The following is a 115343-nucleotide window of genomic DNA, read 5'->3' as shown; positions in this document are numbered from 1 at the left end:
CCGACCTGGTCCTGATCCAGGAGGCGCCCCGCTTCTTCCGCTGGCGCAAGAAGCTCACCCGGCTGGCCGCGGCCTCCGGGCTGGTCCTCCTCACCGGGGGCGGCACCGCGGCCGGACCCGCGGTCCTCTGCTCGCTGCGGGCCACCGTGGAGCGGACCGAGGACGTGCTGCTGCCGCTCACCCCAGGTCTGCACCGGCGGGGCCTGGCCACCGCGGTGGTCCGCTTCGGCGGCGCCCGCCTCGGCGTGATCAGCTGCCACCTCAGCCTCGACGGCCGTGAGCGCTACGCCCAGGGCGGGCTGCTCCTGGACCGGCTCGACCAGCTCGGCGTGGAGCACGCCGTCGCGGGCGGCGATCTGAACGAGGGCCCCGAGGGCCGCACCTTCCGGCTGCTCGCCGGCGCCCTCCAGGACTGCCGCGAGGTGGCCCCCTGGGGCGGCGAGGAGACCTGGACGCACGGCGAGCCCCACCGCCGTATCGACGCGGTGTTCGCCACCAAGGGCGTCGAGGTGCTCGGCTGCGGGGTCCCGCTGGACCAGCCCGGTGTCACCCGCGCCGATCTGGCCGCCGCCACCGACCACCTCCCGGTGCTGACCGCCCTGCGCGTCCCGGCCTGATCGGAACGGGAGGCCCTAGACGACGGCCCCGCGCCCCGGGTCGTCGTCCTCGTCGTCGTCCGTCCGCATCCGCGCCACCAGCGTGGCGAAGCCGCCGAGGAAACCGCCGATGCCGGCGGTCGCCAGCCACCAGGTCATCTCCCAGCCGAGCAGCACCGCCAGCAGGAGCAGGACGGGTCCGCCGACCACACCGAGCCACGCGAACTTCGCGGTGGTGTCGGCGTCGGGCAGCGGTGGCGGCTCGGGCGGTACGAAGTGGCCCTCGTCGCCCTCGTCGAAGTCGCCCTCGGACGGCTCGGGCGGACGGTGGTCGCGGGGGCCGACGCCGGGCGCGAAGGAGACGGAGCTGCCCAGCGGCTTGGCGGGCCGCTGCTCCCCGGAGCCCTCGTTCCCGGGCTGCGCCTCCTTCTCCGCGGGCGCGTCCTTCTCCAGCAGCGCCAGGTCCTCCACCGGCTTGAAGGGCTTGGCCCCCGGCGGGTCCGGCGGCTCCTCGCCGTACCCGGCGACGATGGCCCGCCAGGCGGCGTCCTCGTCGAAGGGCATGCCCTTCCCGTCGGGCTCGCTCCGGCCCTCGTGGTCCTCGCGGCCCTCGGGACCGGGCTCGTGCTCAGCCAACTGCGGCCGTCCCTTCCTCGCCGAGACTCGGTGCGAGCCGGCCGATGAAACCGAGGCTCTCCTCGAAGATCCGGTCCGCGTCCACATCCAACGTCGCGACGTGGTAGCTGTGTTCCAGCACGATCTCGCGGACGTCCGTGGACGAGATCCGGCCGAGCACCCGGGCGGAGTCGGCCGGCGGGACCACATGGTCCTGGGCGCTGCGCAACAGCAGCAACGGCTGGGTGACCCGCGGCAGCTCACCGTCGAGCCGGGTCAGGAACCGGCGCAGCGAGTGCGCCGCGTGCAGCGGCACCCGGTCGTAGCCGGTCTCCGCCGCGCCCCCCAGGGCGATGTCGCTGGCGATGCCCTTGGTGGTGCGCACCAGGTGCCGGGCGACGGGCAGGGCGTACGCGGACAGGCCGTGGATCTTGTTGGCCGGGTTGACGACGACCACGCCGTCGATCCGCTCGCCGTGCAGCGCGGCCAGCCGCAGCGCGAGCGCCCCGCCCATCGACAGGCCCGCCACGAACACCTTGGAGCAGCGCCCGGCGAGCAGCCGCAGCTCGCGGTCCACCTCCGCGTACCAGTCCTGCCAGCCGGTGAGCTGCATGTCCTCCCAGCGGGTGCCGTGGCCGGGCAGCAGGGGCAGCGAGACGGTCAGGCCGTGCGCCGCGTGGTGCTCCGCCCAGGGGCGCAGCGACTGGGGCGAACCGGTGAAGCCGTGACAGAAGAGGACGCCCACCTCCCCGCCTGCGTGGCGGTACGGCTCGGCTCCAGGGAGAACCGGCACCTTCGACGCTCCTGTTCCGGGGAAGGGCCCCGCCGTCGGCCGGCCGGGGCGTGGAGAACTCGCGGATGTGCTTCACCGTACGCGACCGCACGGACACCGACCAGGGCCGTCGGGTCCATCGGGCGCCCCGGGGGTTAAGGTCTGTTCGACGGAAACGGGAGGCACACGGGTGTTGTACGGCACGATGAAGGTCGCCATCGGGGGGCCGTTGAAGCTCGCCTTCAGGCCCTGGGTCGAGGGCCTGGAGAACATTCCGGCCGAGGGTCCCGCCATCCTGGCCAGCAATCACCTGTCCTTCTCGGACTCGTTCTTCCTGCCGACGATGCTGGACCGCAAGGTCACCTTCATCGCGAAGGCCGAGTACTTCACCACGCCCGGGGTGAAGGGGCGGTTGACCGCCGCCTTCTTCAAAGGCGTGGGCCAGCTCCCGGTGGACCGCTCGGGTGTCCGCGGCGCCGGCGAGGCCGCGATCAAGAGCGGTATAGAGGTGCTGGAACGCGGTGAGCTGTTCGGCATCTACCCGGAGGGCACCCGCTCGCCCGACGGCCGGCTCTACCGGGGCAAGCCCGGCGGCCTGGCCCGCGTGGCGCTCGCGACCGGCGCCCCGGTGATCCCGGTGGCCATGATCGACACCGAGAAGATCCAGCCGCCCGGCAAGGTGATGCCGAAGCTGATGCGTCCCGGCATCCGCATCGGCAAGCCCCTCGACTTCAGCCGCTACCAGGGGATGGAACACGACCGCTTCGTCCTGCGCGCGCTGACCGACGAGGTCATGTACGAGATCATGAAGCTCTCCGGCCAGGAGTACGTCGACATGTACGCCACCGCCGCCAAGCGGCAGATCGCGGAGGCGGCGAAGGCGGCCAAGGAAGCGGAGAAGAACGCCAGGGAAGCCGGGAAGGCCGGGTAGCCGGGGGCCCGGCGGGGGCCCGGCGGGGGCCGGGGGACAGTGCGAAAAAAGGGGGGGGACATGGCCGGGCGCGAGCGTGTGCTGAGGATGTCGGTGGAGCTGCCGCTGTGGCGGGCGCTCGCCGGGTACCGCGTGCTGACCATGCTGTACGCGGCCGGCCTGTGCGTCACCTCGTACGAGGACTACACCCGCCCCTGGATCGCGGTCTGTTACGACGCCGTGCTGGCCGTGTGGACGCTGGCCACCCTGCCCCGGGTGCGCAACGCGGCGAGCTGCACCAGGACGTTCCTCGCCGTCGACCTGGCCATCGCGCTCGCCGGCATCCTGCTCACCGCGTTCGCCGACACCCACCAGCGGACCGCGGGCGGCCCCACGCTGCCGACCATATGGACCGGCGGCGCGGTGCTCGCCTTCGCCGTCAAGGGCGGCTGGCGCTGGGCCGCCGCCGCCTCCCTGGTGGTGGCCGCCGCCAACCTGGCCGAGCGCGGCCAGGTCGCCAAGGACACCCTGCACAGCCTGATCCTCGTCTGCATCGCCTCCGTCGGCATCGGCTACGTCGTGGAGGTGGCCCGCGCCTCCGAGCGCACCCTCGCCCGCGCCCTGGAGATCCAGGCGGCGACCCGGGAGCGGGAGCGGCTGGCCCGGGACATCCACGACAGCGTGCTCCAGGTCCTGGCGATGGTGAAGCGGCGCGGCACCGCCCTCGGCGGCGAGGCGGCCGAGCTGGGCCGGCTGGCCGGGGAGCAGGAGGTGGCCCTGCGCACCCTGGTCTCCGGCGGACTGCTGCCCGTCGCCCGGATCGCCGCGGACGGCGCCGCACCGGTCCGCGAGGAGCCGGCCGAGCGCGGCCCGGTCGATCTGCGCACCCTCCTCGCGCCCTTCGCGCGCGACGGGGTGACCCTGGCCGAGCCCGGCGCCCCGGTGCCCCTGCCGCCGTCCGCGGCACGGGAGTTGGCCGCGGCGGTCGGCGCCGCCCTGGACAATGTGGAGCGGCACGCGGGCGAGGGGGCGCGGGCCTGGATCCTGCTGGAGGACGAGCCGGAGGAGATCGTGGTCACCGTCCGGGACGACGGACCCGGCATCCCCGAGGGCCGGCTCGCCGAGGCCGAGGACGAGGGGCGGCTCGGCGTCGCCCAGTCCATCCGGGGCAGACTGCGCGACCTCGGCGGCAGCGCCGAGCTGATCTCGGTGCCCGGGCAGGGCACCGAGGTCGAACTGAAGGTACCGAAGGGCGCCCTGGCGGCGCGGGGGAAGAAGAAGGCGGAGCAGCGATGACACGGCGGCAGGACCCGATCAGGGTGATGGTGGTGGACGATCACCCCATGTGGCGCGACGCGGTCGCCCGGGACCTGACCGAGTCCGGCTTCGAGGTGGTCGCCACCGCGGGCGACGGCGAGCAGGCCGTGCGCCGCGCCAAGGCCGCAGGTCCCGACGTCCTGGTCCTCGACCTCAATCTGCCCGCCAAGCCCGGCGTCCAGGTGTGCAAGGAACTGGTCGCCCACAACCCGGCGTTGCGCGTCCTGGTGCTGTCCGCGAGCGGGGAGCACGCCGATGTGCTGGAGGCGGTGAAGTCCGGCGCCACCGGCTATCTGCTGAAGTCCGCCTCCACCGGGGAACTGCTGGACGCGGTGCGCCGCACGGCCGCCGGCGACGCGGTGTTCACCCCGGGCCTGGCGGGACTGGTGCTCGGCGAGTACCGGCGCCTGGCCGCCGAACCGGCGCCCGCGCCCGACACCGACGAGCCGGGCGCGCCCCGGCTGACCGAGCGGGAGACGGAGGTGCTGCGGCTGGTCGCCAAGGGACTGAGCTACAAGCAGATCGCCGAACGCCTCGTCATCTCCCACCGCACGGTGCAGAACCACGTCCAGAACACCCTCGGCAAGCTCCAACTCCACAACCGGGTCGAACTGGTGAGGTACGCGATCGAACGCGGCCTGGACGCGGGGTAGTCCGGATCGGGGCGCAATGCTCCCGATTCACCCGTCCCGCCTCTCCCGATGTGACGCGCATCACCATTAGCGTGACGAAGCGTCAGGCAATGCGGGCGAAGGGACATTTCCATGCGGGTCGGAGTACTCACCGGAGGCGGCGACTGCCCCGGGCTGAACGCCGTCATCCGGGGCGTGGTACGCAAGGGCGTACAGGAGTACGGCTACGAGTTCGTGGGCTTCCGGGACGGCTGGCGGGGCCCCCTCGAAGGCCGCAGCGTCCGTCTCGACATCCCCGCCGTGCGCGGCATCCTGCCCCGCGGCGGCACCATCCTCGGCTCCTCGCGGACCAACCCCCTCAAGCAGGAGGACGGCATCCGCCGGATCAAGGACAACCTGGCCAAGCAGGAGGTCGAGGCGCTGATCGCGATCGGCGGCGAGGACACCCTCGGGGTCGCCGCCCGGCTGTCCGGCGAGTACGGCGTGCCCTGCGTCGGCGTGCCCAAGACCATCGACAACGACCTGTCCGCCACCGACTACACCTTCGGCTTCGACACCGCCGTCAACATCGCCACCGAGGCCATCGACCGGCTGCACACCACCGCCGAGTCCCACATGCGGGTCCTGGTCTGCGAGGTGATGGGCCGGCACGCGGGCTGGATCGCCCTGCACTCGGGCCTCGCCGGCGGCGCCAACGTCATCCTCATCCCCGAGCAGCGCTTCGACCTCGACCAGGTGTGCGCCTGGATCACCTCCCGCTTCAAGGCGTCGTACGCCCCGATCGTGGTGGTCGCCGAGGGCGCCATGCCCAAGGACGGCGAGATGGTGCTCAAGGACGAGACGCTGGACTCCTTCGGGCACGTCCGGCTGTCCGGGGTCGGCGAGTGGCTGGCCAAGGAGATCGAGAAGCGCACCGGCAAGGAGGCCCGCACCACCGTCCTCGGGCACATCCAGCGCGGCGGCACCCCCAGCGCCTTCGACCGCTGGCTCGCCACCCGCTTCGGGCTGCACGCCGTGGACTGCGTGCGCGACGGCGACTTCGGCAAGATGGTCGCCCTGCGCGGCACCGACGTCGTGCGCGTGCCCCTCTCCGAGGCGACCGCCAAGCTGAAGACCGTCGACCCGAAGCTGTACGCCGAGGTCGGGGTGTTCTTCGGCTGAGTCCGGCGGACGCCCCGGGGCCGCGGGCCGGCATCCGGCCCGCGGCCCCGGGAGCGGCCGCCTCACACCGCGCTCGCGCCGCGCAGCCGGCCCAGCAACTCCCCGACGATCGCCGCCCCGTCGAGCGTGAGCACCGACTCCGGGTGGAACTGCACACCGGCGAACCCGGGCCCGCGCAGGGCGTGCACCTCGCCGTTCGCCGCCCGGCTCACCTCGATGCCACGCGCGGCCAGCTCCCGCGCCGTCTCCTCGTCGCAGCGGGCCGTGAAGCTGTTGTAGAAGCCGACCGTCTCCGGGCGTCCGAACAGCTCGATCCGCGTCTGCGCGCCCTGGTACGGAACCTCCTTGCGGACGATCCCCAGGCCCAGTTCCGCCGCGATCAGCTCGTGGCCCAGGCACACGCCCAGCACCCCGTGCCGGTGCTCCCGCAGCACCGCCGCCGTCAGCTCCCCGAGGAACCGCATCTTCGCATCGGCCGGGTCGCCGGGGTCGCCGGGGCCCGGGCCCAGCACCACCGGGCCCTCGTGCGCGAGCACCGCCGCCCGCAGCCCCGGCTCGTCGTACCGCCGCACCGTCACCTCGAGCCCCGCCGAGCGCAGCAGATGCGCCAGCATCGCGGTGAAGGTGTCCTCGCCGTCCACCACCAGGGCGTGCCCGGTCACCTCGGCGGGCGGCTGCTGCATCCGCAGCCAGAACGGGGCGAGCGAGGCCCGCCGCCCGTCCAGCGCGGCCCGCACCCGGGGGTCGTCGGCCAGCCGGGGCAGCTCCCGTTCCGCGCGCGGCCGGCCGGGGCGCACCCCGAGGGCCGCCAGCACGCCCGCCGCCTTCGCGTGGGTCTCGGCCACCTCGCCCGCCGGATCGGAACCGCGCACCAGCGTGGCACCCACCCCCACCCGCAGCCGTCCGGCCGCGTCGATGTCGGCGGTACGGATCAGGATGGGGGAGTCCAGGGTCTGCGCCCCGCCCGCGTCCCGGCCGAGCAGGGCCAGCGCACCGGCGTAGTACCCCCGGCCTCCGGCCTCGTGGCGCTCGATCACCCGGCACGCGTTCTGCACCGGCGACCCGGTGACCGTCGCCGCGAACATGGTCTCGCGCAGCACCTCCCGCGCGTCCAGCGACGACCTGCCGCGCAGCTCGTACTCGGTGTGCGCGAGGTGCGCCATCTCCTTCAGCCGGGGCCCGACGACGACCCCGCCCATGTCGCCGACGGTGCACATCATCTTCAGCTCCTCGTCGACCACCATCGACAGCTCCTCGGTCTCCTTGCCGTCGGCGAGGAAGTCCAGCAGCCGCTCCGGGGTCGGCCCCTCGGCGGGATAGCGGTAGGTCCCGCTGATCGGGTTCATCACGACCGTCCCGCCCGACATCCGCACGTGCACCTCGGGGCTCGCCCCGACCAGCGTCCGGTCCCCGGTGTGCACCACGAACGTCCAGTACGCGCCCCGCTCGCCCGCCAGCAGCCGCCGGAACAGCGCCAGCGCGTCGGCGCGGCCGAAGCCGGGCACCGTGCCCTCGTACGTGCGCCGGATCACGAAGTTCGCGCCCTCGCCCCGGCCGATCTCGTCCGCGAGCACCCGTCCGACGATCCCGGCGTACTCCTCGTCGCCGACGTCGAAGCCGCCGCCCTCGACCCGCACCGCGTGCCCGGGCAGCTGGGCGAGCGCCTCGTCCAGCGGGATCTCGCAGGTCTCCTCGGGGGTCAGCACCAGCAGCGGGGTGCCGTCGTCACGGACGTCGAAGCCGCGCTCGCGGATCTGCCGGAACGGCACCAGGGCGAGCCCCTCGTCCGGCAGCTCGGCGAGCCGCTCCCGGCCGCTCACCGGGCCGATCAGCACCTCCACCGGGTGCTCGGCGCGGCCGGGGACACGGCGGCGCAGCAGGGCGAAGGGGCGGGGGTCGGACAGCAGGTCCATCAGGTCCACGGGTCGGTCTCCTACTCGGTCGGATGAGGAGAGGAACGACCCGGCGAACGCCGAAGGCCGCCCCTCGGGCGGCCTTCGCGAAGTCTGGGTACGCGCGATCTAGCGGGCCGCCGGGTGAGCGGTCCACCACCAGTTCTGGTTGGAAGGCGCGAACATGCGGGAGACCCTACCGCACCCGGCGGCTGTCCACGGTGCAGTCGTCGCGTCTCACTTTTCGGGCGACTCGTGGAACTCGGGACATGACCCCGTAATGTTTACGAGGTGACCGTGAACGCTGATTCCCATGCCGTCGCCGCCGAGGCGACCTGGCGAGACCTGCCCGCGGCGCAGCAGCCCGAGTACCCCGACGCCGAGGCTCTGCGCGCAGTGATCGCGGACCTCGAGTCGTATCCGCCGCTCGTCTTCGCCGGCGAGTGCGACCAACTGCGCGCCCGGATGGCGGCCGTCGCCAAGGGCGAGGCGTTCCTGCTCCAGGGCGGCGACTGCGCCGAGTCCTTCGACGGCGTGGGCGCCGAGCAGATCCGCGCCAAGCTCAAGACGCTGCTCCAGATGGGCGCCGTCCTCACCTACGCGGCCTCGGTGCCCGTGGTGAAGGTCGGCCGGATCGCCGGGCAGTACTCCAAGCCGCGCTCCAAGCCGACCGAGACCCGCGACGGCGTGACCCTCCCGGTGTACCGGGGCGACTCCGTCAACGGCTTCGACTTCACCGAGGCCAGCCGCATCCCGGACCCGGAGCGGCTCAAGCGGATGTACCACGCCTCGGCGTCCACGCTGAACCTGGTGCGCGCCTTCACCACCGGCGGCTACGCCGACCTGCGCCAGGTGCACGCCTGGAACCAGGACTTCGTGAAGACCTCGCCCTCCGGCCAGCGCTACGAGCAGCTGGCCCGTGAGATCGACAACGCGCTGAACTTCATGCGGGCCTGCGGCACCGACCCGGAGGAGTTCAAGACCGTCGAGTTCTTCTCCTCGCACGAGGCGCTGCTGCTGGACTACGAGTCCGCCCTGACCCGGGTCGACTCCCGCACCGGCAAGCTGTACGACGTCTCCGCGCACATGGTGTGGATCGGCGAGCGCACCCGGCAGCTGGACCACGCGCACATCGAGTTCGCCTCGAAGATCCGCAACCCGATCGGCATCAAGCTCGGCCCGAACACCACGGCCGAGGAGGCGCTGACCTACATCGACCGCCTCGACCCCGAGCGGGAGCCGGGCCGGCTGACGTTCATCGTCCGCATGGGCGCCGACAAGATCCGCGACCGGCTGCCCGAGCTGGTGGAGAAGGTCACGGCGTCCGGCGCGACGGTGGCCTGGGTGACCGACCCGATGCACGGCAACACCTTCGAGGCGGCCTCCGGGCACAAGACCCGCCGCTTCGACGACGTGCTCGACGAGGTCAAGGGCTTCTTCGAGGTGCACAAGGCGCTCGGCACCCACCCGGGCGGCATCCACGTCGAGCTGACCGGCGACGACGTCACCGAGTGCGTGGGCGGCGGCGACGAGATCTTCGTCGACGACCTGCACCAGCGCTACGAGACGGCCTGCGACCCGCGGCTCAACCGCAGTCAGTCGCTGGACCTGGCGTTCCTGGTCGCGGAGATGTACCGGGACCAGTAGGGCGGCTCCCGAGGCTGTGCTGGGGCGCGGATCACATGCGATCCGCGCCCCTCGCTCTTTTGCGGTCGCGAAGCGACGGGTAAGGTTAGGTTTGCCTCACCGGGAACGGGACGGCAGAGATACGACGATCCCGTCGGGAGGTGGGCCGCGTGTACGTCTGCAGTTGCTTCGGCATCACCGACGCCGAGGTCATGCGACATGCGGAGGACGGCGCCTGCACACCGCGTCAGATCGCCTCCGCGTGCAAGGCCGGCACGGACTGCGGCCGCTGTGTACGGCGCATCCAGGCCCTGCTCGGCCGGGGCGCCTGCCCCCGCCGTGAGCTGATCGGACAGCGCGCTCCGGCGACGCTCGACCGGCTGGACGACGCCGCGTAGGGTCAGCCCGAGAAGCCGCCGGTGCCCGGCCCCGAGGGGTCCGGCTGGCTCTGTTCGATCACCGTCGAGAGGTACAGCGCCTCGCCCAGCTTGTCCACGAGCTCCAGCTGGGTGTCCAGGTAGTCGATGTGGTGCTCCTCGTCGGCCAGGATCGCCTCGAAGATGTTCGCGGATGTGATGTCGTCCTTGTCACGCATGATCTGCACGCCCCGGCGCAGCCGGTCGATCGCCTCGACCTCGATCTGCCGGTCGGCCCGGAACATCTCGGTCACCGTCTGCCCCACCTCGACGTGGGAGAGCCGCTGGTAGTTCGGCAGCCCGTCGAGCAGCAGGATGCGGTCGGTCAGGATCTCCGCGTGCCGCATCTCGTCGAACGACTCGCGCCGGGTGTACTCGGCGAGCTTCGACCACCCCTTGTGGTCCTGGATCTTGGAGTGCAGGAAGTACTGGTTGATCGCCGTCAGCTCGGCGGTCAGCTGTTCGTTGAGCAGTTCGATGACCTCGGGGTCGCCCTGCATCGCAGCGGCTCCTTCCACACGGGGAGAACGGGGAGGTGTGCGCCGCATGATTGCATCGGCGGCGAAGATCGTCCAGTAAGTGTGGACTTAGTAAATGTGCCCGAAAATGACGCCGTTTGCCCGTTTCCGGGAGGGTGGGGCGAGGGCACCGTCCAAGGTCTGTCAGGATGGATACATGGGTCATCCGGTGGAACGAGAGTCTGGAGCAGCGGCAGGGTCCGGGCTTCCGCCGGGGCAGCGACTCCAGCGCGGCTGGCCCGTCACGCACTACGGGCCCGTCCCCAAGTTCCGGCCCGAGCGCTGGGACTTCCGGGTCTTCGGCGCCACCGCCGACGGCGACAAGCACGGCTGGACCCACGAGGAGTTCACCGCCCTGCCGTACACCACCGTGGTGGCCGACCTGCACTGCGTGACCAAGTTCAGCATGCTCGGCGCGGAGTGGGGCGGCGTGCCGGCCGGCGCCGTCGTGGACCTGGCCCCGCCCGCCCCGGACGTCACCCATGTGATGGTCTGGGCGGAGTACGGCTTCAGCTCCAACCTGCGCCTGACGGACTTCCTGGCCGAGGGCACCCTGTTCGCCACCCACAAGGACGGCGAGCTGCTCACCGCCGAGCACGGCTTCCCGGTCCGCCTGATCGTGCCCCATCTCTACGCCTGGAAGGGCCCCAAGTGGGTGCGGGGCGTGGAGTACATGACCGCCGACCGCCGCGGCTTCTGGGAGGAGCGCGGCTACCACAACATCGGCGACCCCTGGAAGGAACAGCGCTACTCCTACCAGGAGGAACCCGGCGACGGCCCGGAGCTGTGAGGGGCCGCCGACCGCCTGTCAGCCGTCCCTGAGGCGCTTGAGCCGGGCCACGTCCGCCGCGTGGCCCTCCTTGCCGCCCGGGGTCTCGATGACCAGCGGGACGCCCGCGGTCGCCGGGTGGGTCATCAGGGCGCGGAAGGGCTCCTCGCCGATGTGGCCGGAGCCGATGTTCTCGTGCCGGTCCTTGTGCGCGCCGACCACGTCCTTGGAGTCGTTGGCGTGGATCAGCTTCAGCCGGCCCTCGCCGACGGTCTCCACCAGCAGGTCCAGCGTCCGGTGCATGCCCGCCGGGCCGGTCAGGTCGTGGCCCGCCGCGAAGATGTGGCAGGTGTCCAGGCAGACGCCCAGCCTGGGGTGGGCGTCCAGCGCCTCGAAGTACGGCCCGAAGTCCCAGGTCCGCGAGCACAGCGAGGCGCCCTGGCCGGCGGTGGACTCCAGCAGCAGGAACGGGTCGTCGTCATGGGTCAGCTCGTCCAGCAACGGCAGCAGGTGCGTGCGCACCTGCTTCAGCGCCACCTCCCGGGGCCGCCCGCCGGTGGCGCTGCCGGTGTGCACCACCACGCCCAGCGCGCCGATCTCCCGCCCGCGCCGCAGCGAGTGCCGCAGCGACTCCACGGACCGCTCCACGGTCGCCTCGGTGTGCGAGCCGAAGTTGATCAGGTAGGGGGCGTGCACGTACGCCGGGACGGACTCCTCGGCGCAGGCCGCGCGGAACGCCTCGTCCTGCTTCGGGTTCCCGGCCGGAGTGGCCCAGCCGCGCGGATTGGCCACGAAGACCTGCACGGTCTCCGCCTCCAGCGCGCGGGCGTACGACAGCCCCACGGAGTGCAGGCCGCCGGCCACCGGGACGTGGCCGCCGACGGGATTGCGGGGCGGGGAGGACTGAACGGGACTCACCCGTTCAGGGTGTCATGTCCGCCGGTGTCCCCGGACCGCGGTCCCGGGTGAACCCGGTCACCGGATGGTGATGGTGATGGTGGACCCCTTGGGCGCGGTCCGGCCGCCCTCGACCGACTGCTTCTTCACGGTGTCGCCGAACAGCCCGAGCAGCCCGCGGTCCTCGTTCACCTTGAACCCGGCGTCCTCCAGTGCCTGGTGCGCGTCGTCCACGCTGTCGCCGGTCACGTCCGGGACCTCGATCATCTGCGGGCCCTTGGACAGGGTGAGCGTCACCGTGTCGCCCCTGGCCGCCTGCCCGCCGTCGCCGGGGCTCTGCCGGGCGACCTTGCCCTTGTCGTACTCGGAGTTGACCTGCGTGCCCGCGATCCTCACCTTCAGCCCGGCGTCGGTCAGCTCCTGCCGGGCGTCGGCCGGGTCGTCGCCGGTGACGTCCGGTACGTCGACGGGGCTGCCCTTGCTGACGGTCAGCGCGATCGCGGAGCCCGCGTGCCGCTCGGTGCCCGTGCGGGGGGTGGTCGCGATCACGGCGCCCTGGTCGACCTCGTCGCTGAACCGCCGGGTGACCATGCCCGGTTCCAGACCGGCCGCCTTCAGCCGCGCCCGCGCCTTGGCCAGCGGCAGGTTGGCGAGGTCGGGCACCTTCACCGTCTCCGGTCCGAGCGAGACCGTCAGCGTCACCGCGTCGTGGTCGCGGATGCGGGCCCCGGGCTTCGGGTCGGTGCCGATCACGGCGCCGCGCGCGACGGTGTCGTCGTAGGCCCGCTCGACCTTCCCGACGTGCAGCCCGGCCTGCTCCAGCCGGTCCCTGGCCTGTGCCTCGGTCTTCGTCAGCAGCGGCGGGACCTTGGTGAACTGGCCCGAGTTGATGTACCAGACCCCGGTGCCGGCGCCGAGCACCAGCAGCACGGCGACCGCGACGGTGAGGATCAGCCGCCGGGGCCGGCGCCGCGGCGGGAGCGGGGTGCCCTGGAACCGGGCGGTGTGGCCGACGCCGTCGCCCGGGTCCCCGTCGACGGGCAGCGGCCGGGGCACGGTCAGCGCGCGCGGGATCACGCTCGTACGGTCGTCCGCGTTGTCGTGCTCCACGGACCTCGCCTGCGGCGGTACGGCGTCCAGCTGCTCCTCGGTCAGCGCGGCGCGGGCCTCGCGGGCCTGGGCGAGCAGCGCGACGGCGTCGCCCGGGCGCACCTCGGGGGCGCGGGCGGTGGCCGCCGCGACCAGCGCGTCCAGCTGCGGCGGCAGCCCCGGCACCAGCGCCGACGGCGGCGGCACGTCCTCGTTGACGTGCCGGTAGAGCACCTGGGCGGGGGTGTCCCCGGAGTGCGGCTTGGCGCCGGTCAGCATCTCGTAGAGGACGACACCGCACGCGTAGACGTCCACGCGGGGGTCGGCGGTGCCCTGGTCGAGCTGCTCGGGCGCGAGATAGGCCACGGTGCCGAGCACGGAACCGGTCGTGCTGGTCACCGTGTCCACCGAGCGCACCAGCCCGAAGTCGGCGACCTTGACCCGGCCGTCGTCGCCTATCAGCACGTTCTCGGGCTTCATGTCGCGGTGCACGAACCCGGCCCGGTGCGCGGCGCCGAGCGCGGCGAGGACCGGCTCCAGGATGTCCAGCGCGGCGCGCGGGCGCAGCGCACCGCGCTCGCGCAGCACGTCCCGCAGGGTGCAGCCGGGGACGTACTCCATCGCCATGTACACATAGGACCGGTCGGTCCCCTGGTCGAAGACCTGCACCACGTTGGGGTGGTCGAGCCGGGCCGCGGACTTGGCCTCCCGGATGAACCGCTCCACGAACGCCCCGTCGGCCGCGAGCGCCGGATGCATCACCTTCAGCGCGAGCACCCGGTCCAGGCGGGTGTCCAGGGCCCGGTACACCGTGGCCATCCCGCCGGCCGCGATCCGCGCGTCCACGCGATAGCGACCGTCGAGCACCTGCCCGACGAGAGCGTCCTGAAGGGTCGTATCCACATCGGCGAGTCTACGAGCCCGCACGGCCGGCACCGCCCCGCCGGCGGCCCCCGCCCCGGTATTGCAGCGGGGCTGTGACGCTTCCCACCACGGGCTCCGCGGTGTGTGACGGGCCGGTCACGCCGCCCGCGGGCTCAGAACGCGGGGCGCTCGGGGTCCAGCGCGGCCAGGCCCTCCTCGGGTGAGGACGCCTGGGCCCAGTACCGCCGGGGGATGCGCCCCGCGAGCCGCGCCAGCCGGCCCGCCGACACCGCGTGCCGCATCGCCGCCGCCATCAGCTCCGGCTCCTGCGCGCGCGTCACCGCGGACGCCAGCATCACCCCGGCGCAGCCCAGCTCCATCGCCAGCGCCACGTCCGACGCCGTGCCGGCCCCCGCGTCCAGGATCACCGGCACCCCGGCCCGCTCCACGATCAGCTGGAAGTTGTGCGGGTTGCGGATGCCGAGCCCGGACCCGATCGGCGAGCCCAGCGGCATCACCGCGGCGCAGCCCACGTCCTCCAGCTTCCGCGCCAGCACCGGGTCGTCGTTGGTGTACGGCAGCACCGTGAAGCCGTCGTCCACCAGGGTCTCCGCCGCGTCCAGCAGCTCCACCGGATCGGGCAGCAGGGTCCGCTCGTCGGCGATGACCTCCAGCTTCACCAGGTCCGTGCCCAGCGCCTCCCGCGCCAGCCGCGCGGTCAGCACCGCCTCCCCGGCGGTGAAGCACCCCGCCGTGTTCGGCAGCACCCGGATGCCGAGCTTCTCCAGCACCGACAGCACCGAGCCGTGCACCGAGGGGTCCACCCGCCGCATCGCGACGGTCGTCAGCTCCGTCCCGGAGGCGACCAGCGCCCGCTCCAGTACTTCCAGGCTGGGCGCCCCGCCGGTGCCCATGATCAGCCGCGACCCGACGGCCGTACCGCCGATGACCAGGGAATCGTCCGTCATGGCTCAGCCCCCCTGCACCGCGGTGAGGACCTCGACCCGGTCGCCCTCGGCGAGCGCGGTGCTCGCCCACCGGGTGCGCGGGACGACGGTCTCGTTGACGGCGGCCGCCACCCCGGAGGGAGACCGGACCAGCGACCGTACGACGGTGTCGAGGGCGGTGCCGGGGGAGACCTCCCGGCGCTCCCCGTTGACGGAGATGGTGAACGGCTGGGCGGTCATGCGGGCTGCTCCATGAGGACGGCGCCGAAGCGCTGCGGTGTGAACGGACGGGCTTCCTGCGGCAGCTCGCCGTCGGCCAGCAGCTGCCCCATCACATCCCCGGTGACCGGCGTGAGCAGCACCCCGTTGCGGTGGTGCCCGGTGGCGAGCAGCAGCCCGTCGAGGCCGGACGGGCCGAGCAGCGGCGCGTTGTCCGGGGAGCCGGGACGCAGCCCGGCGCGGGTCTCGGTGAGCGGCAGTTCGGTGATGCCCGGCACCAGCTCGTGGGCGTCGCGCAGCAGCTCGTAGACCCCGCCCGCGGTGACCGTCGTGTCCCAGCCCAGCTCCTCGCTGGTGGCGCCGACGACCAGCTCGCCGTTCTCCCGGGGCACCAGGTAGACCTGCCCGCCGCGGACCACGGCCCGCACGGTACGGCTGAGGAAGGGCGCCGACCGCCGCGGCACCGTCAGCCGCAGCACCTGCCCCTTCACCGGCCGCACCGGCGGCAGCACCTCCCGGGGCACCCCCGCGAGCCGGCCGCTGAGGCTGCCGCCCGCGAGCACCACCCGCCCGGCGGCGAGCGCCGTGCCGTCCGCCGTGGTGACCCCGGCGGCCCGGCCGCCCGCCACGTCGAGCCGCTCGGCCCACACCCGGTGGAACACCACCCCGGCCCGCTCGCACGCGGTCAGCAGGGCCGCGGCCAGCCGGCGCGGGTCGATCTGGTGGTCGCCGTCGACCCGCAGCCCGCCGCGCACCCCGGGCGCCAGCATCGGCTCCAGGCGGCGGCACTCCCGCCCGGACAGCCACTGCGACTCCAGGCCGCAGCGCTGCTGCAGGGCGTGCAGATCCCGCAGATGGGCGCGGTCGTCGCCGTCCAGCGCGACCGCGAGCGTGCCGCACCGGCGGTAGCCGAGGTCCCGGCCGCTCGCCTCGGTCAGCTCGGCCGCGAACTCCGGGTAGCGGCGCGCCGAGCGCAGGTTCAGGGCGAGCAGGGTCTCCTCGCCGTAGTGCAGTTCGGTGACCGCGGCCAGCATCCCGGCCGCGACCTGGGCGGCCCCGCCTCCGGGCGCGGGGTCCACCACGGCGATGGCGAGCCCGCGCTGCGCGGCCCGCCAGGCCGTGACCAGGCCGATGATCCCGCCTCCGACGACAAGGACGTCGGATGTGTCGGACGTACGTGACGGCATGGGCGTCCAGCCCCTCCCTTCGCCGGCATGACCCGGATCAGGTTCGTACGGTCGGAGGCCGCCAGCCTCCCTCTCAGCCCGGTGCGTCCGGGCTCCCGCGAGTGCTTGTACGGTGGCCACCCTAGCCCGACCCCCTCCTCACCCGTAAGGGAGCCCTCGCCCATGGCCGTTTCACTGGACGGACTCCATCTCGCCCCCGTCGCGGACCAGTCCGCGGGTCAGGTGGGCACCCGCACCCGGTTCGCGTACCACGAGGAGGACGGCGCCGTCTGGGCCGAGTACCGGGGCGGCGACATCGTCCGCGGCCATCTGGTCGGCACCCGCGAGGGCGACCGGCTGGACTTCCGGTACGTGCAGCTGCGGACCGACGGGACGACGGCCTCGGGGCACTGTGTCTCCACGGTCGTGGAACTGCCCGACGGCCGGGTGCGCCTGGAGGAGACCTGGGAGTGGGAGTCCGGGCCCGGCTCCGGCACGAGCGTTGTGGAACAGCTCACCGAGGACGCACGCTGACTGACTGATCGTCACGTGTCTATGGTGGGCGGGTGAGCGAGCAGACAGCGCAAGAGGGCACGGCACGGACGCGGCGCGTGGTCGTCGTCGGCGCGGGCATGGCCGGGGTGCAGACCGCGGTCGCCCTGCGGGAACAGGGCTTCGCGGGCGAGGTGACCGTCATCGGCGCCGAACCGCACCAGCCGTACGACCGGCCCCCGCTGTCCAAGGCCGTGCTGCTCGGCAAGGCCGAGGGCTCCGCCTTCGACCTCGACTTCGACTCGCTCGGCGTCGACCTCAGGCTCGGCTGCGAGGCCCGCGGCGTCCGCCCCGGCGACCGGGAGCTGGACACCGAGGCGGGCCCGGTGCCGTACGACGTCCTGGTCCTCGCCATCGGCGCGGAACCGGTCACCCTGCCCGGCACCGAGGGCGTGCCCGGCGTGCATCTGCTGCGCACCCTGGACGACGCCGAACGGCTGCGGCCCGTGCTCGCCCGGCAGCACGACGTCGTGGTCGTCGGCGCGGGCTGGATCGGCGCCGAGTTCGCCACGGCGGCCCGCGAGGCGGGCTGCGCGGTGACCGTCGTCGAGGCCGCCGACCGGCCGCTCGCCGGGGTGCTGCCCGCCGAGGTCGCCGCGCCCATGGCCGGCTGGTACGCCGACAGCGGCGCCGAACTGCGCACCGGCGCCCGCGTGGAGCGCGTCGAGCCCGGCGCGGTGGTGCTCGCCGACGGCACCCGGCTGCCCGCGGGCGCGGTCGTCGTCGGCATCGGCGCCCGCCCCGCCACCGGCTGGCTGGCCGGCTCCGGCATCGAGCTGGGCGCGTTCGGCGAGGTCGTCACCGACGCCCGGCTGCGCGCCTCCGCGCCCGGGGTGTACGCCGTCGGCGACTGCGCCTCCTTCCCCTCGGCCCGCTACGGCGAGCGGCTGCTCGTCCACCACTGGGACAACGCCCTCCAGGGCCCGCGCACGGTCGCCGCGAACATCCTCGGCGAGACCGACGCCGTCTACGACCCGGTGCCGTACTTCTGGTCCGAGCAGTTCGGCCGCTTCGTCCAGTACGCCGGCCACCACGCCGCCGCCGACCGCCTGGTCTGGCGCGGCGACCCCGCGAGCCCCGCCTGGACGGTCTGCTGGCTGCGCGAGGACCGCCTGGTCGCCCTCCTGGCGGTGGGCCGCCCGAGGGACCTGGCCCAGGGCCGGCGGCTGATCGAGGCGGGCCGCGCGATGGACCCGCGGGCGCTGGCGGACCCGGGCAGGCCGCTGAAGGACGCCACGGCCGGCTGACCGGCCCCCGGCGGGGGCACGGCCCCGGTCCGGGCGGCGCGAGCGCGACCGGCCCCGGCGGACCCGCGGTCGAACCACCACATAAGGCACCACCCCCGGCCGAACGCCTACGCTAGTACCCGTGACCGAGATTGACGCAAAGATCGATGCTCTCGTCCCCGCCTGGCTCACCCTCCCCGACATCGCCGAACAGCTCGGCGTCGAGGTGACGCGCGTGCGGCAGCTGGTCAAGGAGGGCCAGCTGATCGCCGTACGCCGAGGTGAGAACCGCGCGCTGCACGTCCCCGCCGCCTTCATCGACGGGGACAAGGTCGTCAAGGGCCTGTCCGGGACCCTGACGCTCCTGCGGGACGACGGCTTCACGGTCGAAGAGATGATCGAATGGCTCTTCACCCCCGACCCGACCCTGCCCGGCACCCCCGCGCAGGCCCTCAGCGAGAATCGCGGCACGGAGGTGAAGCGCCGCGCCCAGGCGCTGGCCGTCTGAGCCCGACCGCCTGAGGGGGTGGCGTACGGCGCCCCGCGCCCGTACGCCACCCGCCGACCCAGCGAACACACCGACCCCCGGGGGGACCACGCATGTCCGACACCGCCCGCGCCGCGCTCGCCGACGCCCGCCTCTACCTGTGCACGGACGCCCGCAAGCGCCAGGGCGACCTGCCCGAGTTCCTGGACGCGGTGCTGGCCGGCGGTGTCGACATCGTGCAGCTGCGCGACAAGGGCATGGAGGCCGCCGAGGAGCTGGCCCACCTGGAGGTCCTCGCCGACGCCTGCGCCCGCCACGGCAAGCTGCTCGCGGTCAACGACCGGGCAGACGTGGCGCACGCCGCCCGCGCCGGCGTGCTGCACCTCGGGCAGGGCGACCTGCCGGTCCCGGCGGCCCGCGCGATCCTCGGCGACGACGTGCTGATCGGCCGCTCCACGCACGCCGAGGAGGAGGCCGCCGCGGCCGCCGTCCAGGAAGGCGTGGACTACTTCTGCACGGGCCCCTGCTGGCCCACCCCGACCAAGCCCGGCCGCCCCGCCCCCGGTCTCGGCCTGGTCCGGTACACCGCCGCGCTCGGCACCGACCGCCCCTGGTTCGCCATCGGCGGCATCGACCTCGGCAATCTGGACGAGGTGCTGGACGCCGGGGCCCGCCGGGTGGTCGTGGTCCGCGCGCTCACCGAGGCCGAGGACCCGGGCGCCGCGGCGGCCGAGTTCGCCAAGCGGCTGCGGCAGGTCTGAGCGGGCTCCCGCGGCACCGTTTCGGACGGTCCGTCCCAAGGGATGGACGGCAAATCGACAAATCGGGCAATTTTCCCCGGTTTGGTTGGGGGACCGTCATCACCTGGCTAACCTGCGGGTATGGCCCTCGGAACCGCATCCACCAGGACTGATCGCGCACGCACCGTGCGCGAGATCCTCGCCGGCGGCAAGAAGACGTACTCGTTCGAGTTCTCGGCGCCGAAGACCCCCAAGGGCGAGCGAAACCTGTGGAGCGCGCTGCGCAGGGTCGAGGCGGTCGCGCCCGACTTCGTCTCCGTGACCTACGGTGCCGGCGGGTCCACCCGCGCGGGCACCGTCAAGGAGACCCAGCAGATCGTCGCCGACACCACGCTCACCCCGGTCGCCCACCTCACCGCGGTCGACCACTCCGTCGCCGAACTGCGCAACATCATCGGCCAGTACGCGGACGCCGGCATCCGCAACATGCTCGCCGTGCGCGGCGACCCGCCCGGCGACCCCATGGGCCAGTGGGTGCCGCACCCCCGGGGCCTGACCTACGCGGCCGAACTGGTGCGCCTCATCAAGGAGTCGGGCGACTTCTGCGTGGGCGTCGCCGCGTTCCCGGAGATGCACCCCCGCTCCTCGGACTGGGACACCGACGTCGCCCACTTCGTGGACAAGTGCCGCGCCGGCGCCGACTACGCCATCACCCAGATGTTCTTCCGGCCGGAGTCCTACCTGCGGCTGCGCGACCGGGTCGCGGACGCGGGCTGCGACACCCCGGTGATCCCCGAGGTCCTGCCGGTCACCAGTGTGAAGATGCTGGAACGACTGCCGAAACTCAGCAACGCCGATGTCCCCGACGCCCTGAAAGAGCGGATCCTCGCGGCGAAGGACGATCCGGCGGCGGTACGCTCCATCGGTATCGACTTCGCCACGGAGTTCTGCGCGCGGCTGCTGTCCGAAGGCGTGCCCGGACTGCACTTCATCACGCTCAACAACTCCACGGCGACCCTGGAGATCTACGAGAACCTGGGCCTGCACCACCCCCCGCAGGCCTAGACCTGCCGCACCGTGGTGCGACACACTGCGTAACGGCCACTGGGAGAGGGGCGTACATGGGCTGGACGGTCCTCTACATCGCGTTCGGCGTCGTCGCGCTGTGGTTGCTCGGCGAGGTGCTGCTGCAGTACAAGGCGCGGCTGCGCTGGCGACTGCTGGCCTTCGCCGGGTTCCTCGGCGTGGTGGCCGGCGTCATGATGCCGTCCGTCCTCGTGATCGGGGCGGGCGCGATCGCCTTCACGGTCGGCCAGACCCTGGTCACCCTCTCCTTCCGCCGCGGCTTCGTGGCCGGTTGGGCGGTCCGGCGCCCCGGCGCCGACGCGGCCGCCGCGTCCGGCGGCAGCAAGCGCCGCCGCGGCCGGGCGGGCCGGCCCGGACCGGTGGCGGGGCCCCCCGCCGGACCCGGCGACGAACAGGCCCCGCCCCAGGCCGACTTGGGTCAGGAGGCGGGCGCCCCCGCCCCGGCCGACGACGTCTACGACGACTACGACGACGTCTTCTCACCCGCGCGCCCCACGGCCGCCGAGACCACCGCCGTCTACGAGCCGCAGCCGCTGCCCGACGACACCGGCAACTACGGCGTGTACGGCGACACCGCCGGCCACCCCGTCCCGCAGCAGGGCCAGGAGACCTACGACTACTCCGGGTACGCACAGCAGGGATACGGCTACGACGCCGCCCCCCAGCAGGGCTACGCCAACTACTCGGACCCCTACATCGGCAGCCAGTCCTACGGCGGCGCGGGCTACGACCCCGGCTACGCCCAGCAGCAGTACGGCCAGCAGGGCTACGCCCAGGACCCGTACACCGCCGGTTACGGCGAGACGCCGCCCGGCGGGGTGTGGGTCCCGCAGCAGCGCACCGACGAGGGGCACGGCGGCGAACTCCCGCAGGAGCAGCCGTACCCGTACCAGGGACACGGCCGGCAGCCGGACGCCGGGTACGACGAGCAGTACCGCTACTGAGGCTCAGGCCCCGCTCACCGCGAGCCCGGAGTCACTGCGAGCCCCGGAAGTCCGGGCCCTCCACGACCAGGCCCGCCACCAGCGCGCCCGACATCCCCGCGTGCGGCAGCCCGCCGCCCGGGTGGGACCAGCCGCCGACGCCGAACAGACCCGTGATCGCCGTGCCGTTGGCCGGGTGCAGCACGCCCTGCGGCGCGGCCAGCGCGGGCGGCGGCACCGCACCGCCCGTGGCACCCGTCTCCCGCGCGGTGTCCAGGGGGGTGCGCACCTCACGCCACAGCGTCCGCTCCCGCAGGTCGGGCACCGCGCGCTCGGCGGCGGTGATCATGCGCTCGGCGAACGCGTCGGCGACCCCCGGCGCCCCCCAGTCGCAGCGTGTCGCCGCCGGTACCGTCGCCGTCAGCACCATCGACTCGTGGGCGTCGTCCGGGCGCAGCGCCGCGTCGTTTGGCCGGTCGATCCGGACCGTCGGCAGCTTCGGCGGGGTGCCGTGCCGGAACAGGTCCAACTCGCCCTCGGGGTCGGCCGAGTGCACGACCGTGCGGTGCGCGGCGCCGGGCTCGCGGGCGCCGCGCAGCGCCAGGCACACCACCATCCGCCCCGGGAACCGGTCCTCGGGCCGCGGAGCGACCGTCCCGGCCCCGTACGGCGTGCCCTCCACCTGGCCGCCCAGCCGCCAGGGCTCCGCGCCGACCACGAACTCCGCCTCCGCCACCGTCGCTCCCGCGGAACCGGAAGCCCCGGACGCGCCGGCGCGCAGCTCGACGCCGGTGACCCGGCCGTCCTCGGTCAGGACCCGGGTGATCTCGGTGCCGAAGACGAACTCCACCCGCCGGGCCAGGCAGCGTTCGTACACCGCGCGCGCCAACTCCCGTATCCCGCCGCGTACGTACCAGGTGCCGAAGGCGTGCTCCATGTACGGCAGCACGGCAGCGCTCGCCGGGGCCGAGGCGGGATCGACGCCGTGGGCCAGCGCGTACCCGGCGAGCAGCGCGGCCAGCCGGGGATCGCGCAGCTCCCAGGCGCCGATCTCGGCCAGCGTGGCGGCCCGGCGGGTGCGGAGCAGACGCTTGTGCGGGACGGCCGGGTAGGGCTCCTTGTCCGCCAGCACCTGCCAGTTCGACCACAGGGGTTCCTCCAGCAGCGGCCGGCGGGTGCGGTCCCAGGCCTCGCGGGCCCGCACCAGGAAGTCTCCCCAGCGCGCGCCCGCGCCGCCGCCCAGCGCCTCGTCCAGCGCCGCGACGACGCCCGCGCGCGAGGCGTTCGGCAGCGCGACCTCGGTGCCGTCCGCGAACACATGCCGGGCGGAGGGGTCGACCTGGACCAGCTCGACGCACTCCTCCAGCGGCTCCTTGCCGGTCTTGACGAACAGGTCGCGGTAGACGGCGGGCAGCGTCAGCAGCCCCGGGCCGGTGTCGAAGCCGAAGCCGTCCCGCTCCAGCCGGCGCACCGCACCGCCGTAGGTGTCCGTGCGCTCGTACACCACCACCCGGTGGCCCGCGACGGCCAGCCGGGCGGCGGCCGCCATCGCGCCCATACCGGCGCCCATCACCGCGATCCGTGCCATGCCTGCGACTTTAGCGACCGCCACCGACAGTCCGCTGCGCGGGCGGGCGGCGGCGGCCTGCCGCCCGCCCGTGTCCCGGCGCCGGGACGCCGGCCGCGCTGGTGCCGGGGCGTCGTGCCCGTCCGCCGGAGGCAGGCCGCCGGCGTTCATGTGACCGCGCCCGGTGCCGCGTTCCGTGACGGCGCCTCGGCGCCGGGCCGCCACGGCCCCGGCGCGGCTCAGAACGGGCGGGGAGCCGGTCCGCGGGCCTGGCGGCGGCGGGCGCGGCGGCGCAGGAAGCGCCGGATGCGGGAGACCAGGAAGTACAGCGCGACCAGTCCCGCGGCCAGCAGCGCGGCCGCGACGACCGCCGCCGCCCAGGGATGGAACAGCGCGAAGGAGACCAGCCCGGCGACGCCCAGGTCCTCACCGATGCTCAGCGCGATGTTGCTGAACGGCTCCGGCGAGGCGTTGACCGCCATCCGCGTCCCCGCCTTGACCGAGTGGCTGGCCAGCGCCGTCGCACCGCCGACCGCCGCGGCGGCCACGTCCGAGAGGGAACCGCCGTGCCCGGCGAGCAGCGCGCCCACCCAGGCGCCCGCGGCCGGCCGGACGATGGTGTGCACCGAGTCCCACACCGAGTCGACGTACGGGATCTTGTCCGCGGCCGCCTCGCACAGGAACAGCACGCCCGCGACGACCAGCACCTCGGGGCGCTGCAACGCCTGGGGCACCTCGTCGCTCACCCCCGTCACGCCGAACAGGCCGAGCAGCAGCACCACCGCGTAGGCGTTGACGCCGCTGGCCCAGCCACTGGTGAAGACGAGGGGAAGCACGGACACGCGGCCGATCGTAGCCAGGCCGCGGCCCACGCGTCCTGGGCCCGCGCACGCAGACGTGAGTATCCGTACCTAGCCCCCCGGATGAGTAGCCGCACGGATGGGCCGGGCCCGGCGCGGACGAGACAGTGGAGGCACGGCAAGGGGGCGCGGCCCGGCACCGCCGGCACGGGGCGGCGGAACGGCGCCCGCCGCCCGGCCGTACCAGGGGGAAACACGGGGGAGCACGGGGGAACGCCGAAGGCGCCGGTCCGGCAGCGGACCGGCGCCTTCCGCGTCTCGCCGCCGGGTCAGACCCTCCCGCTGACCCGGCCCTGGAGCAGCCGGGACAGGGCCGCGTGCACATCGTCCAGGGAACGCTCGGGCTGGAAGGACTTCCAGTCCAGCGCGGCCACCAGCACCATGCCCACCAGCGCGGCCGCCGTCAGCTGGACGTCGATCTCGTCGCTGAACTCGCCGGCCGCCACGCCCTCGCGCAGCACCCCCTCGACCACCGCGACGGCCTGCCGGCGCACCACCATCAGCGTGGACTGCCAGGCGCGGTTGGTGCGCCACAACTCGGCCACGTAGAGCTGGGTGAAGGCGGGGTAGCGGTCGATGAACACCAGGCCGGCGCGGATCATCGCGTCCAGCGCGTCCACCTTGCCGCCGCCCGCGCTCGCGGTCCGTTCCGCGGCCTCCCGCAGGGAGGCGGTGAGCAGGCCGACCCCGTGCCTCAGCAGCTCCTCGAAGAGGACCGACTTGCTCGCGAAGTTGTAGTACACCGTGCCCTTGGCCACTCCGGCCCGCTCGGCGATCTCGTCCACCGTGGTCGCGGAGAAGCCCTGCTCGGCGATGAGCGTGACGGCCGCCTCGTAGAGCTTCTGCCGGGTGGCCTCCCGGCGCGTGCTGCCGCCGGACCTGGCGCTGCTGCTTTCCATGGCACCGATTCTCACAGGTCCGAGGCCCTGCCGGGCCCGTCCGCGGGTCACAGGCTCAGCTCCGGGTGCAGCCGGTCCAGGGTCCACACCTGCCGGCGCCGGGCCGCGAGCGCGGTCAGCGCGAGGGCGCCCGCGGTGAACGCGGCCAGCACCGCGCACGCCTGCCACACCGGGCCGAGCCCGCCGCCCGTGATCAGCCGGCGCAGCGCCGCCACGATGTAACTCATCGGCAGATACGGGTGGATGGCGTTGAAGAAGCCCGGGCTGGTCTGCACCGGATAGGTGCCGCCCGCCGAGGTCAACTGGAGCATCAGCAGGGCGAGGACCAGGATCCGGCCGGCCGCGCCGAAGCGGGCGTTGAGCCACTGCACGATCGCCGCGAAGCACGCGGTGACTAGGAACAGGAAGCCGATCGTGCCCGCCCCCCGCAGCATCCGCAGCCCGATCGCCCAGTGCAGTACGGCCATCAGCGCGCCCACCTGGAGGACGCCGACGGCGACCACCGGCAGCCAGCCCGCGAACGCGATCCGCCAGGCCGGCGAACCGGCCGCCAGGGCACGCCGGTTGAGCGGCGGGATCAGCATGTAGGCCACCATCGCGCCCACCCACAGGGACAGCGGGATGAAGTAAGGGGCGAACCCGGTGCCGTAGTTGGGCGCCTTGTGCAGATCGTGGGAGGCCAGCTGGACCGGGTCGGCCATCACGCCGGTGCGCTCGTCGCGGTCGTGCTTGTCGTAGTCGGGGATCTTCTTGGCGCCGTCGTGCAGTCCGCCGGCGAGCCGGTCGGAACCGTCGGCCAGTTTGTACAGGCCGCCGTTGAGGCTCTGGGCGCCGGTCTCGGCGGTGCCGATGCCCTTGTCGAGGGCGGTCGCGCCGGTCTGGGCGGTGCCGATCCCGGTGTGCAGCTTCTTGGCGCCGGTGGCGACCTTCTGCGCGCCGTCGTTCAGTTCGTTGATCTTCTTGACCGCGTCGTCGACGTCCTCGGAGAGGTGGGGCGCGGTCCGCTGGAGGGCGCGGGCCTGCTTGCGCAGGGTGCCCAGGTCGGCCCGCATGGCGGTCAGGTCGCCGTTCTGGTCGGCGATCAGGGTGTTGAGGTCGTCGGCGACACCGGCCACGTCCTCGGCGGCCTGCTCGGCCTTCTTCAGCTGGGGGCAGAAGGGGTCGGGGACGGTGGCGGTCGCGCAGCGCGCGTGGTAGAGGTCGGCGAGGACGGTGGCGGACAGCCGGGCGTTCTTCGCGGCCTGCGGCGCGTGCGCCACCAGCGCGTCGAGGTTGTCCTGGACGGCCTTGGCCGAGTCGGCGACCAGGCCGGCGGTGTCGCCGATGGTCTTCTCGTTGTCCTTGAGGAACGGACCGGCCTCGGCGTAGACGCCGTTGACCTTGTCGGCGAGCGCCTGGGTGCCGTCGGCGACCTGGCGGGAGCCGCTCTGCAGGTCACCGGCGCCCTTGTTCAGCTTCTTCAGGCCCTTGGCCAGCTTGCCGCTGCCGCTCTTGGCGTCGCCGAGCCCGTCGGCGAGGTCCTTGGAGCCCTTTTCCGCCTTCCCCAGGCCGGAGTTGAGCTTGTCGGCCCCCTCGGCGGCCGTGACGGTCTTGTCGTGGATGCCGGAGAAGGAGATGAAGATCTTGTCCAGGAAGCTCCGCGACGCCTTGGTGGACGCGGCGGTGCGCACCTCGTTGAAGACGGTGCGGGAGATCTGCCCGACGATGTAGTTGTTGGCGTCGTTGGTGCGCACCTGGAGGGCGCCGGTCTCCGGGGAGTCGCCGGAACTGGAGGCGACGCGCTCGCTGAAGTCGGCCGGCATGGTCAGCGACAGGTAGTACGTGCCGTTCTCGACGCCCTCGCGGGCCTCGGCGTCGCTCACCTCGTGCCATTCGAAGCTCCGGCTGTCGCGCAGCCCGGCGACGATGTCGTCGCCCGCGGTGATCTTCCGGCCGTCCGCCGTGGCGCCCTTGTCGTCGTTGACCAGGGCCACCGGGATGCGGTCCAGGCGGCCGTAGGGGTCCCAGAAGGACCACAGGTACAGGGCGCCGTAGAGCAGCGGGAGCACGAGCAGGGCGACGAGGGCGGCGCGGGGCAGCTTCCCGCGTCCGAAGCGCCGCAGTTCGAGGGCGGCCAGCCTAGGCGAGCGCATCGGCGTCCTCCTTGGGGTCGTCCGGCCGCGCGGCCGTCTCGTGGGGGTCCTCGGCGCCCTGGCCGGCGCCGTGGTCCGTGCGGACGGTGACGCAGTCCCCGGGTGCGGTGCGGCTCACGGCCAGGACCGTCGTCCCGGCGCGCGCGAGGGAGCGCAGCGTCTCCCACACCTCGGTGCGTTCGGCGTCCGACAGCTTCATGTCGAGGTCGTCCACGCCCAGCAGCCGGGGCCCGCCGACGAGGGCCAGCGCGACCGACAGGCGCACCTCCTGCACCCGCTCCAGGTCGCGCACGGCCGTCCGGGAGCCCTTGGGCAGCGACTCCAGGTCGAGCCCGGCGGCGGCGAGTGCCGCGTCCACCCGCAGCCGCGCCTCGTGCGAGCGCCCGGCCCGGGGGTGCAGCATCTCGCGCAGCGAGTCGCCGAACCGGCGCTGGAGCAGGGCCCGTTCGCGCAGGTGCTCGCCGACGGTCAGGGCCGGCTCGAGGTCCGTCACCCCGGCCACGTTGGCCGGCGCGCTGACACGGCGCACGGCCGCCATGTGCCGGGGGAGTTTGGAACCGGCGACGGTGGCCACTCCCTCGGTGGGCTTCATCCGTCCGGTGAGCGCGAGCAGCAGACACGTACGGCCGGAGCCGGACGGTCCCTCGATTGCGATCAGCGAGCCGGGTTCCGCGTCCAGGGTGATGCCGCGAAAGGCCCACCCCCGGGGTCCCTTCAGCCCGAGGCCCTCGGCCGTGACGTGCGCGCCGTCCACAAGCCCCCCTGTGTGACGTGTCCATTTTTTGCACTGACTGGTCAGTTCAAAACTATGCCCCAACTCCCGCCATGGCAAAAGACCAGGTCGGAACGGATTGTCAGTGGCATACCTCACGATGGGCACATACGGCACCCGTGCCGTCACCGACGACAGGAGGTTCGTCATGGCCCACTCGTCCGCAGCCGCCGCCCGCCGGCGCCGCGCCCTCGGCCCTGCCCCCTCACTGACCGGCCCGGCGAGCGACGTGCACCCCGTCCCGCGCCGGGCCGCGGCCCCGCCCGCCGCCCTCGACCTGCTGGCCCGGGCCCGCGCCGCCCTCGACGAGGCCACCGCCCTGGACACGCCGAACGAGCGCTATGCGACGGCCCACCTCGCCGCCCTGCGCACCGCCGCCGCCGTGCTCGCCGCCCGCGGCCGCGCCGAGACCTCCCCGCGCCGCCGGGCCCGGATCCGCAGCGCCTGGGAAGTGCTCCCCGAGATCGCCCCCGAACTCACCGAGTGGAGCGCCCTGTTCGCCTCCGGCGCCGACCGCCGCGCCCGCGCCGAGGCCGGCATCCGGGACGCCGCGAGCCGGCGGGACGCCGACGACCTGATACGGGACGTGGGGATGTTCCTGCGCCTCGTGGAGCGGATGCTCGTCCTCCAGCCGGTCCTGCCCCAGCCCCGCCGGGACCCCGGCGACCGGGGCGGCCCGCGCGGCCGTGGTGACCTACCGGACGCGGGCTGACCACGGGCGGTGCGTCCCGCGTCCGCCGTACGAGACGGACACGGCCGCGGCCCCCACGATGACCAGGCGGAGCGCCCGAGGCAATAGGGTGGAGTGGCCTGAAGCCGTCCAGCCCTGCCGAGGAGCCAACTGCCGTGTCGGACCCGATGCGCCCGCCCGTCTCCCCCGACCGCCCGCGTACGGCGTCGCTGCGCACCGACCCCTCCCGGTCCCGTGCCTCGCTGCGCACCGCGGTGGTCTCGGAGGTGCTCCAGGACGCCCTCGACCGGCGGGTCAAGGCCACGGGACGGGACGCGCTGGACGTCCTCGACACCGGCGGCGGCAGCGGCAACTTCGCGGTGCCCCTCGCCAGCCTCGGCCACCGCGTCACCGTGGTCGACCCCAGCCCCAACGCGCTGTTCGCGCTGGAGCGCCGCGCCGCCGAGGCCGGCGTCGCCGAGCGGGTCAAGGGCGTCCAGGGCGACGCGCACGGACTGTTCGACGTGGTGGAGCGCGGCGGCTACGACGCCGTGCTGTGCCACGGCGTCCTGGAGTACGTGGACGACCCGGCCGAGAGCATGCGCAACGCGGTCGCCGCACTGCGCTCCGAGGGCGTCGTCAGCCTGCTGGCCGCGGGACTCGGCGGCGCCGTGTTCGCCCGCGCCCTCGCGGGCCACTTCACGGAGGCCCGGCAGGCCCTGACCGACCCCGACGGCCGCTGGGGCGCCGGCGACCCGATGCCGCGCCGCTTCACCGCCGACCAGCTGACCGCGCTGGCCGAGGGAGCGGGCCTCAGGGTGAGCGCGGTGCACGGCGTGCGCGTCTTCGCCGACCTCGTGCCCGGCGTGCTGGTCGACACCGAGCCCGCCGCCCTGGACGCGCTGCTGAGACTGGAGGCCGCGGCGGCCGAGCTGCCCGCGTTCCACTCCGTCGCCACCCAGCTGCACGTGCTGGGCGAGACGCCGGGCGCGGCCGAGCTCTGAGCGCGGTACCCGGTGCGCGGCCCGATGCGCCGCTGATCAGGGCGTCGACGGCGGATGGAGTACACCACAAGACCCCCGATCGTGGGGTTTGCGCCGTATGATCGAGGTACACCACCCGGCATGACGGGTCGGCCACCGGGGAATGGAAGCATCGGCGAGCCGGGACGGCCAGCACGGAATCCGGTTGGTCAATTGGCGTAGAGGGGCGGGTTTCACGGGGGCGATTCCCTGCCTATCCTGAAGGGACCCCCCGGGTCGCCCCGGCGACCGCACGATGAGGAGGACTCCGTGCCGCTCTCGGAGCACGAGCAGCGCATGCTCGAGCAGATGGAGCGAGCGCTGTACGCCGAAGATCCCAAGTTCGCGTCGGCGCTTGAGGGAAGCGGGCTGCGTACGTACACCCGGCGGCGGGTCTACCAGGCGGTCGCGGGCTTCCTCGTGGGTATCGCGCTCCTCATGGCCGGAATGGTCGCCCAGCTGATCTGGGTCAGCGTCGTCGGTTTCCTCGTCATGCTCGGCTGCGCCGTACTCGCCGTGACGGGCTGGCGCAAAGCGCCGAAGCCGGGGGAGCACCCGACGGGCGCCGTACGGCGCCCGGTGCGTGCCAAGCGCTCGATGATGGACCGTATCGAGGAGCGCTGGCAGCGCCGACGAGACGAACAACAGGGCCGCTAGCCCCGCGGCTGCGACAGGACTCTCCCGAGGGGGGTGACCACCGGTGGTCACCCCCCTCGGGCATGCTCCGCCGCGGCCGGCCAGGGGCGTGGCGGCCCGGCAACGGCAGGAAGCCCAGGGGCGCGGCGCGTCTCGGCTGTGGCCGGTAAGCCCAGGAGCGCGATGTGCTCGGCCCCGGCCCGGAAAACACCGCCTCCGGCTACGCCCGGGAAGCACAGGGGCACGCCGTGCCCGGCCCCCGGACCGGAGACCACCGCGCCCGGCCCCCACGCCGGAGACCACCGCGCCCGGCCCCCACGCCGAAGACCAGCGTGCCCGGGGACGAACGGGAAACCGGGGTGGCGGTGGCCCGGGGGAACCCACCGCCACCCCGGGTCACTGATCCGCCGCCCGCCGTACCACGGGCCGCATCCGGGCCGCCCTGGCCCGCAGCGCGGACCAGTGGGCCGACGTCGCCCACAGCAACCGGACCGCCGAACGCGGCAGCAGGCGCGCCCTGAGGCGGGCGCCCCGGCCGGCCGCGGCGTGGAGGGCCCCCGTCGCCCGGCGGACGTCCTCGGCCACGCCCCCGGCCGGCCGGGGCCGAGGCGCGTACAGGACCTGCTCCAGCGCGTCCGCGACGCGGTGCACCGCCGCCTCGGCCGGCCGGTCGAGGCGGCCCAGGCGGACGATCCGCTCGGCGGCGCCGCGCGGGGTCAGCGAATCGTCCGGCGCGATGCCCAGGTCCCAGGCGCTGTCCGTCAGCTCCTGCCAGGCGGCCAGCGTGTGCGCCGCCGCGCCCTGCGCCCCGCGGGCGTGCCCGCCGAGCCGCACCGAACGCATCCGGGCCCGCCACAGCAGCGGCGACAACGGGACCGCGAGCACCACCAGCACGGCCAGCGCGACGAGCGCGAACCACCACGGCCCGGGGCCGCTGCCGCCGCCCGCCGGGACCGCCGCGGCCGACGGCGCGTCGCAGTTCTCCGGCCGGCCCGCGCACGTCCCGTCGGCCGAGGGGGCCGCCGAGGGTGCCGCGGAGCCGTGCTTGGACGGCAGGGACTGGTCCGGCTGCGAGGTGCCGGGCGTGACCGACTGGGTGTACGACGGCACCACGCCCCGGGACGGGGTCGGCTCGAAGCGGGTCCAGCCCACGCCCTGGAAGTACAGCTCGGGCCAGGCGTGCGCGTCCTTCAGGCTCACCGCCACCGAGCCGTCGGCCTGCGCGGTGCCGGGCGCGAAGCCCACCGCCACCCGGGCCGGGATGCCGAGGGTGCGGGCCATCGCCGCCATCGCGAAGGAGAAGTGGACGCAGAAACCCTCCTTCTTCTTCAGGAAGTTCGCTATGGCGTCCGGACCGCCGCCGGCCTCCACCTGGGTGTCGTACTGGAAACCCCCGTCGACGGAGAACCAGTCCTGGAGCCGCACCGCCTCCTCGTAGTGGTTGGCGGCGCCCGCCGTGACCTCGCGGGCGGTCCGTGCCACCACCCCGGGCAGCGTGGACGGCACCCGGGTGAACTCGCGGAGCAGCGCCTTCGGCGGCTCGGGCGCGGCCGCCAGCTGCTGCGCCGTGGGCCGCACGTCCAGGCTGGTCACCTGGTACGTCTTGCCGCGCGTGGTCTGGCCGTGGTCGCCGACCAGCGTCATGCCGGCCGGTTCGTACCGCCAGCTGCCGTCGATGCGCACCCCGCTCGGCGGATAGGGCATCGGCAGCCAGTCCTGCGCGTACCAGTCCGCCGCCCTGACGGTGGTCCGCACGGTGTCCCGCCGGACGTCCGGGCCCAGCCCGAGCGGCGTCGGGAACGTGTTCGGCACGTCGACCACGTGCCGCTGGGCCGGTTTCCAGGTGGTGCCGTCGAAGTCGTCCAGGGAGACGATCCGCAGATACAGGTCGGAGATGTCGGTGCTGGTGGTGCGCAGGGACAGCACCGTGCGGTCGTCGCTGGTGTTCAGGCTGTCGCGCAGCGAGACCAGCGGGTTGACGGCGGAGATCGTGCCCCCGCGGCCGGAGCCCGCGCCGACTCCGGTGCCGGTCCTGCTCAGCAGGCCGCCCTGCATCGCGGGCAGCACGAGCGGCACCAGCAGCGCCACTCCGAGGGCGACCGCGCCGATCCGGCGACCGGTGCGCACCGGGGCCACCACGCCGTCCCGGCCGCCCTCGGCGGGGCGGGACCCGCTGCCGAAGACCCGGCCCCACTGGGCGAGCCGGTCCCGGCCCTCCGCGAGCAGCAGCATCAGATAGCCGCCCGCCGCCACCAGGAACCACAGCCAGTCGGCGCTGCCCTGGGACAGGCCCGCCGCCACCGAGTACAGCGCGAGCAGCGGCAGCCCGGCCGGGGCGGCACTGCGGTAGGTCACCGCGAGCGCGTCCACCAGCAGGCCGATCAGCAGCGCTCCGCCGATCAGCATCAGCCGGATGCCGTCGGTCAGCGGGGCCGGTATCGCGTACTGGCCGACGTCCTGGGAGCCCTGCCGGAGCAGCTCGGCGAAGTACCGGAAGGTGTCCGGGCCGGGGATCAGCCCGGCGAGCGCGTGCCCGCGGGCGAAGACCAGGGTGAGCAGCAGCAGGGTGACCACGGCCTGTGCCGCCACGGTCAGCGGCCGGGCGAGCGGCACCCGCCGGGCCGCCGCGCCCACCCCGGTCTGCACGACCACCAGCAAGATCAGCTCCAGCAGCCAGGACGGGCCGTTCACCAGCGGCAACAGCGCGCACGAGGCCATCAGCGTGGCCGCGGCCGCGCACAGGGACAACCGCGCCCGCCCGCTCATCCCCGTGCCTTTCCGACGACCCGCGCCCGCACCCGCCCGTACACGCCCCCGCCTCCCCGCTCACCACGGCCTGCGCCGCCCGCGTCTCCCCGGCCGGGCGGCAGGACGGCCGTGCCCGTGCCCTTCCGGCAGGGTGCGGGCGAGGCGGCCCGCGCCCTGCTCGCCCCGCACCGGGACGGCCCTGCCGGTGCCCTCCGTGCCGTGGCGCCCGGGGCCGCCCCCGGCCGCCGCGTTCCCGTCCGGCCGCTCATCCGCGCGCCTCCCCCGTCATGGCCGCCAGGCCCGCGCGGTCCCGGTCCGCCCGGCGCCACAGCTCGTCCAGCGGGGCGCCGCGGGGGACGTCCAGGGCCGTCCAGCCCGCCTCGCGCAGCAGTCTCAGCCGCGCGGTGTGCGGGTCGTCCGGGGGAGGCGCCGCGGCGGGCTCGCGGGTCCAGGTGTCCGGGTCGAGGACGAAGGCGAGCGCGCCGCCGCGCCGGTTCAGCTGGGCGACCGTACCGGCCTGTTCCTCGTCCAGGTCGCCGAGGAAGGCGATCAGCAGGCCCTCGCCGCCGTCGCGCAGTGCCTCACAGGCACGGGACAGGTCCTCGCCGTCGGAGTGGTCGATCACCGCGAGGGCGTCCAGCATCAGCCCCGCCGCGTCCGCCGCCTCCTGGCCGCCGGCCGAGAAGCCGTCCGCGCTCTCGCCGGGCACCACGCTGCCGGTGTCCGTCAGCAGCCGTACCGCGAAGCCGCGTTCGAGCATGTGCACCAGCACCGAGGCCGCGCCGGCGACGGCCCACTCGAAGGCCGAGTCGGGGCCCGCGCCCTCGTAGGCGCCGCCCCGGGTGTCCAGCAGCACGGTGCAGCGGGCCCGGCGGGGCTGCTCCTCGCGGCGCACCATCAGCTCGCCGTAGCGCGCGGTGGACCGCCAGTGCACCCGGCGCAGGTCGTCGCCGTAGCGGTAGCCGCGCGGGATCACGTCGTCCTCGCCCGCGAGCGCGAGCGCGCGCTGCCGGCCCTCGCCGTAGCCCCTGGCCTCGCCGCCGAACCGGGCCGGATCCAGCGGGGTCACCCGCGGGATGACGGTGAGGGTGTCGAACGCCGAGAAGGAACGGGTGAGTTCGCACATCCCGAAGGGATCGGTGAGCCGCAGCTGGAGCGGGCCCAGCGGATAGCGGCCGCGCAGGTCCGAGCGGACCCGGTAGGACACCTCGCGGCGGCCGCCCGGCTCCACCCGGTCCAGCACGAACCGGGGCCGCGGCCCGAGCACATAGGGCACCCGGTCCTGGAGCATCAGCAGCCCGGTGGGCAGCCGGGAGACGTTGTCCATGCGCAGCAGGACCCGGGCCTCGCCGCCGGCCGGGACGCGCGCGGGGGAGAGCCGCCGGGTGCCGGAGACCCGGTAGCGGGTGCGGTACAGCACGGCCGCGCAGATCAGCGGCAGCGCGGCCAGCAGCAGCCCGACCCGCAGCAGATCGCTCTGGCCCAGCACGTAGGCGCAGATCGCGGCGGCGATCCCGGCCGCGAGGAAGGAGCGGCCGCGGGTGGTCAGACCGGCCAGCGCGGCGCGGACCCCGCCCGCCTCCCCCTGCTCGGCCGCCGCCCGCTCCGTCCCCCCGGCGCTCATCACAGACCCCGCGGGGGCTGCTGGGGATAGGCCGGGACGCCGTCGAGGCCGCCGTGCCGGCCCGGGGCCGTGGGCACCGGGGTGCGCTGGAGGATCTCCTGCACCACCTGCTCCGCGCCGCGGCGGTTGAGCTGGGCCTGGGCGGTGGGCAGCAGCCGGTGCGCGAGGACGGCCACGGCGAGTTCCCGTACGTCGTCGGGCAGCGCGTACTCCCGGCCCGCCAGGGCGGCGGACGCCTTCGCGGCGCGCAGCAGGTGCAGCGTGGCGCGCGGCGAGGCGCCGAGTCTGAGGTCGGGGTGGGCGCGGGTGGCGGCGACCAGCTCCACCGCGTACCGGCGCACCGGCTCGGCGACGTGCACCCCGCGCACCGCCTCGATCAGCTTCACGATCTCGTGCGCGTGCGCCACCGGCTGGAGGTCCTCCAGGGGGCTGGTGCCGCCGTGCACGTCCAGCATGCGCAGCTCGGCGTCCACGCTCGGGTAGCCGACGGAGACGCGGGCCATGAAGCGGTCGCGCTGGGCCTCGGGCAGCGGGTAGGTGCCCTCCATCTCGACCGGGTTCTGCGTGGCCACCACCATGAAGGGGCTGGGCAGTTCGTAGGTCTGCCCGTCGATGGTGACCTGGCGCTCCTCCATGGATTCGAGCAACGCCGACTGGGTCTTGGGCGAGGCGCGGTTGATCTCGTCGCCGATCACGATCTGCGCGAAGACCGCGCCCGGTTTGAACTCGAAGTCCCGGCGCTGCTGGTCCCAGATGGAGACGCCGGTGATGTCCGAGGGCAGCAGGTCGGGAGTGAACTGGATGCGCCGCACCGAGCAGTCGATGGACCGCGCCAGCGCCTTGGCGAGCATCGTCTTGCCCACGCCCGGGACGTCCTCGATGAGCAGATGTCCCTCGGCGAGCAGCACGGTCAGGGCGAGCCGTACGACCTCGGGCTTGCCCTCGATCACGCCCTCCACCGAACCGCGCACCCGCTCCACCGTGGCGCTCAGCTCACTGAGGTTCGCACGATCGTCATAGGTCGTCACCCGGCCCTCCTCGGCCCGTTCTGCCAGGGCCGGCCCGCACGTCGCGTGGCCGGCCCGCCCGGAACACGGGACACCACGCGGGAACGTTCCGCGTGATGCCTCACCCCGCATTCTTGCCGCCGTTACCGATTCGTGTCACTCGCCTGTGGACAACTGCCCGCACGATGTCGGTCGTACGGGGTTTTCGCCCACGTTTTCGAGTGATGTCGGTACCGGAAGCGGCCGGGCCGGCCGGGACCGCGGTCAGGCGGGGTCGACCTCGCGCAGCAGACCGGTGCGCACGTCGAAGACGAAGCCGCGCACGTCGTCGGTGTGCAGCAGGAACGGCGAGGTGCGCACCCGCTGCATCGACTGCCGCACGTCCTGGTCGACGTCGCGGAAGGCCTCCACCGCCCACGCCGGGCGCTGGCCGACCTCCATCTCCAGGTCGTGCCGGAAGTCCTCGGTGATGGTCTCCATGCCGCAGCCGGTGTGGTGGATGAGGACGACGCTGCGGGTGCCCAGCGCCCGCTGGCTGACGGTCAGCGACCGGATCACGTCGTCGGTGACCACGCCGCCCGCGTTGCGGATGGTGTGGCAGTCGCCCAGCTGGAGGCCGAGCGCGGCGTGCAGGTCGAGACGGGCGTCCATGCAGGCCACGACCGCGACCTTGAGGACCGGACGGGCGTCCATGCCGGGGTCGGTGAACTCGGCGGCGTAGCGCCGGTTGGAGTCGACCAGGCGGTCCGTCACGGTGCCGTCACCGGTTATGGCGCCTTCGGTTCCAGTGGAAGCTGCTGCGGAAGTCGTCATACGCACGACGTTACTGGTCACCCCGGGTGGGGCCCGCTGTGAGAGCGGACAAAGAACGTCATCGCGGCTTGTTGTGAGCTACCCCATAGGGGCGGCAAACGTGGCCCGGACGGGTGAATCCGTTCGAAAGACGGCGCCCGCCGCGAGTCGCTGCGCGACGCGCAGGCCGGTTGATTGACCGCGAGACACCGTGGACTAAAGTGACGCGAAGCGGGAGGCGTGGCCCTCCCCGCTGGTGACAACCCCGGAGACCCGGCACCCGCCCGGACCGTCTCCCCGCGTGCGCGGCGCGTACGTACGGCTCGGCCTCCTCCGCTCCCCGGTCGGCAGACGCTTCCGGCGCCGGCCGCCTCCCCCTTCACGAGCCGGCGGGGGCCCGCGGTGCGCACGGCGCCTCGCCGGAATGAGAGGCCCCCTTGAGCGAGAGTCGACACGTCCCGGTGATGCTCCAGCGGTGCCTGGACCTGCTGGCACCCGCCCTGGAGCACCCGGGAGCGGTGGTCGTCGACTGCACCCTGGGCCTCGGCGGCCACAGCGAGGCGCTGCTGGCCCGGTTCCCCGAGGCCCGGCTGATCGGCCTCGACCGGGACAAGGAGGCGCTGCGCCTGTCCGGCGAGCGCCTCGCGCCCTTCGGCGAGCGGGCCACCCTGGTGCACGCGGTCTACGACGAGCTGCCCGACGTCCTCGGCCGCCTCGGCGTCCCGCGCGTCCAGGGCGTGCTGTTCGACCTCGGCGTCTCCTCCATGCAGCTGGACGAGGCCGGCCGCGGCTTCGCCTACGCCCAGGACGCGCCGCTCGACATGCGCATGGACCAGACGACCGGCATCAGCGCCGCCGAGGTCCTCAACACCTACCCGGCCGGCGAACTGGTGCGCATCCTGCGCGCCTACGGCGAGGAGAAGCAGGCCAAGCGGATCGTCTCGGCGATCGTGCGCGAGCGCGAGAAGGAGCCGTTCGGCAACAGCGCCCGGCTCGTGGAGCTGATCCGCGACGCGCTGCCGCAGGCCGCCAAGCGCACCGGCGGCAATCCGGCCAAGCGCACCTTCCAGGCGCTGCGCATCGAGGTCAACGGCGAGCTGTCCGTCCTGGAGCGGGCGATCCCGGCCGCCGTGAAGGCCCTCGCGGTCGGCGGGCGGATCGCCGTGCTGTCGTACCACTCGCTGGAGGACCGGCTGGTCAAGCAGGTCTTCGCGGCCGGGGCGGCGAACACCGCGCCGCCCGGGCTGCCGGTGGTGCCCGAGCGCTACCAGCCCCGGCTCAAGCTGCTCACCCGTGGTGCCGAACTTCCCACCGAGGAAGAGATCGCCGAGAACCGCCGGGCCGCCCCCGCGAGGCTGCGGGGCGCCGAGCGCATCAGGGAGGACGCCGAGTGAGCCAGACGGGTGGGTTGGTTTCCCGGACTCACTGGGGGAGCGGTGCCTAGGAAACCCGAACTGAGGGGGAGGGCCGCCCGGCTCGCCCGGCTCTTCCCGGCCGGCCGGGCCCGTGCGGCCCGCACCCCGTTCGTGCTCCTCGTCGTGCTGCTCCTCGGCGGCGGCCTCATCGGGCTGCTGGTGCTGAACTCCGCGCTGAGCGAGGGCTCCTTCAAACTGGCCGACCTCCAGAAGCGGACCAAGAACCTCACCGACGAGGAACAGGCCCTGCAACGGGACATCGACGCCTACTCGTCCCCCGACGCCCTCCAGCGCCGGGCCCGCGAACTCGGCATGGTGCCCGGCGGCGACCCGGCCTTCCTCGCCCCCGACGGCACGGTCAAGGGCGTCCCCGGCGTCGCCGCCCCCGAGTCGGCCGCCCTCACCGGCCCGCCCGCGCCCGAGTCCCTCGTCCTGACCCCGCCGGCCGGCCTGCCCGCCACCCCGGACCGGCCGCAGGACCCGGCCCGCTCCCAGGACCCCGCCCCCCAGGACGGTGCCGCCCCGAGCCTCACCACCCCCCAGTCCGCTCCCACCCCGACGACCCCCGGCAGGTGACGGAAGTGTCCGACAGGGAACCGCCGCGGCGCCGCGTGCCCGCGCCCGCGAAGCCGCCGCGGCCGCGCGGCGCCGCGCAGCGGCAGCCCGGGCCCGGCGCCCGACCGGTCCGGCGGCCCGGCGCGGGCCGGGTGCCCGCCCAGCGCCCGCTCCGGCTCGGCAGCCCCCGGCCCCGGCTGCGCCTGGTCGGCCTCGCCCTCGGCCTGGTGCTGCTCACCTTCGTGGTGCGGCTGCTCCAGGTGCAGGCCGTGCAGGCCGGCACGTACACCGCCAAGGCCGAGCAGAACCGGTATGTCGTCCACACGCTGACCGCCGAGCGCGGCGGCATCACCGACCGCAACGGCGTCTCCCTCGCCGTCAGCGAGGACGCCTACGACATCACGGCCGACCCGACGATGTTCGGCCCCGGCCAGCTGAAGATCACCGACGGTCCCGAGCGCGCCGCGGCCCTGCTCGCGCCGATCCTCGGCCAGGACCAGGCCGCCCTGGTGAAGAAGCTGCGGCCCGCCGACAAGAACTCCCGCTACGCCCGCCTCGCCACCCGGCAGACCCCCCAGGTCTGGAAGCAGATCAAGGACCTGAAGTCGGCGCTCGCCAAGAAGACGGGCACCGTCAACGTGCTGGCCGGCGTCTTCGCGGACCCCAGCAGCCAGCGCGTGTACCCCAACGGCGACCTGGCCGCCGGGATACTGGGCTGGGTCAACGCCGCCGGCCAGGGCGGCGGCGGCATCGAGCAGATGCTGGACAAGCAGCTCGCCGGGAAGAACGGCAAGATCCGCTACGCCCAGTCCGGCGGCCGCGAGGTGCCCACCGCGGGCTCCGCCGAGACGCCCGCCGTGCCGGGCTCCGACGTCGAGCTGACCATCGACCGCGACATCCAGTGGGCGGCCCAGAACGCGATCACCGAGCAGGTGAAGAAGTCCAAGGCCGACCGCGGCTACGTCGTCGTCCAGGACACCCGCACCGGGCAGATCCTGGCCCTGGCCAACTCGCCCGGCTTCGACCCCAACGACCTGTCCGAGGCCGACCCCGACGCCCTCGGCAACGCGGCTCTCCAGGACGCCTACGAACCCGGCTCCACCGCCAAGGTGATGTCCATGGCGGCCGTCCTCCAGGAGAACGCGGCGACCCCGCTCACCCATGTCGTCGTGCCCAACCGGCTGCACCGCGGCGACCGGCTCTTCCAGGACGACATCGACCACCGCACCTGGAACCTCACGCTCAACGGCGTGCTCGCCAAGTCCAGCAACATCGGCACCATCCTCGCCACCGGCCAGCTCGGCAAGACCCAGCCGGAGGCCAACAAGGTGCTCTACTCGTACCTGCGCAAGTTCGGCATCGGCAGCTACACCGGGCTGCACTTCCCCGGGGAGACCCCGGGCATCCTCGCGCCGCCGCAGAAGTGGTCCACCTCGCAGCAGTACACGATCCCTTTCGGCCAGGGCTTCTCCATCAACGCCCTCCAGGCCGCCTCCGTGTACTCGACCATCGCCAACGACGGCGTACGGATCGAGCCGACCCTGGTCCGCGGCACCAAGGGGGCCGACGGACGGTTCACGCCCGCGCCGAAGCCCAAGGAGACAAGGGTCGTCAGCGCGAAGACCGCCAGGTCGGTCGCCGAGATGCTGGAGTCCGTGGTGGACGACGAACAGGGCACCGGCATCTCGGCCCGCATCCCCGGCTACAACGTGGCCGGCAAGACCGGCACCGCCAACCGCGTGGATCCGGCCACCGGCAGGTACCGCGGCTACACCTCGTCGTTCGCCGGGTTCGCCCCCGCGGACAAGCCCCGCATCACGGTCTACTGCGCCATCCAGAACGCCACCTCGGGAGGCTACTTCGGCGGCCAGATCTGCGGACCGATCTACAAGAAGGTCATGGAGTTCGCCCTGAAGACGCTCCAGGTCCCGCCCACCGGGGCGCCGCCCGCCAACCTGCCCGTCGACTACAAGCCCTGATCGGCACCGAACACCAGGAACCAGCCAGTGACAACGATCACCCCCGGACCCGGGAACCAGAACGGCCCCGAGCCCTCGCTTCGCTCCGAAGGTGGTGCGCCCGGTACGCTCACCGCCGTGCCACACGCTGATCAGTCCCAAACCACCCAGAAGGGCGCTTCCGTGACCTATCCGGGACCGCCGCGACCGGTCCACGTCTCCGCCGCACCCCTCGCGGAGCTGGCCGATCAGCTGGGTGCCGCGGCCCCGGACGCCGCCGCCGAGATCACCGGGATCACCCACGACTCGCGCGCCGTCCGGCCCGGCGACCTGTACGCCGCCCTCCCGGGCGCCCGCCTGCACGGCGCCGACTTCGTCACCCAGGCCGCCGGCCTCGGCGCGGCCGCCGTGCTCACCGACCCGACCGGCGCCGAGCGCGCCGCCGCGACCGGACTGCCGGTCCTGGTGGTGCCCGACCCGCGGGCCCGGATGGGCGAACTGGCGGCCACCATCTACGGCCACCCCGGCCGCGGACTGCTCCAGATCGGCATCACCGGCACCTCCGGCAAGACCACCACCGCGTACCTGGTCGAGGGCGGCCTGCGGACCGCGAAGTCCACCGGGCTCATCGGTACCGTCGAGATGCGCATCGGCGACGAGCGCATCAAGTCCGAGCGCACCACCCCCGAAGCCACCGACCTCCAGGCCCTGTTCGCCGTCATGCGCGAACGCGGCGTCGAGGCCGTCGCGATGGAGGTCTCCAGCCACGCCCTGGTCCTCGGCCGGGTCGACGGCTGCGTCTTCGACATCGCGGTCTTCACCAACCTCAGCCCGGAACACATGGAGTTCCACTCCGACATGGAGGACTACTTCCGGGCCAAGGCGCAGCTGTTCACGCCGAAACGCAGCAAACTCGGCGTCGTCAACGTGGACGACGAGTGGGGCCGCCGGCTCGCCGCCGAGGCCACCGTCCCCGTCATCACCTACTCCGCCGAGGGCCACCCGGACGCCGACTGGCGCGCCGAGCACGTCGAGGTCGGCCCGCTGGACTCGGCGTTCACCGTCCTCGGACCGCGCGGCGAACGGGTGCGGGCCAAGTCGCCGCTGGCCGGTCCCTTCAACGTGGCGAACACCCTCGCCGCCATCGTCGCCCTGGCCGCGGCCGGACTGGACCCGCAGACCGCCGCCGACGGCATCGCCGCCGTCCCGGGCGTCCCCGGCCGCCTGGAGCGCGTGGACGCCGGGCAGCCCTACCTCGCGGTCGTGGACTACGCCCACAAGACCGACGCCGTCGAGTCGGTGCTCAAGGCGCTGCGCAAGGTCACCAAGGGCCGGCTGCACATCGTCCTGGGCTGCGGCGGCGACCGCGACCAGACCAAGCGCGCCCCGATGGGCGCCGCCGCGGCCCGGCTCGCCGACACGGCCGTACTCACCTCCGACAACCCCCGCTCCGAGGACCCGCTCGCGATCCTCGCGACCATGCTCCAGGGCGCGGCCTCCGTGCCCGCGCACGAGCGCGGCGAAGTGCTCCTCTTCGAGGAGCGGGCCGCCGCCATCGCCGCCGCCGTGGGCCGCGCCCAGGCCGGCGACACCGTGCTGGTCGCGGGCAAGGGCCACGAGCAGGGCCAGGACATCGCCGGCGTGGTCCGTCCCTTCGACGACCGCCAGGTGCTTCGCGAAGCTATCCAGAAGACTCAGGGATGAACTTGTGATCGCCCTCTCCCTCGCCGAGATCGCAGCTGTCGTCGGCGGGCAGACGCACGACATACCGGATCCGTCCGTGCGGGTCACCGGACCGGTCGTCCGGGACTCCCGGGAGGTGGTGCCCGGCAGCCTGTTCGCCGCCTTCGTCGGCGAGCGCGTGGACGGCCACGACTTCGCACCGCAGGTCGTCGAGGCGGGCGCGGTCGCCGTACTGGCGTCGCGTCCGGTCGGTGTGCCCGCGATCGTGGTCGAGGACGTGCAGAGCGCCCTCGGCGCCCTCGCCCGGCACGTCGTGGCCCGGCTCGGCGCCACCCTCGTCGCCCTGACCGGCTCGGCGGGCAAGACCAGCACCAAGGACCTCATCGCCCAGGTGCTGAGCACCAAGGCGCCGACGGTGTTCACGCCGGGCTCGTTCAACAACGAGATCGGGCTGCCGCTGACCGCCCTGACCGCGACCGAGGAAACCCGTTTCCTGGTCCTGGAGATGGGCGCCCGCGGCATCGGCCACATCCGCTACCTCACCGGCCTCACCCCGCCGAGGATCGGCGTCGTCCTCAACGTCGGCAGCGCGCACATCGGCGAGTTCGGCGGGCGCGAGCAGATCGCGCAGGCCAAGGGCGAGATCATCGAGGGGCTGCCGGAGGACGGCGCCGCGATCCTCAACGCCGACGACCCGCTGGTGCGGGCCATGGCACCGCGTACCAAGGCGAAGGTGGTCCTTTTCGGAGAGTCGGCCGAAGCGGACGTACGCGCCGAGAATGTACGACTCACGGACACCGGACAGCCTTCCTTCAGGCTTCACACACCCTCCGGTGCAGCTGATGTGACGATGCGCCTGTACGGTGAGCATCACGTGTCGAACGCGCTCGCCGCGGCCGCCGTCGCCCATGAGCTGGGCATGTCCGCGGAAGAGATCGCCACCGCGCTCTCCGGGGCGGGCTCCCTCTCCCGCTGGCGCATGGAGGTCACCGAGCGCCCGGACGGCGTGACCATCGTCAACGACGCCTACAACGCCAACCCCGAGTCCATGCGGGCCGCCCTTCGGGCGCTCGTGGCCATGGGCAAGGGACGGCGCACGTGGGCCGTGCTCGGCAAGATGGCCGAGCTGGGGGACGAGGCGCTCGCCGAGCACGACGCCGTCGGACGGCTCGCCGTCCGGCTCAACGTCAGCAAGCTCGTCGCCGTCGGGGGGATTGAGGCCTCCTGGCTGCAACTGGGCGCATATAACGAGGGTTCGTGGGGTGAGGAGTCGGTGCACGTGTCCGACGCACAGGCGGCGATCGACCTGTTGCGCAGCGAGTTGCGCCCGGGGGACGTCGTCCTCGTGAAGGCGTCACGGTCGGTGGGGCTCGAAGGCGTCGCCGCGGCGCTGCTGGAGACCGGTGCCGAGGGTGAGGTTGCCGCCCGATGATGAACCAGATCCTGTTCTCGGGAGTCATTGGCCTCTTCCTCACCCTGGTCGGCACCCCGTTGCTGATCAAGCTGCTGGCCCGCAAGGGCTACGGCCAGTACATCCGTGACGACGGCCCGCGCGAGCACGCCAGCAAGCGCGGTACGCCGACCATGGGTGGTATCGCCTTCATCCTGGCGACGGTCGCCGCCTACTTCCTGTCCAAGGTGATCACCGGCAAGCCGCCGACGTTCTCCGGTCTGCTGGTGCTCGGCCTGATGGTCGGCATGGGCCTGGTCGGCTTCCTGGACGACTACATCAAGATCGTCAAGCGGCGTTCGCTGGGCCTGCGGGCCAAGGCGAAGATGGCGGGCCAGCTGATCGTCGGCATCGCCTTCGCCGTGCTGGCGCTGATGTTCCCCGACGCCCGCGGCAACACGCCGGCCTCCACCAAGCTGTCGTTCATCACGGACTTCGGCTGGTCCATCGGCCCGGTGCTGTTCGTGGTCTGGGCGCTGTTCATGATCCTCGCGATGTCGAACGGCGTGAACCTCACCGACGGTCTGGACGGCCTCGCCACCGGCGCCTCGGTCCTCGTCTTCGGCGCCTACACCTTCATCGGCGTCTGGCAGTACCAGGAGTCCTGCGCCAACGCGCAGACCCTGACCAACCCGGCCGCCTGTTACGAGGTGCGCGATCCGCTCGACCTCGCCGTGGTCGCGTCCGCGCTGATGGGCGCCTGCCTCGGCTTCCTGTGGTGGAACACCTCGCCGGCGAAGATCTTCATGGGCGACACCGGCTCGCTCGCCCTCGGCGGTGTCCTCACCGGTCTGGCCATCCTCTCCCGCACGGAGCTGCTGGTGGCCATCATGGGCGGCCTGTTCGTCCTCATCACCATGTCGGTCGTCATCCAGGTCGGCTCCTTCCGGCTCACCGGCAAGCGCGTCTTCCGGATGGCACCACTCCAGCACCACTTCGAACTCAAGGGCTGGTCCGAGGTCCTGGTCGTGGTCCGCTTCTGGATCATCCAAGGCATCTGCGTGATCGTCGGACTCGGCCTCTTCTACGCGGGATGGGCAGCGGAAAAGTGACCACCGGCTCGGCGCCCTTCGACTTCCAGGGCAAGCACGTCACCGTCGCGGGACTCGGCGTCTCCGGCGTCCCGGCGGCGAAAGCACTGCACGCGCGCGGCGCGCTCGTCACCGTCGTCAACGACGGCGACGACGACCGCGCCCGCGAGCAGGCCGCCGGCCTGGAGGCGCTCGGCATCACCGTGCGCCTGGGCGACGGGGCGACCCTCCCGGAGGGCACCGAGCTGATCGTCACCGCCCCCGGCTGGAAGCCGGACAAGCCGCTGTTCCTGGCGGCGGCCGAGGCGGGCGTCCCGGTCTGGGGCGACGTGGAGCTGGCCTGGCGGCTGCGGGGGCCCGACGCGGCCCCCTGGCTGGCCGTCACCGGCACCAACGGCAAGACCACCACCGTGCAGATGCTCGCCGCCATCCTGAAGGCGGCGGGCCTGCGCACGGCGGCCGTCGGCAACATCGGCGTCTCGCTGCTGGACGCCGTCCTCGGCGAGGAGGAGTACGACGTCCTCGCCGTGGAGCTGTCCAGCTACCAGCTGCACTGGGCGCCCTCGCTGCGCGCCCACTCCGCCGCCGTCCTCAACCTCGCGCCCGACCACCTCGACTGGCACGGCTCCATGGAGGCCTACGCCGCCGACAAGGGCCGCATCTACGAGGGCAACAAGGTCGCCTGCGTCTACAACGTGGCCGACAAGGCCACCGAGGACCTGGTGCGCGAGGCCGACGTCGAAGAGGGCTGCCGGGCCGTCGGGTTCACCCTGGGCACCCCGGGCCCCTCCCAACTCGGCGTCGTGGAAGGCATCCTGGTCGACCGCGCCTTCGTCGAGAACCGGCAGAAGAACGCGCAGGAGCTGGCCGAGGTCTCCGACGTCCGCCCGCCGGCCCCGCACAACATCGCCAACGCCCTCGCGGCGGCGGCCCTCGCGCGCGCCTTCGGGGTGCCCGCCACGGCCGTACGGGACGGACTGCGCTCCTTCCGGCCGGACGCCCACCGCATCGAGCACGTCGCCGACATCGACGGCGTGGCCTACGTGGACGACTCCAAGGCCACCAACACCCATGCCGCGGCGGCCTCGTTGGCGGCCTACGACTCCATCGTGTGGATCGCGGGCGGACTGGCCAAGGGCGCGACCTTCGACGAGCTGGTCGCCACCGCGGCCGGGCGGCTGCGCGCGGTCGTGCTGATCGGTGCCGACCGGGCCCTGATCCGCGAGGCCCTCGCGCGACACGCGCCGGAAGTACCCGTCGTCGACCTCGACCGGACCGACACTGGGGCGATGCTCCAGGCGGTGACGGAGGCCCGGCGGCTCGCGGTCGCCGGCGACACGGTGCTCCTCGCTCCGGCCTGCGCCTCCATGGACATGTTCACCAACTACAACCAGCGCGGTGACGCGTTCGCGGCCGCGGTCCGCGAACTCCGCGCCTGACCCCGGCCCGCCCGCCGGGCGGATCCTGGGAGGGACGCGTGGGGCGGCCGACGTTCAGTGGAGGCGCCGATGCCCAGTAGCCGTACCGGAAAGCCCCCCGTGCAGCGGGCGTCCCGGCGCCCCGCCGTATCCCGGTCCGTGCGCGAGAACCCCGTACAGCGGGCCGTCACACGCGCGCGGCGGGCCTGGGACCGGCCGCTGACCGCCTACTACCTGATCGCCGGCGGCAGCACGCTGATCACGGTGCTGGGCCTGGTGATGGTCTACTCGGCCTCCCAGGTCACCGCGCTCCAGATGGCGCTGCCGGGCTCCTACTTCTTCCGCAAGCAGCTGCTGGCCGCCGTGATCGGCGGGGTGCTGCTGCTGGCGGCCTCCCGGATGCCGGTGAAACTGCACCGGGCGCTGGCCTATCCGATCCTCGCCGCCGCCGTCTTCCTGATGGCTCTGGTGCAGGTGCCCGGGATCGGCATGTCGGTCAACGGCAACCAGAACTGGATCTCCCTGGGCGGCTCCTTCCAGATCCAGCCCAGCGAGTTCGGCAAGCTCGCCCTGGTGCTGTGGGGTGCGGACCTGATCGCCCGCAAGCAGGAGCGGAGGCTGCTGACCCAGTGGAAGCACATGCTGGTGCCGCTGGTGCCGGCCGCCTTCCTGCTGCTCGGACTGATCATGCTCGGCGGCGACATGGGAACCGCGATCATTCTCACAGCGATCCTGTTCGGCCTGCTGTGGCTCGCGGGCGCCCCGACCCGGCTGTTCGCGGGCGTGCTCTCGGTCGCGGCCGTGATCGGGGTGATCCTCATCGAGACCAGCCCCAACCGGATGGCCCGCCTCGCCTGCATCGGCGCCACCGAGCCCCGCGCCCAGGGCGCCGACTGCTGGCAGGCCGTGCACGGCATCTACGCGCTCGCCTCCGGCGGACTCTTCGGCTCCGGGCTCGGCGCGAGTGTGGAAAAATGGGGTCAACTCCCGGAAGCGCACACCGACTTCATCTTCGCGGTCACCGGTGAGGAACTGGGTCTGGCGGGGACGCTGTCGGTGCTCGCCCTGTTCGCGGCTCTAGGCTATGCGGGTATCCGCGTGGCCGGACGCACGAAGGACCCCTTCGTGAGGTACGCCGCGGGAGGCGTGACCACCTGGATCATCGCTCAGGCGGTGATCAACATCGGGGCGGTGCTCGGCCTGCTGCCGATCGCCGGCGTCCCGCTCCCGCTGTTCTCCTACGGAGGGTCCGCCCTGCTGCCGACCATGTTCGCCGTCGGGCTGCTGATCGCCTTCGCGCGTGACGAGCCCGCCGCGCGGACGGCACTTGCGAGGCGGCAACCTCGCTTTGGTAGAAAGCGGGCGGGAGGCTCCGGTGCGGAGCGGGGGCCTCGGAGATGGAACACGATGCGACGGCGTGCCTCGGCGGCGCGTTCGTCCGGAGAGCGGTGAATTTCGGTGCATGTCGTACTCGCCGGTGGAGGGACCGCCGGCCACATCGAGCCCGCGCTCGCCCTCGCGGACGCCCTGCGCAGGCAGGACCCGACCGTGGGGATCACGGCCCTGGGCACGGAGCGCGGCCTGGAGACCCGGCTCGTACCGGAGCGCGGCTACGAGCTGGCGCTGATCCCGGCGGTGCCGCTGCCGCGCAAGCCCACTCCCGAGCTGATCACCGTCCCGGGCCGGCTGCGCGGCACCATCAAGGCCGCCGAGCAGATCCTGGAGCGCACCAAGGCGGACGCCGTGGTCGGCTTCGGCGGCTACGTCGCCCTGCCCGGCTACCTGGCCGCCAAGCGGCTCGGCGTGCCGATCGTGATCCACGAGGCCAACGCGCGCCCGGGCCTGGCCAACAAGATCGGCTCCCGGTACGCGGCCCAGGTCGCCGTCTCCACGCCGGACAGCAAGCTGCGGGGCGCCCGGTACATCGGCATCCCGCTGCGCCGCTCCATCGCCACGCTGGACCGCGCCGCCGTCCGCCCCGAGGCCCGGCACCGCTTCGGCCTCGACCCCAACCTGCCCACGCTGCTGGTGTCCGGCGGCTCGCAGGGCGCCCGCCGGCTCAACGAGGTGACGCAGGCGGTCGCCCCGTGGCTCCAGCAGGCCGGCATCCAGATCCTGCACGCGGTCGGCCCGAAGAACGAACTGCCGCGTGTGCAGCAGATGCCGGGGATGCCCCCCTATATCCCGGTAAGTTACCTGGACCGGATGGACCTCGCGTACGCCGCGGCCGACATGATGCTCTGCCGCGCGGGCGCGATGACCGTCGCCGAACTCTCCGCCGTCGGGCTCCCGGCCGCCTACGTCCCGCTGCCCATCGGCAACGGCGAACAGCGGCTGAACGCCCAGCCGGTGGTCAAGGCGGGCGGCGGACTCCTCGTGGACGACGCGGAACTGACGCCGGAGTGGGTGCAGCAGAACGTGCTGCCCGTGCTCGCCGATCCGCACCGCCTCTACGAGATGTCCCGCTCCGCGAGCGAGTTCGGCCGCCGGGACGCCGACGACCTGCTCGTCGGCATGGTGTACGAGGCCATCGCCTCGCGCCGTTAGGACCGTATGACGAAAGGGCAGTGAGCGTGGCCGGACCGACGACCCGTCAGCGCGGGGAACGCCAGCAGGAGTCGTCCGGCCCGCCGCTCGCCCGCGGACTCGGACGACCACGCCTTCGTACGATCGTCATCCTGGCCGTGGCCGTGGTGCTCGTGGGAGCCGGTTCCGTATGGGTGTTGTACGGCTCCTCCTGGCTGCGGGTCACCCGGGTTCCGGTCTCCGGCACCCGGGTGCTGACCCCCGCCGAGGTGCGCGCGGCCGCGGCCGTTCCGGTCGGGGCGCCGATGGTCTCGGTGGACACCGGCGGCATCGAGGCCCGGCTGCGCCGGGAACTGCCCCGGATCGACACCGTCGAGGTGACGCGTTCCTGGCCGCACGGCATCGAGTTGAAGGTGGCCGAGCGCACTCCGGTCCTGCTGATCCGCAAGGGCCGGGGCTTCGTCGAAGTCGACCGCGAGGGCGTCCGGTTCGCCACGGTCTCCCAGCCGCCCAAGGGCGTTCCGCTGCTGCGGATCTCCGCGTCCGCAACCGGTCCGGCCGCGGCGAGCCTGCGCCGCTTCGGCCCCGACCGGCTGACGCGGGAGGCGGTCCGGATCGCCGGCGACCTGCCGCGCCCCGTGGGAAGTCTCACCCGGACCGTCCTGGTCCGTTCCTACGACGACGTCGAACTGGAGTTGGCGGACGGCCGCACCGTCGCCTGGGGCAGCGCCGAGAACGGCCGCGCCAAGGCACGGAGCCTCACCGCGCTCATGAAAGCAGCTTCCGGCGCACGGCACTTCGACGTCAGCGTCCCCACCGCCCCGGCGTCATCGGGGAGTTGACGCGCATCAGTGCAGGCCAGCACCCTGGTTGGGCACCGCTATGCCTGATCACATAGGGTGAAAAGAAAAACGGGAGGTTCGGCGTGTTCGTTGAACGGGCGCCACTTGTCGACTTAGTGTCCTGTTCAGAAGACTCCAGGGAACAGACACACTGGTAACCCTAAACTTCAGGCTTAGGGTTCGGGTCGGCGCTACGGACCGTCCCATTCGGCATCTGTCGTCCCGGCGCGGGGCACCGCCCGGCGGCGACGACGTAATTCGAGGCGAGAGGCCTTCGACGTGGCAGCACCGCAGAACTACCTCGCAGTCATCAAGGTCATCGGTGTCGGCGGCGGTGGTGTCAATGCCATCAACCGGATGATCGAGGTCGGTCTCAAGGGTGTCGAGTTCATCGCCATCAACACCGACGCACAGGCGCTGTTGATGAGCGACGCCGACGTCAAGCTGGACGTCGGCCGGGAACTCACCCGCGGACTCGGCGCCGGCGCCAACCCGGCCGTCGGCCGCAAGGCCGCCGAGGACCACCGCGAGGAGATCGAGGAGGTCCTCAAGGGGGCCGACATGGTCTTCGTGACGGCCGGTGAAGGCGGCGGCACCGGCACCGGCGGCGCGCCCGTCGTGGCCAACATCGCGCGCTCCCTGGGCGCCCTCACCATCGGCGTGGTCACGCGCCCGTTCACCTTCGAGGGACGGCGCCGCGCGAACCAGGCCGAGGACGGCATCGCGGAACTGCGCGAAGAGGTCGACACCCTCATCGTCATCCCGAACGACCGGCTGCTGTCCATCTCGGACCGCCAGGTCTCGGTCCTGGACGCCTTCAAGTCCGCGGACCAGGTCCTGCTCTCCGGTGTCCAGGGCATCACCGACCTCATCACCACCCCGGGCCTGATCAACCTGGACTTCGCCGATGTGAAGTCGGTCATGTCCGAGGCCGGTTCGGCCCTCATGGGCATCGGCTCGGCCCGCGGCGACGACCGCGCGGTGGCCGCGGCCGAGATGGCGATCTCCTCGCCGCTCCTGGAGGCGTCCATCGACGGCGCCCGGGGCGTGCTGCTGTCCATCTCCGGCGGCTCCGACCTCGGTCTGTTCGAGATCAACGAGGCCGCCCAGCTGGTCAGCGAGGCCGCCCACCCCGAGGCCAACATCATCTTCGGCGCCGTCATCGACGACGCCCTCGGCGACGAGGTCCGGGTCACCGTGATCGCGGCCGGCTTCGACGGCGGCCAGCCGCCGGCCCGCCGGGACAACGCCCTTGGCCAGACCTCCGGTTCGGCCCCCGCCCGCCGCGAGGAGCCGGCCCCGGCACGGCAGCCGGAGAGCCGTCCGTCCTTCGGCTCCCTCGGCAGCGTCAAGCCCAAGGAGGAGCCGGAGCCGGCCCCCGAGCCGGTCGCCGACATCCCGGTCGCCCCGCCGGTGCCGCCGGTGCCGCGTCCCGCCTACTCGGACAGCGCGGCCGAGGAACTGGACGTCCCGGACTTCCTGAAGTGATAGGACAGCGCGAGAGCGTGAGCGGCGCGCACTTCGCCTTCACCGACCGGTGGGGCGGGGTGAGCGCCGCTCCGTATGAGGAGCTGAACCTCGGCGGCGCGGTCGGCGACACGCCCGAGGCCGTACGGGCCAACCGCGAACTCGCCGCCAAGACGCTCGCTCTGGACCCCGCCCGCGTGGTGTGGATGAACCAGGTGCACGGCGCCGAGGTGGCCGTGGTGGACGAGCCCTGGGGGAGCGGGAACCCGGTGCCGGAGGTCGACGCACTCGTCACCGCCCGGCGCGGGCTCGCCCTCGCCGTCCTCACCGCCGACTGCGTGCCGGTGCTCCTCGCCGACCCCGTCGCCGGGGTCGCCGCCGCGGCGCACGCGGGCCGGCCCGGCATGGTCAAGGGGGTCGTCCCCGCCGCCGTACGGGCCATGGTCGAACTCGGCGCCGCACCCGAGCGGATCGTCGCCCGCACCGGACCGGCCGTCTGCGGCCGGTGCTACGAGGTGCCGGAGCAGATGCGCGCCGAGGTGGCGGCCGTGGAGCCGACGGCGCACGCCGAGACCAGCTGGGGCACTCCGGCGGTCGACGTGAGCGCCGGGGTGCACGCGCAGCTCGACCGGCTCGGGGTGTGCGACCGGGCGCATTCGCCGGTGTGCACGCTGGAGTCGGGCGACCACTTCTCATACCGCCGCGACCGCACCACCGGGCGGCTCGCGGGCTATGTCTGGCTGGACTGATGGGGAATGACGGACCGTAAGACCGAACTCGCCGGGAACCTGGCGACAGTGGAGGAGCGCATCGCCCGCGCCTGCGCGGCGGCGGGGCGCGCCCGCGACGAGGTGACCCTGATCGTGGTCACCAAGACCTACCCGGCGAGCGATGTGCGGATCCTGTCGGAGCTCGGTGTGCGCCACGTCGCCGAGAACCGCGACCAGGACGCCGCGCCGAAGGCCGCGGAGTGCGCGGATCTGCCGCTGGAATGGCACTTTGTCGGTCAGTTGCAGACCAACAAGGTGCGTTCCGTGGTCGGTTACGCCGATGTCGTGCAGTCGATCGACCGCGACCGGCTGGTCACCGCACTCTCCAAGGAGGCGGTGCGCGCCGGGCGCGAGGTGGGCTGCCTGGTCCAGGTGGCGCTCGACGCCGGCGCGAGCGGGCGGGGTGAGCGCGGGGGCGTCGCCCCCGAGGGAATCGAAGAGTTGGCCGAACTCGTCGCCCGATCGCCGGGACTGCGGCTCGACGGACTGATGACCGTCGCCCCGCTCACCGGGGAGTACGCGGGGCGCGAACAGGCGGCGTTCGAGCGCCTCATGGATTTGTCGACCGACCTGCGCCGAGCCCATCCGGCTGCAACCATGGTGTCGGCAGGGATGAGTGCGGACCTTGAACAGGCCGTGGCGGCCGGGGCGACACATGTGCGCGTCGGCACTGCGGTACTCGGTGTCCGTCCCCGGCTCGGGTAACGTCGCCAGGAAGTCGGACCACAGCAGAAAATATGGTCAGTGTTCGCGAAACGGACACAACGACCGCGTGGATCGCGGGCACTTGGCAGTCGTCAGCCGATCCACCACAGAGCGGAGGACTCAGAGCATGGCCGGCGCGATGCGCAAGATGGCGGTCTACCTCGGCCTCGTGGAGGACGATGGGTACGACGGCCGCGGATTCGACCCCGATGACGATTTCGAGCCCGAGTTGGACCCGGAGCCCGAGCGGGACCACCGGCGACACGAGGTGTCACATCAGTCGCACGGGGTACATCAACCCCAAAGGGATGAATCGGTGCGAGTGGTGCAGCCTCCGGCGCCGCGCGAGCCGGTCTCCCAATCGGCTTCGCTACCCGCGGAATCGGGGCGCCCGGCGCGTATCGCGCCCGTGGCGTCCATCACACAAGAACGTCAGTCCCTGGAGAAGAACGCGCCGGTGATCATGCCCAAGGTCGTGTCGGAACGAGAGCCTTACCGGATCACCACATTGCACCCACGGACCTACAACGAGGCCCGTACCATCGGGGAACACTTCCGTGAGGGCACTCCGGTGATCATGAATCTGACCGAGATGGACGACACAGACGCGAAGCGACTTGTCGACTTTGCGGCCGGATTGGTGTTTGGTCTTCACGGCAGTATCGAGCGGGTGACGCAGAAGGTGTTCCTGTTGTCTCCTGCTAACGTCGATGTCACGGCGGAGGACAAGGCCCGCATCGCAGAGGGCGGGTTCTTCAACCAGAGCTGAGACGCAGACCGGACCGAAGCACGGAAGAGCACGGAACAGGGGAGAGGGAACCGCAGGCCATGAGCGTGTTCGCGCAGGTGATCTACATCGCGCTGATGGTGTTTCTCGTCATCCTCATCTTCCGGCTGGTCATGGACTACGTCTTCCAGTTCGCCCGCTCATGGCAACCCGGCAAGGCGATGGTGGTCGTACTGGAGGCCACCTACACTGTCACCGATCCACCGCTGAAGCTTCTGCGGCGGTTCATTCCGCCGCTGCGTCTCGGGGGCGTGGCGCTCGACCTGTCCTTCTTCGTACTGATGATCATCGTCTACATTCTCATCGCCATCGTGCAGAACTTCGTGAGATGAGCGTGTGGACGACCCGGTCTTGCCGACTGCCGATGACTACGTTGAGGTGAAGAGATGCCGTTGACCCCCGAGGACGTGCGGAACAAGCAGTTCACGACCGTCCGCCTCCGAGAAGGCTATGACGAGGACGAGGTCGATGCCTTCCTCGACGAGGTCGAAGCCGAACTGACCCGTCTGCTCCGGGAGAACGAGGACCTCCGCGCGAAGCTGGCCGCCGCCACGCGTGCCGCCGCGCAGAACCAGCAGAACGCTCGCAAGCCTCCGGAGCAGCAGGAACAGCAGCAGCAACAACAGCAGCAGGGCATGCGAGGTCCCGGCGCGCCGGTGCCCGCCGGGATATCGGGCCCGCCGCAGCAGCAGATGGGCGGCCCCATGGGAGGCCCGCCCCAGCTGCCCAGCGGTGCTCCGCAGCTGCCCGCCGGCCCCGGCGGTCAGGGTGGTCCGCAGGGCCCCGGCCCGATGGGCCAGGGTCCGATGGGACAGGGCCCGATGGGCGGTCAGCCGCCCATGCAGCAGCAGATGGGCGGCCCCATGGGCGGTCCGATGGGCGGCCCCATGGGTGGTCCCATGGGCGGTCCCGGTCAGGGTCCCGGTGGCGACAGCGCCGCGCGTGTCCTCTCGCTGGCCCAGCAGACCGCCGACCAGGCGATCGCCGAGGCCCGCTCCGAGGCCAACAAGATCGTCGGCGAGGCCCGCAGCCGCGCCGAGGGTCTGGAGCGTGACGCCCGCGCCAAGGCCGACGCGCTGGAGCGGGACGCGCAGGAGAAGCACCGTGTCGCGATGGGCTCCCTGGAGTCCGCCCGCGCCACGCTGGAGCGCAAGGTCGAGGACCTGCGCGGCTTCGAACGCGAGTACCGCACGCGCCTGAAGTCGTACCTGGAGTCGCAGCTGCGTCAGCTGGAGACCCAGGCCGACGACTCGCTGGCCCCGCCGCGCACCCCGGCCGCCGCGTCCCTGCCGCCGTCCCCGGCGCCTTCCATGGCACCGGCCGGCGCGAGCGCCCCGTCCTACGGCGGCAACCAGACGATGGGCGGCTCGCCCGCGCAGTCGTCCGGCCCGTCCTACGGCGGTCAGCAGCAGATGACGCCCGCCATGACCCAGCCGATGGCTCCGGTCCGCCCGCAGGGTCCGTCCCCGATGGGCCAGGCCCCCTCGCCGATGCGCGGTTTCCTGATCGACGAGGACGACAACTGAGCGCCGACGACGGTGAGTAGTACGCCATAGGCGTCGGCAGCGCGTAGGAAGCGGCCCCGGACATCCGTCCGGGGCCGCTTCCTTTCGGTTGTTCGCCCGCGAGTTCGCGCTCGGCCCCCGTGCGGAAGGGCCCGGCCTCCGAACCGGAGGCCGGGCCCTTCCGCACGGGCCGTGGGCGCTTACGCCTTCCGCAGCCGGAACGTCAGGCTCAGGCCCTCGTCGGTGAAGGTCTCGCCATAGCCGTCGTCGCCCTCACCCTGCCCGAAGTCGGTCGCCAGGACCTCCTCGGCGATGAGTTCGGCATGCTCGCCGAGCGCCGCGATCACCGCCGGGTCCGTGGACGTCCAGCGCAGGGCGATCCGGTCGGCCACGTCCAGGCCGCTGTTCTTGCGCGCCTCCTGGATCAGCCGGATCGCGTCCCGGGCGAGCCCGGCCTGCCGCAGCTCCTCGGTGATCTCCAGGTCCAGCGCCACCGTCGCACCGGAGTCGGACGCCACCGACCAGCCCTCGCGCGGGGTCTCGGTGATGATCACCTCGTCCGGCGCCAGCTTGATCGTCTCGCCGTCCACCTCCACCGACGCGGTGCCCTGGCGCAGCGCCAGCGACAGCGCGGCGGCGTCCGCGGCGGCGATGGCCTTGGCGACCTCCTGCACCCGCTTGCCGAACCGCTTGCCCAGCGCGCGGAAGTTGGCCTTCGCGGTGGTGTCCACCAGGGAGCCGCCCACCTCGGACAGCGACGCCAGCGAGGAGACGTTCAGCTCCTCGGTGATCTGCGCGTGCAGTTCGGGGTGGAGGGTGTCGAAACCGCTCGCGGCGATCAGCGCGCGGGACAGCGGCTGACGCGTCTTGACGCCCGACTCCGCGCGCGTGGCCCGGCCCAGCTCCACCAGCCGGCGCACCAGGACCATCTGCTTCGACAGCTCCGGGTCGATGGCGCCGAGGTCCGCCTCGGGCCAGGACGCGAGGTGCACCGACTCCGGCGCGCCCGGGGTGACCGGCACGATCAGGTCCTGCCACACCCGCTCGGTGATGAACGGGGTGAGCGGCGCCATCAGCTTGGTGACCGTCTCCAGCACCTCGTGCAGCGTGCGCAGCGCGGCCTTGTCGCCCTGCCAGAAGCGGCGGCGCGAGCGGCGGACGTACCAGTTGGACAGGTCGTCCACGAACGCGGACAGCAGCTTGCCGGCGCGCTGGGTGTCGTACCCCTCCAGGGCCTGCGTCACCTGGTCGGTGAGCGCGTGCAGTTCGGACAGCAGCCAGCGGTCGATCAGCGGGCGCTCGGCCGGGGCCGGGTCGGCCGCGCTCGGCGCCCAGTTCGACGTACGCGCGTACAGCGCCTGGAAGGCGACCGTGTTCCAGTACGTCAGCAGGGTCTTGCGGACGACCTCCTGGATGGTGCCGTGGCCGACCCGGCGGGCCGCCCACGGGGAGCCGCCGGCCGCCATGAACCAGCGCACCGCGTCCGCGCCGTGCTGGTCCATCAGCGGGATCGGCTGGAGGATGTTGCCCAGGTGCTTGGACATCTTGCGGCCGTCCTCGGCGAGGATGTGGCCGAGGCACACGACGTTCTCGTACGACGACTTGTCGAACACCAGGGTGCCGACCGCCATCAGCGTGTAGAACCAGCCGCGGGTCTGGTCGATCGCCTCGGAGATGAACTGCGCCGGGTAACGGCTCTCGAACAGCTCCTTGTTCTTGTACGGGTAGCCCCACTGCGCGAACGGCATCGAGCCCGAGTCGTACCAGGCGTCGATGACCTCCGGCACGCGCGTGGCCGTCTTGCCGCAGCCCTCCTGCGGGCAGGCGAAGGTGATCGCGTCGATGTACGGGCGGTGCGGGTCGAGCTCCGACTGGTCGGTGCCGGACAGCTCGGACAGCTCCGCGCGGGAGCCGACGCAGGTGAGGTGGTCGTCCTCGCAGCGCCAGATGGGCAGCGGGGTGCCCCAGTAGCGGTTGCGGGACAGCGCCCAGTCGATGTTGTTGTTCAGCCAGTCGCCGAACCGGCCGTGCTTGACCGTGTCGGGGAACCAGTTGGTCTTCTCGTTCTCCTGGATGAGACGGTCCTTGACGGCCGTCGTACGGATGTACCAGGAGGGCTGCGCGTAGTAGAGCAGCGCGGTGTGGCAGCGCCAGCAGTGCGGGTAGCTGTGCTCGTAGGGCAGGTGCCGGAAGAGCAGGCCGCGCTGCTTGAGGTCCTCGGTGAGCTTCTCGTCCGCCTTCTTGAAGAAGACGCCGCCGACCAGCGGCACGTCCTCCTCGAAGGTGCCGTCGGGGCGCACCGGGTTGACCACGGGCAGACCGTAGGAGCGGCAGACCTTGAGGTCGTCCTCACCGAAGGCGGGGGACTGGTGGACCAGACCCGTACCGTCCTCGGTGGTCACGTACTCGGCGTTCACCACGTAGTGCGCCGGCTCGGGGAACTCGACCAGCTCGAAGGGGCGCTGGTAGGTCCAGCGCTCCATCTCGGCACCGGTGAAGGTCTGCCCGGTGGGCTCCCAGCCCTCGCCGAGCGCCTTGCCGAGCAGCGGCTCGGCGACGACGACCTTCTCCTCGCCGTCGGTGGCGACGACGTAGGTGACCTCGGGGTGCGCGGCGACCGCCGTGTTGGAGACCAGGGTCCAGGGGGTCGTCGTCCACACCAGGAGCGCGGCCTCGCCGGCGAGCGGTCCGGAGGTGAGCGGGAAGCGGACGTAGACCGAGGGGTCCACGACCGTCTCGTAGCCCTGCGCCAGCTCGTGGTCGGACAGGCCGGTGCCGCAGCGCGGGCACCAGGGGGCGACGCGGTGGTCCTGGACCAGCAGGCCCTTGCCGAAGATCTCCTTCAGCGACCACCAGACCGACTCCACGTACTCCGGGTCCATGGTCCGGTAGGCGTCGTCCAGGTCGACCCAGTAGCCCATGCGGGTCGTCAGCTCGGCGAAGGCGTCGGTGTGCCGGGTCACGGACTCGCGGCACTTGGCGTTGAACTCGGCGATGCCGTACGCCTCGATGTCCTGCTTGCCGGAGAAGCCCAGCTCCTTCTCGACGGCCAGCTCCACGGGCAGGCCGTGGCAGTCCCAGCCGGCCTTGCGGGCCACGTGGTAGCCGCGCATGGTGCGGAAACGGGGGAAGACGTCCTTGAAGACGCGCGCCTCGATGTGGTGGGCGCCGGGCATGCCGTTGGCGGTGGGCGGGCCCTCGTAGAACACCCACTCCGGGCGGCCCTCGGACTGCTCCAGGGTCTTGGCGAAGATCTTCTGCTCGCGCCAGAAGTCGAGCACGGCGTGCTCAAGCGCGGGCAGGTCGACCTGTGCGGGCACCTGGCGGTACGTCGGCGCTGTCATCTGCGAGCATCCTCCAACGGACTTGCTGCCTTCCGTCGGAGGGACGAGAGCTTCGATCCTTCACGCCGTGTGCGGCGCGCTCCCGCGGTACCACCCTCCTTGGCCCGCCGCCGCGCCCTGTGCGCCGGTGAGCCCCCTCATTGGGTTCGCGAAACCGGTTCTACTGACCCGGCCCCTCGGGCCGCGGCGTTCTTCCGGTGGCTCCGGGGTGATCTTCACGTCGCGCTCGCCCCCGGGCTTCCACCGTCCCCGGGTCGCTCTGGGCTGCGTACGCCGCTACTCGTCCCCATCCACGCTTCTCGCTCCGCCCAGTGTACGGCGCCGCACGGACAGCGGCCGACCGCTTTTCGGGGCGGCGGGGGCGGGCGGGCCGGCGACGGGGCCGGATGCCCCGAATGGCGAGGGTGCGGGGCGCGGGCTTCCGGGTGCGCCCGGCCCGGCGGATTACCCGGCGGGGAGCTGGGCACAACGGATGCAGGCCCGCGGCGCGGGGGTGCGGGCGGGCGAATCGGGCGGTGTGCCCCGTTGCCGCGGGACTCGAGTCGATTTATCGTCCCAGCACGATTCGCGCGCAAGATCACAATATGTGAAGGGGCCGCGGCCATGGTGGCGAAGAAGACCGCGGACAAGGCCGTGGCCGGGGAGACGGCGGCGAAGAAGGGCACGGCCGGGAAGAAGGCCACGCCCGCGAGGAAGAGCACGGCCGCGAAGCCCGCGGGGAAGGCCGTCGCGGAGAAGGGAGCCACCGTGAAGCCGTTCGTGGAGCAGCCGGGCGTGGCCGAGGAGGCCGCCGGGCATCCGGTGGCGAAGAAGGCAGCGGCGAAGAAGGCCGCGGCCAAGAAGGCGGTGGCCGGGAAAACGGCGGCCAAGAAGGCGGTGGCGAAGAAGACGGCGGCCAAGAAGACGGCGGCCGGGAAAGCGGTGGCCGGGAAAGCGATGACCGGGAAAGCGGTGGCCGGGAAGGCGACCGCGGAGAAGGCCACCGAGAAGAGACCGGGGAAGAAGACGGCCGCCGAGAAGACCGCGGCCAAGGACGTGCCGGCCAAGGACGTCCCCGCGAAGGGCTCCCCGGCGAAGCACGATGCCGCGGTCGGCGAGGCCGCCGCGGTCGGCAGCACCCCGGCGGAGAAGGCCGCCGCCGGGAACACCGCGAAGGCCGTGGCCCACGAGGCGGCGCCGGACGAGCGGAGCACGGCCAAGAAGGCGGGCGCGGCGCGGGCCGCGGAGCAGACGGGAGCCACGACGGTGGTTGCGAAGAAGACCCCTGGCACGGCCATGGCGGAGGACGGCGCCGTACCCAAGGCACGCGCCGCCGCGGCGGAGCCGGGCGAACTGGCGGTGCGCCCCGGCGAGGACCCCTGGAGCGGGGAGGAGGTCGCCGAGGCGCGCGCGGAGCTCCAGTCCGAGATGGAGCGGCTGCGGGCGGAGATCAGCTCGTCCGAGGCGTCCCTCGTCGGCCTGATGCGCGACTCCGGGGACGGCGCGGGCGACGACCAGGCCGACACCGGCACCAAGAACATCACCCGCGAGCACGAGCTGGCGCTGGCCGCCAACGCGCGCGAGATGCTGGTCCAGACCGAACGGGCGCTGGAACGGCTGGACGCGGGCACCTACGGGCTGTGCGAGAACTGCGGCAAGCCCATCGGCAAGGCCCGGATGCAGGCCTTCCCGCGGGCCACCCTGTGCGTGGAGTGCAAGCAGAAGCAGGAACGCCGCTCCTGAACGTGTGACGGCGCAGGGGCGTGCCGTAGTCTCGTCCTCACTCGGGCATCTAGGTTGAGGGACTCACGTGGCAGAGGCGGAGAGCGTCATCGGAACGCCGGACACTTCGGACGACAGCGAGCGGCGGACGCCGGAGCAGACGCGCAGCGGCCGTGGACGACGGATCGCCGTGCTGTTCTCCGTGGCGGCGTTCGCCTACGCGCTCGACCTGATCAGCAAGATGCTGGTGGTGGCCAAGCTGGAGGGCCGGGCGCCGGTCGAGGTCGTCGGGGACCTGCTGGAGCTGCACGCCACCCGCAACCCCGGCGCCGCCTTCGGTTTCGCCCCCGCCTTCACCGTGATCTTCACGGTGATCGCCGCCGCCGTGATCGTGGTGATCATCCGGCTGGCCCGCAAGCTCTACAGCTTCCCCTGGGCGGTCGCGCTCGGCCTGCTGCTCGGCGGTGCGCTCGGCAACCTGACCGACCGGATCTTCCGGGCGCCCGGCCTCTTCAAGGGCGAGGTGGTGGACTTCATCGCGCCCAAGGGCTTCGCGATCTTCAACCTCGCGGACTCGGCGATCGTGTGCGGCGGCATCCTGATCGTGCTGCTGTCCTTCCTCGGCCGGGACCCGGACGGCACCATCCACACCAACTGACGGCTCGGCCGGCCCGGAACACCGGGCCGGAGCCGGTTTTCCACAGGCTCGTGCGGGGGCCGTCCGCCCGTCCGGCATACTCGACGGGTGAGCACGATTCCCGAGATCCGTACCCTGCCCGTGCCCGACGGCCTGGAGGGCGAGCGCGTCGACGCCGCCATCTCCCGCATGTTCGGCTTCTCCCGCACGAAGGCGGCCGAGCTGGCCGCGGCCGGCAAGGTGCAGGTCGACGGCGCGGTGGTCGGCAAGTCCGAGCGGGTGCGCGGCGGCGCCTGGCTGGAGGTCGAGATGCCGCAGGCGCCCGCCCCGGTGCAGGTGGTCGCCGAGCCGGTCGAGGGCATGGAGATCGTGCACGACGACGACGACGTGGTCGTGATCGTCAAGCCGGTCGGCGTGGCCGCGCACCCCTCGCCGGGCTGGTCCGGCCCCACCGTCATCGGCGGTCTCGCCGCCGCCGGCTACCGGATCTCCACCTCCGGCGCCGCCGAGCGCCAGGGCATCGTGCACCGCCTCGACGTGGGCACGTCCGGCCTGATGGTGGTCGCCAAGTCGGAGTACGCGTACACCTCGCTCAAGCGCCAGTTCAAGGAGCGCACGGTCGACAAGCGCTACCACACCCTGGTCCAGGGCCACCCGGACCCGACGAGCGGCACCATCGACGCCCCCATCGGCCGCCACCCGAACCACGACTACAAGTGGGCGGTCACCGCCGACGGCAAGCCCTCGGTGACGCACTACGACCTCATCGAGGCGTTCCGCGCCGCCTCCCTGCTCGACGTGAAGCTGGAGACCGGCCGCACCCACCAGATCCGCGTCCACATGGCCGCGCACCGCCACCCGTGCGTCGGCGACCTGACCTATGGCGCCGATCCCACCCTGGCCAAGCGGCTGGGCCTGACCCGCCAGTGGCTGCACGCCGTGCGGCTCGGCTTCGAGCACCCGGGGGACGGTCGCTGGGTGGAGTTCGAGTCCGACTACCCGGAGGACCTCCAGCGGGCCCTCGACCAGGTCCGTGAGGAGACGTACGGATGAGCGCGGACCACGGCGCGCGGCACACCCTGCGGATCGCCGAGGACCCCGCCGACCTGGAGGCCTGTTTCGCGGTCCGCAAGGAGGTCTTCGTCCGCGAACAGGGCGTCGACGAAGCCATCGAGTACGACGAGTACGACGCCGTCGCCGTGCATGTGCTGGCGGTCCGCGCGGACGGCGTGCCGCTGGGCACGGGCCGGCTGCTGACCGGAGCGGCGGCCGTCGCCAAGACCGGCGCGGACCCGTCCGTCGGCTCGCTCGGGCGGCTCGCCGTCGCCCGGGAGGCCCGCGGGCTCGGCATCGGCGCCGCCCTGGTGCGGGCCATCGAGGACGCGGCCCGCGCGCGTGGCCTCGCCGCGGTGGACCTGCACGCGCAGACCCAGGCGCTGGGTTTCTACGAGCGGTTGGGCTACGAGGCGTACGGTCCGGAGTTCCCGGACGCGGGCATACCGCACCGCTCGATGCGCCGCGCCCTGTAGCCGTTCCCCGGAGCGGCCGGCGAAAGCGCCGGTGAACGAGGGTACGGCGGACCCCCCGGGGCGATGTGCCGGGACGGCCGGTGCCCGGGTCGCGTGGCAGGCTTGAAGCCTCTCGTGTGATCGTCGACCCAGGAGCGCCGGCCTTGAATCAGTTGGCTCTGTTGTTCGTCCTGCTGCTCGGGGCCCTGGTGAGCGTTCCGGTGGGGGACCGGCTCAAGCTGCCCGCCCCGGTGCTGATGACGCTGTTCGGCGGGGTCCTGGCGGTCGCCGACTTCGTGCCCAACGTGAACATCCCGCCCGAGCTGATCCTGCCCGGGCTGCTGCCGCCGCTGCTGTACGCGGCCGTACGCCGCACCTCCTGGCGGCAGTTCACGGCCAACAAGCGCCCGATCCTGATGCTGGCCGTCGCCCTGGTGTTCGTGACCATGGTGTGCGTCGCCTTCGTCGCCAACGCGATCGTGCCCGGCCTGTCGGTCGCCGCCGCCGTGGCGCTCGGCGCGCTGATCGCTCCGCCCGACCCGGTCGCCGCGACCAGCGTCGCCGGGCAACTCGGGCTGCCGCGCCGCCTGGTCTCCATCCTGGAGGGCGAGGGGCTGTTCAACGACGTCACGGCGATCGTGCTCTACCACGTGGCGATCGCCGCCGCGGTGAGCGGCACGTTCTCGCCGTGGCACGCCGGACTGGAGCTGGTGCTGTCCGCGGTGGTCGCGGTGGTCGTGGGACTGGCGCTGGGCTGGGGTGCCAACCGGCTGATGGACCTGCTGGGCGACCCGACCCTCCAGATCGGCATGACCCTGCTGGTGCCGTACGCCTCCTATGTACTCGCCGAGAAGCTGCACGGCTCCGGCGTGCTCGCGGTGCTCACCACCGCCCTGTACCTCTCCGAGTACGCCACCGGCGCCGACGACGTGATGACCCGGCTGGCCGGACACACCTTCTGGGACATCATCGACACCCTGGTCACGGGCGTCGCCTTCGGGCTGATCGGTCTGGAGCTGCACAACGCCATCCGCACGGCCAGCGGCCGCTGGGGCGAGCTGATCGGCTGGGCGGCCGCCGTCGCCGGTGTGGTGATCGTCGTCCGGCTGCTGTGGCTGCTGCCGGCGACCTGGCTGACCAAACGGCTGCACGCCCGCCGCGACCTGGACGAGGAGATCCCGACCAGCTGGCGGGAGACGGTGGTGATGTGGTGGTCCGGGATGCGCGGGGTGGCGTCGGTCGCGCTGGCGCTGGCCATTCCGCTGGAGACCGACGCCGGACGGCCCTTCCCGGACCGGGACGAGATCGTCTTCATCGCCTTCGGGGTGATCGTCGCCACCCTGGTGGTCCAGGGGCTGACGCTGCCCTGGCTGGTCGACCGGCTCAGGGTGCAGGCCGACTCCGAGCGGGAGAAGGAGTACGAGAAGGAGCTGGCGGTGCGCGCGGCGAAGGCGGCCAAGCGCCGGCTGCGGGAGATCGAGCAGGTGGAGGACCTGCCCGAGGAGCTGTCCGAGCAGATGCTGCGGCAGGCGTTCGACATCGGCATCCGGATCAGCCCGGACATGGGCGAGGAGGAGCGGCGCGAGGCACAGCACCAGCGGGCCAAGCGGCTGAAGCGGATCCGGCGCATCCAGGGCGAGATGCTCAGCGCGGCCCGGCACGAGGTGCTGGCGGCGCGCAGCGAGCCGGGCATGGACCCGGAGATCGTGGACCGCATCCTGCGCCACCTCGACGTGCGCAGCCTGCGCTAGCGCCGGTGACGCGGTCGCACCGCGGTTTCCGGGCTCCTGCCCGCTTCCCCCGCTCGTCGCACCGCGGTCGACCGGGCGTCTGTCCACAGCCGGCGCAGTTGTGCGGTCATACGAACACACCGTGGTTGTGGACAAAGGCAAGCGCGGGCGGCGGCACGCTCCTACGCTCGGATCATGACTCGCAACATCGTGATCAGCGGAGGCGGTACGGGCATCGGGCTGGCGACGGCCCGGGCCTTCGCCGAGGACGGGGACCGGGTGCTGCTCCTCGGGCGGCGCGCGGAGGTACTGGAGAAGGCCGGGGTGCCGGGGGCGCTCACCCACGCGGCGGACCTCACCGACCCCGCCGACGTGCGGGGCGTCGCCCGCCTCGTCGCCAAGGAGTTCGGCACCGTCGACGTGCTCGTGCACAGCGCGGGCGGCTCCGGGCAGCTGGAGCCCCCGGCCGCCGGCGACGACCCCCTCGACCGGGTGGCCCACGCGTGGACGGTCGCCTTCCAGCTCAACACCCTGACCGCGGCCCTCCTGACCGAGGCCCTGGAGGAGCGGCTGGCCGAACCCGGCGGGCGGGTGCTCTTCCTCAGCTCCATCGCCGCCTACCGGGGCTCGGGCAGCGGCGCCTACGGGGCGTCCAAGGCCGCGCTGCACCCCTACGCCCATGACCTGGCCCGCCGGCTGGGCCACCGGGGCATCACCGTGAACGTGGTGGCGCCCGGCTACATCGAGGACACCGACTTCTTCGGTGACGCCATGGCGGAGGAGCGGCGGGCGCAGCTCATCGCCGAGACCTCCAACGGCCGGGCGGGCCGGCCCGGCGATGTGGCGGCCACCCTGCACTGGCTGGCCTCGCCCGCCGCGGCGCACATCACCTCACAGGTGATCCAGGTGAACGGAGGTGCCGAGCGCGGACACTGAACCGGCCCCCGCTCAGCCCCGGCCGGTGCGCGGGTACTCGTAGGCCTTGCGCAGGGTGCCGCGGTCCGGGGAGGGGACGCGGTAGGGCGGGAGCACCGCGTCCGAGGTGTTGACCCGGGGCAGCGCGTAGGGGTGCTCGGCGGACAGCCAGCTGATCATCTGCTCGCGGACCGCGACCCGCACCGTCCATATGTCGTCGGCGTCCTTCGCGGTCACCAGCGCGCGCACCTGGATGGTGTTCGGCGTCGAGTCGGTCACCACCAGGCCGTAGGCGCGGCCGTCCCAGGCCGGGCACTCGCGCAGGATGTCGCGCAGCTTCTCGCGCATCGCGTCCATCGGCGCGCTGTGGTCGAGGTGCCAGTAGACGATCCCGGTCATCTGCGGGGTGCCCCGCGACCAGTTCTCGAAGGGTTTGGAGGTGAAGTACGACACCGGCATGGTGATCCGGCGCTCGTCCCAGGTCCGTACCGTCAGAAAGGTCAGGGTGATCTCCTCGACCGTGCCCCACTCGCCGTCCACGACGACCGTGTCGCCGAGCCGGACCATGTCGCCGAAGGCGATCTGCAGCCCGGCGAACATGTTCGCCAGCGTCGACTGGGCGGCGACACCGGCCACGATGCCGAGGACACCGGCCGAGGCCAGCAGGGAGGCGCCCGCCGCGCGCATCGCCGGGAAGGTCAGCAGCATCGCGGCCACCGCGACCACCCCGACGATCGCCGAGACCACACGCACGATCAGCGTGACCTGGGTGCGCACGCGCCGCACCCGCGCCGGATCGTGGTGGGCGCGCGCGTAGCGGGTGTACGTCGTCTCGACCACGGCCGCCGCGATCCGGATCACCAGCCAGGCCGCCGCCCCGATCAGTACCAGGGTCAGCGTCCGTCCGACGCCGACCCGGTGCTCCTGGAACAGCTTCGCCTGGTCGTAGGAGCCTCTGAGCAGGGCGGCGCAGAGCACCAGCTGGTAGGGCACGCGGGCGCGCCGCAGCCGTCCCCACAGCGGGGTCTCGGGGTGGCCTTCGTCGGCCTTGCGCAGCAGGACGTCCGTGGACCAGCCGATCAGTACGGTCAGGAACACGGACGCGCCGACCACGATCACCGGTCGCAGTACGGTCTCCATGCATTCGAACGTAACCGGCTGCGCCGATCGTGAACCTGTGACGTGAACCGCTGCCGGACCGGGGCGCCGGCGGTCGGGGCCGCGCTGGGGCCGGGACGGGCGCTGCTGGCACCATGGCCTCATGAACATCATGCTCTTTCACTCGACCTACGGGCTGCGGCCCGCGGTGCGCGACGCCGCGGACCGGCTGCGCACGGCCGGCCACCAGGTGTGGACGCCGGACCTCTTCGCGGGCCGGACGTTCGACACCGTCGAGGAGGGCATGGAGTACAGCGACGGGATCGGCAAGGAGGAGCTGCTGAAGCGGGCCGTGCTGGCGGCGGCGCCGTACTCGGAGCGGGGACTGGTGTACGCCGGGTTCTCGCTGGGCGCCTCGATCGCGCAGACCCTGGCGCTCGGCGACGCCAAGGCGCGCGGGCTGCTGCTTCTGCACGGCACGTCGGACATCGCGGCGAACGCGTACGTGGACGAGCTGCCGGTGCAGCTGCACGTCGCCGAGCCGGACCCGTTCGAGACGGACGACTGGCTCAGCGCCTGGTACCTCCAGATGGGCCGGGCGGGGGCCGACGTGGAGGTCTACCGGTACGCGGGGGCCGGGCACCTGTACACCGACCCCGGGCTGCCGGACTACGACGCGGAGGCCGCCGAGGCCACCTGGCGCGTGGCGCTCGGCTTCCTCGACGGCCTGCCGTCCGCGTAGCGGCCCGCGCGGGGTGCGCTACACCGGGTCGTAGGTCCGCTCGACCTTCTGCGTGCCGCTGCGGGTGCGGTACGAGCGCTGCCAGGCGGCGGTCGCGTTCGGGTCGGTGCGGTCGGACAGGACGTAGTAGTCCATCTGGGCGCGGTCGGCGGTGATGTCGAGCACACCGAAGCCGTGGCGGTCGGTGTCCACCCAGTGGACGTGCCGGTTGGCGGCCTCGATGAGCGGCGCGGCGACCGCGGAGACCGTGCCCTCGGACACCTTGACGATGTCGTCGAGGTTCTCGGAGGTCACCGAGGTGATGACGAACTCGGTGGCGGCCGACCGCGACAGCGGGTAGGTGCCCGCGTCCACCGGCACGTCGTTGGCCCAGGACATGTGGATGTCGCCGGTCAGGAAGACGGTGTTGCCGATGTTGTTCGAGGTCAGGTGGTCGAGCAGCTCGCGGCGGTCGTGGGTGTAGCCGTCCCACTGGTCGGTGTTGACGCCGATGCCGCCCTGCGGCAGGTCGAGCAGCTGGGCGAGCGGCCCCAGCAGGTCGGCGGTGAGCGAGCCGACGACGAACGGCGCGATCATCACCGAGTTGCCGACCAGCCGCCACTTGGTGTCGGAGGCCTTCAGGCCCGCCTTCAGCCAGTCCAGCTGGGCCCGGCCGGTGATGGTGCGGTCGGCGCCGTCCACCGAACCGCTGGTGCCGGACACCTGCTGGGAGCGGAACGAGCGCAGGTCCAGCAGGGACAGGTCGGCGAGCTTGCCGAAGCGCAGCCGCCGGTAGGTGGTGCCCTCGATCGCCGGGCGCACCGGCATCCACTCGAAGTAGGCCTGCTTGGCGGCCGCCTTGCGGGCGGTCCAGGTGCCCTCGGCGCCCTCGGTGTGGTTGACCGCGCCCCCCGACCAGGCGTTGTCGGCGAACTCGTGGTCGTCCCAGATGGCGATGACCGGTGCCTTCAGGTGCAGGGCCTGGAGGTCGGGGTCGGTCTTGTACCTGCCGTGCCGGGTGCGGTAGTCGGCGAGCGTGATGATCTCGTTGGCGGGGGCGTGCGGGCGCACCACCTTGCCGCGAGCCGCGTACTCGCCGGACTTGTACTCGTAGATGTAGTCGCCGAGGTGCAGCCAGGCGTCCAGATCGCTTCGGGCGGCGAGGTGGCGGTAGGCGGAGAAGTAGCCGGCCTCCCAGTTGGCGCAGGTGACCACGCCGAAGCGGAGCCCCGCTATGTCGGCGGTCGAGGCCGGGGCGGTGCGGGTGCGGGCCACCGGGGAGTCGGTGCCGCCGCTGGAGAAGCGGAACCAGTAGTCGGTGGCCGGCTCCAGTCCGCGGATGTCGGCCTTCACGGTGTGGTCCGAGGCGGCCGTCGCGGTGGTGGAGCCCTTGGCGACGACCTGGGTGAGGGCCTTGTCCTTGGCGACGACCCAGCCGACCTCGGTGTCCGGCCCGACGCCCGAGCCGGGGGTCGCCTCCGGTACGGGGGTCACCCGGGTCCACAGCAGGATGCCGTCGGGCAGCGGGTCGCCGGAGGCGACGCCGTGCAGGAAGGCCGGGGCCTGGTCGGCGGCGCGGGCCGGCAGCGCGGCGGTGAGCGGCCCGGCCAGCACAGCGGTGGCCGCCGCGGCCTTGACGACCGTACGGCGGCTCGGGGAAGGGGAGTTGGGGCCCTGGGAGGCCGGCAGTGATCTGTCTCGACTGGTCACGGCCGAACAGGTTACCGGGCAGTAGAACAAAAGAGCGGGCGAACGTGGAAAGTTCGCCCGCTCTTCACCGCGCGGTCGGTCCCGGTCCGGCCGTCAGCCCTTCATGGCCGCGTCCACCGCCTTGTTGAAGTCGGCCACCGTGGAGATCATGTTGCCGCCGTTGAGCTGCTTGCCGTCCATGACGAAGCCCGGCGTGCCGGTCACCCCGTCCTTGTTGTCGTCGAAGGTCTTCGACATGGCCATCGCCCAGGCGTCGTAGGTGCCCTTCTTGACCGCGTCCTGGAAGGCGGCGTTGTTCTTCAGCGCCGGGACGGTGTCGGCGACCTTGATCAGGTAGCTGTCGTCCTTGAACTTGTCGTCGTTCTCGTCCGGGTGCCACTTCGTGGAGTACAGCGCGGTCTTGTAGTCCAGGAACGCCTCGGGGCTGACGTTCAGCGCGGCACCGAGCGCGCTCAGCGCGTTCTTGGAGCCCTCGCCGTTGTCGTGGGCGTCGAGGAACGTGGCGCCCACGTACTGGTACTTGAACTTGCCGTCGTCGATGTCCTTGTGCAGGGTCGGGCCGACGGTCTGCTCGAACTGGGCGCACACCGGGCAGCGCGGGTCCTCGTACATCTTGAGCGTCTTCTTGGCGCTCGCCTTGCCGATGACGACCGTGGTGCCCTTCGTGCCCGTGGTGTGGGCGGGCGCGACGACCTTGGCGCTCTTCATCTGCTCCCAGTAGCCGGGCTTGTTGGCCTGGACCACGGCGTAGCCGATGCCGCCGGCCGCGGCCAGCACGACCACGACCGAACCGGCCACGATCGCCTGCCGCCTGGCCTTGTCGCGCTTGGCCTGGCGCTCGCGTTCCTGGCGCAGCCGCTCCCGGGCCGCCGTCTTCGCCGCCTGGCTGTTCCGCTTGCTCATCTCGGTGATCTCCCTGAGGGGGCGCGCGGTCGTGCCGCGCGCGGGGTACGGGTGGAGGGTGCTCGGGCCGCCGCCGCTCAGTGAGCGGCGAGCGGGGCGGAGCACGGCGGTCCACGCCGTCCCAGGGAGTGCGCGAGGAGCCGGTCGCGGGCGGCCGAGGGGCGCGGGGCCGGGCGCGGCAGCCGGCGGACCGGGGCCGGCCGCACGGCGACCGCGGCCACCGCGAGCAGCAGCGGCCGGAAGGAGACGGCGGCCACGGCGCGCAGCAGCTGCACCAGCGCCCGCTCGCCCCGGCGCAGCCAGGCGGCGGCCAGCAGGCCCACGCACAGGTGCGCGGCCAGCAGCAGCCAGGCGGTGGCCGGACCGGCGTCGGCGAACAGGGTGCCCGCGTGGCCCCGGCCGACCTGGGCGAGCGGGGTGCCCACGGCGCCGCCCCGGCACAGCAGGTCGAAGCCGAAGGCGTGCAGGGGACCGGCGACCGGGCCTTCCGCCCGGCCGTAGCAGGTCTGCTGGCCGGTGGTGAAGACGGTGTCGGCGGCCAGTTCCAGCGGGATCAGCAGGGCCGCGATCCGGCCGAAGCCGCGCTCGCGGCCCGCCAGCGCGTACGCGCCCGCGAAGATCCCGGCGGCGACCGCGGCCACGGTCTCCGCCGGCAGCGGGGCCCGGGACAGCAGCACGTGCGACGCGGTGCCGAGGGTCACGACGAACGCCGTGAACAGCGCCGCGCGCACGGCTCTGAGGTGGGTCCCGGATATGTCCATAGCGAAAGGAGAGTCTGTCACGAAGCGGAGTAAGAGACCCCTAAAGAGGGGCTGTGAGTGCCCGCAGGCTACCGCCTGTGCCCCCGGCCCTACAGCCCCGGGATCCGGCCGTCGCGCAGCAGCTCCACGAAGAGGTGGTGATCCGCGCGGACCCGGGCGCCGTAGCCGAGCGCGAAGTCCGTCAGGAGAGGTGCGAAGCCCTCCTCGTCGGCGGCGATCGCCGCGTCGACGGCCCGCTCGGTGGAGAACGGCACCAGGGACTCGCCGGAGGTGTCGTGCGCCGCCGCGTGCATCGCCGCGGTGGCCCGGCCCAGGTCGGCCACGACCGGTTCCAGCTCCTCCGGGTCGTCCAGGTCGGTCCAGTCCAGGGCGACCGTGTACGGCGAGACCTCGGTGACCAGCCGGCCCGTGCCGTCCAGCTCGGTCCAGCCCAGCCAGGGGTCGGGGTGCGGTTGCAGGGCGCACCGGGAGACCACCGTGCGATGGCCCTCGTGCCGGAAGTAGCCGGCGATGGCCGGATCCGTGATGTGCCGGGCGACGGCCGGGGTGCGGGCCGGCGCGATGCGGATCACGACATCGTTCTCCAGGGCGTCGCTGTGGCCCTCCAGGAGGATGTCGTAGGACGGCAGCCCCGCGGGGCCGATGCCGGTGCCGCGGCGGCCCATGACGTCCTTGACCCGGTAGGACTCCGGGCGGGCCAGGGAGGAGTCCGGCAGGCTCTCCAGATAGCCGTCGAAGGCCGCCAGGACCTTGTAGCGGTCGGCCGCGTCCAGCTCCACCGAGCCGGCGCCCGCCGTGAACCGGCGCTCGAAGTCGCGGACCTCGGTCATCGGCTCCAGCAGCCCGGAGCGGGTGCGCGCGCGGGCCGCCCGCAGCGTGTCGAGCAGCGGACCCCGCGCGGTGTCCAGGGTGAACGGCGGCACCTCGTCGCTCTTGGCGCCCGTGGCCAGCGCGTGGATCCGCTCGCGGTAGGCGCTCGCGTAGGCGGTCACCAGAGCGGCGATCTGCGCGTCGCCGAGCGCCTTGGCGTGACCGAGGAGCGCGAGCGAGACCGCGAACCGCTTCAGGTCCCACAGGAAGGGGCCGACGTAGGCCTCCTCGAAGCCGTCCGCGCCGAAGACCAGGCGGCCCTCGGCGTCCAGGCGGGCGCCGAAGCGGTCCGTGTGCAGGTCGCCGTGGATCCACACCCGCGAGGTGCGGTCGTCCAGGTACGGGCCGCCCCGCTTGCCGGCGGCCAGGTCGTGGTAGAAGAGGCACGCCGCGCCCCGGTGGAACGCCAGGGCCGAGGCCGCCATCCTCCGGAACGCCGTCCGGCACGCGGCCGGGTCGGCGGCCAGGAACCTGCCGAAGGCGGTGTCGAGAACGGCGAGGATCTCCTCACCGCGCTGCTCGGCGCTGAGCTGGGGGACCGACATCGCGGGATGCCTCCTGGTGCGGGAGTGGTGCGTCACTGAGCGCTCGTCCGTACGACGGCGCCTCCGCCGTGTCCAACGGCCGACGCCACGCGGGAGTGCCCGGTTCCCGCACGGGGTCCGCCGGGACGGCCCACGGCGCCCGGCGGCGGGGCATAGACTTCGACGCTGTCCCCCCAGAACCGTCCGTCACTCGTCACCCAGCGTTCCCCGTGGAGGCCATACCGTGTCAAAGCCGCCGTTCACGCACCTGCACGTCCACACCCAGTACTCGCTGCTGGACGGTGCCGCGCGGCTGAAGGACATGTTCAACGCCTGCAACGAGATGGGCATGACGCACATCGCCATGTCCGACCACGGCAACCTGCACGGCGCGTACGACTTCTTCCATTCCGCGAAGAAGGCCGGGATCACCCCGATCATCGGGATCGAGGCGTATGTCGCCCCCGAGTCCCGGCGCAACAAGCGCAAGATCCAGTGGGGCCAGCCGCACCAGAAGCGCGACGACGTCTCCGGTTCCGGCGGTTACACCCACAAGACGATGTGGGCGGTGAACAAGACCGGTCTGCACAACCTCTTCCGGCTCTCCTCCGACGCCTACGCCGAGGGCTGGCTCCAGAAGTGGCCGCGGATGGACAAGGAGACCATCGCGCAGTGGTCCGAGGGCATCGTCGCCTCCACCGGCTGCCCCTCCGGCGAGGTGCAGACCCGGCTGCGCCTCGGCCAGTTCGACGAGGCCCTCAAGGCGGCCAGCGAGTACCAGGACATCTTCGGCAAGGACAAGTACTTCCTGGAGCTGATGGACCACGGCATCGACATCGAGCACCGGGTCCGCGACGGACTGCTGGAGATCGGCCGGAAGCTCGGCATCCCCCCGCTGGTCACCAACGACTCGCACTACACCTACGCCCACGAGGCGGGCGCCCACGACGCGCTGCTGTGCATCCAGACCGGCAAGAACCTCTCCGACCCCGACCGCTTCAAGTTCGACGGCACCGGCTACTACCTGAAGTCCACGGACGAGATGTACGCCATCGACTCCTCGGACGCCTGGCAGCAGGGCTGCGCCAACACGCTCCTCGTGGCCGAGATGGTGGACACCACCGGCATGTTCGAGAAGCGCGACCTCATGCCCAAGTTCGACATCCCCGAGGGCTACACCGAGGTCACCTGGTTCAAGGAGGAGGTCCGCCGCGGCATGGAGCGCCGCTTCCCGGGCGGCATCCCCGAGGACCGCCAGAAGCAGGCGGACTACGAGATGGACGTCATCATCTCGATGGGCTTCCCCGGCTACTTCCTCGTGGTCGCCGACTTCATCATGTGGGCCAAGAACAACGGCATCGCGGTCGGCCCCGGCCGAGGCTCCGCGGCCGGTTCGATCGTCGCCTACGCCATGGGCATCACCGACCTCGACCCGATCCCGCACGGCCTGATCTTCGAGCGGTTCCTCAACCCCGAGCGCATCTCGATGCCCGACGTCGACATCGACTTCGACGAGCGCAGGCGCGCCGAGGTGATCCGGTACGTCACCGAGAAGTACGGCGCCGACAAGGTCGCGCAGATCGGCACCTACGGCACCATCAAGGCCAAGAACGCGATCAAGGACTCGGCGCGCGTGCTGGGCTACCCGTACGCGATGGGCGACCGCATCACCAAGGCCATGCCCGCCGACGTCCTCGGCAAGGGCATCCCGCTGTCCGGCATCACCGACCCCAACCACCCCCGCTACTCGGAGGCGGGCGAGGTCCGGGCGATGTACGAGAACGAGCCGGACGTGAAGAAGGTCATCGACACCGCGCGTGGCGTGGAGGGCCTGGTCCGGCAGATGGGCGTGCACGCGGCCGGCGTGATCATGTCCAGCGAGACCATCACCGACCACGTCCCGGTCTGGGTCCGGCACACCGACGGTGTGACCATCACACAGTGGGACTACCCGAGCTGTGAGTCGCTCGGCCTGCTGAAGATGGACTTCCTGGGCCTGCGCAACCTCACGATCATGGACGACGCGGTCAAGATGGTGAAGGCCAACAAGGGCCTCGACATCGACCTGCTGTCGCTGCCGCTGGACGACCCCACGACCTTCGACCTGCTCCAGCGCGGCGACACCCTCGGCGTCTTCCAGTTCGACGGCGGCCCCATGCGCTCGCTGCTGCGGCTGATGAAGCCCGACAACTTCGAAGACATCTCCGCCGTGTCGGCCCTGTACCGGCCGGGCCCGATGGGCATGAACTCCCACACGAACTACGCCCTGCGCAAGAACGGGCAGCAGGAGATCACGCCGATCCACCCCGAGCTGGAGGAGCCGCTCAAGGAGGTCCTGGACGTCACCTACGGCCTGATCGTCTACCAGGAGCAGGTGCAGAAGGCCGCCCAGATCATCGCCGGCTACTCGCTCGGCGAGGCCGACATCCTCCGCCGGGTGATGGGCAAGAAGAAGCCCGAGGAACTGGCGAAGAACTTCGTCCTCTTCCAGGAGGGCGCGCGCAAGAAGGGCTACAGCGACGAGGCCATCCAGGCGCTGTGGGACGTGCTGGTCCCGTTCGCCGGCTACGCGTTCAACAAGGCGCACTCGGCCGCGTACGGCCTGGTGTCGTACTGGACCGCCTACCTCAAGGCCAACCACCCGGCCGAGTACATGGCGGCGCTGCTGACCTCGGTCAAGGACGACAAGGACAAGTCGGCGGTCTACCTCAACGAGTGCCGCCGCATGGGCATCCGGGTGCTCCCGCCGAACGTCAACGAGTCCGAGTCCAACTTCGCCGCCCAGGGCGACGACGTGATCCTCTTCGGCCTCTCCGCGGTGCGCAACGTCGGCACCAACGTGGTCGAGTCGATCATCAAGTGCCGCAAGTCGAAGGGGAAGTACTCGTCGTTCCCCGACTACCTGGACAAGGTCGAGGCGGTGGTCTGCAACAAGCGCACCACCGAGTCGCTGATCAAGGCCGGCGCCTTCGACACCATGGGCCACACCCGCAAGGGCCTCATGGCGCAGTACGAGCCGATGATCGACAACGTGGTCGCGGTCAAGCGCAAGGAGGCCGAGGGTCAGTTCGACCTCTTCGGCGGCATGGGCGACGACGCCGGCGACGAACCCGGCTTCGGGCTCGACGTGCAGTTCGGCGAGGACGAGTGGGACAAGACCTACCTCCTCGCCCAGGAGCGGGAGATGCTCGGTCTCTACGTCTCCGACCACCCGCTGTTCGGCCTCGAACACGTGCTGTCCGACAAGGCCGACGCGGGCATCTCCCAGCTCACCGGCGGCGAGCACGCCGACGGCGCGGTGGTCACCATCGGCGGCATCATCTCGGGCCTGCAGCGCAAGATGACCAAGCAGGGCAACGCGTGGGCGATCGCCACCGTCGAGGACCTGGCGGGCTCCATCGAGTGCATGTTCTTCCCCGCCACCTACCAGCTGGTCTCGACCCAACTGGTCGAGGACGCCGTGGTGTTCGTCAAGGGCCGCCTCGACAAGCGCGAGGACGTGCCCCGGCTCGTCGCCATGGAGCTGATGGTCCCGGACCTGTCCAACGCGGGTGCCAACGCGCCGGTGGTCCTCACCATCCCGGCCACCCGGGTCACCCCGCCGATGGTCAGCCGGCTCGGCGAGATCCTCAGCCACCACAAGGGCGACAGCGAGGTCCGCATCAAGCTCCAGGGCCCGCGCAAGACCACCGTGCTGCGCCTGGACCGGCACCGGGTCAAGCCCGATCCGGCGCTCTTCGGCGACTTGAAGGTGCTGCTCGGCCCGTCCTGCCTGGCGGGCTGAGCGCGCCCGTGTCCGCGCGAGAGGGGCGCACCCGTGGCGGGTGCGCCCCTCTTTCACACAACGGGCGTCAACAGCCCTTTAGTTGTGGCCGAAGCTCTTCTGCTTCCGGCCGCGCCCGGTATCACCGGAGCTGCCCTGGATGTGCGACACCGGGGACTCGTGGGACTCCGCGGTGTGCTGCGTCTGCTCCTGGGCGTGACCGGCCTGCTGCGCCGCGCGGTTCTGCGAGCCACCCTGCTTGCGGTTCTTGTTCTTGGCCATGGTGATCTGCCTCCTGCGGGGGATCTAGGGGCCAGGGCCGGATTCAGATTCACATACGCTGACATCAATCGCATGTCGGACAATTACCCTGTGTGACAGGGTAGGTTGGCGAGTAACAGCCGCAAACGCCACGCCGAAGATCGAGTTCGGGCCGTTAACCCCCGCGCGGTCGGGCAGACTCGAAGGAAGTCCGAAGCAAAACCTCCCGGGAAGAGGGTGAGTCGCGTGGACCGCTGCATCGTCCTGGTGGACGCCGGGTATCTGCTGGGCGCAGCCGCCAGCCTCCTCGCGGGCGAGCCCTCGCGGTCCCGGATCACCGTCGACCACACCGCACTGATCCAGGCGCTGCGCGACCGCGCGGAGTCCGACACCGAACGGCCCCTGCTGCGCATCTACTGGTTCGACGGCGCCCCCGACCGGGTCCCCCAGCCGGAGCACCGCCGGTTGCGCGTCATGCCCCGCGTCACCGTCCGGCTCGGCGCCCTCACCCGCAGCGACGGGCGCTGGGCGCAGAAGGGCGTGGACGCCGCCATGCACGCCGAGCTGACCGAGCTGGCCCGCAACCGGGCCTGCTCCGACGTCGTCCTCGTCACCGGCGACGGCGATCTGCTGCCCGGCATGATGGCCGCCAAGGAACACGGCGTCGCCGTCCACCTGTGGGCCGTCCAGGCCGCGGACGGCGACTACAACCAGTCCGAGGACCTGGTCGCCGAGGCCGACGAGCGCCGCGTCCTGGACCGGGCGTGGATCACCCAGGCCGTCCGCGCCAAGGAACTGACCGGCGTGTGCGCCCCGCCGCCCGTGCCGCGCCCCGAGATCGCCGCGATCCTCTCCGCCCCGCTGCCCGAGTCCGCGCTCGCGGCGGCCGGCGAGCGCACCGCCGCCCGGGAGTCGCGACCGGCCGCCGCGGCCACCGAGAACGGCACCCAGGAGCGGGTGCCCGCCCCCAAGGGCGTGCCCACCCCCAAGGACCTCGCCGCGCTGCGCGCCCCCGGCACCCCGTCCGCCGCGCAGCCCGCCACCGCGACCCTGCGCTGGTCCTCCGACAAGGGCTGGGTGGACCGGCCGGGCACCGTCTCGGAACCCGCCGAGGCCGCCGCCATGCCCACCCTGGCCCAGCTCACCACCGCCGAGCAGCGGTGGGCCGACCGCGAGGAGGACATCACCACCGTCGGCGGCGACCCCTACGAGGTCGGGCAGGTCTTCGCCCGCCGCTGGATGTCCCGGCTCGGCGACCAGAGCCACCTCCAGCGGCTGTCCCAGATGTACCCGCGCATCCCGCACCGCATCGACGGCGAGCTGCTGCGCTACGCCGCCCGCTTCGGCCTGCTCGCGCACAAGGACGACCAGATCGACGAGCACGACCGTTACGCCATCCGGGCGGGGTTCTGGCGCGAGTTCGACGTCCCGGCCGCCGCCGAGCAGGCGGCCACGGGGGAGTGAGCCCCGTGTCCGGCACCGGTTCGGGCGGCCCCAAAGACGAGTAAAGGGCCCCGACCCCGTACCCTCTCCCCTTGTGAGTACGCGCGTGGGGCAGGCACTTCGGCAGGACGAGGTCGTCCGTGTGCGCGGGCTCGGCAAGACCTACCCGGCCGTCAAGGGGCGGCGCGGCGCCCCCGGCACGCCCGAGGTGCGGGCCACCGACGGCCTGGAACTCACCGTACGGCGCGGCGAGATCTTCGGGCTGCTCGGACCCAACGGCGCCGGCAAGTCCACCCTCGTGCGCCAGCTCACCGGCCTGCTGCGACCGGACACCGGCAGCGTCGAGATCCTCGGCCACGACATCGTGCGCCACCCCGAACGCGCCGCGCGCCTCCTCGCCTACCTGGGTCAGGAATCGACCGCCCTGGACGAGCTGACCGTCTCCCTCGCCGCCGAGACCACCGGCCGGCTGCGCGGCCTGGACGCGACGCGGGCGCGGGCCGAGCGGGACGCCGTGCTGGAGGAGCTGGGGCTCACCCCGATCGCCGGGCGGGCGCTGAAGAAGCTGTCCGGCGGGCAGCGGCGGCTCGCCTGTTTCGCCGCCGCCCTCGTCGGCGAGCGCCCGCTGCTGGTCCTGGACGAGCCGACCACCGGCATGGACCCGGTGGCCCGGCGCGCGGTCTGGGCGGCCGTGGACCGGCGCCGCGCCCAGCACGGCACCACCGTGCTGCTGGTCACCCACAACGTCATCGAGGCCGAGACCGTGCTCGACCGGGTCGCCGTGCTCGACCGGGGCCGGGTCATCGCCTGCGACACCCCCGCCGGCCTGAAGGAACAGGTCGCCGGCGAGGTGCGGGTGGAGCTGGTGTGGCGGGAGCGCGCACCGCTGGACGTGCCCGAGGTCGCCGTGCTGCGCGAGCGGGCGGTGGAGTCCGGCCGGCGCTGGACGCTGCGGCTCGCGCCCGAGGAGGCCCGCGCCGCCGTCGCCACGGTGACCGGCGGTGCCGCCTTCGCCGCGCTGGACGACTTCACCCTCGCCACGCCCAGCCTGGAGGACGTCTACCTCGCGCTGGGCGGCGCCGCGCGGCGGGGGCTGGTGAAGGCGTGAGCACACGGGCCGCCGTACGCACCGGGGTCGGTACGACCACCGCAGGCGCCGCAGGGAAGAGGAGCAGCACGTCGTGAGTGTCGTACCCGCGCAGGTTCTGCCGGACGGAGCCCGGACGGTGCCGGAGGCGGTGCCGGCCGCGGCGCCGCTCGCCCCGGCCGCGCGGCTGTGGCCGTCCCTGGTGGCCGTGTACCGGGCACAGCTGTCCCGGGCCCGGGTGTCCAGGATCCCGCTGCTGTTCGTGGCCACCTTCCAGTCCGTCGGCATCACCGTGATGATGCGCGGGGTCGTCGACAACGGGTTCGAGGCGCGGTCCGTGGTGGCCGGCTCGTCCGTGCTGGTCGTCGCCTACGTCGCGCTGAACCTGCTGGCCCAGTACTTCGGGCAGCTGCGGGCCGGCGGCGGGCTCGACCACTACGCCACCCTGCCGGTGCCGCCGGCCGCGGTGGTGCTGGGCGCGGCGGCGGCGTACGCCTCCTTCACCGTGCCGGGGACGCTGGTGACCGCCGTCTTCGGCTGTGCGCTGTTCGGGCTGCCGCTGTCCAACCTGTGGGTGCTGCTCGCGGTCGTCCCGCTCGCCGGGGCCGCGCTGTCCGGGCTCGGCGCGGCGCTGGGGCTGCTCGCGCCCCGGCCCGAGCTGGCCACGCTGCTCGGGCAGCTGGGCATGTCGGCCGCGCTGCTGCTGGGCGTGCTGCCCGCCGACCGGATGCCGGAGATCATCCGGCTGGCGCGGGACCTGCTGCCCTCCACCTACGGCGTGGAGGCGTACGCCCGCACGTTCGGGGAACACCCGGACTGGGCGGTCGTCCTCGCTGACCTGGGGGTGTGCGCGGGTGTCGGGGTGGTCTCGCTGGCCGTCGCGGCGTGGGCGTACCGCAGGGCCGCCGTCCGATGACGCGACGCACAGGCCGACCTGGCACGATGTCAGGGTGACCGCACCGCTGAATCCGCCACCGCCGCCGCACGACGACTCCGCGCACCAGGTCTGGCAGACGCCGCCCGCCGGGGTGCCGGTCGCGGGCGCTTACCAAGAGGACGGCCCCGGGATGAAGACCGAAGCACGCGAGGCCGCAGTGATCACCCTGGTGGTGACCGTGGCCGGGGCGCTGCTCGGACTGCTGTGGTGGTGGCTGACGCCGCACGTGCCGCTGGTCGGCGAGGTGTCCGGCCGGACCTGGACGGTCTACCTCAAGGACAGCGAGGGCGAGCAGGCGATCGGGGTGGACGGCACGTTCACCCTGCTGGCGCTGGCGTTCGGCGCGGTCAGCGGGCTGGCGGTGTTCCTGTGGCGGCGCCGGGGCGGCGTACCGCTCGTCGTGGGCCTGGCGCTCGGCGGGCTGCTCGGCTCGGTGCTGGCGTGGCGGCTCGGCGTCTGGCTCGGTCCCACCTCCGACGTGATCGCGCATGCGCGGGCCGTCGGCAAGGGGGTCACGTTCCCGGCGCCGCTGCGGCTCGGCGCGAAGGCGGCGCTGCTGTCCTGGCCGTTCGCCGCCGTCCTGGTCCATCTGGGGCTGACGGCGTTGTTCGGCCCCCGCGACCCCGAACCGCAGCAGCCGGGCGAGGGGCCGGAGTCCTTCACCCCCGCCCGATAGGCGCGAGCACCGCCCCCGTCAGCTCGGCCAGATCGCCCGGCGCCAGTTCGACCTCCAGGCCCCGCCGCCCCGCGGACACGCACACGGTGGCGTGATCGCGGGCGGAGGAGTCCAGGACGGTGCGCAGCCTCTTGCGCTGGCCGAGGGGGGAGATGCCGCCCCGGACGTAGCCCGTGGTGCGTTCGGCCAGGGCGGGGTCGGCCATGGTCGCGCGCTTGCCGCCCACCGCCGAGGCCAGTGCCTTGAGGTCGAGGGTGCCGGCCACCGGGACCACGCCGACGACCAGCGTGCCGTCGACGTCGGCCACCAGGGTCTTGAAGACCCGGTCGGGGGAGACGCCCATCGCCTCGGCCGCCTCCTCGCCGTAGGACGGGTGGGAGGGATCGTGCTCGTAGGCGTGGACGGTGAACTCCACGCCCGCCGCGGTCAGCGCCACCGTCGCCGGCGTCCCCCCGGACTGCTGCTGCTTCTTCGACTTCTTCGCCATCGCTGTCTGCGGATCCCTCGGTTCGTACTCAGTTCAGGCTGGTCGGCGACCGCGTCAGCTCGAACGCGGGCAACGACGGCAGGGTACGGATGATGGCGGTCTCCCCGCGCAGCAGTTTCAGCTCGTCCCGCAGCCGGGACGCGGTGTCCGGCGCCTGGAGCAGCCGCTGCTTGGTCGGCGTGTCGTGCACCATCGCGGCGGCCACCAGGTACGACACCACGCTCGGGTCGTCCGGCAGCTCCGCGCTCGTCGCGAGCGAACGCTCCCGTGCTCCCGCCAGCCGCTTCTGGTACTGCCGGAACGCCCGCAGCACGCCCTCGGCGAGCGCCCCCGCCTCGTCGCCCGGCTCCTCCGCCAGCTCCTCCAGCTCGGCCGTCAGGAAGGGGCCCGAGGCGTCCACGGACAGCAGCCGCACCCGGGTCGTCCCGGTCGCCAGCACCTCGAAGCCGCCGCCGGTGCGCTCCCGGATGGTCGCCGCGTCGGCCACGCAGCCCAGTCCGTGGAAGGCCTTGAGCGGGTCCGGGCCGAAGCCCGCGGCGGGGCCCCGCTCGGGCTGCGCCGTGGGGTCGGGCATGCCGGGGGCGCTCGGCGCCACCTCGTACCCGTCGCGGATGGCCACGACGGCGAACCGCCGCGGCTCGTCCTCCGGGGTCTTCAGCAGCTCGCGCATCATGGCGCGATAACGCTCCTCGAAGACGTTCAGCGGCAGCACGAGTCCTGGGAAGAGGACCGTGTTCAGCGGGAACAGGGGCAGACGGACGGTGGTCACGGCGCCCCAGCCTAGTGGTCGGCGGCGCGGCCGTGTCCGCGGTGGGCGGGCAGAAGGTCCTCGGGACCCGGCGGCAGACCTGCCGGGACGGGCGCTCCGGCCCCCGTCAGCAGGTGCCGGCGGAGCCCCAGGAAGTACCCGAGGGGGTCGTCGGAGAACCGGTCCCACGGGCAGGAGGTGACGTACGGGCCGATCAGCCGCAGCTGGCCGAGGGCGTCCTGCGGGCGGTCCAGGCGCAGCAGGACGTACAGCAGCGTGTTGCGTACGCCGGCGGGCCAGGGGTCGGCCGGGGCGAAGCACGCCGACAGGGCGATCGCACGGTCGGCCGCCGCGTCGAGCCGGTCCCGGGCGACCCCGGGACCGCCGCCGTCGAGCAGACAGGCCAGGGCGGCCCGCACGGGCAGCGCCTGGACGAGCGAGTCGGCCGGGGCGTCCTGCGCTGCGAGTTCGGCGAAGTCGAAGCACTCGCGGTGCGCGGCGCTGGGCGCGTGCGGCGTGTCGCCGAACCGGACGCAGCAGTAGGCGGCCAGGTAGCGCAGGGCGGCCACATGGCAGCCGTAGTGGTGCGGGGCGCGGCGCAGCGCCGCCGCCCACAGTTCCTCGAAGTAGCGGTGCCCGGCCCGCGAGCCGCGCGCGTGGTCCAGTGCGATCCGCCAGGGCACCGGATCGCGGTCGTCGGCCCGCGCGGCGGCGGTGATCAGCGGGCTCACCTCGCGCAGCAGCTCGGCGCGGGCCGGCGACGACCACACCCGGTCCACCGCCAGCTGGGCCGCGACCAGCAGGGCGTTCGGGTCGTCCCGGTCGGCCGCGCGCCAGTTCTCGAACCACTCGGGGCGCAGCCGGGCGAAGGCGGCCAGCCGCCGTGCGTAGCGGTCGTGGTTCTCCCACTGGGCTGCGGCGCGGGTGGCGGCCAGCAGTTCGGCCGCGGCCCGGTACTCGCCCCGGCCGGCCGCGACCAGCGCGGGCGAGAGCCGGTCGTCGGGCGCGTCGAGCACCGCCTCGTCCCCGTCCGGGATCCGGCCGGCCGGGCGCGCGGGGCGCTTGGACATCCAGGTGCGGCGGAGGAACGAGGACAACGGAACCATGGTGCGGACCATTGAAAGTCCGCAGGTCGGGACAGCGCCAGAGGCTTGGGGGAAGTTGTCGAAGGTTGTGCGACCGAGGGTCAAGGAGCGGTAAAAGGTATGTGTTCTATTTTTGTACGACTGGTGGGGGTCTTACGGACACCGCGGCCTGTCGGCAAGGCCCCGTGCCGCGCCTCGGCGAGGCGGCTCAGCTGCGCCGCAGCAGCCGGGTCGCTCCTGCCGCCACCGTCGTCGCCAGGACCCAGCCCAGCATGACCATCGCGGCCGACAGCCACTGCCAGCCGCCGCGCAGCTGCCACTCGCCGGCCTGGCCCAGGTCGATCACCGGGAGCAGCAGGTCCAGCGTGAACAGGGCCGGACTCCAGTAGGGATGCTGGTCGTGGTTGGTCGGGGGGTGGTCGGCGTGCGAGAAGGCGAGGGTGCCCGCCGCCCACAGCACCGCCATCCACACCGCGGCCCGGCCGGGCCGGTAGCCGTAGGCGACCGTCCAGTCCTGGGCGTACCCCCACAGCTTCCCGGCCGGCGGCAGCGTCTCGCGGCGGCGGCGCTGCTTGGCGAGCAGCACCTCGCGCGCGTCCTCGTCCTCGCCGGCCTCCCGCAGCACCGCGGCCAGCCGCTCGTACGGCTCCGGGGCGTACTCGGCGGTGGCCGCCGCCACCCAGTCCAGCCGCCGGGTCAGCGGGAAGGGGCCCTGCGGCACCAGGTTCTCGTAGGTGAAGCCGCCCATGTGCAGCCGTCCGGCGCCCGGCCAGGCGCCCGCGCGGTCCACCAGGTTGACGATCCGGGCCCCCGACAGCACCACCTTGCCGCGCTGCGGGCCGTCCCCGAGGAAGCGCAGCTCGGGGGCGTGCACCCGGCGCAGCGACAGCTCCTGGTCGTCGGTGAGGGTGAACCTGGCCCGCTCCAGGTCGACCGCGTCCCCGAACCGCCCGTCGTCCAGGCGCAGCCCGCCCTGGCACTCGAACCGCTGGATCCGGGTGCCGCGGGCCGGCGTGGTGCCGCTGAGCAGCGGATTGCCCACCCCGGCCGGGGTCAGGTACAGGGTGCGCTCCACGCTGAGCTGGGGCGCGTTCAGGGCCAGCCGCGAGTACGGGTTGTACAGCCGCGCGCCGCGCAGGCTCAGCGAGACCCCGATCTGGGCGCCGCGCAACCGCAGCTCGCCGTGCGACTCCAGCAGCTCCGCCTGGAGGTCCTGGCCGACGCTGAGGCCGTCCGCCGCGATCGACCGCCCGCCCCGGTCCCGGTACACGACCGCCTGGTTGAGCAGCAGGTCGGTGCCGATGTGCGCGTCGGTCAGCCGGACCCCGTTCTGGAACCGGCAGCGGGGCAGATGGAGATCGCCCTCGGTCTGCAACCGGGCCGCCTCCAGGCGCGGCACCGAGCAGTTCACCAGGCGCAGCGTGGTGAACCGGGCCTCCGGCAGCAGCACCTGCTCGTCGAAGCGGCAGTCGCGCAGCTCCGCGTACGGCCGCACGGTGCCGCCCGCCAGGTCCAGACTGCCGGTGACCCGCACCCCGGCGAGCTTCAGCGCGGACACCCGGCCGGCCAGCGCCGGCGGTCCGTCCAGCAGCAGCCAGGCGATGATGCGCGCCCGCACGGACCGCTCGGGCCCCCAGGGATGGCCGCCGTGCGGATCGTCCACGACGCTGTCACCGCTGCTCAGGTCGTACACACTGCCGTTGCGGAAGGCCTGCCACATGCCCGCCTCGGCCGCGGTCAGGTCGTCCGGCAGGTCCCCGGCGCTCAGGCCGGCCACCTCGGTCACCGCTGTTCCTCTTTCGTCGCCGGCCGGGACCCCTGCGCGGTCCGGGCCTTCTTCGCCGTTCGGGAGGTTTCGTCCAGCCGTTGATGCCCGCTGAGTGACGCCCGGAACACCAGGGGTGAAGGGGATCTTCCGGGTTCCGGCCAGCGTATGTACCACCGATTGGTCCACGTTCTGTATCAGCCACTGATACGCGCGGACGACCAAGGACGGCGGTCTGAGAGAATTGGAACCGTGATTTCCCGAATCGATCTGCGCGGCGACGCCCTCCCCGAGGGCCCCGCCCTGCGTGACCTGCTGCCCCGAGCCGACTTCGACGTTCAGGCCGCCCTGGAGAAGGTGCGTCCGATCTGCGAGGACGTGCATCATCGTGGCGACGCGGCGCTGATCGACTTCGCGGAGAAGTTCGACGGAGTACGGCTGGAATCCGTCCGTGTGCCGGCCCAGGCGCTCGCCGACGCGCTGGCCGCCCTCGACCCGGCCGTGCGCGCGGCCCTGGAGGAGTCCATCCGGCGCGCCCGTCTCGTCCACCGCGAGCAGCGCCGCGCCACCCACACCACCCAGGTCGTCCCCGGCGGGTCCGTGACCGAGAAGTGGGTCCCGGTCGAGCGCGTCGGGCTGTACGCGCCCGGCGGCCGCTCGGTCTACCCCTCCTCCGTGATCATGAACGCGGTCCCGGCCCAGGAGGCCGGTGTCGAGTCGATCGCGCTGGCCTCGCCGCCGCAGGCCGAGTTCGGGGGGCTGCCGCACCCGACGATCCTGGCCGCCTGCGCGCTGCTCGGCGTGGACGAGGTGTACGCGGCCGGCGGCGCCACGGCCGTCGCGATGTTCGCGTACGGCACCGAGTCCTGCCCGCCCGCGAACATGGTCACCGGCCCCGGCAACATCTGGGTCGCCGCCGCCAAGCGCTATTTCACCGGCCGGATCGGCATCGACACCGAGGCCGGCCCCACCGAGATCGCGATCCTCGCGGACGAGACCGCCGACCCGGTGCACGTGGCTGCCGACCTGATCAGCCAGGCCGAGCACGACCCGCTCGCGGCGGCCGTGCTCGTCACCGACTCCGCGGACCTGGCCGCGGCGGTGGAGAAGGAGCTGGAGCCGCAGGTCGCGGCCACCCGGCACACCGACGACCGGATCCGTCCGGCCCTCGCGGGCAAGCAGTCCGCGATCGTCCTGGTGGACGGCGTCGAGGAGGGCCTGAAGGTGGTCGACGCGTACGGCGCCGAGCACCTGGAGATCCAGACCGCCGACGCCGCCGCCGTGGCCGACCGGGTGCGCAACGCGGGCGCGATCTTCATCGGCCCCTGGGCGCCGGTCTCGCTCGGCGACTACGCGGCCGGTTCCAACCACGTCCTGCCCACCGGCGGCTGCGCCTGCCACTCCTCGGGCCTGTCCGTGCAGTCCTTCCTGCGCGGCATCCACATCGTCGACTACACCAAGGACGCGCTGGCCGAGGTCGCGCACCACGTGGTGACGCTGGCGGAGGCGGAGGACCTGCCGGCGCACGGCGCGGCGATCAAGGCCCGGTTCGGGTGGAAGGTACCGGAGGGCAAGTGAGCGACGTGCGGATCGACGACCTCCCCATCCGGGACGAGCTGCGTGGCAAGTCCCCTTACGGCGCGCCCCAGCTGGACGTGCCCGTACGGCTGAACACCAACGAGAACCCGTACCCGCTGCCCGAGGCGCTGGTGGAGCGGATCGCCGAGCGGGTGCGCGAGGCGGCCCGCGAGCTGAACCGCTACCCCGACCGGGACGCGGTCCAGCTGCGCACCGAGCTGGCCAAGTACCTGGAGCGGACCGGCAGGCACCCGCTCGGCATCGAGAACGTGTGGGCGGCCAACGGTTCCAACGAGGTCATCCAGCAGCTGCTGCAGACCTTCGGCGGGCCCGGCCGCACCGCCATCGGCTTCGAGCCGTCGTACTCGATGCACGCGCTGATCGCCCGCGGCACCGGCACCGGCTGGATCTCCGGCCCGCGCAACGAGGACTTCACCATCGACCTCGCCGCCGCCGAGAAGGCCATCGCCGAGCACCGGCCCGACGTCGTCTTCGTCACCACCCCCAACAACCCCACCGGCAACGCGGTGCCGCCCGAGACGGTGCTCGCGCTGTACGAGGCGGCGCAGGCGGCCAAGCCGTCGATGGTGATCGTGGACGAGGCGTACATCGAGTTCAGCCACGGCGACTCGCTGCTGCCGCTGCTCGACGGCCGCCCGCACCTGGTGATCTCGCGCACCATGTCCAAGGCGTTCGGCGCGGCCGGCCTGCGCCTCGGCTACCTGGCCGCCGACCCGGCCGTGGTGGACGCCGTCCAGCTGGTCCGGCTGCCCTACCACCTGTCGGCGATCACCCAGGCGACCGCGCTGGCCGCCCTGGAGCACACCGACACCCTGCTCGGCTATGTCGAGCAGCTGAAGTCCGAGCGGGACCGGCTGGTCGCCGAGCTGCGCGCGACCGGCTACGACGTCATCGAGTCCGACGCCAACTTCGTGCAGTTCGGCCGGTTCGCCGACGCGCACGAGGCCTGGCGGAAGATCCTCGACCGGGGCGTCCTGGTCCGGGACAACGGCGTACCGGGATGGCTGCGGGTCTCCGCGGGCACGCCCGAGGAGAACGACGCGTTCCTCGACGCCGTACGTGAAGTCAAGAAGGAGCTTGAGGCATGAGCCGCGTAGGGCGCGTCGAGCGCACCACCAAGGAGACCTCGGTCCTGGTCGAGATAGACCTCGACGGCACCGGGCGGACCGACATCGCCACCGGCGTCGGCTTCTACGACCACATGCTCGACCAGCTCGGCCGGCACGGACTGTTCGACCTGACCGTGAAGACCGACGGCGACCTGCACATCGACTCCCACCACACCATCGAGGACACCGCCCTCGCGCTCGGCGCCGCCTTCAAGCAGGCGCTCGGCGACAAGGTGGGCATCTACCGCTTCGGCAACTGCACGGTCCCGCTGGACGAGTCGCTCGCCCAGGTCACCGTCGACCTCTCCGGCCGTCCCTACCTGGTGCACACCGAGCCCGAGCGGATGGCGCCGATGATCGGCGCGTACGACACCACGATGACCCGGCACATCCTGGAGTCCTTCGTGGCCCAGGCGCAGATCGCGCTGCACGTCCACGTACCGTATGGACGCAACGCCCACCACATCGTGGAGTGCCAGTTCAAGGCGCTGGCCCGGGCGCTGCGCTACGCCTCCGAGCGCGACCCGCGCGCGGCCGGCATCCTCCCGTCGACGAAGGGCGCGCTGTAACCCATGACCGGTCTGTCGACCATCCTGATCGTCGTCGGCCTCTTCCTGGTCGGTGGCATCGTCTCCTTCGTCAAGCAGAAGATGCCCACCAGCCTGATCGTGCTGCTCTCCCTGGCGGCCGGGATGTGCCTGGTCGCGGGCGTCATGCGGCTGGAGGTGTGGAATTGAGCGCGGCCGCGAAGAAGGTCGTGGTCTTCGACTACGGCTTCGGCAATGTCCGCTCCGCCGAGCGAGCCCTCGCACGGGTCGGCGCCGAGGTGGAGATCACCCGCGACTTCGACAGGGCGATGAACGCCGACGGCCTGCTGGTGCCGGGCGTCGGCGCCTTCGCCGCCTGCATGCAGGGCCTGCGCGCCGCCCGCGGTGACTGGATCGTGGACCGCCGGCTGTCCGGCGGACGGCCGGTGATGGGCATCTGCGTCGGCATGCAGATCCTGTTCACGCGCGGCATCGAGCACGGCGTGGAGGCCGAGGGCCTGGAGGAATGGCCCGGCACCGTCGCGCCCCTGGAGGCCGACGTCGTGCCCCACATGGGCTGGAACACCGTCGAGGCCCCCGCCGACTCGGAGCTGTTCGCGGGTCTCGACGCCGACGCCCGCTTCTACTTCGTGCACTCCTACGCCGTCCACGACTGGACGCAGGAGGCGAACAACCCGGTGATCGCCGCGCCCAAGGTCACCTGGGCCACGCACGGCCGGCCGTTCGTCGCCGCGGTGGAGAACGGTGCCCTGTGGGCCACCCAGTTCCACCCCGAGAAGTCCGGCGACGCCGGTGCCCAGCTCCTCACCAACTGGATCGGAACCCTGTAGACCATGGCCAAGCTCGAACTCCTCCCCGCCGTCGACGTCCGCGACGGCCAGGCCGTACGGCTCGTCCACGGCGAGTCCGGGACCGAGACCTCCTACGGCTCCCCGCTGGAGGCCGCCCTCGCCTGGCAGCGGTCCGGCGCCGAGTGGCTGCACCTGGTCGACCTGGACGCGGCCTTCGGCACCGGCGACAACCGGGCCCTGATCGCCGAGGTCGCGGGGGCGATGGACATCAAGGTGGAGCTGTCCGGCGGCATCCGTGACGACGACACCCTGGCCGCCGCCCTCGCCACCGGCTGCACCCGCGTCAACCTCGGCACGGCCGCCCTGGAGAGCCCCGAGTGGGTCGCCAAGGTGATCGCCGAGCACGGCGACAAGATCGCGGTGGGCCTGGACGTGCGCGGCACCACCCTGCGCGGCCGCGGCTGGACCCGCGACGGCGGCGACCTCTACGAGACGCTGGAGCGCCTGAACAAGGAGGGCTGCGCCCGCTACGTCGTCACCGACATCGCCAAGGACGGCACCCTCCAGGGCCCCAACCTGGAGCTGCTGCGGAACGTGTGCGCGGCGACGGACCGGCCGGTCGTGGCCTCCGGCGGCGTGTCGTCCCTGGACGACCTGCGCGCCATCGCCGAACTGGTGCCCCTCGGTGTCGAGGGCTCCATCGTCGGGAAGGCCCTGTACGCGAAGGCGTTCACCCTGGAAGAGGCCCTGGAGGCTGTGTCGTCATGACGTCCGAAGCCGTGCGGCGTGTGCAGAGCGGAAGTCCCTGGGAAGAGAGCTTCGGTTTCGCGCGCGCCGTCGCGGCCGGGGACCGGGTGTCCGTGGGCGGCACCACGTCCTTCAAGGGCACGGTCCTCTACGGCGAGGGCGATCCGTACGAGCAGACCCGGGTCGCCTTCGGCAACGCCCTCGACGCGCTGAAGGAGTTCGGGCTCGGCGTCGAGTCCGTGATCCGCACCCGTATGTACCTGAGCCATGTGCGCGACGTCGACGAGGCGGGGCGGGCCCACAAGGAGCTGTTCGACTCCGTGCGCCCGTGCACGACCCTGCTGGTGGTCGAGGGCTTCGTGGACCCGCGCATCCTGGTCGAAGTAGAGCTTGAAGCATTCAGAGGAGCCTGAGCAGTCATGACCCTGGCGGTCCGAGTCATCCCCTGCCTGGACGTGGACAACGGCCGGGTCGTCAAGGGCGTCAACTTCCAGAACCTGCGCGACGCGGGCGACCCCGTCGAGATGGCCAAGGTGTACGACGCCGAGGGCGCCGACGAGCTGACGTTCCTGGACATCACCGCGTCCTCGGGCAACCGGGAGACGACGTACGACGTGGTGCGCCGCACCGCCGAGCAGGTCTTCATCCCGCTCACCGTCGGCGGCGGCGTGCGCACCGCCGAGGACGTGGACAAGCTGCTGCGGGCGGGCGCCGACAAGGTGGGCGTGAACACCGCGGCCATCGCCCGTCCCGAGCTGATCCGCGAGATCGCCGAGCGCTTCGGCCGCCAGGTGCTGGTGCTGTCGGTGGACGCCCGGCGCGCCGAGTCCGGTTCCTTCGAGGTCACCACGCACGGCGGTCGCCGGGGCACCGGCATCGACGCCGTCGAGTGGGCGCACCGCGCGGCCGAACTGGGCGCGGGCGAGATCCTGCTGAACTCGATGGACGCGGACGGCACCAAGGACGGCTACGACCTGGAGATGATCGCCGCCGTCCGCAAGCACGTCTCCGTGCCGGTGATCGCCTCCGGCGGCGCGGGCAGGCTGGCCGACTTCCCGCCGGCCGTCGCCGCGGGCGCGGACGCGGTCCTGGCCGCCTCCGTCTTCCACTTCGGCGATCTGCGCATCGGCGAGGTGAAGGAGACGCTGCGGGGGGCGGGACACCCGGTGCGCTGACGCCCGGCGAGCGGGCTCGGCCCCGGTGGCTGGTGCCGCCGGGGCCTTTTCACGGAACAGACGCGAAAGGAAAGTTGCGCAAACTTCATTGCGCAAGATTTCTTTCCCATCTAGGATCATGGCATGCCAGAGAAGGAAAGAGACCGCCGGATCACCGACCTGGGCACCCTCAAGGCGCTCGCCCACCCCCTGCGGATGCGGCTCTACCGCGCCCTGACCCTGGCCCGGACGGCGACCGCCTCCCAGCTCGCCGGCCAGGTCGACGAGGCCGTCTCGCTGGTCAGCTACCACCTGCGCAAGCTGGCCGAGCACGGGCTGATCGAGGAGGCCGCGCAGCAGAGCGGGGACGGCCGGGAACGCTGGTGGCAGCCCGCGTCCGACGGCGTGCGCATCAGCGACGAGGACTTCCGCGACGCCCCCGAGAAGGCCGCCGCGCACACCGCCGCGAGCAGGCTGTTCTTCGCCCAGCGGACCGAGATGTACCAGCGCTTCCTCGACGAGCGCGCGCACTGGGGCGAGGAGTGGAACGACGCCGCCGAGTCCTCCGAGGCCATGCTGCGGCTCACCGCCGCCGAACTCGCCGAGCTGACCCGGGACATGCTCGCCCTCGTGCGGCGCTACGAGGAGCGCGGCCGGGCGGCGCAGGCCGCCGGCGAGACCGGGGGCCGCGAGAACGTCGCGGTCCACACCTACGCGTTCCCGTTCCGTGGCTGAGCCCCGCCGCGCCCCGGCCGCCCCGCCCCGCCCGTCCGAGGAGCCCGACCCGGCCTCGTCGCTCGCACCCGCCACCGTGCAGGCCCACCGGGACCCCAATGTGCGGCGCTGGCTGACCGCCTACACCTGCTCCATGCTCGGCGACAGCGTCTACTACCTCGCGCTGTCCTGGGCGGCCGTGCGGGCCGGGACCCCGGCACAGGCCGGCCTGGTGATGTCGGTGAGCGCGGTGCCCAGGGCCGTCCTGATGCTCGGCGGGGGAGTGCTCGCCGACCGGCTCGGGCCCCGCCGGGTCGTCGTCGGCAGCGACGCCATGCGCTGCGCCGCCGTCCTCGCGGTGGCCGCCCTGCTGTACCTCACCAGCCCCGGACTGTGGCCGCTCGCCCTGCTCGCACTGGTCTTCGGCACCGTGGACGCCGTGTTCATACCCGCCGTGGGCGCCCTGCCCGCCCGGATCACCGGCCCGGACCAGCTGGCCCGGGTGCAGGGCATGCGCGGTCTGGCCATCCGGTTCGCGAGCGTCGTCGGCGCCCCGCTCGGCGGTCTCGGCGTGGCCGTCGGCGGCGCCCCGGCGGCCTTCGCCCTCGCCGGAGCGCTGATCGCGGTCTCCGTGCCGCTGCTGCTCTCCGTGCGGATACGGGAGCTGCCGGGCGGGGCGGACGGCCCCCGCGGCACCGCCCGGGCCGACCTCGCCGCCGGGCTGCGCCACATCCGCCGGCACCGCGTCCTCGCCCCGCTGATGCTCTCCATCGCCCTCGGCGACCTGGGCTTCGTCGGCCCGCTGAACGTCGGCCTCACCCTGCTCGCGGACCACCGCGGCTGGGGTGCCACCGGGATGGGCTGGGTGCTCGCCGGGTTCGGCGTGGGCGCCGGGGCCGCCTCGCTGCTGCTCACCCTCCGGGGGCGGCTGCCGCGCGCCGGACTGCTGTCCGGCGTCGCCCTGCTCGCCGGGTCCTTCGCCGTCGGCGCCCTCGCCTTCGCGCCCACCCTCTGGGTGGCCGTCGGCACCGCCCTGCTCGTCGGCCTGCTGACCGGGCTCAGCGGCGCCCTGTGCGGCGCCGTGCTCCAGACCCAGGCCGACCCCGCCTACCTCGGCCGGGTCACCGCCGTCTCCAGCCTGATCAGCCTCGGCCTCACCCCGCTGAGCATGCCGGTGGCCGCCGCCGCGATCGGCCTGTGGGGAGTCGGGCCCGTCTACCTGGTCAGCGCCTGCGTCTGCGGCCTCGGCGGGGTCGTCCCCCTCGTCGTACCGGCCCTGCGCCGCGCCGAACTCCCGGGCTGACCCTCACGCGTCGGGCTGCACCAGCTGCACCAGATTGCCGCACGTGTCGTCGAGCACCGCCGCCAGCACCGGCCCCTGCCGCCGCGGCCCGTGCGGGAAGCGGACGCCCAGCGCGGACAGCCGGCGGTGTTCGGCCGGGAGGTCGTCCACCGAGAAGACGATGCACGGGATGCCCGCCTCGTACAGCGCCCGGCGGTAGGGCTCGGCGACGAGCCCCTGGCCCGGCTCCAGGAGGAGCTGGAGGTCCGGCTGGGCGCCCTCGGGCGCGCCGACCGTCACGAAGAGCGTGCCGTTGCCGAGATCCATGCGCGTACGGGTCTCGAAACCGAGGACGTCCGTGTAGAAGGCGTGGGCCCGCGCCACGTCGTCCACGTACACCCCGGTCATCGCGACCTTGATCACCAGGCGGCCTCAGAAGCCCAGCTGCTTGGACGAGTGCAGGGTGTCGATCGCCTCCGCGTCACCCTCCAGCTCCACCTGCGCCGCCCGGTCCCGGCCGAACGCGAACAGCAGCAGCTCCGAGGGCTCCCCGGTGGCCGTGACCACCGGCGCGCCCTTGTGGGCCACCACGGTCTGCCCGTCCGGGCGGCGCAGCACCAGCCCCGTCGGCACACCGCGGCCCAGCAGCCGGGCCGTCCGCTCCAGGCGGGACCACAGGGTGTCCTGGAACACCGGGTCCAGCTCCCGCCGGCTCCAGTCCGGCTGCGCCCGGCGCACGTCCTCGGTGTGGATGTAGAACTCGACCGTGTTCGCCGCCTCGTCCACCTGCTTGACCTGGAACGGCGAGAACCGCGGCGGACCGGTGCGGATGAGCTGGATCAGCTCCTCGTACGGCTTCGCGGTGTACTCGGCCATCACCTTCTCCAGGCGGGACGCGAGCTGCTTGATCAGCGCGCCCCCGGCCGCGTCCGGACGGCGCTCGCGCACGATCACGTGCGCGGCCAGGTCCCGGGTCCGCCACCCCTCGCACAGGGTCGGCGCCTCCGGGCCCACGGTTTCCAAGAGGTCGGCGAGCAGGAGCCGTTCACGCTTGGCGAAGGTCGACATGGGGTCAGCCTACGATGAGCCGCCGGTCCGCGCAGTGGACACCCGGCCGGGGCTGTCGGTGGCGCGCGGCACAATGGCACCCATGACGAGTACGCCCGGCACGCCCCGGCCCAGCAGCCTCGACCCGGAGATCGCCGCCCGCCTCAAGCGCGGCGCCGACGGCCTCCTGCCCGCGATCGCCCAGCAGTACGACACCGGGGAGGTGCTCATGCTCGGCTGGATGGACGACGAGGCACTGCATCGGACCCTGACCACCGGCCGCTGCACCTACTGGTCGCGCAGCCGCCAGGAGTACTGGGTCAAGGGCGACACCTCCGGGCACGTCCAGTGGGTGAAGTCGGTCGCGCTCGACTGTGACGCCGACACCGTGCTGGTCCGGGTGGACCAGGAGGGCGCCGCCTGCCACACCGGCGCGCGCACCTGCTTCGACGAGGACGTCCTGCTCGACGGGGACGCCGCCGTGTCCGGCGCGGACCGGTGAGGGCCGCCGCCATGGACCTGGAGACCTTCCGCAAACTCGCCGCCGACCGCCGCGTCGTCCCGGTCACCCGCAAGCTCCTCGCCGACGGCGACACCCCCGTCGCCCTCTACCGCAAGCTGGCCAAGGAGCGCCCCGGCACCTTCCTGCTGGAGTCCGCCGAGAACGGCCGCTCCTGGTCCCGCTACTCCTTCGTCGGCGTCCGCAGCGCGGCCACCCTCACCGCCCGGGACGGCGAGGCCCACTGGCTGGGCACCCCGCCCGTCGGCGTCCCGGTGGCCGGCGATCCGCTCAAGGCCCTGCGCGCCACCCTCCAGACCCTGCACACGCCGCGCGAGGAGGGCCTGCCGCCCTTCACCGGGGGCATGGTCGGCTACCTCGGCTACGACATCGTCCGCCGCCTGGAGAAGATCGGCCCCGGCGAGCGCGACGACCTGCGGCTGCCCGAGCTGACCATGCTCCTGACCAGCGACCTCGCCGTCATGGACCACTGGGAGGGCTCGGTCCTGCTGATCGCCAACGCGATCAACCACAACGACCTGGACACCGGCGTGGACGAGGCGTACCACGACGCGGTGGCCCGGCTCGACGCCATGGAGGCCGACCTCACCCGCGCGGTGGCCCAGCCCCCGGCCGTGCTGCCGCCCTCCGAACTGCCCGAGTACACCGCGCTGTGGGGCGGCCCCGACTTCCGGCGGGCCGTGGAGGACGTCAAGGAGCGCATCCGCGCGGGCGAGGCGTTCCAGGTCGTGCCCTCCCAGCGCTTCGAGACCCCGTGCACGGCGAGCGCCCTCGACGTCTACCGGGTGCTGCGGGCCACCAACCCCTCGCCGTACATGTACCTGTTCCGGTTCGACGGCTTCGACGTCGTCGGCTCCTCCCCGGAGGCCCTGGTCAAGGTCGAGGACGGGCGGGCGATGGTGCACCCCATCGCGGGCACCCGGCCGCGCGGTGCCACGCCGCAGGAGGACCAGGGGCTCGCCGAGGAACTGCTCGCCGACCCCAAGGAGCGCGCCGAGCACCTGATGCTGGTCGACCTCGGGCGCAACGACCTCGGGCGGGTCTGCGAGCCCGGCTCCGTCGAGGTGGTCGACTTCATGTCGATCGAGCGCTACTCGCACGTGATGCACATCGTCTCGACCGTGACCGGCCGGGTCGCCGGCGGCCGCACCGCCTTCGACGTGCTCACCGCCTGCTTCCCGGCCGGCACGCTCTCCGGCGCCCCCAAGCCCCGGGCGATGCAGATCATCGACGAACTGGAGCCGTCCCGGCGCGGCCTGTACGGCGGCTGCGTCGGCTACCTGGACTTCGCGGGCGACTCCGACACGGCCATCGCCATCCGCACCGCCCTGCTGCGCGACGGCACGGCGTACGTCCAGGCCGGAGCCGGCGTCGTCGCCGACTCCGACCCGGTCGCGGAGGACCAGGAGTGCCGCAACAAGGCCGCCGCGGTGCTCAGGGCGGTGCACACGGCCAACCGGCTCGGCGCCCAGGGACGCCCGTCACACAACCCCGGGTGACGGTTCCGCCGGGGTTCAGGCGATAGTGGAGTACGTGACTGCTGCTCCTGACCCCCGTTCCGAAGCCGCCGCGCCCGCCCGGTCCGGGCGCCGCAGCCTCGCCGTGGCCCTGCTGTTCGGCGCGCTCGGCGCGGCCGTGGCGCTGCTCGCCAGCCGGCAGCGCTGGGCGGAGGGCACCGCGACGGTGGCCGGCGGCACCTTCCCGCTGACCGCCAAGGGCAGCGACGTCACGGGCGTGCCCGCGGCCCTCGCCATAGTGGGCCTCGCCGCGCTCGTCGCCGTCTTCGCCGTGCGCCGGGCGGGTCGCGTCGCCGTCGCCGCGCTGCTCGCGCTGTCCGGGGCCGGCATCGTCCTCGCCGCCCTGGTGTCCGCCTCCGACAGCACCGCGCTGGACGAGAAGGCGGCCCAGGCCAGCGGCGACACCTCCGCCACGGTCGCGTCGCTGAGCCACACCGGCTGGCCGTACGCGGCGGCCGTCGGCGGACTGCTGATCCTGCTCGCCGGGCTGCTCGCGCTGCGCTTCGGCGGCCGCTGGCCCGCCATGTCCGGCCGCTACGAACGCGGCACCGACCGCCCGCGCCGGAGCGCGCGCCCGGTCGACCCCGAGCGCCCCGAGGAGATCTGGAAGGCCCTGGACCGGGGCGAGGACCCCACCGGCGCCTGACCCTTCGCGGGGTGTGGCGAACCAGACTCCACCCCCGCGTCCGGCGCCCGCCGGCGTACGGGACAATGGACGACGAGCGTCCGGCTCGGACAGTGTGACGGGCGGGCTCGGAGCCGTACGAACGTACGCTCCCCTGGGACACGTACACAGCAACGAGGAGCACAGACATGGCGGGCAGCAGCCACGGCCACGGTCACACCCCGGCCGCCTGGACCGGCGTCATCATTTCCTTCATCGGTTTCCTGGTCGCGGGTGCCCTCATGGTGATGGGCTCGGTCGTCGGCTTCTGGGCCGGCATGGCGCTGATCCTCCTCGGCGCCGTCGTGGGCGGGATCATGCGTGCCATGGGCCTCGGCCAGAACCAGAAGCCCCTCAAGATGGTCGGCGCCGCCCCCCTCGTCGCGCGCGAGCCGGCCGCGGCGGAGAGCTGATCCGCCGAACACCGCTTCCCGAGGGGTGGCCCGCGTCCATGACGGACGCCGGCCACCCCTCGCGGCGTACCGGGGCCGGGCGTCCGGCGCCTTTCCCGCGCGCGCCGGCGTCTCCTCGGCGAGAATGCTCCCGTGACCGCCGCCGATCCCGCCGCACCCGCACCGCCGCCGAGCGCGGCCCCGCCTGCCCCGGCCGCCGCCCGCGTACCCGGCGCCTTCGCCGGACCCCTCGCGAAGGGGGACGTGCCCCTGTGGCGGCGTCTGGGCGCTCCCGCCGGGGTGTTCGCCGCGGTGGCGGGCGCGTTCGCCTACGTCGGGGCCGTCGACCCCGGCCACCCCGGCCACTACCCGGTCTGCCCGCTCTACCGGTTCACCGGCCTGTACTGCCCCGGCTGCGGCGGGCTGCGCAGCGCGCACGCGTTCGTGCACGGGGACCTGGTGTCCGCGCTGCACGACAACGCGCCCGCCGTCGCCGGCTACGCCGTCTTCGCGGTGCTGTGGCTGGTCTGGGCCGCCCGCTCCTGGCGCGGCCGGCCCGCGCCCCGAATCGCCCTGCGGCCGGTCCAGGTGTGGTCGATCGCCGCGCTGCTGCTGGTGTTCAGCGTCGTTCGCAACCTGCCGTTCGGGGCCTGGCTGCACCCCTGACCAGCGGCTCGGGTGTCCACGACGTGAAACCGGCGTCCACCGGATGCGAGGGCTCCGCCCTGCTCCGGATACCATCGAGTGACCGACGGTTTTCACAACCTGAAGGAATTCCGACCCGCTGAAAGGGGGCCGCTCGCGTGAGTGTGCTCGACGAGATCATCGACGGCGTCCGTGCCGACCTCGCGGAGCGGCAGGCACGCGTCAGCCTCGACGAGCTCAAGGAGCGCGCGGCCAAGGCCCCCGCCGCCAAGGACGGGGTGGCCGCGCTCAAGGGCGACGGCGTCAAGGTCATCTGCGAGGTCAAGCGCTCCAGCCCCTCCAAGGGCGCGCTGGCCGCGATCGCCGACCCGGCCGGGCTCGCCGCGGACTACGAGGCGGGCGGCGCGTCCGTCATCTCCGTCCTCACCGAACAGCGCCGCTTCGGCGGCTCCCTCGCCGACCTGGAGGCCGTCCGCGTCCGCGTGGACATCCCGGTGCTGCGCAAGGACTTCATCGTCACGTCGTACCAGCTCTGGGAGGCCCGGGCCTACGGTGCCGACCTCGCGCTGCTGATCGTGGCCGCCCTGGAGCAGCCGGCCCTGGAGTCGCTGATCGAGCGCGCCGCGTCCATCGGCCTCACCCCGCTGGTCGAGGTGCACGACGAGGACGAGGTCGAGCGGGCCGTGGCCGCGGGCGCCAAGGTCATCGGCGTCAACGCGCGCAACCTCAAGACCCTCCAGGTGGACCGCGGCACCTTCGAGCGGGTCGCCCCGGAGATCCCGGACCACCTGGTCAAGGTCGCCGAGTCCGGCGTGCGCGGCCCGCACGACCTGATCGCCTACGCCAACGCCGGCGCCGACGCGGTCCTGGTCGGCGAGTCCCTGGTCACCGGCCGGGACCCGAAGACCGCCGTCTCCGACCTGGTCGCCGCGGGCGAACACCCCGCGCTCCGGCACGGCCGGGACTGATCGCCCGCTAGGCTGACCCCGATGACTACCTCCACCGTGACGACCGTGGACCGGTACGCCCGCCTGGCGCGCGGCTGCCGCCCCAGGGGCTGCCGAGCCCCTGCCCGGCGTGTCCACGGCCGCAGGGTGCGGTACGTCATCGGTGACGAGCCGGGGCAGGTGAACGGACGCCGATGGCAGCGCGCCCCACGGGGGCGCGGGGCAGGATCGGCTCCCGCGGCTTCGCCGCGCGAGCGCGACCGGCCGTACACGGCCTGAGGTCACCCCATCGGCTCCGCCCCCACGGCGAACAGTGTCTTTTCCGCACACACTCACCGTGAGGTACTGGCATGCCCAGCAACTACTTCTTCCCCGACCCGGAGGGTCAGGTGCCCAGCGCCGAGGGCTACTTCGGCGCGTTCGGCGGCAAGTTCATCCCGGAGGCCCTCGTCGCCGCCGTGGACGAGGTCGCCGTCGAGTACGACAAGGCGAAGGCCGACCCCGAGTTCGCGCGCGAGCTCGACGACCTGCTCGTCAACTACACCGGCCGGCCCAGCGCACTGACCGAGGTGCCCCGGTTCGCCGAACACGCCGGCGGAGCCCGGGTGTTCCTCAAGCGCGAGGACCTGAACCACACCGGCTCGCACAAGATCAACAACGTGCTCGGCCAGGCGCTGCTCACCAAGCGCATGGGCAAGACCCGCGTCATCGCCGAGACCGGCGCCGGCCAGCACGGCGTCGCCACCGCCACCGCCTGCGCCCTGTTCGGCCTCGACTGCACCATCTACATGGGCGAGATCGACACCCGCCGGCAGGCCCTGAACGTGGCCCGGATGCGGATGCTCGGCGCCGAGGTGGTCGCCGTGAAGTCCGGCAGCCGCACCCTCAAGGACGCCATCAACGAGGCGTTCCGCGACTGGGTCGCCAACGTCGACAGCACCCACTACCTGTTCGGCACGGTCGCCGGGCCGCACCCCTTCCCGGCCATGGTCCGCGACTTCCACCGGGTGATCGGCGTCGAGGCCCGCCGCCAGCTCCTGGAGCGCGCGGGACGCCTTCCCGACGCGGCCGTCGCCTGCGTCGGCGGCGGCTCCAACGCCATCGGCCTCTTCCACGCCTTCATCCCCGACGCGGACGTCCGCCTGATCGGCTGCGAACCGGCGGGCCACGGCATCGAGACCGGCGAGCACGCGGCGACCCTGACCGCGGGCGAGCCCGGCATCCTGCACGGCTCCCGCTCCTACGTCCTCCAGGACGAGGAGGGCCAGATCACCGAGCCGTACTCGATCTCGGCCGGCCTGGACTACCCCGGCATCGGGCCCGAGCACTCCTACCTCAAGGACTCCGGGCGCGGCGAGTACCGCGCGATCACCGACGACGCGGCCATGCGGGCGCTGCGCCTGCTGTCGCGCACCGAGGGCATCATCCCGGCCATCGAGAGCGCCCACGCCCTCGCCGGCGCCCTCGACGTCGGCAGAGAACTGGGCCCCGATGGCCTGATCGTCGTCAACCTCTCCGGCCGCGGCGACAAGGACATGGACACCGCGGCCCGTTACTTCGGGCTGTACGACACCGACGCCGAGGTGGCCGCGGACGCCGCCGACACCGCCGAGATCGAGGGGGACGCCAAGTGAGCGGGAACATCCAGCTGTTGACCGACACCCTCGCCGGTGCCAAGGCCGAGGGCCGGGCCGCGCTGATCGCGTACCTGCCGGCCGGGTTCCCCACCGTGGACGGCGGCATCGAGGCGATCAAGGCCGTCTTCGACGGCGGCGCCGACGTCGTCGAGGTGGGCCTGCCGCACAGCGACCCGGTGCTGGACGGCCCGGTCATCCAGACCGCCGACGACATCGCCCTGCGCGGCGGCGTCAGGATCGCGGACGTGATGCGCACCGTCCGGGAGGCCCACGCGGCCACCGGCAAGCCCGTGCTGGTGATGACGTACTGGAACCCCATCGACCGCTACGGCGTCGAGCGGTTCACCGCCGAGCTGGCCGAGGCGGGCGGCGCGGGCTGCATCCTGCCCGACCTGCCGGTGCAGGAGTCCGCGCTGTGGCGCGAGCACGCCGACAAGCACGGCCTGGCCACGGTCTTCGTGGTGGCGCCGAGCAGCAAGGACGCGCGGCTCGCCGAGATCACCGCGGCGGGCAGCGGGTTCGTCTACGCGGCCTCGCTGATGGGCGTCACCGGCACCCGCGAGTCCGTCGGCACGCAGGCCCAGGAGCTGGTGGAGCGCACCCGCGCCACCGGTACCGAGCTGGCCGTGTGCGTGGGCCTCGGCGTCTCCAACGCGCGGCAGGCCGCCGAGGTCGGCGCCTTCGCGGACGGCGTGATCGTGGGCTCGGCCTTCGTCAAGCGCATGCTGGACGCCCCCGACCACGCCTCGGGCATCGAGGCGGTCCGGGAGCTCGCCGGCGACCTGGCGAAGGGCGTGCGCGGCCAGGCGTAACCGCACGGGACATCCCGTATCGATCCATTCCGGTCACTCGAACGGGTGGACCTCGGGCCGGGGAGGCGCGCTGCGCCTCCCCGGTTCGTTCTGGGGGTGTGAGCGAGAAGAACCGTGACGGAAAGCGCACCGCCCGGGAGCGGCTGGCGGTCGAGCGCGAGAAGCAGAAGGCCGCGGAGAAGCGGCGGCGCACGCTGATCGTGGGCGCTGCCGTCGTCTGTGTCCTGGGCCTCGCGGCGGTGATCGGCGTGGTCGCCGCGAACTCGGGCAAGAACAAGAGCAGCAGCAGCGCGGGGCCGGTCGTGGCGCCCTCCGGCGCCCAGGGCAAGGACGGCCTCGCGATCCCGGTCGGCAAGGACGGCGCCAGATCCACGCTCACGATCTGGGAGGACTTCCGCTGCCCCGCCTGCCAGGCCTTCGAGGCGGCGTACCGGCCCACGCTCCACGAACTGGCCGACGCGGGCAAGCTCAGGATCGAGTACCACCTGGTCCGGCTGATCGACGGCAACCTCGGCGGCACCGGCTCCCTGCGCGCGGCCAACGCCGCCGCCTGCGCCCAGGACGCCGGGAAGTTCCGCGACTACCACGACACGCTGTACGCGAACCAGCCCAAGGAGACCGACGACGCCTTCGCGAGCAACGCCAAGCTGATCACCCTGGCCGGCAAGGTGAGCGGCCTGGACACGCCCGCCTACCGCACATGCGTGGACGGCGGTACGCACGACAGCTGGGTGAACCGCTCCCAGAAGGCCTTCCAGAGCGGCGGCTTCACCGGCACGCCCACGGTGCTGCTGGGCGGCAAGAACATCTACCAGGACCAGTCGATGACACCGGCCAAGCTCAAGCAGATGGTGGAGGCGGGCGACCGCGGGTAAGCGATTCTCACACCCCCGTTACGCAGCCGTGGCCAGGCGGCTTGGTGTCCCGGGGGCCTGGCACGGTAGCGTCGGACCTGCCATGGAACTTGCCTACATTCCCAGCCCGTCGCGCGGGGTGCTGTACCTCGGCCCCATCCCGCTGCGCGGCTACGCCTTCTGCATCATCATCGGCGTCTTCATCGCCGTCTGGCTCGGCAACAGGCGCTGGGTCGCCCGCGGCGGGCAGTCCGGCACGGTCGCCGACATCGCGGTGTGGGCCGTACCGTTCGGTCTGGTCGGTGGCCGGCTGTACCACGTGATCACGGACTACGAGCTGTACTTCAGCCCCGGCCGTGACTGGGTGGACGCCTTCAAGGTGTGGCAGGGCGGCCTGGGCATCTGGGGCGCGATCGCGCTGGGCGCGCTGGGCGCCTGGATCGGGGCGCGGCGCCGGGGCATCCCGATGCCCGCGTACGCCGACGCCGTCGCGCCCGGCATCGCCCTCGCGCAGGCCATGGGCCGCTGGGGCAACTGGTTCAACCAGGAGCTGTACGGCCGGGAGACCCATGTCCCCTGGGCGCTGCACATCACCTCCTCCGAGGGTGGCCGGGTGCCGGGCTACTACCACCCGACGTTCCTCTACGAGTCCCTGTGGTGCATCGGCGTCGCGTTCCTGGTGATCTGGGCGGACCGCCGCTTCAAGCTGGGCCATGGCCGGGCGTTCGCGCTGTACGTCGCCGCGTACTGCGTGGGCCGGGGCTGGATCGAGTACATGCGGGTGGACGACGCCCACCACATCCTCGGCCTGCGCCTCAACGACTGGACCGCCCTGATCGTCTTCCTGCTGGCGGTCACCTACATGATCGTCTCCGCGAAGCGCCGTCCCGGCCGCGAGGAGATCGTGGAGCCCCTCGCGGTCACGGCATCGGCGGACGGCAGGGACACGGACAAGGAGACGGACGCGGCCTCCGAGAAGTCCGACTCCGAGAAGGCCGTTCCCGGGAAGGCCGTTCCGGGGAAGTCCGCCGAGCCGGCGGACGAGCCGGGCACGGCCGCCGGGGCACCCGAGTCGGCGACGAAGCAGAGCTGACGCACGCGGTACGGCATCGAGGGCGCCCGGACTCTTCCGGGCGCCCTCGATCCGTGTGGGCCCTCGATCCGTGTGGGCCCGCCTCAGCTCCCTCTGCGGGCGAGGGACAGCGTGCGGCGGGCCTCGGCCACCACGGCCGCGTCGACGAAGCGGCCGTCGGGCAGCGCTTGGGCGCCCTCCTGGGCGGTGGCGGCCTTGAGGACGGTCTCGGCGTGCTCGACCTCCGTCGGGCTGGGCAGATAGGCGCGCTCGATCACCGGGAGCTGGCGCGGGTGGATCGCGGCGCGGCCGAGGAAGCCCAGGGCGCGGCCGTGGGCGCAGGAGGCGGCCAGCCCCTCCAGGTCGCGGATGTCGGGGTGGACCGTCTGCGGCGGTGGCGGCAGCCCCGCGGCGCGGGCCGCGACGATCACGCGGGAGCGCGGCCAGTCCAGCCCCGCGTCCGCCCGCACCCCCAGGTCGGCCCGGAGGTCCGTCTCGCCCAGGGAGATGCCCCGCAGGGCCGGGTGCGCGCGGGCGATGGCGTACGCGCGCTCGATGGCGAGGGCCGACTCCAGCAGCGCGTGGAGGGGGAGCGGGGTGCGCGCGGCGACCTGGCGTACCTCCGCCGGGGCCGTCACCTTCGGCAGCCGGAGCGCGGACAGGCCCCGCAGCCCGGCGAGCGCCGCGAGGTCGGCGCTCGCCCACGGGGTGCCCAGGGCGTTGACGCGGACGTGCACCGGCACCGGCGGCGGCTCCGCGAGGAGGTCGGCCGTGGCGTCCCGCGCGTACTCCTTGCGGTCGGGGGCCACCGCGTCCTCCAGGTCGATCACCACCACGTCGGCGCCCGCCGACAGCGCCTTGGCGATCACCCGGGGCCGGTCGCCGGGAACGTAGAGCCAGGTCAGCGGGGTCACAGCGCGCCCTCCTCGCGCAGCGCGGCGATCTCGTCCGGGGTGAGGCCCAGCTCGGTGAGGACCGCGTCGGTGTCCGCGCCGTGCGGGCGGCCGGCCCAGCGAATCGCGCCGGGGGTCTCGGACAGCCGGAACAGCACGTTCTGCAACCGCAGCGGGCCCAGCTCCGGGTCCGGCACGGTGGTCACCGTGTCCAGGGCCCGGTACTGGGGGTCCGCCAGCACGTCCCGGACGTCCTGCACCGGAGCCACCGCCGCCTGTGCCGCCTCGAACGCGGCCAGGACCTCCGCGCGGGTGCGGGCGGCGATCCAGGTGCCGACGGCCTCGTCCAGCACGTCGGCGTGCGCGGCCCGGCCCGCGCCGGTGGCGAACCACGGCTGCTCGGTCAGCTCCGGGCGCCCCACCAGCCGCAGCACCCGTTCCGCGACCGACTGCGCGGAGGTGGAGACGGCGACCCAGGTGCCGTCGGCGGTGCGGTACGTGTTGCGCGGGGCGTTGTTCGCGGACCGGTTGCCGGTGCGTTCCTGGACGTAGCCGAGCTGGTCGTACCAGGTGGGGTGCGGGCCGAGCACGGACAGGATCGGCTCGATGATCGCCATGTCCACGACCTGCCCGGCGCCGGTGCGCTCGCGCGCGGCCAGCGCGGTCAGCACGCCGTACGCGGTGGTCAGGCCCGCGATCGAGTCGGCGAGTCCGAAGGGCGGCAGCACCGGGGGCGCCTCCGGCTCCCCGGTGAGCGCGGCGAAGCCGCTCATCGCCTCGGCGAGGGTGCCGAAGCCGGGGCGGTGCGCGTACGGCCCGAACTGGCCGAACGCGGTGACTCGGGCGAGCACCAGTCGGGGGTTGGCCGCGGACAGCGCGTCCCAGCCCAGGCCCCACCTCTCCAGGGTGCCGGGGCGGAAGTTCTCGATCACCACGTCGGCGGTGGCGGCGAGCCGCAGCAGCGTCGCCCGGCCGCCCGGCCGGGACAGGTCGAGGGTGATGGCGCGCTTGTTGCGGCCGAGCACCTTCCACCACAGGCCCACCCCGTCCTTGGCCGGTCCGTGGCCCCGGGACGGGTCCGGCCGCAGCGGATGCTCGACCTTGATCACCTCTGCGCCGAAGTCGCCGAGCAGCGACGCGGCCATGGGGCCGGCGAAGAGCGTCGCCAGGTCCAGCACCCGCAGCCCGCCCAGCGCCGGGACCCCGAGTGGCGCCGGGTCCCCGGGGATGGCCGGGTTCCCGGGGGGCGTCGGCTCCCCGCTCATGAGGTGAACCGCGCGTCGATCTCCGGGCGGTACGGCATCGAGGCGGACGCCCCCGCCCGCTCGACCGTGAGCGAGGCCGCGGCGGCGGCCCAGGACAGGGCCTCGCGCACGGGCTTCTCCTCGGCGAGGGCCACCGCGAGGGCCCCGGCGAAGGTGTCGCCCGCGCCGGTGGGGTCCACGGCCTCGACCCGCGGCGCGGGCACCACCAGCGGCTCCGCGTCGCGGGTCACGTACAGACAGCCGGTCGCGCCCAGCGTGACCACCGCGCACGGCACCGCCTCCAGCAGCGCGGCGGCGGCCGTCCGCGGGTCGGGGTGTCCGGTGAGGGTGATCGCCTCCTCCTCGTTGGGCACCAACAAGTCGGTCGAGGCGAGGAGTTCGGGCGGCAGCGGCCGGGCGGGCGACGGCGTCAGGATGGTCCGGACCCCGTGCCGGCGGGCGGCCTCGGCACCCGCGACCACCGCCGCCAGGGGGATCTCCAGCTGGAGCAGCAGCGCGTCGGCGGAGGCGATCACCCCCTCGTCGCCGGGCGAGAGGTGGTCGACGGTGCCGTTGGCGCCCGGGACGACGACGATCGAGTTGCCGCCCTCGTCGTCCACCACGATGTGCGCGGTGCCGGACGGGCCCTCGACCGTGCGCAGGAAGTCCGTGTCCACACCGGAGTGTTCGAGGGTCTCCCGCAGCCGCGCCCCGAACGCGTCGGTGCCGACCGCGCCGATCATCGACACAGTGGCCCCGGCCCGCGCGGCGGCGATCGCCTGTCCCGCGCCCTTGCCGCCGGGGATCGTGCGGAACTCCCGGCCGGTCACGGTCTCCCCGGGCCGCGGGGCCCTGGCGGCACGGGTGACGAGGTCCATGGTGGTGCTGCCGAGGACGGCGATGTGGGTCATGGGCGGATCGCCTCCAGGTGCGTGAGGTGGGCCAGGGCGTCGAAGCCGCTGCCGTCGAAGTCGGCGACGCCGGTGGCGAGCCGGTTCTTCAGCGGCACCCGCCAGTGCTCGGGGAGCGCGGTGGGGGAGCCCGCGAGGAGCCCGGCGACACTGCCCGCCGTCGCGCCGACCGAGTCGGTGTCCAGACCGCCCGCCACCGCGCGGCGCACGGAGCCGGTGAAGTCGCCGTCGGCGTGGGCGAGGGCGGCGACCAGCAGGGCGGTGTTGGGGATGGCGTGCACCCAGTGGTGGGTGGGGGCGTAGCGGGCGTGGAGCTCGTCCACCACGTCGTCGAAGTCCTCGTGCGCGGCGGCGAGGCGCAGCGCGTGCCCGATGGCCTCGGCCAGCCGGGAGCGGGGCGGGACCACCGTCCGGCCCGCCCGCAGACAGGCGTGCACGTCGTGTTCGCCGGTGGCGGCCGTGGCGAGGGTGGCGGCGGTGAACATGGCCGCGTAGACGCCGTTGGTGGTGTGCGTCAACACCGCGTCCCGGTAGGCCTGTTCGGCGGCGCCGGCCGGGTCGCCGGGGTTGGTCCAGCCGTGCACGTCGGCGCGGATCAGGGCGCCGATCCACTCCCGGAACGGGTTGCGGTGCCGGGCGGTGTGCGGTGGTTCGACGCCGGTGAGCAGGTTGCGGTAGGCGAGGCGTTCCGCGGTGAACGTCCGGCCGGGCGGCAGCTCTTCGAGCCACAGCCGGGCCACGTCCTCGGTGGTGAAGTTCCTGCCGTGGCGCTGGAGCAGCAGCAGGTTGAGCAGGGGGTAGTCGAGGTCGTCGTCCGCGGGCATGCCGTCGATGTTCTCGGCGAGGGAGGTGGCGGCCGAGCGGCGGTTCCAGGGGTGGGCGGCGAGCAGCTCCCCGGGGACGCCCCGGGCGGTGAAGTAGCCGCCGAGCGGCCAGTTCCCGGCCGCCCTGGCCAGGGCGCGGATACCGTCCAGGGGCAGCTTCTCCACCGGTTTGCCCAGCAGGCAGCCGATGGCCCGGCCCAGCCAGGACGCCTCCAGCGCGAGCGGTCCCGGCGACGGGGCGGGCCGCGGGGCGGGCCAGTCGGGGCACGCCGCGCGGATCGCGGCCAGCTCGGTCGGCTCGTCGTCGGCCAGCCGGCTGGGCAGATCGGCCAGTTCGTCCAGCAGGTCCTCGGCCAGCAGCCGCAGATAGCGGGAGACGCGGTGCGCGGAGGCGCCCGCGCGCTCCGGGGCGTCCGGACCGCCCGCCGCCCGCCAGCGCTCCTCGATCCGCGACGGCTCCCGGCCGTCCAGGCGGGCCTGGCGCAGTTCGTGGCCGAGCAGGTCCTCGGGCTGGACCCAGGTCAGTCGGAGCACGGCGTACCTCCCAGGGCGGCGAAGGCCCGTTCGTGGGCGCGGCGCCGCTCGACGTCGCGGGCGAAGATCTCGCGGGCGACCCGGGCGAGGGTGCGGGCCGGCCGCCACAGGTCCAGGCGGCTCGCCCGCGCCACGGTCCGCGCCCACTCCTCGGGCACCGGGGAACCGAGGGCGCCCGCGAGCGCACCGGCCATCGTGGCGATCGAGTCGCAGTCGCGGCCGTAGTTGACCGAACCGAGCACCGCCTGCCGGTAGTCGCCGCCGCAGACCACCAACATGCCGAGCGCCACGGGCAGTTCCTCGATGGAGTGCAGCCGGGAGGGGCGGCGGGCGGCGAGGGAGGGGGCGCGGTAGTCCGGGCCGACCGTGTCGTACGGGGCGACGGCCGCGCGCAGCGGTCCGAGCGCCGGTTCGAACTCGTCGTATCCGCAGGCCACTTCGCAGACCTTCTCGATCGCCGTCCGGGTGCCGTCCTTGGCCGTCGCCAGGCAGGCGGCCACCACCGAGTCCGGGGTCGCGTCCGGCGCGGTGGCGGCGGCGACGGCCGCGGCGAAGACACCGGCCGCCTCCCTGCCGTACGACGACTGGTGGGCACCGGCGACGTCCAGCGCCTCCGCGTACGCGGCCCGCGGATCGGCCGCGTTGACCAGGCCGACGGGGGCCATGTACATCGCCGCACCGCAGTTGACGATGTTGCCGACGCCCGCCTCCCGGGGGTCCGCGTGCCCGTAGGCGAGCCGGGCCACCAGCCACTTCTCGGCGAGGAACAGCCGGTGCAGCGGCAGTGCCTCCGCCTCCAGTTCGGGGATCCAGCGGGGCTCGGTCATCAGGTCCGGCACCAGGTGCTCGGCCAGCGCGTAGGCGTCGAGGTGGTCCCGGACCCGGTCGTAGACCCGGATCAGCGCGTGGGTCATCAGGGTGTCGTCGGTGACGTGGCCGTCGCCCTTGTGGTAAGGCGCCAAGGGGCGGGCGGTGCGCCAGGCGTCGCCGTGCCAGGGGCCGACGATGCCGCGCACCCGGCCGCCGTGCCGTTCGGTGATCTGCTCGGGGGAGTACCCCTCGACGGGTCCGCCGAGGGCGTCACCGACGGCGGCGCCGACGAGGGCGCCGGTGATCCGGTCGTCCAGACCGGGCGAGCGGAGCCCGGCGCGCTCCTCTTCGGGGCCTTTGAGTTGCATGGGCGTCATGCCCGAATCATCCTCCTGGGCGGGCCGGTTGTGCGGCTTCCAGGAGTCCGGCGAGTTCCACCAGGTCGGTGCCGGTGAGCCTCGGCAGGGCACAGCCCGGCAGGACGCGGCAGGCGTCGCGCCAGGTCTCCGGGATCGCCGCGCCGCCGCCGAGGGCGCCGGTGAGGGCGCCCGCGAGCGCGGGGGCCGAGTCGGCGACCCGGGACAGACAGGCGGCGGCGGGTACGGCCTCGGCGATCCGGCCGCGGGCGGCGGTGGCCAGCGCGAGGGCGACGGGGACGGTCTCGGCGGCCGCGACGCCGTAGCTGTAGACGTGGTCCACGATCTGGTGCTCCAGCACGGGGACGAGGGCGAAGGCGGGCGCGCCGTCCTCGGCGAGGGCGAGCGCGTGCCGGGCGTTGCGGCCGATCTCGGTGTCGGGCGGGAGTTCGGCGAGGGCGGCCGTGACGCAGGCGCCGGGGTCCGCGCCGGCCAGGGCGAGCGCCACGGCGGCCGCCATGGCCCGGGCGCCGTGCACGCCGTCGCCGTCCTGGGTGTAGCGGGCGTCGAACTCGGCGAGGGCGGCGGCGCGTTCGGGGTCGCCGGGGTGGGCCACCGCCAGGGCGCAGGCGCGGACGCAGGCCGCGTCGTCGAAGTAGTGCGGGTTGTCGTGACCGGTGGCGGGCGGGCGCAGGCCGGTGGCGAGGTTGCCGAGACCGGCCCGCACCGAGATCCGGGCGCGCAGCGGGAGCACGGCGGACTCGATCTCCGGCGCGCGGTCCGCGGCGGCGGCGACCTCGCAGGCGACAGCGGTCCAGGTGAGGTCGATGGCGGCGCGCATCCGGCGGTCCCGGCTGAGGTCGCCGAGGGCGTCGTCGGTGCCGGCCCGCAGGACCGCCTCCGCGGCGAAGGCCGCCCATTCGGCGTCGTCGGAGGGGCCGAGGCGGAGCGGGCCGGGCGGCTGGTTCAGGGCGATCGGCACCGGGAGGGTGGTGGTCGCGTTCTGTTCCGCGAAGGCGTCCAGCTCCCGGGTGAGACGGCGGGTCCACTCGGGCATGCGGGCGGCGCGGTGCCGGGCGGCGGGCCAGCCTGCGGCGTCGCCCGCGGCGAGGCCCAGCAGCAGCCCCTCGACCCGTCGCGGCCTCACGACCGGCCCTCGCGGTCCGCGCCGACGAGGGGACTGAGCACCCTGGACCACCGGACCTTCCCCCGCCTGCCACCCGGCTCGGCGGACCGGAGCGGGGGCGCAGGGGCCGTGGCCGGGGGCAGCTCGGCGGGCTGGGGGGCGGGGGGCAGGGAGGGCGCGGGCGGGTCGGTGGGGAGGGTGGCCGGGGGGAGCGACGGTGCGGGCGGATCGGCGGGCTGGAGGGCCGCCGGGAGGGGTGACGCGACTGGGCTGGTGGGTTGCTGGGCCGGGGAGGTCGACGGCGCGGGCGGCTCGGTGGGTTGGAGGGCCGCGGCAAGAGGGGACACGAGTGGTTCGGTGGGGCGGAGCGGCGCGGGTGGTTCCGCGGGCGGCGGTACCAGCAGGTCCGCCACCTCCTCCACCCGCCGTCCCGCCATCGACGGCAGGCACCGCCCCCGCACCGGGCCGATCGCCTCGGCCCAGTGCGGCGGGATCGCGGCCGCGCCCCGGGTCGCGCCGGCCAGGGCGCCCGCCACCGCCGCCGTGGTGTCGGCGTCGCGGCCCATGTTGACGGCCGTGAGGACCGCCTCGCGGAAGTCGCCGTCGGCCGTGGCGTAGGCGCCGAAGGCGAGGGCGACGGCCTCGGGGGCGAGGTCGGTCCAGGGATAGCCGCCGATGACGACGGCGGAACGGACGGCGCGCTCGCCGCGGTGGGCCACGGCCACGGCGCGGCGCAGCGAGCGGGCGGTCCAGGAGTCGTCCGGGATCACCGCGAGCGCGGCGGCGATCACCACCGGGACCGGTGCGCCCGCCATGGCCGCGGCCACCCCGGCCGCGACCGCCTGCCCGCCGTGGATGCCCTCGCCCTCGTGGCTGACCGCGCCGTCGATCGCGACCAGGCGGGCCGCCTCCCCGGGGCGCCCGGCCGCGAACACCCCGAAGGGGGCCGCCCGCATCGCCAGGCCGTCGCTCCAGGCGTGCCGGTGCTGCGCGGAGACCGGCGCGGCCAGGCCCCGGCGCAGGTTCTCCAGCGTGCCCCGCTCGCTGAAGCCCGCGCCGCGGAAGGTGCCCTCGGCCCGGTCGGCGATCCACTCGTGCCAGGCCGCCTCCACGTGCGCCGGGGTGAGCGCCGAGCCGTGCCGGGCCAGCAGCAGGCCCGAGAAGAGCGCGTACTCGGTGTCGTCCGTGCCCTGCGGCCGGTCGGTCACGAAGTCCGTGATGCGGCCCCAGCGGGCGCGGATCTCGGAGGGCTTCAGGTTCTCCGCGGGGGCGCCGAGCGCGTCGCCGACGGCCAGGCCGAGCAGGGCGCCCCGGGCCCGGTCGCGGAGCCCGGGGGCCGCTTCGGGCGAGGGGAGCGGGGGTGGGGGAGTGCAGGCGGTCGATGCCATGGGCGGTCTCCTTCGGCGGGGCCCACCTGGGCCCGCGGACCCTTTGCGGATGTGTCCCACCACGGACCGGTGCGCGTGCCTCGGAAGGGCGCCTGTCACCCGCTCGGCCACCTGAGCGGAAAGGGGCGCGGATGAGCGCAAAAAGTGTAAAGCCGCAGGTTAGCCGAGCCTTCCCTTGCTGGCGGCGCGAGCCGGAACGGCATAGATTGCCTTTAGTCGAAAAGTAGAACTCGTCCAAAGTTAGCTTTGGCTAAGCTTAATTCGGGGAACCTCATGGCCATCATCGAAACCGAGGCCGCGCTGCACGAAGCGCACCGCGACAACCACACGCACCGCGATGTGAACGGCGGCTGGCTGCGCCCCGCCGTCTTCGGCGCGATGGACGGCCTGGTCTCCAACCTCGCCCTGATGACCGGTGTGGCCGGCGGCTCCGTCAGCCACCAGACCATCGTCATCACCGGACTCGCGGGACTCGCCGCGGGCGCCTTCTCCATGGCGGCCGGCGAGTACACCTCCGTCGCCTCCCAGCGCGAGCTGGTCCAGGCGGAGCTGGACGTCGAGCGCCGTGAGCTGCGCCGGCACCCGCAGGACGAGGAGGACGAGCTGGCGGCGCTCTACGTCGCCCGGGGCGTGGCCCCCGAGCTGGCCCGTGAGGTGGCCCGGCAGCTGTCCAAGGATCCCGAGCAGGCCCTGGAGATACACGCCCGCGAGGAGCTGGGCATCGACCCCGGCGACCTGCCGTCGCCGCTGGTCGCGGCCGTCTCCTCGTTCGGCTCCTTCGCCCTGGGCGCGCTGCTGCCGGTGCTGCCGTACCTGCTCGGCGCCACCGCGCTGTGGCCCGCCCTGGTGCTCGCGCTGATCGGACTCTTCGGTTGCGGCGCCGTCGTGGCGAAGGTGACCGCGCGCAGCTGGTGGTTCAGCGGGCTGCGGCAGCTCGCGCTGGGTGGCGCGGCCGCCGGTGTGACGTACGCCCTGGGTGTGCTGTTCGGAACGGCCGTAGGATGACGGCATCCGCTACCTATGCGATGGGCCGCATAAGTAGCCGTTACCCGCTGGTTTCGGATGTGTGACCACGGGGCATGAGCCGTAAGCGCTGTGGGCAATGACGCCTGCCGCACCCCGCGGGGTGGGCCGACGACGATCCCCCCGCTTCTTCGGGCCGACGGGCACCGGCGGGACCGATGGTCCGGCGGTGACCCAGCGGCCCCCGCACGCGTTCGCCGCCATGAGCGGCACCCGGCCGCTTCGTGCGGTTGCCTCCGCCGCCCCCGCGCGGCACCCTGGCACCCCCGCCACCCACCCTGGGGTGTCCGCATTTTGGAACGGAGCTTCCGCTTTCCGAGATCCGGTCCATCATGTAACCTGCACGAAATTTCGCCACCTCCGCAGAGGGCCAACGTCGTCCCTCGGCACACGCCACATGCCACATGACGACGACGGGAGAGCCGATGCGTACGCCGCGCCAGCCGTCCCAGCATTCCGAGAACGGCCAGAACTGGTCGTTCATGGATGCTCGCCCTGCTGCGCAGGGTATGTACGACCCCCGCAACGAACACGACGCCTGCGGCGTCGGTTTCGTCGCCACCCTCACCGGCGAGGCCTCCCACACCCTGGTCGAGCAGGCGCTCACCGTGCTCCGCAACCTGGAGCACCGCGGCGCCACCGGCTCCGAGCCGGACTCGGGCGACGGCGCGGGCCTGCTCTCGCAGGTGCCGGACGCCTTCTTCCGCGAGGTGGCCGGATTCGAACTGCCCGCCGCCGGCTCCTACGCCGTCGGCATCGCCTTCCTGCCCGAGGACGGCACCGAGGAGATCGTCTCGGCCATCGAGACGATCGCCGGCGAGGAGGGCCTGACCGTCCTCGGCTGGCGCGAGGTCCCGGTCGCCCCCGAGCTGCTGGGCGCGACGGCCCGCTCCACCATGCCGGTCTTCCGGCAGATCTTCGTGGCCGACGGGGAGAGCACGGGCATCGCGCTGGACCGCAAGGCGTTCGTGCTGCGCAAGCGCGCCGAGCACGAGGCGGGCGTCTACTTCCCGTCGCTGTCCGCGCGCACCATCGTCTACAAGGGCATGCTGACCACCGGCCAGCTGGAGCCCTTCTTCCCGGACCTGTCCGACCGCCGCTTCGCCTCCGCGATCGCGCTGGTGCACTCCCGGTTCTCCACCAACACCTTCCCCTCGTGGCCGCTCGCGCACCCGTACCGGTTCATCGCCCACAACGGTGAGATCAACACCGTCCAGGGCAACCGCAACTGGATGCGCGCCCGCGAGTCCCGGCTCGCCTCCGACCTGTTCGGCCCCGCGGAGAAGCTGGAGCGCATCTTCCCGGTGTGCACCCCCGGCGCCTCCGACTCCGCCTCCTTCGACGAGGTCCTGGAACTGCTGCACCTCGGCGGCCGTTCGCTGCCGCACTCCGTGCTGATGATGATCCCGGAGGCCTGGGAGAACCACGCCTCGATGGACCAGGCCCGGCGCGCCTTCTACGGCTACCACGCCACGATGATGGAGCCCTGGGACGGCCCCGCCTGCGTCACCTTCACCGACGGCACCCAGGTCGGCGCCGTGCTCGACCGCAACGGTCTGCGCCCCGGCCGCTACTGGGTCACCGACGACGGCCTCGTGGTGCTCGGCTCCGAGGTCGGCGTCCTCGACATCGACCCGGCCCGGGTCGTCCGCAAGGGCCGCCTCCAGCCCGGCCGGATGTTCCTCGTGGACACCGCCGAGCACCGCATCATCGAGGACGACGAGATCAAGTCGTCCCTCGCCGGTGCGCAGCCCTACGCCGAGTGGCTGGAGGCCGGCGAGATCGAGCTGGGCGACCTGCCCGAGCGCGAGCACATCGTGCACACCCACGCCTCGGTCACCCGCCGCCAGCAGACGTTCGGGTACACCGAGGAGGAGCTGCGCGTCATCCTCGCCCCGATGGCCCGCACCGGCGCCGAGCCGATCGGTTCCATGGGCACCGACTCGCCCATCGCGGCCCTGTCCGAGCGCCCGCGCCTGCTCTTCGACTACTTCACCCAGCTGTTCGCCCAGGTCACCAACCCGCCGCTGGACGCCATCCGCGAGGAGCTGGTCACCTCGCTGCGCAGCGCCCTCGGCCCGCAGGGCAACCTGCTGGAGCCGACCGCGGCCTCCTGCCGGTCCGTCATGCTGCCCTTCCCGGTGATCGACAACGACGAGCTGGCCAAGCTCATCCACATCAACGCCGACGGCGACATGCCCGGCTTCAAGGCCGCCACCCTCTCCGGCCTGTACCGGGTGAGCGGCGGCGGCGAGGCGCTGGCCGCCCGCATCGACGAGATGTGCGCCGAGGCCGACGCGGCCATCGAGAACGGCGCCCGGCTGATCGTCCTGTCCGACCGGCACTCCGACGCCGAGCACGCGCCGATCCCCTCGCTGCTGCTCACCGCCGCCGTCCACCACCACCTGATCCGCACCAAGCAGCGCACCCACGTGGGCCTGCTGGTCGAGGCCGGCGACGTCCGCGAGGTCCACCACGTGGCCCTGCTGATCGGCTACGGCGCCGCCGCCGTCAACCCCTACCTCGCGATGGAGTCGGTGGAGGACCTGCTGCGCGCGGGCACCTTCCTCGACGGCATCGACACCGAGCAGGCCATCAAGAACCTGATCTACGCCCTCGGCAAGGGCGTCCTGAAGGTCATGTCCAAGATGGGCATCTCCACCGTCGCCTCCTACCGGGGCGCCCAGGTGTTCGAGGCCGTCGGCCTGGACGAGTCCTTCGTGGAGAAGTACTTCAACGGCACCACCACCAAGATCGGCGGCGTCGGCATCGACGTCATCGCCGGCGAGGTCGCCGCCCGCCACGCCAAGGCCTACCCGGCCTCCGGCATCGCGCCCGCGCACCGCACCCTGGAGATCGGCGGCGAGTACCAGTGGCGCCGCGAGGGCGAGCCGCACCTGTTCGACCCGGAGACGGTCTTCCGCCTCCAGCACTCCACCCGCACCGGCCGGTTCGACATCTTCAAGAAGTACACCGCCCGGGTGAACGAGCAGTCCGAGCGCCTGATGACGCTGCGCGGCCTGTTCGGCTTCACCTCGGACCGGGCGCCGATCCCGGTCGAGGAGGTCGAGCCGGTCAGCGAGATCGTCAAGCGGTTCTCCACCGGCGCCATGTCGTACGGCTCCATCTCCAAGGAGGCGCACGAGACCCTCGCCATCGCCATGAACCAGCTGGGCGGCAAGTCCAACACCGGTGAGGGCGGCGAGGACCCGGAGCGGCTGTACGACCCCGCGCGCCGCTCGGCGATCAAGCAGGTCGCCTCCGGCCGCTTCGGCGTGACCTCCGAGTACCTGGTCAACGCGGACGACATCCAGATCAAGATGGCCCAGGGCGCCAAGCCCGGCGAGGGCGGCCAGCTGCCCGGCCACAAGGTCTACCCGTGGGTCGCCAAGACCCGGCACTCGACGCCGGGCGTGGGCCTGATCTCCCCGCCGCCGCACCACGACATCTACTCCATCGAGGACCTCGCCCAGCTGATCCACGACCTGAAGAACGCCAACCCCCAGGCGCGGATCCACGTCAAGCTGGTCTCCGAGGTCGGCGTCGGCACCGTCGCGGCTGGCGTCTCCAAGGCGCACGCGGACGTCGTGCTGATCTCCGGTCACGACGGCGGCACCGGTGCCTCCCCGCTGACCTCCCTCAAGCACGCGGGCGGCCCCTGGGAGCTGGGCCTCGCCGAGACCCAGCAGACGCTGCTGCTCAACGGCCTGCGCGACCGGATCGTCGTACAGACCGACGGCCAGCTCAAGACCGGCCGTGACGTGGTCATCGCCGCGCTGCTCGGCGCCGAGGAGTTCGGTTTCGCGACCGCGCCGCTCGTCGTCTCCGGCTGCGTCATGATGCGCGTCTGCCACCTGGACACCTGTCCGGTCGGCATCGCCACCCAGAACCCGGTGCTGCGCGAGCGCTTCGCCGGCAAGGCCGAGCACATCGTGAACTTCTTCCGGTTCATCGCCGAGGAGGTCCGCGAACTCCTGGCCGAGCTGGGCTTCCGCTCCATCGAGGAGGCCGTCGGCCACGCCGAGGTGCTGGACGTGCGGCGTGCCGTCGACCACTGGAAGGCGCAGGGCCTGGACCTGGCGCCGCTGTTCCACGTGCCCGACCTGCCCGAGGGCGCGGTCCGCCACCAGCAGATCGCCCAGGACCACGGCCTCCAGAAGGCCCTGGACAACGAGCTGATCAAGCTCGCCGCCGACGCCCTGGCCGCGAACGAGGCCACCGAGGCCCAGCCGGTGCGCGCCCAGGTCGCCATCCGCAACATCAACCGCACGGTCGGCACCATGCTCGGCCACGAGGTGACCAAGAAGTTCGGCGGCGCGGGCCTGCCCGACGACACCATCGACATCACCTTCACCGGCTCCGCCGGCCAGTCCTTCGGCGCGTTCCTGCCGCGCGGCATCACGCTGCGCCTGGAGGGCGACGCCAACGACTACGTCGGCAAGGGCCTCTCCGGCGGCCGGATCATCGTCCGCCCCGACCGCGCGGCCGACCACCTCGCCGAGTACTCGACGATCGCGGGCAACACCATCGGCTACGGCGCCACCAAGGGCGAGCTGTTCCTGCGCGGCCGGACCGGCGAGCGGTTCTGCGTGCGCAACTCGGGCGCGCTGGTCGTCTCCGAGGGCGTGGGCGACCACGGCTGCGAGTACATGACCGGCGGCCACGCCGTCGTCCTCGGCCCGACCGGCCGCAACTTCGCGGCGGGCATGTCCGGCGGTATCGCCTACGTCATCGACCTGGACCCGGCCAACGTCAACGCGGGCAACGCGGACGCCGTCCGGGAACTGGACGAGACGGACAAGCAGTGGCTGCACGACGTGGTGCGCCGCCACGCCGAGGAGACCGGCTCGACCGTCGCCGAGAAGCTGCTCGCCGACTGGGACGCGGCCGCGGCCCGGTTCAGCAAGATCATCCCCAGCACGTACCAGGCAGTGCTCGCCGCCAAGGACGCCGCCGAGCGAGCCGGTCTCTCCGAGACCGAGATCACCGAGAAGATGATGGAGGCGGCGACCAATGGCTGATCCGAAGGGCTTCCTCAACCACGGCCGCGAGGTCGCCAGGACCCGTCCCGTCGCCGAGCGCGTCAAGGACTGGAACGAGGTCTACGTCCCCGGCTCCCTGCTGCCGATCGTCGGCAAGCAGGCCAGCCGGTGCATGGACTGCGGCATCCCGTTCTGCCACAACGGCTGCCCGCTCGGGAACCTGATCCCCGAGTGGAACGACTACGCCTACCGCGAGGACTGGGCCG

Annotated in this window: 108 protein-coding genes and 1 riboswitch (2 of these 109 only partly in view); of the genes, 69 read left to right on the top strand and 39 right to left on the bottom strand. The window is 73.0% G+C overall.

All coding sequences use genetic code 11. The features are described 5' to 3' along the window. On the top strand, positions 1-617 hold the 3' portion of the coding sequence (locus tag BLW85_RS12535) for an endonuclease/exonuclease/phosphatase family protein (RefSeq protein WP_070028622.1). 127 nt of this gene lie to the left of the window's left edge; the window shows 617 of its 744 coding nt (coding positions 128-744); its start codon lies off the left edge, out of view; its stop codon occupies positions 615-617. A 15-nt stretch (positions 618-632) separates the two neighbouring features. Here the strand turns inward: BLW85_RS12535 and BLW85_RS12530 are convergent, their stop codons facing one another. Together BLW85_RS12530 and BLW85_RS12525 are read right to left on the bottom strand one after the other, a co-directional pair. After that, positions 633-1232: a hypothetical protein gene (locus BLW85_RS12530; RefSeq protein WP_070028621.1), complete on the bottom strand. Its 600-nt coding sequence runs from the start codon at positions 1230-1232 to the stop codon at positions 633-635. Beyond that, entirely contained in the window at positions 1225-2004 is a 780-nt protein-coding gene (locus tag BLW85_RS12525) for an alpha/beta hydrolase (RefSeq protein WP_070028620.1), read from the bottom strand. The genes BLW85_RS12530 and BLW85_RS12525 overlap by 8 nt, the downstream gene beginning before the upstream one ends. Before the next feature lie 184 nt (positions 2005-2188). Here BLW85_RS12525 and BLW85_RS12520 point away from each other — a divergent pair, with 184 nt between their 5' ends. From BLW85_RS12520 to BLW85_RS12505, 4 genes are all read left to right on the top strand, one after another. Beyond that, a complete protein-coding gene (locus BLW85_RS12520; protein ID WP_244175026.1) occupies positions 2189-2914 on the top strand; it encodes a lysophospholipid acyltransferase family protein in 726 nt (241 codons plus the stop codon). A gap of 60 nt (positions 2915-2974) precedes the next feature. After that, a complete protein-coding gene (macS, locus tag BLW85_RS12515; protein WP_074992081.1) occupies positions 2975-4189 on the top strand; it encodes a MacS family sensor histidine kinase in 1215 nt (404 codons plus the stop codon). Beyond that, positions 4186-4863 carry a response regulator gene (locus BLW85_RS12510; RefSeq protein WP_074992080.1) on the top strand — a complete coding sequence of 226 codons (678 nt, stop codon included), beginning with the start codon at positions 4186-4188 and terminating at the stop codon, positions 4861-4863. Before macS ends, BLW85_RS12510 begins: the two co-directional genes overlap by 4 nt. A 111-nt stretch (positions 4864-4974) precedes the next feature. Next, positions 4975-6003 carry a 6-phosphofructokinase gene (locus BLW85_RS12505; RefSeq protein ID WP_070028617.1) on the top strand — a complete coding sequence of 343 codons (1029 nt, stop codon included), beginning with the start codon at positions 4975-4977 and terminating at the stop codon, positions 6001-6003. A gap of 62 nt (positions 6004-6065) precedes the next feature. On the opposite strand, the gene BLW85_RS12500 is transcribed toward BLW85_RS12505, so the two are convergent. Beyond that, on the bottom strand, positions 6066-7925 hold the full coding sequence (locus BLW85_RS12500; RefSeq protein WP_074992079.1) for an anthranilate synthase family protein: 1860 nt from the start codon (positions 7923-7925) through the stop codon (positions 6066-6068). 99 nt (positions 7926-8024) lie between these two features. Continuing rightward, complete coding sequence (locus BLW85_RS40890) at positions 8025-8081, bottom strand: trp operon leader peptide (RefSeq protein ID WP_071828683.1); 57 nt, start codon at positions 8079-8081, stop codon at positions 8025-8027. A gap of 105 nt (positions 8082-8186) precedes the next feature. Between BLW85_RS40890 and BLW85_RS12490 the strand changes: the two genes are divergently transcribed. After that, positions 8187-9542 (top strand): class II 3-deoxy-7-phosphoheptulonate synthase, encoded by a 1356-nt coding sequence (locus BLW85_RS12490; protein WP_070028615.1) that lies wholly within the window; start codon positions 8187-8189, stop codon positions 9540-9542. Positions 9543-9691: 149 nt separating this feature from the next. Beyond that, complete coding sequence (locus BLW85_RS12485; protein WP_074992078.1) at positions 9692-9919, top strand: (2Fe-2S)-binding protein; 228 nt, start codon at positions 9692-9694, stop codon at positions 9917-9919. A 2-nt stretch (positions 9920-9921) separates the two neighbouring features. On the opposite strand, the gene bfr is transcribed toward BLW85_RS12485, so the two are convergent. Next, entirely contained in the window at positions 9922-10437 is a 516-nt protein-coding gene (bfr, locus tag BLW85_RS12480; RefSeq protein ID WP_074992077.1) for a bacterioferritin, read from the bottom strand. Between the two features lie 175 nt (positions 10438-10612). On the opposite strand from bfr, the gene BLW85_RS12475 reads away from it, so the two are divergent. Further along, positions 10613-11245: a sulfite oxidase-like oxidoreductase gene (locus tag BLW85_RS12475; protein WP_074992076.1), complete on the top strand. Its 633-nt coding sequence runs from the start codon at positions 10613-10615 to the stop codon at positions 11243-11245. A gap of 18 nt (positions 11246-11263) precedes the next feature. On the opposite strand, the gene BLW85_RS12470 is transcribed toward BLW85_RS12475, so the two are convergent. The 5 genes from BLW85_RS12470 to thiO form a co-directional block, all read right to left on the bottom strand. Continuing rightward, positions 11264-12142: a deoxyribonuclease IV gene (locus BLW85_RS12470; protein ID WP_070028612.1), complete on the bottom strand. Its 879-nt coding sequence runs from the start codon at positions 12140-12142 to the stop codon at positions 11264-11266. A gap of 57 nt (positions 12143-12199) precedes the next feature. Then, complete coding sequence (pknB, locus tag BLW85_RS12465; protein WP_070028611.1) at positions 12200-14113, bottom strand: Stk1 family PASTA domain-containing Ser/Thr kinase; 1914 nt, start codon at positions 14111-14113, stop codon at positions 12200-12202. 134 nt (positions 14114-14247) lie between these two features. Next, positions 14248-15042 (bottom strand): thiazole synthase, encoded by a 795-nt coding sequence (locus BLW85_RS12460; protein WP_070028610.1) that lies wholly within the window; start codon positions 15040-15042, stop codon positions 14248-14250. A 3-nt stretch (positions 15043-15045) separates the two neighbouring features. Further along, positions 15046-15261, bottom strand: coding sequence for a sulfur carrier protein ThiS (gene thiS / locus BLW85_RS12455; RefSeq protein ID WP_070028609.1), 216 nt, complete (start codon positions 15259-15261; stop codon positions 15046-15048). Continuing rightward, complete coding sequence (gene thiO, locus BLW85_RS12450; RefSeq protein ID WP_074992075.1) at positions 15258-16427, bottom strand: glycine oxidase ThiO; 1170 nt, start codon at positions 16425-16427, stop codon at positions 15258-15260. The genes thiS and thiO overlap by 4 nt, the downstream gene beginning before the upstream one ends. Continuing rightward, a riboswitch (TPP riboswitch) is annotated at positions 16425-16536 on the bottom strand. It overlaps the preceding gene by 3 nt. 53 nt (positions 16537-16589) lie before the next feature. Between thiO and BLW85_RS12445 the strand changes: the two genes are divergently transcribed. The 6 genes from BLW85_RS12445 (at position 16590) to BLW85_RS12420 (ending at position 21441) form a co-directional block, all read left to right on the top strand. Beyond that, the gene (locus BLW85_RS12445) at positions 16590-16940 is read left to right on the top strand and encodes an avidin-fold protein (RefSeq protein WP_070028607.1); all 351 of its coding nucleotides are present in this window, start codon (positions 16590-16592) and stop codon (positions 16938-16940) included. 32 nt (positions 16941-16972) lie between these two features. Further along, positions 16973-18205 carry an NAD(P)/FAD-dependent oxidoreductase gene (locus BLW85_RS12440; RefSeq protein WP_074992074.1) on the top strand — a complete coding sequence of 411 codons (1233 nt, stop codon included), beginning with the start codon at positions 16973-16975 and terminating at the stop codon, positions 18203-18205. Positions 18206-18326: 121 nt separating this feature from the next. Further along, positions 18327-18692 (top strand): Rv2175c family DNA-binding protein, encoded by a 366-nt coding sequence (locus BLW85_RS12435; RefSeq protein WP_055707421.1) that lies wholly within the window; start codon positions 18327-18329, stop codon positions 18690-18692. Between the two features lie 92 nt (positions 18693-18784). Then, on the top strand, positions 18785-19432 hold the full coding sequence (gene thiE / locus BLW85_RS12430) for a thiamine phosphate synthase (protein ID WP_074992073.1): 648 nt from the start codon (positions 18785-18787) through the stop codon (positions 19430-19432). A gap of 120 nt (positions 19433-19552) precedes the next feature. Continuing rightward, positions 19553-20476: a methylenetetrahydrofolate reductase [NAD(P)H] gene (metF, locus tag BLW85_RS12425; protein WP_074992072.1), complete on the top strand. Its 924-nt coding sequence runs from the start codon at positions 19553-19555 to the stop codon at positions 20474-20476. A gap of 56 nt (positions 20477-20532) precedes the next feature. Further along, positions 20533-21441 carry an SCO2102 family sporulation regulator gene (locus BLW85_RS12420; RefSeq protein WP_074992071.1) on the top strand — a complete coding sequence of 303 codons (909 nt, stop codon included), beginning with the start codon at positions 20533-20535 and terminating at the stop codon, positions 21439-21441. Between the two features lie 31 nt (positions 21442-21472). Here BLW85_RS12420 and BLW85_RS12415 read toward each other — a convergent pair whose 3' ends face one another. The 5 genes from BLW85_RS12415 to BLW85_RS12395 all read right to left on the bottom strand — a co-directional run bounded on the left by BLW85_RS12415 (position 21473) and on the right by BLW85_RS12395 (position 27632). Continuing rightward, positions 21473-23008, bottom strand: coding sequence for a phytoene desaturase family protein (locus BLW85_RS12415; RefSeq protein WP_074996050.1), 1536 nt, complete (start codon positions 23006-23008; stop codon positions 21473-21475). A 218-nt stretch (positions 23009-23226) separates the two neighbouring features. Further along, complete coding sequence (locus BLW85_RS12410; RefSeq protein WP_070028715.1) at positions 23227-23829, bottom strand: DUF4126 domain-containing protein; 603 nt, start codon at positions 23827-23829, stop codon at positions 23227-23229. Positions 23830-24116: 287 nt separating this feature from the next. Next, entirely contained in the window at positions 24117-24746 is a 630-nt protein-coding gene (locus BLW85_RS12405) for a TetR/AcrR family transcriptional regulator (protein ID WP_070028601.1), read from the bottom strand. A 47-nt stretch (positions 24747-24793) separates the two neighbouring features. Further along, positions 24794-26878, bottom strand: a complete 2085-nt coding sequence (locus BLW85_RS12400) for a YhgE/Pip domain-containing protein (RefSeq protein WP_074992070.1) — start codon at positions 26876-26878, stop codon at positions 24794-24796. Continuing rightward, positions 26865-27632 (bottom strand): ATP-binding cassette domain-containing protein, encoded by a 768-nt coding sequence (locus tag BLW85_RS12395; protein ID WP_074992069.1) that lies wholly within the window; start codon positions 27630-27632, stop codon positions 26865-26867. Before BLW85_RS12395 ends, BLW85_RS12400 begins: the two co-directional genes overlap by 14 nt. Positions 27633-27798: 166 nt before the next feature. Here BLW85_RS12395 and BLW85_RS12390 point away from each other — a divergent pair, with 166 nt between their 5' ends. From BLW85_RS12390 to BLW85_RS12380, 3 genes are all read left to right on the top strand, one after another. Further along, complete coding sequence (locus BLW85_RS12390) at positions 27799-28362, top strand: SAV_6107 family HEPN domain-containing protein (protein ID WP_070028714.1); 564 nt, start codon at positions 27799-27801, stop codon at positions 28360-28362. Between the two features lie 134 nt (positions 28363-28496). Next, positions 28497-29324, top strand: a complete 828-nt coding sequence (locus BLW85_RS12385; protein WP_070028598.1) for a class I SAM-dependent methyltransferase — start codon at positions 28497-28499, stop codon at positions 29322-29324. A 288-nt stretch (positions 29325-29612) separates the two neighbouring features. Further along, the gene (locus BLW85_RS12380) at positions 29613-29999 is read left to right on the top strand and encodes a DUF3040 domain-containing protein (RefSeq protein ID WP_070028597.1); all 387 of its coding nucleotides are present in this window, start codon (positions 29613-29615) and stop codon (positions 29997-29999) included. Positions 30000-30374: 375 nt separating this feature from the next. Here BLW85_RS12380 and BLW85_RS12375 read toward each other — a convergent pair whose 3' ends face one another. The 4 genes from BLW85_RS12375 to BLW85_RS12360 all read right to left on the bottom strand — a co-directional run bounded on the left by BLW85_RS12375 (position 30375) and on the right by BLW85_RS12360 (position 36170). Beyond that, a complete protein-coding gene (locus BLW85_RS12375) occupies positions 30375-32744 on the bottom strand; it encodes a transglutaminase TgpA family protein (RefSeq protein ID WP_074992068.1) in 2370 nt (789 codons plus the stop codon). Positions 32745-32991: 247 nt separating this feature from the next. Further along, positions 32992-34350 (bottom strand): DUF58 domain-containing protein, encoded by a 1359-nt coding sequence (locus BLW85_RS12370; RefSeq protein WP_074992067.1) that lies wholly within the window; start codon positions 34348-34350, stop codon positions 32992-32994. Further along, positions 34350-35378 (bottom strand): AAA family ATPase, encoded by a 1029-nt coding sequence (locus BLW85_RS12365; protein WP_074992066.1) that lies wholly within the window; start codon positions 35376-35378, stop codon positions 34350-34352. Before BLW85_RS12365 ends, BLW85_RS12370 begins: the two co-directional genes overlap by 1 nt. Positions 35379-35621: 243 nt before the next feature. Beyond that, positions 35622-36170, bottom strand: a complete 549-nt coding sequence (locus BLW85_RS12360) for a beta-class carbonic anhydrase (RefSeq protein WP_070028593.1) — start codon at positions 36168-36170, stop codon at positions 35622-35624. A 416-nt stretch (positions 36171-36586) separates the two neighbouring features. Here BLW85_RS12360 and rsmH point away from each other — a divergent pair, with 416 nt between their 5' ends. The 16 genes from rsmH to BLW85_RS12280 all read left to right on the top strand — a co-directional run bounded on the left by rsmH (position 36587) and on the right by BLW85_RS12280 (position 54282). Beyond that, positions 36587-37543, top strand: a complete 957-nt coding sequence (gene rsmH / locus BLW85_RS12355; RefSeq protein ID WP_071828673.1) for a 16S rRNA (cytosine(1402)-N(4))-methyltransferase RsmH — start codon at positions 36587-36589, stop codon at positions 37541-37543. 42 nt (positions 37544-37585) lie between these two features. Continuing rightward, a complete protein-coding gene (gene ftsL, locus BLW85_RS12350) occupies positions 37586-38140 on the top strand; it encodes a cell division protein FtsL (protein WP_074992065.1) in 555 nt (184 codons plus the stop codon). A gap of 5 nt (positions 38141-38145) precedes the next feature. Further along, entirely contained in the window at positions 38146-40098 is a 1953-nt protein-coding gene (locus BLW85_RS12345) for a peptidoglycan D,D-transpeptidase FtsI family protein (RefSeq protein WP_279628592.1), read from the top strand. Between the two features lie 162 nt (positions 40099-40260). Beyond that, the gene (locus tag BLW85_RS12340; protein WP_070028590.1) at positions 40261-41781 is read left to right on the top strand and encodes a UDP-N-acetylmuramoyl-L-alanyl-D-glutamate--2,6-diaminopimelate ligase; all 1521 of its coding nucleotides are present in this window, start codon (positions 40261-40263) and stop codon (positions 41779-41781) included. A 4-nt stretch (positions 41782-41785) separates the two neighbouring features. Further along, positions 41786-43192 carry a UDP-N-acetylmuramoyl-tripeptide--D-alanyl-D-alanine ligase gene (locus BLW85_RS12335; RefSeq protein WP_074992063.1) on the top strand — a complete coding sequence of 469 codons (1407 nt, stop codon included), beginning with the start codon at positions 41786-41788 and terminating at the stop codon, positions 43190-43192. Next, positions 43189-44262 (top strand): phospho-N-acetylmuramoyl-pentapeptide-transferase, encoded by a 1074-nt coding sequence (gene mraY, locus BLW85_RS12330; RefSeq protein ID WP_074992062.1) that lies wholly within the window; start codon positions 43189-43191, stop codon positions 44260-44262. Before BLW85_RS12335 ends, mraY begins: the two co-directional genes overlap by 4 nt. After that, positions 44244-45680 carry a UDP-N-acetylmuramoyl-L-alanine--D-glutamate ligase gene (gene murD / locus BLW85_RS12325; RefSeq protein WP_070028587.1) on the top strand — a complete coding sequence of 479 codons (1437 nt, stop codon included), beginning with the start codon at positions 44244-44246 and terminating at the stop codon, positions 45678-45680. Before mraY ends, murD begins: the two co-directional genes overlap by 19 nt. 69 nt (positions 45681-45749) lie before the next feature. Further along, a complete protein-coding gene (gene ftsW, locus BLW85_RS12320) occupies positions 45750-47111 on the top strand; it encodes a putative lipid II flippase FtsW (RefSeq protein WP_074992061.1) in 1362 nt (453 codons plus the stop codon). 6 nt (positions 47112-47117) lie between these two features. Continuing rightward, complete coding sequence (gene murG, locus BLW85_RS12315) at positions 47118-48206, top strand: undecaprenyldiphospho-muramoylpentapeptide beta-N-acetylglucosaminyltransferase (RefSeq protein WP_070028585.1); 1089 nt, start codon at positions 47118-47120, stop codon at positions 48204-48206. Between the two features lie 26 nt (positions 48207-48232). Continuing rightward, a complete protein-coding gene (locus BLW85_RS12310; RefSeq protein ID WP_070028712.1) occupies positions 48233-49027 on the top strand; it encodes a cell division protein FtsQ/DivIB in 795 nt (264 codons plus the stop codon). Positions 49028-49306: 279 nt separating this feature from the next. Continuing rightward, the gene (ftsZ, locus tag BLW85_RS12305) at positions 49307-50515 is read left to right on the top strand and encodes a cell division protein FtsZ (protein ID WP_070028584.1); all 1209 of its coding nucleotides are present in this window, start codon (positions 49307-49309) and stop codon (positions 50513-50515) included. Next, positions 50512-51243: a peptidoglycan editing factor PgeF gene (gene pgeF, locus BLW85_RS12300; RefSeq protein ID WP_071828675.1), complete on the top strand. Its 732-nt coding sequence runs from the start codon at positions 50512-50514 to the stop codon at positions 51241-51243. The genes ftsZ and pgeF overlap by 4 nt, the downstream gene beginning before the upstream one ends. A 6-nt stretch (positions 51244-51249) precedes the next feature. Next, complete coding sequence (locus BLW85_RS12295; RefSeq protein WP_070028582.1) at positions 51250-51969, top strand: YggS family pyridoxal phosphate-dependent enzyme; 720 nt, start codon at positions 51250-51252, stop codon at positions 51967-51969. Between the two features lie 127 nt (positions 51970-52096). Beyond that, the gene (locus BLW85_RS12290) at positions 52097-52738 is read left to right on the top strand and encodes a cell division protein SepF (RefSeq protein WP_070028581.1); all 642 of its coding nucleotides are present in this window, start codon (positions 52097-52099) and stop codon (positions 52736-52738) included. A 59-nt stretch (positions 52739-52797) separates the two neighbouring features. Next, positions 52798-53088: a YggT family protein gene (locus BLW85_RS12285; RefSeq protein ID WP_070028580.1), complete on the top strand. Its 291-nt coding sequence runs from the start codon at positions 52798-52800 to the stop codon at positions 53086-53088. Positions 53089-53142: 54 nt separating this feature from the next. Continuing rightward, positions 53143-54282: a DivIVA domain-containing protein gene (locus BLW85_RS12280; protein ID WP_167381401.1), complete on the top strand. Its 1140-nt coding sequence runs from the start codon at positions 53143-53145 to the stop codon at positions 54280-54282. A gap of 179 nt (positions 54283-54461) precedes the next feature. On the opposite strand, the gene ileS is transcribed toward BLW85_RS12280, so the two are convergent. Then, on the bottom strand, positions 54462-57605 hold the full coding sequence (gene ileS / locus BLW85_RS12275; RefSeq protein ID WP_074992060.1) for an isoleucine--tRNA ligase: 3144 nt from the start codon (positions 57603-57605) through the stop codon (positions 54462-54464). A 603-nt stretch (positions 57606-58208) separates the two neighbouring features. On the opposite strand from ileS, the gene BLW85_RS12270 reads away from it, so the two are divergent. From BLW85_RS12270 to BLW85_RS12245, 6 genes are all read left to right on the top strand, one after another. After that, positions 58209-59327 (top strand): TraR/DksA C4-type zinc finger protein, encoded by a 1119-nt coding sequence (locus BLW85_RS12270; RefSeq protein ID WP_074992059.1) that lies wholly within the window; start codon positions 58209-58211, stop codon positions 59325-59327. Between the two features lie 67 nt (positions 59328-59394). Beyond that, complete coding sequence (gene lspA / locus BLW85_RS12265; RefSeq protein WP_070028577.1) at positions 59395-59964, top strand: signal peptidase II; 570 nt, start codon at positions 59395-59397, stop codon at positions 59962-59964. 87 nt (positions 59965-60051) lie between these two features. Beyond that, a complete protein-coding gene (locus tag BLW85_RS12260; RefSeq protein WP_070028576.1) occupies positions 60052-60996 on the top strand; it encodes an RluA family pseudouridine synthase in 945 nt (314 codons plus the stop codon). Continuing rightward, positions 60993-61472, top strand: a complete 480-nt coding sequence (locus BLW85_RS12255; RefSeq protein ID WP_070028575.1) for a GNAT family N-acetyltransferase — start codon at positions 60993-60995, stop codon at positions 61470-61472. The genes BLW85_RS12260 and BLW85_RS12255 overlap by 4 nt, the downstream gene beginning before the upstream one ends. Positions 61473-61615: 143 nt before the next feature. After that, on the top strand, positions 61616-63202 hold the full coding sequence (locus tag BLW85_RS12250; RefSeq protein WP_074992058.1) for a Na+/H+ antiporter: 1587 nt from the start codon (positions 61616-61618) through the stop codon (positions 63200-63202). Positions 63203-63376: 174 nt separating this feature from the next. Further along, complete coding sequence (locus tag BLW85_RS12245; protein ID WP_070028573.1) at positions 63377-64117, top strand: SDR family NAD(P)-dependent oxidoreductase; 741 nt, start codon at positions 63377-63379, stop codon at positions 64115-64117. Positions 64118-64129: 12 nt separating this feature from the next. Here BLW85_RS12245 and BLW85_RS12240 read toward each other — a convergent pair whose 3' ends face one another. Further along, complete coding sequence (locus BLW85_RS12240) at positions 64130-65236, bottom strand: mechanosensitive ion channel family protein (protein WP_074992057.1); 1107 nt, start codon at positions 65234-65236, stop codon at positions 64130-64132. Positions 65237-65357: 121 nt separating this feature from the next. Between BLW85_RS12240 and BLW85_RS12235 the strand changes: the two genes are divergently transcribed. Beyond that, positions 65358-65936 (top strand): dienelactone hydrolase family protein, encoded by a 579-nt coding sequence (locus BLW85_RS12235; RefSeq protein WP_070028571.1) that lies wholly within the window; start codon positions 65358-65360, stop codon positions 65934-65936. Positions 65937-65954: 18 nt separating this feature from the next. Here the strand turns inward: BLW85_RS12235 and BLW85_RS12230 are convergent, their stop codons facing one another. The 4 genes from BLW85_RS12230 to BLW85_RS12215 all read right to left on the bottom strand — a co-directional run bounded on the left by BLW85_RS12230 (position 65955) and on the right by BLW85_RS12215 (position 70704). Continuing rightward, positions 65955-67625 carry an alkaline phosphatase D family protein gene (locus tag BLW85_RS12230; protein ID WP_074992056.1) on the bottom strand — a complete coding sequence of 557 codons (1671 nt, stop codon included), beginning with the start codon at positions 67623-67625 and terminating at the stop codon, positions 65955-65957. 93 nt (positions 67626-67718) lie between these two features. Then, positions 67719-68528: a thioredoxin domain-containing protein gene (locus tag BLW85_RS12225; RefSeq protein ID WP_070028710.1), complete on the bottom strand. Its 810-nt coding sequence runs from the start codon at positions 68526-68528 to the stop codon at positions 67719-67721. Between the two features lie 77 nt (positions 68529-68605). Further along, positions 68606-69289, bottom strand: coding sequence for a hypothetical protein (locus BLW85_RS12220; protein ID WP_070028569.1), 684 nt, complete (start codon positions 69287-69289; stop codon positions 68606-68608). Positions 69290-69378: 89 nt separating this feature from the next. Further along, complete coding sequence (locus BLW85_RS12215; protein ID WP_070028568.1) at positions 69379-70704, bottom strand: DUF2252 domain-containing protein; 1326 nt, start codon at positions 70702-70704, stop codon at positions 69379-69381. Between the two features lie 223 nt (positions 70705-70927). Between BLW85_RS12215 and dnaE the strand changes: the two genes are divergently transcribed. Then, a complete protein-coding gene (gene dnaE / locus BLW85_RS12210) occupies positions 70928-74467 on the top strand; it encodes a DNA polymerase III subunit alpha (RefSeq protein WP_070028567.1) in 3540 nt (1179 codons plus the stop codon). A 78-nt stretch (positions 74468-74545) separates the two neighbouring features. Here the strand turns inward: dnaE and BLW85_RS12205 are convergent, their stop codons facing one another. Further along, the gene (locus BLW85_RS12205; protein ID WP_070028566.1) at positions 74546-74728 is read right to left on the bottom strand and encodes a hypothetical protein; all 183 of its coding nucleotides are present in this window, start codon (positions 74726-74728) and stop codon (positions 74546-74548) included. 225 nt (positions 74729-74953) lie between these two features. Here BLW85_RS12205 and BLW85_RS12200 point away from each other — a divergent pair, with 225 nt between their 5' ends. The 4 genes from BLW85_RS12200 to BLW85_RS12185 all read left to right on the top strand — a co-directional run bounded on the left by BLW85_RS12200 (position 74954) and on the right by BLW85_RS12185 (position 78850). Beyond that, complete coding sequence (locus BLW85_RS12200; RefSeq protein WP_074992055.1) at positions 74954-76171, top strand: NYN domain-containing protein; 1218 nt, start codon at positions 74954-74956, stop codon at positions 76169-76171. A gap of 73 nt (positions 76172-76244) precedes the next feature. Beyond that, entirely contained in the window at positions 76245-77258 is a 1014-nt protein-coding gene (locus BLW85_RS12195; protein WP_074992054.1) for an ABC transporter ATP-binding protein, read from the top strand. Positions 77259-77331: 73 nt separating this feature from the next. Further along, complete coding sequence (locus BLW85_RS12190; protein ID WP_070028563.1) at positions 77332-78153, top strand: ABC transporter permease; 822 nt, start codon at positions 77332-77334, stop codon at positions 78151-78153. A 34-nt stretch (positions 78154-78187) separates the two neighbouring features. Beyond that, entirely contained in the window at positions 78188-78850 is a 663-nt protein-coding gene (locus tag BLW85_RS12185; RefSeq protein ID WP_070028562.1) for an AAA family ATPase, read from the top strand. On the opposite strand, the gene ybaK is transcribed toward BLW85_RS12185, so the two are convergent. From ybaK to BLW85_RS12165, 4 genes are all read right to left on the bottom strand, one after another. Further along, positions 78834-79337: a Cys-tRNA(Pro) deacylase gene (gene ybaK / locus BLW85_RS12180; protein ID WP_070028561.1), complete on the bottom strand. Its 504-nt coding sequence runs from the start codon at positions 79335-79337 to the stop codon at positions 78834-78836. The genes BLW85_RS12185 and ybaK overlap by 17 nt on opposite strands. Positions 79338-79365: 28 nt before the next feature. Then, positions 79366-80106, bottom strand: coding sequence for an LON peptidase substrate-binding domain-containing protein (locus tag BLW85_RS12175; RefSeq protein ID WP_070028560.1), 741 nt, complete (start codon positions 80104-80106; stop codon positions 79366-79368). 11 nt (positions 80107-80117) lie between these two features. Beyond that, entirely contained in the window at positions 80118-81203 is a 1086-nt protein-coding gene (locus BLW85_RS12170; RefSeq protein WP_425275331.1) for a hypothetical protein, read from the bottom strand. Positions 81204-81378: 175 nt separating this feature from the next. Beyond that, the gene (locus BLW85_RS12165; RefSeq protein WP_070028559.1) at positions 81379-82956 is read right to left on the bottom strand and encodes an oxidoreductase; all 1578 of its coding nucleotides are present in this window, start codon (positions 82954-82956) and stop codon (positions 81379-81381) included. Positions 82957-83187: 231 nt separating this feature from the next. Between BLW85_RS12165 and hisD the strand changes: the two genes are divergently transcribed. From hisD to BLW85_RS12120, 10 genes are all read left to right on the top strand, one after another. After that, positions 83188-84513 carry a histidinol dehydrogenase gene (gene hisD, locus BLW85_RS12160; protein WP_074992053.1) on the top strand — a complete coding sequence of 442 codons (1326 nt, stop codon included), beginning with the start codon at positions 83188-83190 and terminating at the stop codon, positions 84511-84513. Beyond that, positions 84510-85622 carry a histidinol-phosphate transaminase gene (locus tag BLW85_RS12155; RefSeq protein ID WP_070028557.1) on the top strand — a complete coding sequence of 371 codons (1113 nt, stop codon included), beginning with the start codon at positions 84510-84512 and terminating at the stop codon, positions 85620-85622. The genes hisD and BLW85_RS12155 overlap by 4 nt, the downstream gene beginning before the upstream one ends. After that, positions 85619-86212 (top strand): imidazoleglycerol-phosphate dehydratase HisB, encoded by a 594-nt coding sequence (gene hisB, locus BLW85_RS12150; protein WP_074992052.1) that lies wholly within the window; start codon positions 85619-85621, stop codon positions 86210-86212. Before BLW85_RS12155 ends, hisB begins: the two co-directional genes overlap by 4 nt. Before the next feature lie 3 nt (positions 86213-86215). Then, complete coding sequence (locus BLW85_RS39360) at positions 86216-86380, top strand: hypothetical protein (protein WP_167381400.1); 165 nt, start codon at positions 86216-86218, stop codon at positions 86378-86380. Further along, entirely contained in the window at positions 86371-87021 is a 651-nt protein-coding gene (gene hisH / locus BLW85_RS12145) for an imidazole glycerol phosphate synthase subunit HisH (RefSeq protein ID WP_070028555.1), read from the top strand. Before BLW85_RS39360 ends, hisH begins: the two co-directional genes overlap by 10 nt. A gap of 3 nt (positions 87022-87024) precedes the next feature. Then, positions 87025-87750 carry a bifunctional 1-(5-phosphoribosyl)-5-((5-phosphoribosylamino)methylideneamino)imidazole-4-carboxamide isomerase/phosphoribosylanthranilate isomerase PriA gene (priA, locus tag BLW85_RS12140; RefSeq protein ID WP_070028554.1) on the top strand — a complete coding sequence of 242 codons (726 nt, stop codon included), beginning with the start codon at positions 87025-87027 and terminating at the stop codon, positions 87748-87750. After that, positions 87747-88142 carry a RidA family protein gene (locus BLW85_RS12135; protein ID WP_070028553.1) on the top strand — a complete coding sequence of 132 codons (396 nt, stop codon included), beginning with the start codon at positions 87747-87749 and terminating at the stop codon, positions 88140-88142. The genes priA and BLW85_RS12135 overlap by 4 nt, the downstream gene beginning before the upstream one ends. Before the next feature lie 6 nt (positions 88143-88148). Further along, on the top strand, positions 88149-88904 hold the full coding sequence (gene hisF, locus BLW85_RS12130) for an imidazole glycerol phosphate synthase subunit HisF (protein WP_070028552.1): 756 nt from the start codon (positions 88149-88151) through the stop codon (positions 88902-88904). 123 nt (positions 88905-89027) lie between these two features. Then, positions 89028-89618 carry an ArsR/SmtB family transcription factor gene (locus BLW85_RS12125; RefSeq protein WP_070028551.1) on the top strand — a complete coding sequence of 197 codons (591 nt, stop codon included), beginning with the start codon at positions 89028-89030 and terminating at the stop codon, positions 89616-89618. A 76-nt stretch (positions 89619-89694) separates the two neighbouring features. Then, entirely contained in the window at positions 89695-90900 is a 1206-nt protein-coding gene (locus BLW85_RS12120) for an MFS transporter (RefSeq protein WP_074996047.1), read from the top strand. Positions 90901-90903: 3 nt separating this feature from the next. Here BLW85_RS12120 and BLW85_RS12115 read toward each other — a convergent pair whose 3' ends face one another. Together BLW85_RS12115 and BLW85_RS12110 are read right to left on the bottom strand one after the other, a co-directional pair. Then, on the bottom strand, positions 90904-91302 hold the full coding sequence (locus BLW85_RS12115; RefSeq protein ID WP_074992051.1) for a VOC family protein: 399 nt from the start codon (positions 91300-91302) through the stop codon (positions 90904-90906). Positions 91303-91311: 9 nt separating this feature from the next. Then, positions 91312-91947: a TIGR03085 family metal-binding protein gene (locus tag BLW85_RS12110; RefSeq protein WP_070028549.1), complete on the bottom strand. Its 636-nt coding sequence runs from the start codon at positions 91945-91947 to the stop codon at positions 91312-91314. Between the two features lie 82 nt (positions 91948-92029). Here BLW85_RS12110 and hisI point away from each other — a divergent pair, with 82 nt between their 5' ends. The 11 genes from hisI (at position 92030) to lgt (ending at position 101007) form a co-directional block, all read left to right on the top strand. Continuing rightward, entirely contained in the window at positions 92030-92428 is a 399-nt protein-coding gene (hisI, locus tag BLW85_RS12105; RefSeq protein WP_074996046.1) for a phosphoribosyl-AMP cyclohydrolase, read from the top strand. 11 nt (positions 92429-92439) lie between these two features. Further along, positions 92440-93945, top strand: coding sequence for an anthranilate synthase component I (locus BLW85_RS12100; protein ID WP_070028548.1), 1506 nt, complete (start codon positions 92440-92442; stop codon positions 93943-93945). A 25-nt stretch (positions 93946-93970) separates the two neighbouring features. After that, positions 93971-94609 carry a TIGR02234 family membrane protein gene (locus tag BLW85_RS12095; protein WP_074992050.1) on the top strand — a complete coding sequence of 213 codons (639 nt, stop codon included), beginning with the start codon at positions 93971-93973 and terminating at the stop codon, positions 94607-94609. Between the two features lie 167 nt (positions 94610-94776). Beyond that, on the top strand, positions 94777-95040 hold the full coding sequence (locus BLW85_RS12090; RefSeq protein ID WP_070028546.1) for an HGxxPAAW family protein: 264 nt from the start codon (positions 94777-94779) through the stop codon (positions 95038-95040). Positions 95041-95283: 243 nt separating this feature from the next. Next, complete coding sequence (locus BLW85_RS12085; RefSeq protein ID WP_074996045.1) at positions 95284-95685, top strand: DUF2752 domain-containing protein; 402 nt, start codon at positions 95284-95286, stop codon at positions 95683-95685. A 137-nt stretch (positions 95686-95822) separates the two neighbouring features. Next, the gene (gene trpC / locus BLW85_RS12080) at positions 95823-96632 is read left to right on the top strand and encodes an indole-3-glycerol phosphate synthase TrpC (protein WP_074992049.1); all 810 of its coding nucleotides are present in this window, start codon (positions 95823-95825) and stop codon (positions 96630-96632) included. A gap of 21 nt (positions 96633-96653) precedes the next feature. Next, the gene (gene trpM, locus BLW85_RS40885) at positions 96654-96890 is read left to right on the top strand and encodes a tryptophan biosynthesis modulator TrpM (protein WP_071828677.1); all 237 of its coding nucleotides are present in this window, start codon (positions 96654-96656) and stop codon (positions 96888-96890) included. Positions 96891-96961: 71 nt separating this feature from the next. After that, positions 96962-98245: a tryptophan synthase subunit beta gene (gene trpB, locus BLW85_RS12070; RefSeq protein WP_074992048.1), complete on the top strand. Its 1284-nt coding sequence runs from the start codon at positions 96962-96964 to the stop codon at positions 98243-98245. Next, positions 98242-99060 carry a tryptophan synthase subunit alpha gene (trpA, locus tag BLW85_RS12065; RefSeq protein ID WP_070028543.1) on the top strand — a complete coding sequence of 273 codons (819 nt, stop codon included), beginning with the start codon at positions 98242-98244 and terminating at the stop codon, positions 99058-99060. Before trpB ends, trpA begins: the two co-directional genes overlap by 4 nt. A 98-nt stretch (positions 99061-99158) precedes the next feature. After that, positions 99159-99935: a DsbA family protein gene (locus BLW85_RS12060; RefSeq protein ID WP_074992047.1), complete on the top strand. Its 777-nt coding sequence runs from the start codon at positions 99159-99161 to the stop codon at positions 99933-99935. An 82-nt stretch (positions 99936-100017) separates the two neighbouring features. Beyond that, a complete protein-coding gene (gene lgt / locus BLW85_RS12055) occupies positions 100018-101007 on the top strand; it encodes a prolipoprotein diacylglyceryl transferase (RefSeq protein WP_074992046.1) in 990 nt (329 codons plus the stop codon). 83 nt (positions 101008-101090) lie between these two features. Here the strand turns inward: lgt and BLW85_RS12050 are convergent, their stop codons facing one another. The 7 genes from BLW85_RS12050 to BLW85_RS12020 are packed head-to-tail and all read right to left on the bottom strand — an operon-like array spanning position 101091 to position 109072. Then, positions 101091-101900 (bottom strand): HpcH/HpaI aldolase/citrate lyase family protein, encoded by an 810-nt coding sequence (locus tag BLW85_RS12050; protein WP_074992045.1) that lies wholly within the window; start codon positions 101898-101900, stop codon positions 101091-101093. Then, on the bottom strand, positions 101897-103144 hold the full coding sequence (locus BLW85_RS12045) for a CaiB/BaiF CoA transferase family protein (RefSeq protein ID WP_244174852.1): 1248 nt from the start codon (positions 103142-103144) through the stop codon (positions 101897-101899). The genes BLW85_RS12050 and BLW85_RS12045 overlap by 4 nt, the downstream gene beginning before the upstream one ends. Continuing rightward, complete coding sequence (gene rbsK / locus BLW85_RS12040; protein ID WP_074992044.1) at positions 103141-104034, bottom strand: ribokinase; 894 nt, start codon at positions 104032-104034, stop codon at positions 103141-103143. Before rbsK ends, BLW85_RS12045 begins: the two co-directional genes overlap by 4 nt. After that, positions 104031-105392 carry an ADP-ribosylglycohydrolase family protein gene (locus BLW85_RS12035; RefSeq protein ID WP_074992043.1) on the bottom strand — a complete coding sequence of 454 codons (1362 nt, stop codon included), beginning with the start codon at positions 105390-105392 and terminating at the stop codon, positions 104031-104033. The genes rbsK and BLW85_RS12035 overlap by 4 nt, the downstream gene beginning before the upstream one ends. Further along, positions 105380-106579 (bottom strand): ADP-ribosylglycohydrolase family protein, encoded by a 1200-nt coding sequence (locus BLW85_RS12030; protein ID WP_074992042.1) that lies wholly within the window; start codon positions 106577-106579, stop codon positions 105380-105382. The genes BLW85_RS12035 and BLW85_RS12030 overlap by 13 nt, the downstream gene beginning before the upstream one ends. Positions 106580-106586: 7 nt before the next feature. After that, positions 106587-107705, bottom strand: coding sequence for an ADP-ribosylglycohydrolase family protein (locus BLW85_RS12025; protein WP_070028536.1), 1119 nt, complete (start codon positions 107703-107705; stop codon positions 106587-106589). After that, positions 107702-109072 (bottom strand): ADP-ribosylglycohydrolase family protein, encoded by a 1371-nt coding sequence (locus tag BLW85_RS12020; RefSeq protein WP_079172320.1) that lies wholly within the window; start codon positions 109070-109072, stop codon positions 107702-107704. Before BLW85_RS12020 ends, BLW85_RS12025 begins: the two co-directional genes overlap by 4 nt. A 273-nt stretch (positions 109073-109345) precedes the next feature. Between BLW85_RS12020 and BLW85_RS12015 the strand changes: the two genes are divergently transcribed. From BLW85_RS12015 to BLW85_RS12005, 3 genes are all read left to right on the top strand, one after another. Next, positions 109346-110077 carry a VIT1/CCC1 transporter family protein gene (locus tag BLW85_RS12015; protein WP_070028535.1) on the top strand — a complete coding sequence of 244 codons (732 nt, stop codon included), beginning with the start codon at positions 109346-109348 and terminating at the stop codon, positions 110075-110077. A gap of 527 nt (positions 110078-110604) precedes the next feature. Beyond that, the gene (gltB, locus tag BLW85_RS12010) at positions 110605-115116 is read left to right on the top strand and encodes a glutamate synthase large subunit (RefSeq protein ID WP_074992041.1); all 4512 of its coding nucleotides are present in this window, start codon (positions 110605-110607) and stop codon (positions 115114-115116) included. After that, a protein-coding gene (locus BLW85_RS12005) for a glutamate synthase subunit beta (protein WP_074992040.1) crosses the window boundary here: on the top strand, positions 115109-115343 show its 5' portion. It continues 1229 nt past the right edge of the window; only the first 235 of its 1464 coding nucleotides appear in the window; the start codon lies at positions 115109-115111; its stop codon lies beyond the right edge, outside the window. The genes gltB and BLW85_RS12005 overlap by 8 nt, the downstream gene beginning before the upstream one ends.

Origin of the sequence: Streptomyces misionensis (assembly GCF_900104815.1) — a bacterium.
Taxonomy (GTDB): Bacteria; Actinomycetota; Actinomycetes; order Streptomycetales; family Streptomycetaceae; genus Streptomyces; species Streptomyces misionensis.
Note: the sequence above shows the minus strand (reverse complement) of the source record. Positions and strands in the feature narration are given on the sequence as shown.

Bases quoted from the DNA above. Each gene is read 5' to 3' on its own strand.
- BLW85_RS12360 (WP_070028593.1), bottom strand. From the start codon at position 36,170: ATGACGACTTCCGCAGCAGCTTCCACTGGAACCGAAGGCGCCATAACC.
- BLW85_RS12400 (WP_074992070.1), bottom strand. From the start codon at position 26,878: ATGCGCTCGCCTAGGCTGGCCGCCCTCGAACTGCGGCGCTTCGGACGC.
- bfr (WP_074992077.1), bottom strand. From the start codon at position 10,437: ATGCAGGGCGACCCCGAGGTCATCGAACTGCTCAACGAACAGCTGACC.
- BLW85_RS12125 (WP_070028551.1), top strand. From the start codon at position 89,028: ATGCCAGAGAAGGAAAGAGACCGCCGGATCACCGACCTGGGCACCCTC.
- BLW85_RS12170 (WP_425275331.1), bottom strand. From the start codon at position 81,203: ATGGTCCGCACCATGGTTCCGTTGTCCTCGTTCCTCCGCCGCACCTGG.
- BLW85_RS12445 (WP_070028607.1), top strand. From the start codon at position 16,590: ATGGCCGTTTCACTGGACGGACTCCATCTCGCCCCCGTCGCGGACCAG.
- BLW85_RS12225 (WP_070028710.1), bottom strand. From the start codon at position 68,528: ATGAGCAAGCGGAACAGCCAGGCGGCGAAGACGGCGGCCCGGGAGCGG.
- BLW85_RS12030 (WP_074992042.1), bottom strand. From the start codon at position 106,579: ATGACGCCCATGCAACTCAAAGGCCCCGAAGAGGAGCGCGCCGGGCTC.
- ileS (WP_074992060.1), bottom strand. From the start codon at position 57,605: ATGACAGCGCCGACGTACCGCCAGGTGCCCGCACAGGTCGACCTGCCC.
- BLW85_RS39360 (WP_167381400.1), top strand. From the start codon at position 86,216: ATGACCGGTCTGTCGACCATCCTGATCGTCGTCGGCCTCTTCCTGGTC.
- BLW85_RS12415 (WP_074996050.1), bottom strand. From the start codon at position 23,008: ATGGCACGGATCGCGGTGATGGGCGCCGGTATGGGCGCGATGGCGGCC.
- priA (WP_070028554.1), top strand. From the start codon at position 87,025: ATGGCCAAGCTCGAACTCCTCCCCGCCGTCGACGTCCGCGACGGCCAG.
- mraY (WP_074992062.1), top strand. From the start codon at position 43,189: ATGATGAACCAGATCCTGTTCTCGGGAGTCATTGGCCTCTTCCTCACC.
- hisF (WP_070028552.1), top strand. From the start codon at position 88,149: ATGACCCTGGCGGTCCGAGTCATCCCCTGCCTGGACGTGGACAACGGC.
- thiO (WP_074992075.1), bottom strand. From the start codon at position 16,427: ATGCCGTCACGTACGTCCGACACATCCGACGTCCTTGTCGTCGGAGGC.
- hisI (WP_074996046.1), top strand. From the start codon at position 92,030: ATGACGAGTACGCCCGGCACGCCCCGGCCCAGCAGCCTCGACCCGGAG.
- BLW85_RS12520 (WP_244175026.1), top strand. From the start codon at position 2,189: ATGAAGGTCGCCATCGGGGGGCCGTTGAAGCTCGCCTTCAGGCCCTGG.
- BLW85_RS12370 (WP_074992067.1), bottom strand. From the start codon at position 34,350: ATGAGCGCCGGGGGGACGGAGCGGGCGGCGGCCGAGCAGGGGGAGGCG.
- BLW85_RS12375 (WP_074992068.1), bottom strand. From the start codon at position 32,744: ATGAGCGGGCGGGCGCGGTTGTCCCTGTGCGCGGCCGCGGCCACGCTG.
- gltB (WP_074992041.1), top strand. From the start codon at position 110,605: ATGTACGACCCCCGCAACGAACACGACGCCTGCGGCGTCGGTTTCGTC.
- ybaK (WP_070028561.1), bottom strand. From the start codon at position 79,337: ATGGCGAAGAAGTCGAAGAAGCAGCAGCAGTCCGGGGGGACGCCGGCG.
- thiE (WP_074992073.1), top strand. From the start codon at position 18,785: ATGTCCGACACCGCCCGCGCCGCGCTCGCCGACGCCCGCCTCTACCTG.
- thiS (WP_070028609.1), bottom strand. From the start codon at position 15,261: ATGACCGCCCAGCCGTTCACCATCTCCGTCAACGGGGAGCGCCGGGAG.
- macS (WP_074992081.1), top strand. From the start codon at position 2,975: ATGGCCGGGCGCGAGCGTGTGCTGAGGATGTCGGTGGAGCTGCCGCTG.
- BLW85_RS12100 (WP_070028548.1), top strand. From the start codon at position 92,440: ATGGACCTGGAGACCTTCCGCAAACTCGCCGCCGACCGCCGCGTCGTC.
- BLW85_RS12220 (WP_070028569.1), bottom strand. From the start codon at position 69,289: ATGGACATATCCGGGACCCACCTCAGAGCCGTGCGCGCGGCGCTGTTC.
- trpB (WP_074992048.1), top strand. From the start codon at position 96,962: ATGCCCAGCAACTACTTCTTCCCCGACCCGGAGGGTCAGGTGCCCAGC.
- BLW85_RS12460 (WP_070028610.1), bottom strand. From the start codon at position 15,042: ATGACGGACGATTCCCTGGTCATCGGCGGTACGGCCGTCGGGTCGCGG.
- BLW85_RS12135 (WP_070028553.1), top strand. From the start codon at position 87,747: ATGACGTCCGAAGCCGTGCGGCGTGTGCAGAGCGGAAGTCCCTGGGAA.
- BLW85_RS12510 (WP_074992080.1), top strand. From the start codon at position 4,186: ATGACACGGCGGCAGGACCCGATCAGGGTGATGGTGGTGGACGATCAC.
- BLW85_RS12290 (WP_070028581.1), top strand. From the start codon at position 52,097: ATGGCCGGCGCGATGCGCAAGATGGCGGTCTACCTCGGCCTCGTGGAG.
- BLW85_RS12240 (WP_074992057.1), bottom strand. From the start codon at position 65,236: ATGGAGACCGTACTGCGACCGGTGATCGTGGTCGGCGCGTCCGTGTTC.
- BLW85_RS12015 (WP_070028535.1), top strand. From the start codon at position 109,346: ATGGCCATCATCGAAACCGAGGCCGCGCTGCACGAAGCGCACCGCGAC.
- BLW85_RS12285 (WP_070028580.1), top strand. From the start codon at position 52,798: ATGAGCGTGTTCGCGCAGGTGATCTACATCGCGCTGATGGTGTTTCTC.
- BLW85_RS12110 (WP_070028549.1), bottom strand. From the start codon at position 91,947: ATGTCGACCTTCGCCAAGCGTGAACGGCTCCTGCTCGCCGACCTCTTG.
- lgt (WP_074992046.1), top strand. From the start codon at position 100,018: ATGGAACTTGCCTACATTCCCAGCCCGTCGCGCGGGGTGCTGTACCTC.
- trpM (WP_071828677.1), top strand. From the start codon at position 96,654: ATGACTACCTCCACCGTGACGACCGTGGACCGGTACGCCCGCCTGGCG.
- BLW85_RS12245 (WP_070028573.1), top strand. From the start codon at position 63,377: ATGACTCGCAACATCGTGATCAGCGGAGGCGGTACGGGCATCGGGCTG.
- BLW85_RS12255 (WP_070028575.1), top strand. From the start codon at position 60,993: ATGAGCGCGGACCACGGCGCGCGGCACACCCTGCGGATCGCCGAGGAC.
- BLW85_RS12045 (WP_244174852.1), bottom strand. From the start codon at position 103,144: ATGAGCGGGGAGCCGACGCCCCCCGGGAACCCGGCCATCCCCGGGGAC.
- hisB (WP_074992052.1), top strand. From the start codon at position 85,619: ATGAGCCGCGTAGGGCGCGTCGAGCGCACCACCAAGGAGACCTCGGTC.
- BLW85_RS12215 (WP_070028568.1), bottom strand. From the start codon at position 70,704: ATGTCGGTCCCCCAGCTCAGCGCCGAGCAGCGCGGTGAGGAGATCCTC.
- rbsK (WP_074992044.1), bottom strand. From the start codon at position 104,034: ATGACCCACATCGCCGTCCTCGGCAGCACCACCATGGACCTCGTCACC.
- BLW85_RS12205 (WP_070028566.1), bottom strand. From the start codon at position 74,728: ATGGCCAAGAACAAGAACCGCAAGCAGGGTGGCTCGCAGAACCGCGCG.
- ftsW (WP_074992061.1), top strand. From the start codon at position 45,750: ATGCCCAGTAGCCGTACCGGAAAGCCCCCCGTGCAGCGGGCGTCCCGG.
- BLW85_RS12390 (WP_070028714.1), top strand. From the start codon at position 27,799: ATGGCCCACTCGTCCGCAGCCGCCGCCCGCCGGCGCCGCGCCCTCGGC.
- BLW85_RS12280 (WP_167381401.1), top strand. From the start codon at position 53,143: ATGCCGTTGACCCCCGAGGACGTGCGGAACAAGCAGTTCACGACCGTC.
- BLW85_RS12505 (WP_070028617.1), top strand. From the start codon at position 4,975: ATGCGGGTCGGAGTACTCACCGGAGGCGGCGACTGCCCCGGGCTGAAC.
- metF (WP_074992072.1), top strand. From the start codon at position 19,553: ATGGCCCTCGGAACCGCATCCACCAGGACTGATCGCGCACGCACCGTG.
- BLW85_RS12420 (WP_074992071.1), top strand. From the start codon at position 20,533: ATGGGCTGGACGGTCCTCTACATCGCGTTCGGCGTCGTCGCGCTGTGG.
- BLW85_RS12475 (WP_074992076.1), top strand. From the start codon at position 10,613: ATGGGTCATCCGGTGGAACGAGAGTCTGGAGCAGCGGCAGGGTCCGGG.
- BLW85_RS12090 (WP_070028546.1), top strand. From the start codon at position 94,777: ATGGCGGGCAGCAGCCACGGCCACGGTCACACCCCGGCCGCCTGGACC.
- BLW85_RS12270 (WP_074992059.1), top strand. From the start codon at position 58,209: ATGGTGGCGAAGAAGACCGCGGACAAGGCCGTGGCCGGGGAGACGGCG.
- BLW85_RS12405 (WP_070028601.1), bottom strand. From the start codon at position 24,746: ATGGAAAGCAGCAGCGCCAGGTCCGGCGGCAGCACGCGCCGGGAGGCC.
- BLW85_RS12235 (WP_070028571.1), top strand. From the start codon at position 65,358: ATGAACATCATGCTCTTTCACTCGACCTACGGGCTGCGGCCCGCGGTG.
- BLW85_RS12295 (WP_070028582.1), top strand. From the start codon at position 51,250: ATGACGGACCGTAAGACCGAACTCGCCGGGAACCTGGCGACAGTGGAG.
- BLW85_RS12020 (WP_079172320.1), bottom strand. From the start codon at position 109,072: ATGGCATCGACCGCCTGCACTCCCCCACCCCCGCTCCCCTCGCCCGAA.
- murD (WP_070028587.1), top strand. From the start codon at position 44,244: ATGGGCAGCGGAAAAGTGACCACCGGCTCGGCGCCCTTCGACTTCCAG.